General features: G+C 62.4%; 103 protein-coding genes and 13 tRNA genes (1 of these 116 running past the window's edge). 46 read left to right on the forward strand and 70 right to left on the reverse strand.

Annotated features, from left to right (window positions below; genetic code table 11):
- Nucleotides 1-321: 321 nt before the first annotated feature.
- The 6 genes from EKH80_RS00005 to EKH80_RS00030 form a co-directional block, all read right to left on the reverse strand.
- Nucleotides 322-411 (reverse strand) — tRNA-Ser (locus tag EKH80_RS00005).
- A 53-nt stretch (nt 412-464) separates the two neighbouring features.
- Nucleotides 465-842 carry an LrgA gene (locus tag EKH80_RS00010; RefSeq protein ID WP_126682687.1) on the reverse strand — a complete coding sequence of 126 codons (378 nt, stop codon included), beginning with the start codon at nt 840-842 and terminating at the stop codon, nt 465-467.
- Entirely contained in the window at nt 839-2119 is a 1281-nt protein-coding gene (gene serS / locus EKH80_RS00015; protein ID WP_126682688.1) for a serine--tRNA ligase, read from the reverse strand. Before serS ends, EKH80_RS00010 begins: the two co-directional genes overlap by 4 nt.
- Nucleotides 2120-2204: 85 nt before the next feature.
- Complete coding sequence (locus tag EKH80_RS00020) at nt 2205-2522, reverse strand: type II toxin-antitoxin system RelE/ParE family toxin (RefSeq protein ID WP_230473339.1); 318 nt, start codon at nt 2520-2522, stop codon at nt 2205-2207.
- Nucleotides 2519-2803 carry a type II toxin-antitoxin system ParD family antitoxin gene (locus tag EKH80_RS00025; protein ID WP_126682689.1) on the reverse strand — a complete coding sequence of 95 codons (285 nt, stop codon included), beginning with the start codon at nt 2801-2803 and terminating at the stop codon, nt 2519-2521. The genes EKH80_RS00020 and EKH80_RS00025 overlap by 4 nt, the downstream gene beginning before the upstream one ends.
- A gap of 94 nt (nt 2804-2897) precedes the next feature.
- Nucleotides 2898-3473: a hypothetical protein gene (locus EKH80_RS00030; protein WP_126682690.1), complete on the reverse strand. Its 576-nt coding sequence runs from the start codon at nt 3471-3473 to the stop codon at nt 2898-2900.
- 486 nt (nt 3474-3959) lie between these two features.
- Between EKH80_RS00030 and EKH80_RS00035 the strand changes: the two genes are divergently transcribed.
- On the forward strand, nt 3960-4691 hold the full coding sequence (locus EKH80_RS00035) for an SDR family oxidoreductase (RefSeq protein ID WP_126682691.1): 732 nt from the start codon (nt 3960-3962) through the stop codon (nt 4689-4691).
- On the opposite strand, the gene EKH80_RS00040 is transcribed toward EKH80_RS00035, so the two are convergent.
- Nucleotides 4645-5568, reverse strand: coding sequence for a LysR family transcriptional regulator (locus EKH80_RS00040; protein ID WP_126682692.1), 924 nt, complete (start codon nt 5566-5568; stop codon nt 4645-4647). The two genes, EKH80_RS00035 and EKH80_RS00040, sit on opposite strands and share 47 nt — an antisense overlap.
- 118 nt (nt 5569-5686) lie before the next feature.
- Nucleotides 5687-7027 (reverse strand): replication-associated recombination protein A, encoded by a 1341-nt coding sequence (locus tag EKH80_RS00045; RefSeq protein ID WP_126682693.1) that lies wholly within the window; start codon nt 7025-7027, stop codon nt 5687-5689.
- Nucleotides 7028-7341: 314 nt separating this feature from the next.
- Here EKH80_RS00045 and EKH80_RS00050 point away from each other — a divergent pair, with 314 nt between their 5' ends.
- A complete protein-coding gene (locus tag EKH80_RS00050; protein ID WP_126682694.1) occupies nt 7342-9597 on the forward strand; it encodes a TonB-dependent receptor in 2256 nt (751 codons plus the stop codon).
- On the forward strand, nt 9597-10286 hold the full coding sequence (locus EKH80_RS00055) for an acid phosphatase (RefSeq protein ID WP_126682695.1): 690 nt from the start codon (nt 9597-9599) through the stop codon (nt 10284-10286). The genes EKH80_RS00050 and EKH80_RS00055 overlap by 1 nt, the downstream gene beginning before the upstream one ends.
- 152 nt (nt 10287-10438) lie before the next feature.
- On the opposite strand, the gene EKH80_RS00060 is transcribed toward EKH80_RS00055, so the two are convergent.
- The 3 genes from EKH80_RS00060 to EKH80_RS00070 form a co-directional block, all read right to left on the reverse strand.
- The gene (locus EKH80_RS00060; protein ID WP_126682696.1) at nt 10439-11110 is read right to left on the reverse strand and encodes a YoaK family protein; all 672 of its coding nucleotides are present in this window, start codon (nt 11108-11110) and stop codon (nt 10439-10441) included.
- Nucleotides 11107-11763, reverse strand: a complete 657-nt coding sequence (gene lolA, locus EKH80_RS00065; RefSeq protein WP_126682697.1) for an outer membrane lipoprotein periplasmic chaperone LolA — start codon at nt 11761-11763, stop codon at nt 11107-11109. The genes EKH80_RS00060 and lolA overlap by 4 nt, the downstream gene beginning before the upstream one ends.
- Before the next feature lie 129 nt (nt 11764-11892).
- Nucleotides 11893-14223, reverse strand: coding sequence for a DNA translocase FtsK (locus tag EKH80_RS00070; RefSeq protein ID WP_126682698.1), 2331 nt, complete (start codon nt 14221-14223; stop codon nt 11893-11895).
- Nucleotides 14224-14544: 321 nt separating this feature from the next.
- On the opposite strand from EKH80_RS00070, the gene trxB reads away from it, so the two are divergent.
- From trxB to aat, 3 genes are all read left to right on the forward strand, one after another.
- A complete protein-coding gene (trxB, locus tag EKH80_RS00075) occupies nt 14545-15504 on the forward strand; it encodes a thioredoxin-disulfide reductase (RefSeq protein ID WP_126682699.1) in 960 nt (319 codons plus the stop codon).
- Between the two features lie 232 nt (nt 15505-15736).
- The gene (locus EKH80_RS00080; RefSeq protein WP_126682700.1) at nt 15737-16873 is read left to right on the forward strand and encodes a GNAT family N-acetyltransferase; all 1137 of its coding nucleotides are present in this window, start codon (nt 15737-15739) and stop codon (nt 16871-16873) included.
- Nucleotides 16870-17610 (forward strand): leucyl/phenylalanyl-tRNA--protein transferase, encoded by a 741-nt coding sequence (aat, locus tag EKH80_RS00085; RefSeq protein ID WP_126682701.1) that lies wholly within the window; start codon nt 16870-16872, stop codon nt 17608-17610. The genes EKH80_RS00080 and aat overlap by 4 nt, the downstream gene beginning before the upstream one ends.
- A 67-nt stretch (nt 17611-17677) precedes the next feature.
- Here aat and EKH80_RS00090 read toward each other — a convergent pair whose 3' ends face one another.
- Nucleotides 17678-18601, reverse strand: a complete 924-nt coding sequence (locus tag EKH80_RS00090; protein ID WP_126682702.1) for a LysR family transcriptional regulator — start codon at nt 18599-18601, stop codon at nt 17678-17680.
- Nucleotides 18602-18684: 83 nt separating this feature from the next.
- On the opposite strand from EKH80_RS00090, the gene EKH80_RS00095 reads away from it, so the two are divergent.
- Nucleotides 18685-19515, forward strand: coding sequence for a class I SAM-dependent methyltransferase (locus EKH80_RS00095; RefSeq protein ID WP_126682703.1), 831 nt, complete (start codon nt 18685-18687; stop codon nt 19513-19515).
- Nucleotides 19516-19526: 11 nt separating this feature from the next.
- Nucleotides 19527-20012: a hypothetical protein gene (locus tag EKH80_RS00100; RefSeq protein WP_126682704.1), complete on the forward strand. Its 486-nt coding sequence runs from the start codon at nt 19527-19529 to the stop codon at nt 20010-20012.
- Nucleotides 20013-20096: 84 nt separating this feature from the next.
- Here the strand turns inward: EKH80_RS00100 and EKH80_RS00105 are convergent, their stop codons facing one another.
- Together EKH80_RS00105 and EKH80_RS00110 are read right to left on the reverse strand one after the other, a co-directional pair.
- The gene (locus EKH80_RS00105) at nt 20097-20906 is read right to left on the reverse strand and encodes an HD-GYP domain-containing protein (protein ID WP_230473340.1); all 810 of its coding nucleotides are present in this window, start codon (nt 20904-20906) and stop codon (nt 20097-20099) included.
- Nucleotides 20907-21166: 260 nt separating this feature from the next.
- Nucleotides 21167-23104 carry an acetyl-CoA hydrolase/transferase C-terminal domain-containing protein gene (locus tag EKH80_RS00110; protein WP_126682705.1) on the reverse strand — a complete coding sequence of 646 codons (1938 nt, stop codon included), beginning with the start codon at nt 23102-23104 and terminating at the stop codon, nt 21167-21169.
- 162 nt (nt 23105-23266) lie between these two features.
- On the opposite strand from EKH80_RS00110, the gene EKH80_RS00115 reads away from it, so the two are divergent.
- From EKH80_RS00115 to EKH80_RS00145, 7 genes are all read left to right on the forward strand, one after another.
- Complete coding sequence (locus tag EKH80_RS00115) at nt 23267-23464, forward strand: hypothetical protein (protein ID WP_126682706.1); 198 nt, start codon at nt 23267-23269, stop codon at nt 23462-23464.
- An 87-nt stretch (nt 23465-23551) separates the two neighbouring features.
- Nucleotides 23552-23995 (forward strand): MarR family winged helix-turn-helix transcriptional regulator, encoded by a 444-nt coding sequence (locus tag EKH80_RS00120; protein WP_126682707.1) that lies wholly within the window; start codon nt 23552-23554, stop codon nt 23993-23995.
- A 46-nt stretch (nt 23996-24041) separates the two neighbouring features.
- Nucleotides 24042-24605: an isochorismatase family protein gene (locus EKH80_RS00125; protein ID WP_126682708.1), complete on the forward strand. Its 564-nt coding sequence runs from the start codon at nt 24042-24044 to the stop codon at nt 24603-24605.
- Nucleotides 24598-26004 (forward strand): DHA2 family efflux MFS transporter permease subunit, encoded by a 1407-nt coding sequence (locus EKH80_RS00130; protein WP_126682709.1) that lies wholly within the window; start codon nt 24598-24600, stop codon nt 26002-26004. Before EKH80_RS00125 ends, EKH80_RS00130 begins: the two co-directional genes overlap by 8 nt.
- 121 nt (nt 26005-26125) lie before the next feature.
- Nucleotides 26126-27493 carry an exodeoxyribonuclease VII large subunit gene (gene xseA / locus EKH80_RS00135; RefSeq protein ID WP_126682710.1) on the forward strand — a complete coding sequence of 456 codons (1368 nt, stop codon included), beginning with the start codon at nt 26126-26128 and terminating at the stop codon, nt 27491-27493.
- A gap of 224 nt (nt 27494-27717) precedes the next feature.
- Complete coding sequence (locus EKH80_RS00140; protein ID WP_126682711.1) at nt 27718-29367, forward strand: acetolactate synthase large subunit; 1650 nt, start codon at nt 27718-27720, stop codon at nt 29365-29367.
- Nucleotides 29368-29369: 2 nt separating this feature from the next.
- Nucleotides 29370-30800 (forward strand): aldehyde dehydrogenase family protein, encoded by a 1431-nt coding sequence (locus tag EKH80_RS00145; protein WP_126682712.1) that lies wholly within the window; start codon nt 29370-29372, stop codon nt 30798-30800.
- A 35-nt stretch (nt 30801-30835) separates the two neighbouring features.
- On the opposite strand, the gene EKH80_RS00150 is transcribed toward EKH80_RS00145, so the two are convergent.
- A complete protein-coding gene (locus EKH80_RS00150; protein WP_126682713.1) occupies nt 30836-31666 on the reverse strand; it encodes a methyltransferase domain-containing protein in 831 nt (276 codons plus the stop codon).
- A gap of 82 nt (nt 31667-31748) precedes the next feature.
- Nucleotides 31749-32705 carry an AraC family transcriptional regulator gene (locus EKH80_RS00155; protein WP_126682714.1) on the reverse strand — a complete coding sequence of 319 codons (957 nt, stop codon included), beginning with the start codon at nt 32703-32705 and terminating at the stop codon, nt 31749-31751.
- A gap of 189 nt (nt 32706-32894) precedes the next feature.
- Between EKH80_RS00155 and EKH80_RS00160 the strand changes: the two genes are divergently transcribed.
- On the forward strand, nt 32895-33956 hold the full coding sequence (locus EKH80_RS00160; RefSeq protein WP_126682715.1) for an NAD(P)-dependent alcohol dehydrogenase: 1062 nt from the start codon (nt 32895-32897) through the stop codon (nt 33954-33956).
- Between the two features lie 54 nt (nt 33957-34010).
- Here the strand turns inward: EKH80_RS00160 and EKH80_RS00165 are convergent, their stop codons facing one another.
- A complete protein-coding gene (locus tag EKH80_RS00165; protein WP_158628702.1) occupies nt 34011-34769 on the reverse strand; it encodes a YdcF family protein in 759 nt (252 codons plus the stop codon).
- Between the two features lie 92 nt (nt 34770-34861).
- Between EKH80_RS00165 and EKH80_RS00170 the strand changes: the two genes are divergently transcribed.
- Nucleotides 34862-35449 (forward strand): IMPACT family protein, encoded by a 588-nt coding sequence (locus EKH80_RS00170; protein ID WP_126682717.1) that lies wholly within the window; start codon nt 34862-34864, stop codon nt 35447-35449.
- An 80-nt stretch (nt 35450-35529) separates the two neighbouring features.
- Nucleotides 35530-37302 carry an ABC transporter transmembrane domain-containing protein gene (locus EKH80_RS00175; RefSeq protein WP_126682718.1) on the forward strand — a complete coding sequence of 591 codons (1773 nt, stop codon included), beginning with the start codon at nt 35530-35532 and terminating at the stop codon, nt 37300-37302.
- A gap of 226 nt (nt 37303-37528) precedes the next feature.
- Here the strand turns inward: EKH80_RS00175 and EKH80_RS00180 are convergent, their stop codons facing one another.
- The 7 genes from EKH80_RS00180 to EKH80_RS00210 all read right to left on the reverse strand — a co-directional run bounded on the left by EKH80_RS00180 (nt 37529) and on the right by EKH80_RS00210 (nt 44324).
- Nucleotides 37529-37735: a cold-shock protein gene (locus EKH80_RS00180; protein WP_126682719.1), complete on the reverse strand. Its 207-nt coding sequence runs from the start codon at nt 37733-37735 to the stop codon at nt 37529-37531.
- 151 nt (nt 37736-37886) lie between these two features.
- Complete coding sequence (locus EKH80_RS00185) at nt 37887-38639, reverse strand: S-methyl-5'-thioinosine phosphorylase (protein WP_126682720.1); 753 nt, start codon at nt 38637-38639, stop codon at nt 37887-37889.
- A gap of 134 nt (nt 38640-38773) precedes the next feature.
- Nucleotides 38774-39331, reverse strand: coding sequence for a hypoxanthine-guanine phosphoribosyltransferase (locus EKH80_RS00190; RefSeq protein WP_126682721.1), 558 nt, complete (start codon nt 39329-39331; stop codon nt 38774-38776).
- Nucleotides 39332-39342: 11 nt separating this feature from the next.
- Nucleotides 39343-40344 (reverse strand): beta-N-acetylhexosaminidase, encoded by a 1002-nt coding sequence (nagZ, locus tag EKH80_RS00195; protein WP_126682722.1) that lies wholly within the window; start codon nt 40342-40344, stop codon nt 39343-39345.
- A complete protein-coding gene (locus tag EKH80_RS00200) occupies nt 40344-40877 on the reverse strand; it encodes a CYTH domain-containing protein (RefSeq protein ID WP_126682723.1) in 534 nt (177 codons plus the stop codon). Before EKH80_RS00200 ends, nagZ begins: the two co-directional genes overlap by 1 nt.
- A 3-nt stretch (nt 40878-40880) precedes the next feature.
- Nucleotides 40881-42194 carry a 23S rRNA (uracil(1939)-C(5))-methyltransferase RlmD gene (rlmD, locus tag EKH80_RS00205; protein ID WP_126682724.1) on the reverse strand — a complete coding sequence of 438 codons (1314 nt, stop codon included), beginning with the start codon at nt 42192-42194 and terminating at the stop codon, nt 40881-40883.
- 114 nt (nt 42195-42308) lie between these two features.
- Nucleotides 42309-44324, reverse strand: coding sequence for a translocation/assembly module TamB domain-containing protein (locus EKH80_RS00210; protein ID WP_126682725.1), 2016 nt, complete (start codon nt 44322-44324; stop codon nt 42309-42311).
- Nucleotides 44325-44372: 48 nt separating this feature from the next.
- Between EKH80_RS00210 and EKH80_RS00215 the strand changes: the two genes are divergently transcribed.
- Nucleotides 44373-45110 carry a response regulator gene (locus EKH80_RS00215; RefSeq protein ID WP_126682726.1) on the forward strand — a complete coding sequence of 246 codons (738 nt, stop codon included), beginning with the start codon at nt 44373-44375 and terminating at the stop codon, nt 45108-45110.
- An 822-nt stretch (nt 45111-45932) separates the two neighbouring features.
- Here the strand turns inward: EKH80_RS00215 and recO are convergent.
- From recO to EKH80_RS00270, 11 genes are all read right to left on the reverse strand, one after another.
- Nucleotides 45933-46643 (reverse strand): DNA repair protein RecO, encoded by a 711-nt coding sequence (gene recO, locus EKH80_RS00220; RefSeq protein WP_126682727.1) that lies wholly within the window; start codon nt 46641-46643, stop codon nt 45933-45935.
- An 11-nt stretch (nt 46644-46654) separates the two neighbouring features.
- The gene (gene era / locus EKH80_RS00225) at nt 46655-47590 is read right to left on the reverse strand and encodes a GTPase Era (RefSeq protein ID WP_126682728.1); all 936 of its coding nucleotides are present in this window, start codon (nt 47588-47590) and stop codon (nt 46655-46657) included.
- Nucleotides 47591-47716: 126 nt separating this feature from the next.
- The gene (rnc, locus tag EKH80_RS00230; protein ID WP_126682729.1) at nt 47717-48376 is read right to left on the reverse strand and encodes a ribonuclease III; all 660 of its coding nucleotides are present in this window, start codon (nt 48374-48376) and stop codon (nt 47717-47719) included.
- A 2-nt stretch (nt 48377-48378) separates the two neighbouring features.
- Nucleotides 48379-48765 (reverse strand): DUF4845 domain-containing protein, encoded by a 387-nt coding sequence (locus EKH80_RS00235; protein WP_126682730.1) that lies wholly within the window; start codon nt 48763-48765, stop codon nt 48379-48381.
- 125 nt (nt 48766-48890) lie between these two features.
- Nucleotides 48891-49790 (reverse strand): signal peptidase I, encoded by a 900-nt coding sequence (gene lepB, locus EKH80_RS00240; RefSeq protein ID WP_126682731.1) that lies wholly within the window; start codon nt 49788-49790, stop codon nt 48891-48893.
- Nucleotides 49791-49802: 12 nt separating this feature from the next.
- Nucleotides 49803-51593 carry a translation elongation factor 4 gene (gene lepA / locus EKH80_RS00245; RefSeq protein WP_126682732.1) on the reverse strand — a complete coding sequence of 597 codons (1791 nt, stop codon included), beginning with the start codon at nt 51591-51593 and terminating at the stop codon, nt 49803-49805.
- Between the two features lie 179 nt (nt 51594-51772).
- Nucleotides 51773-53242: a DegQ family serine endoprotease gene (locus EKH80_RS00250; protein ID WP_126682733.1), complete on the reverse strand. Its 1470-nt coding sequence runs from the start codon at nt 53240-53242 to the stop codon at nt 51773-51775.
- 152 nt (nt 53243-53394) lie between these two features.
- Nucleotides 53395-54072: a sigma-E factor negative regulatory protein gene (locus tag EKH80_RS00255; RefSeq protein ID WP_126682734.1), complete on the reverse strand. Its 678-nt coding sequence runs from the start codon at nt 54070-54072 to the stop codon at nt 53395-53397.
- Nucleotides 54069-54665, reverse strand: a complete 597-nt coding sequence (rpoE, locus tag EKH80_RS00260) for an RNA polymerase sigma factor RpoE (RefSeq protein ID WP_196240311.1) — start codon at nt 54663-54665, stop codon at nt 54069-54071. The genes EKH80_RS00255 and rpoE overlap by 4 nt, the downstream gene beginning before the upstream one ends.
- 245 nt (nt 54666-54910) lie before the next feature.
- Nucleotides 54911-57508 carry a putative bifunctional diguanylate cyclase/phosphodiesterase gene (locus tag EKH80_RS00265; protein ID WP_230473341.1) on the reverse strand — a complete coding sequence of 866 codons (2598 nt, stop codon included), beginning with the start codon at nt 57506-57508 and terminating at the stop codon, nt 54911-54913.
- Nucleotides 57505-57984, reverse strand: coding sequence for a hypothetical protein (locus EKH80_RS00270; protein ID WP_230473342.1), 480 nt, complete (start codon nt 57982-57984; stop codon nt 57505-57507). Before EKH80_RS00270 ends, EKH80_RS00265 begins: the two co-directional genes overlap by 4 nt.
- A 358-nt stretch (nt 57985-58342) precedes the next feature.
- Here EKH80_RS00270 and EKH80_RS00275 point away from each other — a divergent pair, with 358 nt between their 5' ends.
- Nucleotides 58343-60424: a 3-hydroxyacyl-CoA dehydrogenase NAD-binding domain-containing protein gene (locus EKH80_RS00275; RefSeq protein WP_126682738.1), complete on the forward strand. Its 2082-nt coding sequence runs from the start codon at nt 58343-58345 to the stop codon at nt 60422-60424.
- Between the two features lie 24 nt (nt 60425-60448).
- Here EKH80_RS00275 and EKH80_RS00280 read toward each other — a convergent pair whose 3' ends face one another.
- The 5 genes from EKH80_RS00280 to EKH80_RS00300 form a co-directional block, all read right to left on the reverse strand.
- Entirely contained in the window at nt 60449-61006 is a 558-nt protein-coding gene (locus tag EKH80_RS00280; protein WP_126682739.1) for a DUF2058 domain-containing protein, read from the reverse strand.
- A 33-nt stretch (nt 61007-61039) separates the two neighbouring features.
- Nucleotides 61040-61252, reverse strand: coding sequence for a SlyX family protein (locus tag EKH80_RS00285; RefSeq protein WP_126682740.1), 213 nt, complete (start codon nt 61250-61252; stop codon nt 61040-61042).
- Entirely contained in the window at nt 61249-62598 is a 1350-nt protein-coding gene (locus EKH80_RS00290; protein WP_126682741.1) for a UDP-glucose dehydrogenase family protein, read from the reverse strand. Before EKH80_RS00290 ends, EKH80_RS00285 begins: the two co-directional genes overlap by 4 nt.
- Before the next feature lie 154 nt (nt 62599-62752).
- On the reverse strand, nt 62753-63538 hold the full coding sequence (locus EKH80_RS00295) for an FKBP-type peptidyl-prolyl cis-trans isomerase (RefSeq protein WP_126682742.1): 786 nt from the start codon (nt 63536-63538) through the stop codon (nt 62753-62755).
- A gap of 168 nt (nt 63539-63706) precedes the next feature.
- Nucleotides 63707-65473, reverse strand: a complete 1767-nt coding sequence (locus EKH80_RS00300; RefSeq protein WP_126682743.1) for a cation:proton antiporter — start codon at nt 65471-65473, stop codon at nt 63707-63709.
- A gap of 178 nt (nt 65474-65651) precedes the next feature.
- Here EKH80_RS00300 and EKH80_RS00305 point away from each other — a divergent pair.
- The 3 genes from EKH80_RS00305 to EKH80_RS00315 all read left to right on the forward strand — a co-directional run bounded on the left by EKH80_RS00305 (nt 65652) and on the right by EKH80_RS00315 (nt 65964).
- Nucleotides 65652-65727, forward strand: a tRNA-Ala gene (locus tag EKH80_RS00305).
- Nucleotides 65728-65735: 8 nt separating this feature from the next.
- Nucleotides 65736-65811 (forward strand) — tRNA-Glu (locus tag EKH80_RS00310).
- 76 nt (nt 65812-65887) lie between these two features.
- A tRNA-Asp gene (locus EKH80_RS00315) sits at nt 65888-65964 on the forward strand.
- A gap of 173 nt (nt 65965-66137) precedes the next feature.
- Here EKH80_RS00315 and EKH80_RS00320 read toward each other — a convergent pair.
- From EKH80_RS00320 to ppsR, 3 genes are all read right to left on the reverse strand, one after another.
- Entirely contained in the window at nt 66138-66647 is a 510-nt protein-coding gene (locus tag EKH80_RS00320) for a YfaZ family outer membrane protein (protein WP_158628703.1), read from the reverse strand.
- Between the two features lie 176 nt (nt 66648-66823).
- Nucleotides 66824-67297, reverse strand: coding sequence for a DUF1249 domain-containing protein (locus EKH80_RS00325; RefSeq protein WP_126682745.1), 474 nt, complete (start codon nt 67295-67297; stop codon nt 66824-66826).
- Between the two features lie 17 nt (nt 67298-67314).
- Nucleotides 67315-68130, reverse strand: a complete 816-nt coding sequence (ppsR, locus tag EKH80_RS00330) for a posphoenolpyruvate synthetase regulatory kinase/phosphorylase PpsR (RefSeq protein ID WP_126683181.1) — start codon at nt 68128-68130, stop codon at nt 67315-67317.
- Nucleotides 68131-68356: 226 nt separating this feature from the next.
- On the opposite strand from ppsR, the gene ppsA reads away from it, so the two are divergent.
- The 4 genes from ppsA to EKH80_RS00350 all read left to right on the forward strand — a co-directional run bounded on the left by ppsA (nt 68357) and on the right by EKH80_RS00350 (nt 72822).
- Complete coding sequence (gene ppsA, locus EKH80_RS00335; RefSeq protein ID WP_126682746.1) at nt 68357-70732, forward strand: phosphoenolpyruvate synthase; 2376 nt, start codon at nt 68357-68359, stop codon at nt 70730-70732.
- Nucleotides 70733-71007: 275 nt separating this feature from the next.
- Complete coding sequence (gene lepB, locus EKH80_RS00340) at nt 71008-71706, forward strand: signal peptidase I (protein ID WP_126682747.1); 699 nt, start codon at nt 71008-71010, stop codon at nt 71704-71706.
- 73 nt (nt 71707-71779) lie between these two features.
- A tRNA-Ser gene (locus tag EKH80_RS00345) sits at nt 71780-71869 on the forward strand.
- A gap of 251 nt (nt 71870-72120) precedes the next feature.
- Complete coding sequence (locus EKH80_RS00350) at nt 72121-72822, forward strand: PP2C family protein-serine/threonine phosphatase (protein WP_126683182.1); 702 nt, start codon at nt 72121-72123, stop codon at nt 72820-72822.
- Here the strand turns inward: EKH80_RS00350 and dnaQ are convergent.
- Genes dnaQ through EKH80_RS00365 form a run of 3 tightly spaced genes read right to left on the reverse strand, consistent with a single transcriptional unit; the run spans nt 72794 to nt 74656 of the window.
- Complete coding sequence (gene dnaQ / locus EKH80_RS00355; protein WP_126682748.1) at nt 72794-73537, reverse strand: DNA polymerase III subunit epsilon; 744 nt, start codon at nt 73535-73537, stop codon at nt 72794-72796. The genes EKH80_RS00350 and dnaQ overlap by 29 nt on opposite strands.
- Nucleotides 73534-73977 carry a ribonuclease HI gene (rnhA, locus tag EKH80_RS00360; protein WP_126682749.1) on the reverse strand — a complete coding sequence of 148 codons (444 nt, stop codon included), beginning with the start codon at nt 73975-73977 and terminating at the stop codon, nt 73534-73536. Before rnhA ends, dnaQ begins: the two co-directional genes overlap by 4 nt.
- 40 nt (nt 73978-74017) lie before the next feature.
- Nucleotides 74018-74656 (reverse strand): class I SAM-dependent methyltransferase, encoded by a 639-nt coding sequence (locus tag EKH80_RS00365; RefSeq protein WP_230473343.1) that lies wholly within the window; start codon nt 74654-74656, stop codon nt 74018-74020.
- 296 nt (nt 74657-74952) lie between these two features.
- Between EKH80_RS00365 and gloB the strand changes: the two genes are divergently transcribed.
- Nucleotides 74953-75717 (forward strand): hydroxyacylglutathione hydrolase, encoded by a 765-nt coding sequence (gene gloB / locus EKH80_RS00370; protein WP_126682751.1) that lies wholly within the window; start codon nt 74953-74955, stop codon nt 75715-75717.
- Between the two features lie 191 nt (nt 75718-75908).
- Nucleotides 75909-76946 carry a LysM peptidoglycan-binding domain-containing protein gene (locus tag EKH80_RS00375; protein ID WP_230473344.1) on the forward strand — a complete coding sequence of 346 codons (1038 nt, stop codon included), beginning with the start codon at nt 75909-75911 and terminating at the stop codon, nt 76944-76946.
- A gap of 159 nt (nt 76947-77105) precedes the next feature.
- Here EKH80_RS00375 and EKH80_RS00380 read toward each other — a convergent pair whose 3' ends face one another.
- The 17 genes from EKH80_RS00380 to EKH80_RS00460 form a co-directional block, all read right to left on the reverse strand.
- Nucleotides 77106-79013 carry a SurA N-terminal domain-containing protein gene (locus EKH80_RS00380; protein ID WP_126682752.1) on the reverse strand — a complete coding sequence of 636 codons (1908 nt, stop codon included), beginning with the start codon at nt 79011-79013 and terminating at the stop codon, nt 77106-77108.
- 81 nt (nt 79014-79094) lie between these two features.
- Nucleotides 79095-79171, reverse strand: a tRNA-Asp gene (locus tag EKH80_RS00385).
- Between the two features lie 7 nt (nt 79172-79178).
- Nucleotides 79179-79253, reverse strand: a tRNA-Val gene (locus tag EKH80_RS00390).
- 17 nt (nt 79254-79270) lie between these two features.
- Complete coding sequence (locus tag EKH80_RS00395) at nt 79271-79543, reverse strand: HU family DNA-binding protein (RefSeq protein ID WP_126682753.1); 273 nt, start codon at nt 79541-79543, stop codon at nt 79271-79273.
- Nucleotides 79544-79871: 328 nt separating this feature from the next.
- Entirely contained in the window at nt 79872-82370 is a 2499-nt protein-coding gene (lon, locus tag EKH80_RS00400) for an endopeptidase La (RefSeq protein ID WP_126682754.1), read from the reverse strand.
- Between the two features lie 265 nt (nt 82371-82635).
- Nucleotides 82636-83940, reverse strand: coding sequence for an ATP-dependent Clp protease ATP-binding subunit ClpX (gene clpX, locus EKH80_RS00405; RefSeq protein ID WP_126682755.1), 1305 nt, complete (start codon nt 83938-83940; stop codon nt 82636-82638).
- 107 nt (nt 83941-84047) lie between these two features.
- Nucleotides 84048-84677, reverse strand: a complete 630-nt coding sequence (gene clpP, locus EKH80_RS00410; protein ID WP_126682756.1) for an ATP-dependent Clp endopeptidase proteolytic subunit ClpP — start codon at nt 84675-84677, stop codon at nt 84048-84050.
- 232 nt (nt 84678-84909) lie between these two features.
- A complete protein-coding gene (gene tig / locus EKH80_RS00415; RefSeq protein WP_126682757.1) occupies nt 84910-86202 on the reverse strand; it encodes a trigger factor in 1293 nt (430 codons plus the stop codon).
- An 85-nt stretch (nt 86203-86287) separates the two neighbouring features.
- A tRNA-Leu gene (locus tag EKH80_RS00420) sits at nt 86288-86373 on the reverse strand.
- Between the two features lie 340 nt (nt 86374-86713).
- A tRNA-Lys gene (locus tag EKH80_RS00425) sits at nt 86714-86789 on the reverse strand.
- Nucleotides 86790-86803: 14 nt separating this feature from the next.
- Nucleotides 86804-86880, reverse strand: a tRNA-His gene (locus EKH80_RS00430).
- A 14-nt stretch (nt 86881-86894) separates the two neighbouring features.
- A tRNA-Arg gene (locus tag EKH80_RS00435) sits at nt 86895-86971 on the reverse strand.
- A 24-nt stretch (nt 86972-86995) separates the two neighbouring features.
- A tRNA-Pro gene (locus tag EKH80_RS00440) sits at nt 86996-87072 on the reverse strand.
- 175 nt (nt 87073-87247) lie between these two features.
- Nucleotides 87248-87324, reverse strand: a tRNA-Arg gene (locus EKH80_RS00445).
- Nucleotides 87325-87474: 150 nt separating this feature from the next.
- The gene (locus EKH80_RS00450; RefSeq protein WP_126682758.1) at nt 87475-88278 is read right to left on the reverse strand and encodes an amidohydrolase; all 804 of its coding nucleotides are present in this window, start codon (nt 88276-88278) and stop codon (nt 87475-87477) included.
- Nucleotides 88266-89411 (reverse strand): pyridoxal phosphate-dependent aminotransferase, encoded by a 1146-nt coding sequence (locus tag EKH80_RS00455; protein ID WP_126682759.1) that lies wholly within the window; start codon nt 89409-89411, stop codon nt 88266-88268. Before EKH80_RS00455 ends, EKH80_RS00450 begins: the two co-directional genes overlap by 13 nt.
- 279 nt (nt 89412-89690) lie before the next feature.
- The gene (locus EKH80_RS00460; RefSeq protein WP_126682760.1) at nt 89691-90680 is read right to left on the reverse strand and encodes a LysR substrate-binding domain-containing protein; all 990 of its coding nucleotides are present in this window, start codon (nt 90678-90680) and stop codon (nt 89691-89693) included.
- A 117-nt stretch (nt 90681-90797) separates the two neighbouring features.
- On the opposite strand from EKH80_RS00460, the gene EKH80_RS00465 reads away from it, so the two are divergent.
- Entirely contained in the window at nt 90798-91379 is a 582-nt protein-coding gene (locus EKH80_RS00465; RefSeq protein ID WP_126682761.1) for an FMN-dependent NADH-azoreductase, read from the forward strand.
- Between the two features lie 135 nt (nt 91380-91514).
- Here the strand turns inward: EKH80_RS00465 and zipA are convergent, their stop codons facing one another.
- From zipA to EKH80_RS00485, 4 genes are all read right to left on the reverse strand, one after another.
- Nucleotides 91515-92516, reverse strand: a complete 1002-nt coding sequence (gene zipA, locus EKH80_RS00470) for a cell division protein ZipA (RefSeq protein ID WP_425481128.1) — start codon at nt 92514-92516, stop codon at nt 91515-91517.
- Nucleotides 92517-92546: 30 nt separating this feature from the next.
- Nucleotides 92547-96056 (reverse strand): chromosome segregation protein SMC, encoded by a 3510-nt coding sequence (smc, locus tag EKH80_RS00475; protein WP_126682763.1) that lies wholly within the window; start codon nt 96054-96056, stop codon nt 92547-92549.
- Between the two features lie 140 nt (nt 96057-96196).
- On the reverse strand, nt 96197-96451 hold the full coding sequence (locus EKH80_RS00480; protein ID WP_196240322.1) for a BolA family protein: 255 nt from the start codon (nt 96449-96451) through the stop codon (nt 96197-96199).
- A 2-nt stretch (nt 96452-96453) separates the two neighbouring features.
- Nucleotides 96454-96756, reverse strand: coding sequence for a YciI family protein (locus tag EKH80_RS00485; RefSeq protein ID WP_126682765.1), 303 nt, complete (start codon nt 96754-96756; stop codon nt 96454-96456).
- A gap of 320 nt (nt 96757-97076) precedes the next feature.
- Here EKH80_RS00485 and EKH80_RS00490 point away from each other — a divergent pair, with 320 nt between their 5' ends.
- The 6 genes from EKH80_RS00490 (at nt 97077) to EKH80_RS00515 (ending at nt 100724) form a co-directional block, all read left to right on the forward strand.
- Nucleotides 97077-97394 carry a hypothetical protein gene (locus EKH80_RS00490; protein WP_126682766.1) on the forward strand — a complete coding sequence of 106 codons (318 nt, stop codon included), beginning with the start codon at nt 97077-97079 and terminating at the stop codon, nt 97392-97394.
- Nucleotides 97395-97398: 4 nt separating this feature from the next.
- On the forward strand, nt 97399-97773 hold the full coding sequence (locus EKH80_RS00495) for a GntR family transcriptional regulator (protein ID WP_126682767.1): 375 nt from the start codon (nt 97399-97401) through the stop codon (nt 97771-97773).
- Nucleotides 97770-98627, forward strand: a complete 858-nt coding sequence (locus EKH80_RS00500) for an ABC transporter ATP-binding protein (RefSeq protein ID WP_126682768.1) — start codon at nt 97770-97772, stop codon at nt 98625-98627. Before EKH80_RS00495 ends, EKH80_RS00500 begins: the two co-directional genes overlap by 4 nt.
- The gene (locus EKH80_RS00505; RefSeq protein WP_126682769.1) at nt 98624-99574 is read left to right on the forward strand and encodes a hypothetical protein; all 951 of its coding nucleotides are present in this window, start codon (nt 98624-98626) and stop codon (nt 99572-99574) included. Before EKH80_RS00500 ends, EKH80_RS00505 begins: the two co-directional genes overlap by 4 nt.
- A 56-nt stretch (nt 99575-99630) precedes the next feature.
- Nucleotides 99631-100119 (forward strand): hypothetical protein, encoded by a 489-nt coding sequence (locus EKH80_RS00510; protein WP_126682770.1) that lies wholly within the window; start codon nt 99631-99633, stop codon nt 100117-100119.
- A gap of 92 nt (nt 100120-100211) precedes the next feature.
- The gene (locus EKH80_RS00515) at nt 100212-100724 is read left to right on the forward strand and encodes a YggN family protein (protein WP_126682771.1); all 513 of its coding nucleotides are present in this window, start codon (nt 100212-100214) and stop codon (nt 100722-100724) included.
- Between the two features lie 137 nt (nt 100725-100861).
- Here EKH80_RS00515 and EKH80_RS00520 read toward each other — a convergent pair whose 3' ends face one another.
- The gene (locus EKH80_RS00520) at nt 100862-102259 is read right to left on the reverse strand and encodes a class II fumarate hydratase (RefSeq protein ID WP_126682772.1); all 1398 of its coding nucleotides are present in this window, start codon (nt 102257-102259) and stop codon (nt 100862-100864) included.
- A gap of 103 nt (nt 102260-102362) precedes the next feature.
- Between EKH80_RS00520 and purB the strand changes: the two genes are divergently transcribed.
- Both purB and EKH80_RS00530 read left to right on the forward strand, forming a co-directional pair.
- Entirely contained in the window at nt 102363-103730 is a 1368-nt protein-coding gene (gene purB, locus EKH80_RS00525) for an adenylosuccinate lyase (RefSeq protein ID WP_126682773.1), read from the forward strand.
- A 67-nt stretch (nt 103731-103797) separates the two neighbouring features.
- The gene (locus EKH80_RS00530) at nt 103798-104547 is read left to right on the forward strand and encodes a sulfite exporter TauE/SafE family protein (RefSeq protein WP_126682774.1); all 750 of its coding nucleotides are present in this window, start codon (nt 103798-103800) and stop codon (nt 104545-104547) included.
- A 25-nt stretch (nt 104548-104572) separates the two neighbouring features.
- Here the strand turns inward: EKH80_RS00530 and EKH80_RS00535 are convergent, their stop codons facing one another.
- Nucleotides 104573-105181, reverse strand: a complete 609-nt coding sequence (locus EKH80_RS00535; protein WP_126682775.1) for a hypothetical protein — start codon at nt 105179-105181, stop codon at nt 104573-104575.
- 86 nt (nt 105182-105267) lie between these two features.
- Here EKH80_RS00535 and EKH80_RS00540 point away from each other — a divergent pair, with 86 nt between their 5' ends.
- The 8 genes from EKH80_RS00540 (at nt 105268) to pilH (ending at nt 115217) form a co-directional block, all read left to right on the forward strand.
- The gene (locus EKH80_RS00540; protein WP_126682776.1) at nt 105268-106479 is read left to right on the forward strand and encodes a cupin domain-containing protein; all 1212 of its coding nucleotides are present in this window, start codon (nt 105268-105270) and stop codon (nt 106477-106479) included.
- Nucleotides 106476-106988, forward strand: a complete 513-nt coding sequence (locus EKH80_RS00545; protein WP_126682777.1) for a DUF7931 domain-containing protein — start codon at nt 106476-106478, stop codon at nt 106986-106988. Before EKH80_RS00540 ends, EKH80_RS00545 begins: the two co-directional genes overlap by 4 nt.
- Before the next feature lie 253 nt (nt 106989-107241).
- Nucleotides 107242-110085: a 2-oxoglutarate dehydrogenase E1 component gene (locus EKH80_RS00550; protein WP_126682778.1), complete on the forward strand. Its 2844-nt coding sequence runs from the start codon at nt 107242-107244 to the stop codon at nt 110083-110085.
- 80 nt (nt 110086-110165) lie between these two features.
- The gene (gene odhB / locus EKH80_RS00555; RefSeq protein WP_126682779.1) at nt 110166-111359 is read left to right on the forward strand and encodes a 2-oxoglutarate dehydrogenase complex dihydrolipoyllysine-residue succinyltransferase; all 1194 of its coding nucleotides are present in this window, start codon (nt 110166-110168) and stop codon (nt 111357-111359) included.
- Between the two features lie 146 nt (nt 111360-111505).
- Nucleotides 111506-112930: a dihydrolipoyl dehydrogenase gene (gene lpdA, locus EKH80_RS00560; protein ID WP_126682780.1), complete on the forward strand. Its 1425-nt coding sequence runs from the start codon at nt 111506-111508 to the stop codon at nt 112928-112930.
- A 257-nt stretch (nt 112931-113187) separates the two neighbouring features.
- Entirely contained in the window at nt 113188-113784 is a 597-nt protein-coding gene (locus tag EKH80_RS00565; protein ID WP_126682781.1) for an LOG family protein, read from the forward strand.
- Between the two features lie 10 nt (nt 113785-113794).
- The gene (locus EKH80_RS00570) at nt 113795-114790 is read left to right on the forward strand and encodes a YhdH/YhfP family quinone oxidoreductase (protein ID WP_126682782.1); all 996 of its coding nucleotides are present in this window, start codon (nt 113795-113797) and stop codon (nt 114788-114790) included.
- Nucleotides 114791-114851: 61 nt separating this feature from the next.
- Nucleotides 114852-115217, forward strand: a complete 366-nt coding sequence (gene pilH, locus EKH80_RS00575; protein ID WP_126682783.1) for a twitching motility response regulator PilH — start codon at nt 114852-114854, stop codon at nt 115215-115217.
- A 67-nt stretch (nt 115218-115284) separates the two neighbouring features.
- Here the strand turns inward: pilH and EKH80_RS00580 are convergent, their stop codons facing one another.
- Nucleotides 115285-115343, reverse strand: the 3' end of a protein-coding gene (locus EKH80_RS00580; protein ID WP_126682784.1) for a DnaJ C-terminal domain-containing protein. 838 nt of this gene lie beyond the right edge of the window; only the last 59 of its 897 coding nucleotides appear in the window; its start codon lies beyond the right edge, outside the window; its stop codon occupies nt 115285-115287.

The raw sequence follows: 115343 nt of genomic DNA on the forward strand, positions 1-115343 counted from the left end.
GTATCGAATGTTCGGCGGGAAGATCGTTTCATGGGGATCGGTCTCGGGGCGGGAATCATCCCCTATCGCGGTGTCCGAAACCATTAGACCAGGGCACTTGAAGGCTCATGGATGAAGCATATCTTGTTGCCCTTGCAGCCCCCCCGTCAATCACGAGGTAAATAGAGGTATCTCTACGTTTACTCCTGACGATGCGCCTCGGGAACAGCCTTAGGCTGTCCAAATTTTTTCCCGACAAATTTGTCAAACCGCATGGGTTCTCATCAGACCACTCTCTCCGCCACCCATAAAAAAACGCCCCTGGGGGCGTTTTTTTATGGGTGGCGGAGAGAGTGGGATTCGAACCCACGGTAGGCTTACACCTACGGCAGTTTTCAAGACTGCTGCCTTAAACCACTCGGCCATCTCTCCGTTTTTTGTACGCAGGCATCCAGTTCGGCCGGCCTACAAGGTCGATCATCCTATCAGGAATCGCGTGCCTGCGGGCCTTGCCGCCCCTTCCGCGACAGCGCCACCAGCGCCCAGACCGTGATCCCCACCGGAATCAATCCGCCCAGCAGCGGAAACAGCGTAGCTGGATAGCGCAGCACCATCGGCAGCAGCTGCGTTGCTGCCGCGAAGGTGATGATCCACACGCGCCAGCTGCGGCGCTTGCGGGCAATCCAGAAGCTGGCCAGGACCAGCACGAGGGCGATGATGCTGAAGACCAGGTCGAGGGCGGGGATCTGCCACACGCTGGCGAAGCTCAGGCGGGTGCCGATCACCGAGGCGAGCACGAGCATCAGGAAGTAGCTGGAGTAGAACTCCACCTTGTCCCACGAGCGGCTCGCCGGTGCGGTCACGCAATCTTCTCCGCGCCGTGCAGGTAGGGACGTAGGGCTTCGGGCACCGTGATGGAGCCATCGGCGTTCTGGTAGTTCTCCATCACCGCGATCAGCGTACGGCCGACGGCGAGGCCGGAGCCGTTGAGGGTGTGCACGAGTTCTGGCTTGCCGGTTTCCGGATTGCGCACGCGGGCCTGCATGCGGCGCGCCTGGAAATCGCCGCAATTGGAGCAGCTGGAGATTTCGCGGTAGGTGTTCTGGCTGGGCAGCCACACTTCCAGGTCGTAGGTCTTGGCGGCGCCGAAGCCCATGTCGCCGGTGCACAGCATCACCTTGCGATAGGGCAAGCCCAGCTTTTGCAGCACGGTTTCGGCGTGGCCGACCATTTCCTCCAACTGCGCGTAGGAATCCTCGGCCCGCGCGATCTGCACCATTTCCACCTTTTCGAACTGATGTTGACGGATCATGCCGCGCACGTCGCGGCCGTAGCTGCCGGCTTCGGCGCGGAAGCACGGCGTGTGGGCGGTGAGACGCAGCGGCAGCGTGCCGGCGTCCTGGATGGTGTCGCGCACCAGGTTGGTCAGAGAGACTTCGGCGGTGGGAATCAGGTAGCGCTTGGTCTCCCCCACTTGAGTAGCGAACAGGTCTTCCTCGAACTTGGGCAGTTGGCCGGTGCCCTGCATGCTGTCGGCATTGACCAGCAGCGGCACGTTGCACTCCAGGTAGCCGTGTTCGCGCGTGTGGAGGTCGAGCATGAACTGCGCGAGCGCGCGATGCAGTTGCGCGAGCTGTCCGCGCATCACGGTGAAGCGTGAGCCTGAAAGCTTGGCGCCAGCTTCACCGTCCAGCCAGCCGTGGCGTTCGCCAAGGTCGACGTGATCTTTCACCGGGAAGTCGAACTGGCGCGGGGTGCCCCAACGGGTGATTTCCTGGTTGTGGTTTTCGTCGCTCCCCAGCGGCACGGATTCGTGCGGCACGTTGGGAATGCCCAACGCGATCTCGTTGAGCCTGGCCTGCACATCGGCCAGGGCGTGTTCGTTGGCCTTGAGCTTGTCGCCGATGCCTGCGACCTCGGCCATCAAAGGAGCCACGTCTTCGCCCTTGGCCTTGGCCTGGCCAATGGCCTTGGAGCGGGTGTTGCGCAGGTTCTGCAGTTCCTGCGTTTCGGTGGAGAGCTGCTTGCGCTGGCTTTCCAGGGCTTCCACAGCAGCCACATCGAGCGCGAAGCCGCGGGTTTCCTTGAGGCGCGCGGCGGTTTCGGCCAAGCGCGAGCGCAGCAGTGCGGGGTCCAGCATGTTCGGATCCGATGGGGGCAAGAACACCGGATTATCGCTGTGGGGCCGCGGTTGCCGCAACGCGGCGCTCTGCCCGGCGCGCGAGTCAACCTTTCGCCCGCAGATCGCCCTCATAGTCTTGGCCACCGTGGTAGATGCCCAAGATTGCGACGCGAAGCGCCGCGTGGTCGATCGTGAAGGCCACGATGGTTTTGCTTTGGTGGTTGGTAATGCGCAACCCGGGCCGGATATCGTCGCGGCGCACGCCGCGCTCGGGGTACAGATTCAGTCCCTCGCAATAGCTCTGGATGCCGTCGATATACGACCGCGCGACATTCAAACCGGCCTCATAGGCCAGATATGCGTACAAAGCTTCGAGCTGGTCGACGGCTTCAGGCGCGTACTCGACCGCGTAAAGGATCACGCGGCGTTTTCTTTCTTAAGCAGGCGTTGCGGCAGCGTGGCGAGGCGGGAGCGCACATCAGCGGCACTAACCAGGCGCGAGGGATCGGCTTTGACGGCGTCATAGGCGGCGGCCACTTCCGTACGCAACCAAGCTTCGACAGCCTGGTCGCGGGCCTGCAGGGCACGCAGCCCGTCGCGCAGCACTTCACTTTCAGAGCCGTATTCGCCGGATGCGACCTTGCGCTCGACATAGTCGGCCATCTCGGGCGGGAGCGTAATGCTCCGTTTCTTGGCAGTCATCGGGCGCCTCCCTCCATTTGGGTTGGTAGGATTTTATCCCACCACCAGACAGCCGTCGAGCGTATCGCTGCGACGGCCCGCCCTTGAGTTCCGATCAGGCTGTTTTGCGCTCCTGCCGCCCGATCCACCAGGCCATCACCGCCCCGGCCAGCAGCCAGCCGATGAGCTGTTCCACCAGCGCCGCCCAGACCAGGGGCTCCGGAAAGCGATACCAGGTCCCGTACGGCACCAGGGCGGACAGCCAGGCAAACACAGCCGCGGCGGCGGCCAGCCCTAAGCGCTTGATGAAGCCGAAAGCAGCCAGTCCCATCACCCAGGCGAGCATCAGCGACGCCAGGGTGTCCGTCGCCCATTGACGCGGAAGCTGGCGATGCATGTCGGTCATGTCTTCACCCTGCGGCAAATAGACGATCCATGCATAAGGCGAGGCCTGCGCCTTCTGCGCATATTCCGTACGGGCGGCCTGGTCGCTCCATTGCTTAGGATCAAAGCTGGGCAGGATGTAGACGCCCGGCTTGCTGCCGAGGCCTTCGTGCAGGCTGGTCAGCACTACGTCTTCGTGCATCGGCTGGTAGATGCCGGGATTGCCCAGGCCCAGCACCATGTGGGCAAGACCGCCCCAGATGAACATGACGATGCCGCCGAAGATGGCGGCCACGAGGATGCGCATGGCGAAAGCCCTCCCCTTTGAGGATGGTGAGAGAAATCTAGGCGGTGTCGGGGCGCAGTGCAAATGGTTGGGGCTTGTGCCTAGGGAAGGCGTGGCGCCCAGTCCCTGATCCCCGACCGGGTCGAAGGCAGACTTGCTGCACGCACCTAATTGGCGTCGAATCCCAGTTGCACGATAGATAGGTAGTTCCCTCTCCTGCTTGCAGCGGGGGGTTAGGGTGGGGTTGCACGAGCTTGCTGCAGTGTTTGAGTTCAGCGCGAGGTTGCTTCACCCCACCCCAACCCTCCCCTACTACACGTAGGGGAGGGAGCAGATACCCGTCAGCTGAGACATTGCTTATCAGGTGCAAGCAAGGGACGGGGTCGAATCCGGGCATGCTGCAAGGACGCCCCTTCATCGGCCTTTCCGATGCCAACTATCGTGCATTCCCGTTTCCGTTCCTGCGCCAACGCCGGGAAAATCGATGTTTCCCAAGGCGGAGACGTTATGCATACCCAGGTGGAAAAAGTATTGATCGTAGGCGGCAGCTCAGGCATGGGCCTGGCGCTGGCGGAGATGTTGTTGGCGGAAGGGGCCGAAGTCATCATCGTAGGCCGTTCGGGCGCAAGGCTGGCCGGCGCACGTGAGCATCTGCGCCATGCGGAGCGTCTGCGAACGGAGGTTGCCGATATTGGCCGGGAAGATCAGGTGGCGGAGCTGTTCGAACGCAGCGGTCCGCTCGATCACATCGTGTCGACAGCCGCCGACATCGAGAACGCTTATCAGCTATTGCCATCACTGCAACTGGACGCGGCGCGCAAGGTGATCGATTCGAAATTCATCGGCCCGCTACTGTTGGCGAAATATGGCGCGCCGAAATTATCGGCGCGCGGCTCGATCACTTTCACCTCCGGCATTGCCGCCTATCGGCCGGCACCGCGCGGTTCAGTCGTGGCCGCCATCAACGGTGCGCTGGAATCGCTCGCTTATGCGTTGGCCGTGGAACTGGGCCCGGTGCGGGTCAACGTGGTTTCGCCAGGCTGGGTCGATTCGCCGGTCTGGCGCTTCATTGCCGATGACGAAGGCAAGGCCGCCGCGCACGAGACCATGGCCAAACGCCTGCCAGTAGGCCGCATTGGTCAGCCTGCCGACATCGCCGACGCGATTCGCTTTTTGATGCGCAACAGTTTCGTTACCGGGACTGTGCTGCACGTGGACGGCGGGCATCGGCTGGCGTAAGGGTGGCAAAGCTTGCGCGGGCCTCGTCGAGAAACAGCTTCAGTGCTGGCGGTTGCACGCGACGGTGCCGCCACACCATCATCACCGGAACGGTTTGCATATCGCCATGCCAAGTCAAACGATGGACCGCGCTGTTGCTGCCGGCGAGTGCAACTTCCGGCAGCAGCGCACAACCCATGCCAGCTTCCACCAGCGAACGGATCGCGGCGAGGCTGGCAACCTCTGCGGCAATGCGGGGGCGTTGTGCGGAAAATGCGGTGTCGAACATGTGACGGTAAACGCAGCCTTGCTCAGTCACCAGGAACGGTTCCTTGGCGATGTCGCCGGGCCCGACTTCGGTAGCCCGGGCAAGCCTGTGCCCAGGGGGAACGATAATGACGAGGCGTTCGCTGCCGATGATTTCGCTTTGCAACTCCTCGCCTTCGTCCAGCGTGCTGAAAGCAAAGCACACGTCCATGGCAGCGCTGCGCAGCGCATTACGCAACTCGCCGCTGCCGCTTGCCTTCAGCTGCAGTTCGATGGATGGATGTGCCTGAGCGAAGTGGGCCAGCAACGGGGAGAGGCGAGTTGCGCACAGCGTTTCCAAACCGCCGATCGTCAGCCTGCCCCTAGGCAGCTTGGCCGCATCGGCCACGGCGGCGCGTGCCTCGTCGGCCAGGTCGAGCAAGGCCTGCGCGTACTCAAGCAACTGCTGCCCTGCCGCCGTCAAACGCAACTGGCGGTTTGAGCGATCGAGCAGCATGGCGCCCAGGTCCGCTTCCAGGGCCTGGATCTGTTCGGTGACGCTCGATTGCGCCAGGTGCACCCGCTCGGCCGCGCGGGTGAAGTTGAGCGTAGTGGCGACAGCGATGAAGGTTTTGAGGTAGCGCAATTGCATGGGGAGATTATGCCGCGTCACCCCCGTTTCCGCCCAACCCGTAGGCTGGGATGAAATCCCAGCTTTCATGCAGATGGCGATGCTGGGATTTCATCCCAGCCTACTATTCCGGGCCAAGCTATTTCTTGCGAGCCTGATTCCTTGCCTCGCGCAGAGCAAGCAGCTTCTCGCGCAATTTCACTTCCAGCCCGCGTTCCACCGGCGCGTAGAATTCGGTACCTGCCAGCGCATCGGGCAAGCATTGCTGGTCTAACGCGATGCCGCCTTTCGCGTCGTGGTCGTATTGATAGCCTTTGCCGTAGCCCAGACCTTTCATCAAGCGCGTGGGCGCGTTGCGCAGGTGCATGGGCACTTCCAGCGTGCCGGTTTGGCCCACTACTTCGCGCGCCTTGTTGTAGGCCATGTAGGCCGCGTTGCTCTTGGGTGCGATGGCGAGCCAGATCGCCAGCTGCGCCAGACCCAGCTCGCCTTCGGGGCTGCCAAGACGTTCATAGGTATCCCATGCATCCAGCGCCATGCGCCAGGCGCGTGGTTCGGCCAGGCCCACGTCTTCCACCGCCATGCGCGTCATGCGGCGCGCGAGATAAAGCGGATCGCAGCCACCGTCGAGCATGCGGGTGAGCCAATACACTGCGGCATCGGGATCGGAAGAGCGCACGGACTTATGCAGCGCGGAGATCTGGTCGTAGAACTGTTCGCCGCCTTTGTCGAAGCGGCGCGTGCGGTCGGCCAGCACCTGCTCCAGCGTGGCCTCGTCGATCATTTGGCCATCCGCCAGCTCGGCCGCGATTTCCAGCAAGGTGAGTGCGCGGCGTACATCGCCATCGGCAGCCTGGGCGATCAGGCGCAGGGCGGATTCGGCTACCTGGAGTTGTTGCGCACCCAGTCCGCGCTCAGAATCGGTGAGTGCCCGTTGCAGCGCCGCGGCGATGTCGTCGACGGATACGGCATCCAGCACGTGCACGCGGCAGCGCGACAGCAAGGCCGAGTTCAGCTCGAACGAGGGGTTTTCGGTGGTGGCGCCGACGAAGATGATCACGCCGCGCTCGATGTGCGGCAGGAAGGCATCCTGCTGCGCCTTGTTGAAACGATGCACTTCGTCCACGAACAGCACGGTGCGCCGGCCTTGCGCGAAGTTTACCTCGGCCTCGGCCAATGCCTTGCGCACGTCCGGCAGGCCCGAAAGCACGGCGGAGATGGCGCGGAAATCCGCATCGGCATAACGCGCCACCAACAGTGCCAGCGTGGTCTTGCCGCAGCCCGGTGGGCCCCACAGCACCATCGAATGCACGCGGCCGGCTTCGAGTGCGCGGCGCAGGGCCTTGCCCGGCGCAAGCAGACGTTGCTGGCCGACGATCTCGTCCAGGCTGCGCGGACGCATGCGTTCGGCCAGGGGCTTGAGTTCTTCCGCGTCGCTGCCGAACAGTTGCGGGGTGTGGGGTGCTTCGCGTCGTTCCATGGGCCGATGATAGGGCATCCGGCGGGCGGGCCTTGCCGGGCATGCCGCTTGCCAGCTGGAATGAGCGCCCATTATTATTGATAATGATTTATTTCATTAATGATGCATGGCTTAGATTTAGCTTAATTCCATCAAGTCATTAGCCTTCGAAATGACGCCCCTTCATTACAGGAATAATGCATAGCTTAGATTATTCTTAGCGCATTTTCTTTCGCATAACAAAATCGTCATTTTAATGTAAATGTTACTGAAATGTCATAAAGCCTCATTACGGTGTCGACCTTTCTACAACCCGCCGATACCGGAAAAAAATAATGACGCCATCGACACTTGCGCCGTGCCGCCGCACGCCGGTCTACCTCGCCCTTTGCCTGGCGATGACCCTTGCAGCACCGATCCACGCCCAGGACGTGGCTAATCATGGAAATAATGCAGCAAGTGGCCCCAACGCGTCGGATAATAATGGCGGCGGAGATACTTCAAATACCCCCAAAACCCTCCATGGCGTACAGGTAACGGCCGCCACTTCGGCAGTCAGCTCGGTGGCTCTCACCCAGGGCTCCATGCTGGCGACGCAGCCGCAGTCGATCATCGGCAGCACCTATATCCAGGAAAACGTCCCGCCCACCGGCGATTACACCGATGTCGCCGCCATCGCGCCAAGCGTGTACACCGTGGCGCCGAACGGCTCCGGCTTGATGGAAGCGGCGGTGGTTTCCATTCGCGGCTTCCAGGACGGCCAGTACAACGTGACGTTCGATGGCATCCCGTGGATGGACTCCAACGACTTCACGCACCATTCCACCTCGTACTTCACCAATCAGGAAACCGGCAGCGTGTTGGTCGATCGCGGCCCGGGTACGGCCAGCACGCTCGGCAACGCCACGTTCGGCGGCACCATTTCGGTGGATTCGATCAATCCGGAAGACAAATTCAACGTCCACCCGTACATCAGCTTCGGCAGCTGGGATACCGCCGTGGAAGGCGCCCGCATCGATACAGGCAGCTTCACCAGCAGTGGCACCAATGCGGTGATCAACCTGCAGAACAATGAGTCGGACGGCTATCTCACCTACGCCGGCCAGCGCCGCCAGAGCGTGTTCGCCAAGGTCGTGCAACCGCTGGGCGAAAACACCACGCTCACCTTTGCCGCCATGTGGAACAAGCTGAACCAGTACGTGCCGTTCGGCGCCACCAAGGCACAGATTGCGCAATACGGCATCAACTACGCGCTGAACAACGATCCGACCAGCCAGGCCTACTACCGCTACAACGAGGACAAGATCAACACCAACATGGCCTACATCGGCCTGCACTCGGCGTTCGCCGGCTGGACGATCGACAACAAGATCTACACCTACGGCTACAACCACTTCGGCTTCAACGGCGAAGATCCGAATGGCGAAACGCCCAATGGCACGTTCTATAGCCCCACCGACGTGCCCGGCCAGCACATGCGCAACACGAACCGTTCATGGGGCGACATTTTCCGCCTGGCCAAGGAAATCGGTCCGGGCGAGGTACGCACCGGCGTGTGGTACGACCATCAGGACGACATCCGCTGGCTCTACGAATTCGACGATACGCTCAATCTGTTGAACCCCGTGGCCAACCCTGGCGCACCAACGTTGGCGCTGGCCGCGGCCGATCGCCGAATGAATGATTCGCTGGTCACGATCCAGCCGTTCGTCGAATACCAGTGGAACATCACCGACAACGCCTACTTCATCGGCGGCGCGAAGTACAACTACTTCAAGCGCAACATCGACGCGCCGGTGAACCAGAAGACGGGCACGCCGCTGAGCTATTCGAAAGACTGGAACGCCACCCTGCCGTCGGCTTCGTTCCACTATGCGTTCTCCTCGAACTGGACTGCCTATGCGCAATGGGCCAAGGGTTATCTGGCCCCCAACCTCAATCTGTTCTACGTGCCCAATCCGGTGGCTTCCGATGCCGCCGTCGCGCCGGAAAAGACCACCAACATCCAGCTCGGCAGCACCTGGAGCAGCGACCGCCTGACGCTGTCGGGCGACATCTACAAGATCGACTTCAACAACTTCGTGCAGAAGCACAACGTTGCCGGCATCAGCGAGTTCTACAACGGCGGCGGTGTTCACTACAAAGGCATCGAGCTTGAAGGTGCCTACGTGCTGGGCGGCGGCTTCAGCGTCTATGCCAACGCCTCGCTCAACCGCGCCATCCAGACCACCGACAACCAGTGGAACGCGAATACGCCGCACAAGACCGCCGCGCTGGGCCTCACCTACAGCAATGGCCCCCTTTACGTGTCGCTGGTCGACAAGTTCATCGGCAAGACCTACTACACGGCCAACGCGGAGAACGACACGCCGATCGGCGGCTATGCGGTGACCAATCTCGCCGCCAGCTACATGTTCGATCCGCATATCACCAACGTAAAGGACTTCAAGATTGGCGTGCAGCTCAACAATCTGTTCAACAACACCACCATCAACTCCCTCGCCGGCACCACCGGTGGGGCCAGCACGCCGCTTTATTTCACCATCCCAGCCCGCAACTTCAACTTCACCGTTTCGGCCGACCTGTTCTGATGAAACGCTACGTACTGTTGTTGTCGATGCTTCTGATCGGCCAGCCCGCGCTGGCCGATGGCAACGGCGCCTCCCCCGCCGTCGTCGGACTGCCGAACCTGCTGCCGCCTCCGCCGGCAGCAGGTTCGGCTGAGGCCCAGCGTGATCTGCAGGCGGTGCTGGCGGTACAGCATTCGCGCAGCGCCGAGGACGTGGCCGCGGCCAAGGCAGACGCGGAACATTCCGTGTTCCGTTTTGCCGATGCCATCGGCTTGAAGGTGCAAGCCTCAAGCCTGCCGAACACGGCGGCGTTCTTCGAACGCGTCGCCAAGTTCGACAAGGCGGAAGTGAAGCAAGCCAAGGCCTTTTGGCAGCGGCCGCGACCGTCGGTGGTTTCCGCCGAAGTGCATCCGCTGTCCAAGGAAAAGTCCGGCGACTGGAGCTATCCCAGCGGGCACGCCACGTTCGGCTATACCACGGCGGTGTTGCTGGCCAATATGCTGCCGGAGAAGCGCGCGGAGATTTTTGCGCGGGCTGATTTGTATGCCCAGCACCGGGTGGTGATGGGCGTGCATTTTCCTAGCGACATTGAGGCAGGCAAGCTTGCAGGAACCGTACTGGCGGAAGAGATCCTGCAGGATACGCAGCAGTGGCAAGCCGACTACAACGTTGCGCGTAGCGAGTTGAGAAAGGCGCTGGGATTGCAGTGATCCGCCCCCTCCCCTGCTTGCAGGGGAGGGCTGGGGTGGGGTTGTACGAGCTTGCGACGACGTTTGAATTCATTGCGAGGTTGCTTCACCCCACCCCAACCCTCCCCTACTACACGTAGGGGAGGGAGCAATTTGAGGCAGTGAATACTACTCTAGGCGGAGGGCCGTAAAAAGAAATGCCGGTAGATCGCATACCCCAGGCCTACCGCTCCGATAAGCACCGCCGGCACCAGTAGCACCCGCTCCTGGATATACGTAAAGCCCAGCGCACCCAGGGTCGCGCCCAGGATGAAATGGCCCGCCACCAGCAGGCAGACGTGGATGCGCAACACGTCCACGTTCAGGCCACGCAGGCGCTGCCCCAGGTACATGCCAAGGTCGGTGAAAATGCCCGACAGGTGGGTCGTGCGCAGAGTGGCGCCGCTGTAGGTGCTCACCATCGCATTCTGCAGACCGCATGCGGCGGCCGCCAGGTACAGGCCAAGATCGCTGCCGCCGTGAATCATCGGTGTGGCTGCGAACAGCAGCAGCGATTCGATCGTCAGCACCACGCCATAGCGGCGGCCAAGCTGGAGCGTGCGTTGCTCGACGATGAAACCGCTGAGCATCGCTCCGGCCAGGAACGCAACGATGGTGAGGCCCCAGTGCGCGACTTCAGGCAGATCCCCTCGCGCCAGCGCCATGCCGAACTCGGTGCTGGTGCCGGTCAGATGTGTCACCGGCTGATGGCGGAAGCACAAATAGCCGACCGCATTGATGCAGCCGGCGGCCAGCGCGAGCAGGCCGCCGCCGATCCAGGCCCAGCGTGGCAACTGGCGGATCAATTTTTCAGCGGCTGGGTGCTGATTTCGGGCAGGTCACCGATCACGTCCGCGCCCTTGGGCGGCGTGAAGTTGAAATCCTGCGGCGGGATTTCGGGGTTGCGCTTCCAGTTGGAGAAGCGGATGTCGGTGGTGGCGCCGAGCTGGTCCTTGAACTGCATGCGCGCCAGGCCGTTCGCGTCGAAACCCAAATCCGCGTAGCTGAACTGCGGATCCCTGGCATTGGAAGTAAGACGCAGCCACACCAGGCCATCGTGCTCGCCCTGCTCCACCACGTGGAACTCCTTGTCGAGCTGCGCAAGATCGGTAAGCACAGTGAGCGGACTGTGCGCCTCTTCAGTGTCCTGCCGGCGCACAGTGACCTGCTCCAGGTCCGGATCGTACAGCCACACCCGACTGCCATCAGCGACGATGGTTTGCTTGTAGGGCGCCAGCGTGTCCCATCGGAACTGGCGTGGTGCTTCCAGTACCAGGGTGCCGTTGCTGGTCTTGCCGGCCTTGCCGTTGGGGTCGGTGAGCGTTTGCGAGAAGTTGCCGGATATGGCGTGCAGGCCTTGCGCGAAGGCGTCCAGGCGCGCGCGGGCCGGGCCGTTGGCAGCTTGGGCCAGGCTGCTTACGAGCAAAAAAAGGATAGCTGCGAAGCGGAGGCGTTTCATGGATTCCCGTTCCTGGTATCGGATGTCGCGAGTGTGCCGCTGGGAGGCTTAATGCAAGTGCGATGGAAAAGATTTGCGTCTAACTGCTCCCTCCCCTGCAAGCAGGGGAGGGAGTGGATTTCGGCAAGCTCAGTGCTTCGGCGGCGGTGGCGCCAGCACTTCGCGGTTGCCGTTGTGCAATGGCGCACTGACCACGCCATCCTGTTCCATCTGCTCGATCAGGCGCGCGGCGCGGTTGTAGCCGATGCGCAGGTGACGTTGCACACCGGAGATCGAGGCACGGCGTGTCTCGGTGACGATGCGTACGGCCTTGTCGTAAAGCTGCGCGTCGGCATCGCCGCCCTCCTCGCTTTCCTGCGGCAGGCCGGATTCGTTGATGAACTTGCCGTCGGCGGTGGCCTGCACTTCCTCCAGCACACCCTCGATGTATTGCGGCGCGCCTTGTGCCCTCAGCCAGTTCACCACGTTGTGCACTTCGTGGTCGTCGACGAAGGCGCCATGCACGCGGTCGGGCGTGGCTGTACCGGGCGGCAGATAGAGCATGTCGCCGTGACCCAGCAGGGTTTCCGCGCCGGACTGGTCGAGAATGGTGCGCGAGTCGATCTTGCTCGAAACCTGGAACGCGATGCGGGTGGGGATGTTGGCCTTGATCAGGCCGGTGATCACATCCACCGACGGGCGCTGCGTGGCGAGGATAAGATGCACGCCCGCGGCGCGCGCCTTCTGCGCCAGGCGGGCGATCAGCTCTTCCACCTTCTTGCCGACGATCATCATCATGTCGGCAAACTCGTCGATGATCACGACGATGTACGGCAGCGGCTCCAGCGGCTCGGCCACCTGGCCGGGCAGGTCCGGATTGGGGCGAAACAGCGGATCCAGCAACGGCTGGCCGGCGTTCTCGGCGTCCTTCACCTTCTTGTTGAAGCCGGCAAGGTTACGCACGCCCACCGCGGCCATCAGTTTGTAGCGCCGCTCCATCTCGGCCACGCACCAGCGCAGCGCGTTGGCGGCCTCCTTCATGTCCGTCACGACCGGCGCGAGCAGGTGCGGAATGCCCTCGTACACGGAGAGCTCCAGCATCTTCGGGTCGATCATGATCATGCGCACGTCTTTGGCGCTGGCCTTGTACAACAGGCTCAGCACCATCGCATTCACCGCCACCGACTTGCCCGAGCCGGTGGTGCCGGCCACCAGCAGGTGCGGCATCTTGGCCAGGTCCGCCACCATGGCGCGGCCGCCGATGTCCTTGCCCAGGGCCAGCGTGAGCGGCGATTTCTGCTGGTCGTACTTGTCGGAGCGCAGGATCTCCGACAGGTACACGATCTGCTTCTTGGCGTTGGGTATTTCCAGGCCGATCACGTTCTTGCCCGGAATCACGTCGACCACGCGCACACTGACCACCGACAGGCCGCGCGCGATGTCCTTGTCCAGGCTCGACACCTGGCTGCCACGCACGCCCGCTGCCGGCTCCAGCTCGAAACGGGTGATCACCGGGCCGGGGTAGACGCCCACCACCTTGGCTTCGATCTTGAAGTCCTTGAGCTTCAGCTCGACCTGGCGCGACAGCACTTCCAGCGTCTCTTCCGAATAGCCCGGACCTTGCTCAGGCGCTTCGTCCAGCAGCGACAGCGGCGGCAGTTCGCCGGGCTGAGCGGCGCCGACGAACAGCGGAATCTGCGTTTCCACGCGCGCCCGCTCGCTCTTCACCACCGGCGCCGCGGGCGCTTCGATGCGCACCGGCTCGCGCTTGGCCTGCTTGATGGCCTCGGTCTTCTTCACCACTTCGCGTTCGACCCGCGCCTGGTGCGCGGCGATCACCTCCGGCGCCTTGCGCAGCTTGCCGCCGAACCAGCCGCCAAACCTCAGTACGCCCTGCCCGGTGAGATCCATCAGCTTGAACCAGGAAAGCCCAGTGGCGAAGGTGACTGCGACCAGGAAAATCGCCAGCAGGAACAAAGGCGCACCCTTGTCACCGAAGGCGCTGAGCAGGCCATGGCCCACCCCTCGGCCGATCACGCCGCCCGCGCCTTCCGGGCCCATCGTGCTGTCGGGAAATTCGACCCAGCACAGTGCCGGCGCGGTAATGAAAAAGAACACCGAACCGATCAGCCGCAGCGACGGCTCCCAAGGCTGCACACTGCGCACACCGTGGTTGCGCAGTACTTGCACACCGAGAAACAGCAGCAGCAAAGGGAAGCAATAGGCCACGCTGCCGAACAGGTAGCGCAGCAAGTCCGCGATATAGGCTCCTACCGTGCCGCCCAGATTGTGCACGTGACCGCCGGTGTCGGCGTGCGACCAGCCCGGATCGGAGCCATCGTAGCTGAACAGGCACACCAGCAGGTACAGCGCCAGCGGCAACAGCAGCAGCGCGCCGGCCTCACGCAGGCGGCGCTTTACTTCCTCGCTGAGGCCGGTCTTTTCCTTTGCTTTTCGAACGTTTGCGCTACGCGCCGCCACCTGGGTGTGTTTCCTTGAGAGTCAGATAAATTTGCGCGTTGCAGTGTAAAGCGAGAAACCCGCCAGTGAGTGAAGATATCTGCGAAGTGAGAACCAAGATTCAGCAGCGGCAAGGCATCGTGCGAACCTCTCGCCGCTTCGCCGTCGCTCGCTGCCCTCGACTCACACCCGTTGGACCGGTTGAATCGGGCCCAACTGGTACCTTGAATACCCGGTGCGATTTCCCCATTCTTGCGAACTCCACGGCGGCCCCCTGAAAGGCTATCCGCAAGCCGGCAATCGCCTGGATAAACCGCCAGCAACCCCTTAAGGATTATAGCAATGACCACCCCCAAGCATAGCCGACTGCTGATCCTCGGCTCGGGCCCCGCCGGTTACACCGCCGCAGTGTACGCCGCGCGCGCCAACCTCAAGCCGACCATGGTCACCGGCCTGCAGCAGGGTGGTCAGCTGATGACCACCACCGACGTCGACAACTGGCCGGGCGATGTCAAGGGCGTGCAAGGTCCAGAACTGATGCAGCGCATGGCCGAGCATGCCGAGCGCTTCGAGACGCAGATGGAGTTCGACCACATTCATAGCGTCGATCTGAAGCAGCGTCCGTTCCGGCTTAAGGGCGATTCGGGCGAATACAGTTGCGACGCGCTGATCATCGCTACCGGTGCGACTGCCAAATACCTCGGCATTCCCAGCGAAGAGCACTACAAGGGCAAGGGCGTGTCGGCCTGCGCGACCTGCGACGGCTTCTTCTTTCGTGAGCAGGATGTCGTCGTAGTCGGCGGCGGCAATACTGCCGTGGAGGAAGCGCTGTACCTGGCCAACATCGGCCGCAAGGTGTATCTGGTGCATCGCCGCGACAAGCTGCGCGCGGAGAAGATCATGCAGGACAAGCTGTTCGAGAAGGCTGCCCACGGCAAGATCGAGCTGGTGTGGAACCACACCATCGACGAAGTGCTGGGCGACAACACCGGCGTGACCGGCGTGCGCGTGAAGGACGTCGACAGCGGCGTCACGCGCGACATCGCCGCCACCGGCTTCTTCGTGGCGATCGGCCACACGCCCAATACCGGCATCTTCGAAGGCCAGCTCGACATGCACGACGGCTACATCAAGATCCGCAGCGGCCTGGAAGGCATGGCGACAATGGCCTCGGTACCCGGCGTATTCGCGGCGGGCGACGTGGCCGATCACGTGTACCGCCAGGCGGTGACCTCGGCCGGCTTCGGCTGCATGGCGGCGCTGGATGCGGAGCGGTGGCTGGATCAGCACGCGAAGGTTTGATGTTTCGCGCCTAGGGACAATGCTGATCCTTGCCTCACCGTCATTCCGGCGCAGGCCGAGGCGCTTCACAACAGCGGAGCTGGTCAATCCAGTCAAAATATACGTCCGAAGGACACAAAACCGGGTTTTGAGTGCTTCGCACGATCTATTAAAACTGGATTCCGGCCTGCGCCGGAATGACGGTGAGGCAACAGTGACCTCTTCATACACGATGAAGAAGGGCTAAAAGAAAGTGATCGAAGCCCGCTTCCACGACCATATCGACGACATCGCCGCTGCGGCATGGGACGCCCTGCGCCCCGACGACAATCCTTTCCTCTCGCACGCCTTTCTCGCCGGTCTCGAACGCACCGGCTGCATTCGTCCCGAATGGGGCTGGCGGGCGCATCACCTGGGGCTTTATCGCGCAGGCCAACTGGTTGCCGCCGCACCTCTGTACCTCAAGGGCAATTCACACGGCGAGTTCGTGTTCGACTTCAGCTGGGCCGCGGCCTGGGAGCGCGCCGGGGGCCAGTACTATCCCAAGCTGCTCAACGCCGTGCCCTACTCCCCCGTCACCGGGCCACGCCTGCTGGTCGGGACCGGTGTCGCACAAGCTGATGTGCTGCGCAAACGGCTGCTGGATGCCATGCAGCAACTGGCGCAGCAGTTGCAGCTTTCATCCGTGCACGCCAATTTTCTGACCGACGCGGACCTGCCTGCCTTCGATGCGGACTGGACGTCGCGCAGCGATGTGCAGTTCCATTGGCACAACCGGGGCTATGCGGATTTCGAGGCATTCCTGGCCGCGTTCAATCACAAGAAGCGCAAGAACATCCGCCACGAACGCAAGCGCGTGGCTGCGTATGGCCTGGACATCGGCATGGTAGGCGGCTCGCAATTGAGTGCACAGGAATGGCGACGGGTACACGCGCTATACACTTCCACCTTCGATGCCAAGGGCAACCACGCGGCGCTCACCGAGGCGTTCTTCCTGTACCTGCGCCAGGAATTGGGCGACAGGGTGCAACTGGCGCTGGCCCGGCAAAAAGGCGAGATCATTGCGATGGCATTGATGCTGCGTAGTGCAAGCACCTTGTACGGTCGCTATTGGGGCGCCGACGTGGATCTGGCGGATCTGCATTTCGAGCTGTGCTATTACCAGGGCATCGAGTACGCGATTGCACAGGGCTTGCAGCGCTTCGAGCCCGGAGCGCAGGGCGAGCACAAGCTTGCACGCGGTTTCCTGCCGGTGCGCACGCATTCTCGCCATTTCCTGCTGCACGAAGGTTTTCGCGCGGCCGTACGCCAAGCTCTTGCACACGAGTGCGAAGGCATGGACGCTTACGCCGAAGAACTGCTCGAACACAGCCCCTACACCCAACCATGATTCGCCTGACCAGGCTCGATGACCACCATCCGGGGCAATTTCCCGACCCGCGCAGCGCCCTGGTTGAGCCCAACGGCTTGCTTGCCTTCGGCGGCGACCTCTCCCCCCCGCGCCTGATGGCGGCGTACGAGCACGGTATCTTTCCCTGGTTCAACGAGGGCGAACCGATCTTGTGGTGGTCGCCCGATCCGCGCTGCGTGTTTCATACGGACCGGCTGCGGCCCAATCGCAGCCTGCGCAGGGCGTTGAAGGACACGACCTGGCAAGTGAGCGTCGATCGCGCCTTCCGCCAGGTGATGCAGGCTTGCGCGGCACCACGGCCGGGCCAGTTCGGCACCTGGATCGGCTCGTCGATGATCGACAGCTACAGCGCGCTCCACAATCTTGGCCACGCGCACAGCGTGGAAGTGTGGGAACAGGATCGCCTGGTCGGCGGTATCTACGGCGTTTCCATCGGGCGCCTGTTCTGCGGCGAATCGATGTTCAGCGCGCAGAGCGGCGGTTCGAAGCTGGCGTTGTGCGCGCTCGCCTCGCTGTTGCGCGCGTGGGAATTTCCATTGATTGATGCGCAAGTCAGCAATCCGCATCTGCTGGGTTTAGGGGCAGTGGAGATCCCGCGCGAGTTGTTTCTGCGTAAAGTCAGGGCCTCGGCTACGACGCCATTTCATGCGCAGTGTTGGAAAGGCTTGCCGATGATTCCGGCGCAGCGCATTTTGGAAGGCGGCGGCTTCCTGTAGGCTGGGATGGCAATCCCAGCATCGCGTGGGTTGCATGCATGGCGCTGCTGGGTTTCGCAACATAAGCCTAGGCTTTGCGGCCTGCCGGGCGGCTCTTCACGTGGTCGATGAACGCGCGCAACTTCGGCATGATCTGCCGACGGCTTGGATAGTAGAGAAACACTCCCGGCGTCACTGGCGCGTACGGCTTCAACACTTGCACCAATTTTCCCGCTCTCAAGCCTTCGGCGGCCATCGGCTCGGGCACCTGGGCAAGGCCAATGCCTTCGACGGCCGCGCCCAGCATGGTGGGAAAGTCGTTGGCGATGAACGGGCCGGATACGGCAATCTCGATCGCCTTGCCGTTGTCGTTGAAGGACCATAGGGCCAGTGCGCCGTTGGAGCGCCGCCATCGCAGACAGGCATGCTGGCGCAGATCATCCGTGCGTTTCGGACGCTTGCGCCCAGCGAAATAGGCAGGGCTGCCAACGATGATGAGACGAAACGGTGGCGTCAACGGCAACGCGACCATGTCGGCGGCGATGAACTGGCCCATGCGGATGCCGGCGTCGAATCCTTCCGCCGCAATATCGATCAGCTCCTCGCTGGCGGCGATCTCCACCTCGACCTCGGGATAGGCCTGGCTGAAGGATGCGATCAGTGGCTCCAGCAGGATCGGCACCACCGCACGCGGTACGGCAAGACGCAACAAGCCGGCGGGCCGCTGGCCGAGTCCACGCGCCACCTCGCCGGCGGCGACCAGCTCCTCGAAGGCCGGCTTGGCGCGCGCAAGAAACCGTTCACCGGCTTCGGTCAGCCCGACACTGCGTGTGGTTCGTATGAAGAGTGCTGCACCTACGCGCGCTTCAAGTACACGCACCGCCTGACTGATGGCCGACGGGGTCACCCCAAGTTCGGCGGCCGCACGTCGAAAGCTACGGTGTTGGGCAACGCTCAGGAACGCCTCCACGCCATCGAGCGCGCCCTGTCTGACTGTGAAGTTCTGCTTCATAGCCCGTCCACATTGTGGTGAATAGTCGCTCGCGAGCAGCGATGGTACACCTAGCCTGCCCATTCAATTTGAGGAGGCTTGCCATGACCGATGCCCTTGATGGCGTACGCAATCACTATCGCGCAACCGGCCTGACCGAGCGGCTGAAGAGCGCGCTTGCGGCTTTCGGGCCGGAGGATCGGCCACTCACGCCGCAGCAGCTAGGCACGCTGGACCAGTTTCATACCCGTGGGCTTGCCGCCACGGCCGAGCTGGCCGAGTTGGCCGGCATTACCGCCGGCACATCGGTGCTGGACATAGGTTCGGGAGTCGGCGGACCGGCGCGCTTTCTGGCGGCCACATACGGCTGCCAGGTCGTGGGGATCGATCTGAGCGAACCGTTTGTGGATGCCGCACGCTACCTGACCCTGCGCACGGGGCAGAGCGAACGAGTGTCGTTCCACACCGGCAGCGCGCTGGACCTTCCCTACGACGACAGTCGCTTCGACACCGCAATGCTGCAGCATGTGGCGATGAACATCGCCGATCGCGCACGGCTCTACGGGGAGATCCGACGCGTGCTGAAGCCAGGCGGCAGGTTTGCGACATTCGACGTCGTCGCCAACGGCAGCGAACCGCACTACCCCGTTCCCTGGGCGCGAACGCCGGCAACGAGTTTTCTGCTTACGGCAGACGCAACCCGGGAGGCGATCGAACAAGCAGGTTTCCGCACACTGGCATCGCAAGACGATACCGCGGCGGCCAAGGCCTGGGTCGCTCAACTGCGTGCCTCCGGGCCGCCGCCTTCGCCCCATCTGGGCGTGGTGATGGGACCGGAGTTTGCGCAGCTTTCGGACAACTTGGGACGAAATCTGCTGGAAGACCGGCTGGCCATTCTGACCGCCGTATTCGAGGCTTTGCCGGGCAACGCCTGACGGGAGACAACATGTCGCCGGAATTTATCTTTCAATCGCATCTCTTGCTGGGCTACGCCGCATGGCTGCTTTGCTTCGGCGTCTACGCCTGGCCCCGGCTCAAGTCGATGCCACTGTTCGAAGCGCAGCGAGCCATCGCCACCTTGCACAGCTTCCGCTTTTTTGGCCTGGTCTTCATCCTGCCGGGAATCGTCAGCCCCGATCTGCCTGCCAGCTTTGCCACGTTCGCAGCCTACGGTGACCTGGCGACAGGATTGCTGGCGATGCTGGCGCTGCTCACGGCGCGCGTACGCCCATTGTTTTGGCTGTTCGTGGTGGCCTTCCATGGGGTGGGAACGATCGACCTCATCGTCGATTACTATCACGCGACCCAGATCGACCTCCCTGCGCACGCGGGAGCGCTGGGCAGCACCTACGCAATCCCGATCATCTACGTGCCGGCGTTGATGATTACGCACGTTGCTGCGTTCTATTTGCTGTTGCGGCCCCGGCCCTGAGTTGCATCGTAGGTGCCAACCCCAGCATCCCTCTGTATGTGTGCATGGCGATGCTGGGATTGTCATCCCAGCCTACGTCGAGAATCAGGCGTTCAAAGCCAGCGCCTTAAGCTCGGCGTAGTGATCGAGAAACAGCTGCACCAGCCCCGGATCCAGATGGTTGCCTGCCGCATCGCGCAGGTACTTCAGAACTTCCGGCTCCGGCCAGGCAGGCTTGTACACACGCGGATGACTCAACGCGTCCCACACATCCACCACGCTGAAGATGCGCGCGGCCAGGGGAATCTCGCCGCCTTTCAATCCTTGCGGATAGCCAGTGCCGTCCCAGCGTTCGTGATGGCTGTACGGAATGGTGCTGGCGCCGCGCAGGAAGTCGATCCGCTGCAGCATGTCGTGACCCATGCGCGGGTGCGTGCGCATCAGCCTGGTTTCATCCTCGTCCAGCTTGCCGGGCTTGATCAGGATGGCATCCGGCAGGGCCAGCTTGCCGATGTCGTGCAGCAGCGCGCCAAACTTCACGTCACGCAGGGCATCACCTTCCAGCCCCACCCGTCGCGCCAGGCCCAACGCCATGCGTACCACACGTTCGGAATGATCGCTGGTTTCCTTGTGCCTTACGTCCATCGCTTCCACCAACACCCGCAAAGCTTGCTCGTGGCTGTCGAGCAGCCGCTGATTGGCCTCGCCCAGCCGTCGCACCGTGCGGCCGATCATCCAGTACAGCAGCAGTCCCGTGCCCAGGACGAATACCCATCCCTTGATGATCTGGTAGACGATGATGCGATGCGCATCGTGCACCAGATAGCCCAGCAGGTGTCCGGAGAACCAGATCCACGCCGCCGAAACCAACATATAGATGCCGGCCGTGCGCAATTGGGGGCTGACTTTTATCACGGCCAGCGAGCGTTTGGCAGTTGCAGCGATGCGTAAAGAATGCCATCCGTAGTCAACGCATTGTTGCCATCACGGTCATGAAAATAGGCCAAGGCCACGCTCTTGCTCCCCTGTGGCGGTGTTCTGGAAGACGCATTCTGCCACCCGTCGAGTGAAACACGCTGTGCGGCTTTGCGCAATTCACCTTCCGTTACCATCGGGTGACATCGATCGCAATCCAGCGTGTATCCAGCGCAGCCCGACACGAATGCGCCAAACAACTAACGCCGCAATGCCGCCTGCAGCATGCGACGTTGCAGCCAGTCAGCCCATCTCTTGGGGGCCGTCAATCCCATCCGTTCCAGCGCCATGCTTTCTTCTGCGGCGGCTTCGCCAGGCCGCAAAACCGCCTTGAGCAATTGCCACCGGCCCTTCCATGTAACGCTCGAGGACTTGAGCCATGCCAATGCGGGAAGCAGACGCTGCTCCACTTCAGTGAAATCGCTGCCGAACGGGAACCTTGGCAACAGGCCTTTGGCGCAGGGTTCGGCCAACGCCTTGTCCAGCATCTGCGGAAGATGCTTGCGCCAGGCGTCGGGAATCTTGAAGTCCGCGGCCAGCTTGCCGTGCGATTTGGCTTGCGCCGCCAAGGCATCGACAAAGCGCGCGTCGCTGATCGCCAGCATGGCTTCGATGCATTCGCTGTCGCTCTTGCCGCGCAAGTCCGCCACTCCGTACTCGGTCACCACGATGTCGCGCAGGTGCCGCGGAATGGTGAGCTGTCCGTAATGCCAGCGGATGTTGGTCTCCACTCCGTTGCGCCCTTGGCGGGTTGCGCGCTGGAGCAGGATGGATCGGCCATCTGGCAACTCATGCGCCATGGCAACGAAGTTGTACTGGCCGCCCACACCGCTCACCACATGGCCGTCTTCCAGCGTTTCGGAAGCGGCGGCTCCCAGCAGGGTCGACATCATGCAGGTATTGAAGAAGCGCGCGCCGCGCCGCTGCAACGTAGCCAGCGCCTGGTGGTCACCGTAAAGCTGGTTGACGTTGGAGACCGGACACATGTCGATCGCATCGGCATCGCTGCATGCCGTCGTTTCCAGCCATTGGTAGAGATCGCGCGAGCCCAGGAAAAATGCGCCGCGCAAAAAATGTCCGCCGGGCACGTCAACCGGCAGGCGTCCCGCGGCGGCGGCGCGTTCCAGCGCAAGATTGTCCCAGCTGCGACGCTTGAGGACGCCAGCCTTGGCCAGGTGCATGAATCCATCCATCACCATTTCGCTGCAGCCGTACAAGCCGCTCTTGAAGCCGCTCAGGCCGCCCACGTGCTCGGCCAGGCGATGGGTGGCGCCACGTGAGTCCAGTGCGACCAACGCCTTTCGCCAGGACACATTGTTCTGGTGCCGCAACAGCAGGGCTTTGACCAAGGCGTCGGACAGAGCGCCGATGCCGATCTGCAGGCAGCCGCCATCCTTGACCAGCGCGCTGGCATGTAGGCCCAGCGCGTATTCGGCCGTTTCCACCGGCAACCGGGGTACGGCGAACAAGGGCGGCGATGAAGCGGGTGCGAGCTCGATGTCGAAGTAGTCCTGCGGCACTTCGGCATCGCCGCCGATGTACGGCAATGCTGGATGCACCACCGCCACGCACAACGGCCGCGATCTGCCGGCCGCCTTGACGCGATCGAGAAAATCCAGGGTGAGATCGGGATTGCACGACAGGCTGTAATGCACGCCAGCTGGCGTTTCGCGGCGCGACACGAGCTGCACGAGCAGGTTGATGTCCTGCACGACCAGATCGCGCGCCACGTGGGTGTAGTTCTGGCTGATGTAATTGCGCTGCGCACTGGTCGATTGCAATAACGCGCCCGATTGCATGTAGAACTCGTGCACTGCCACGTTCGGCGGCAGCTTGCCTTGCACCTGGTCGATGGCGTACTGCGGGTCAATGGAGTCGACGCCGAAATGGCGCTCCACGAACGGATCAAGGAAACGTGCTTCGAGCCCGGGCTTGGCCTGCGGACGCGTAAGCGACAAGGCGGTGTACAAGGTCATCGATCGCCAGGTGTCGGCCAGCATCAGGCGATACAAGGCATTGAGCAATCCGTGCGGCTTGCCCAGACCCAATGGCGCCGCCACGCGCAGGTCGGCTCCAAGCCGCTCGACGATCAGCCGCGCGCAAGCATCGGTATCCGTAAGGCGCTGCTCTGGCAACATGGGAAGATGGTGGCAGGGAATGCTTACCGAGGGTAGTAGGTCCAGGTGCAAACCCCAACGCCGCGAATACCCGCCTTTGCTGCAAGCCCGCATCGCGTGTCCGAACGGAGCGGCCCGATGCTGCGCGCCAAGACTGCGGTGGCGAATGACCGATGAGCACGTGTGGATTCCCCTCATCTCAACTATGCGAGCCGGTTGAACCACCGCGAGATCGACGTGGTGATCGAAGATGCCAGCATCATCGCGCAACTGGCCGATCGCGATGTCCTGCGCAATGCCCAAGCCCGTGCATTGCTCAGAGCCGCACCGCTACTTACGGTGCTCGCAAAGAGTGAAGCGCTTGCGCGAATCGTGCGATAGCGACGATACGCGGCCCTAGTGCACCTGCGCGATCCGATATTGGCAGTTTAACTTGCAAGTTAAACTTTCTTTCTCTATGCTGCGCCCATGTCAAGCTCACGTCATTCCCCCGCACCGGTCGAAACCGTCGTCGCCGATCTGACCCTGGCCGTCGGGCAGCTACTGCGTCGGCTTCGCTCGGAAGCCAACCCGAACGAACTCAACTTTTCCCAGATGGGCGCCATGGCCAGGCTCGAGCAAAACGGGCCGATGGCGACCGCGGAACTGGCCCGCGCCGAAGCGATGAAACCCCAGTCGATGAAGGCCATCCTGGCCAGCCTGGAAGAAGAAGGCCTGGTCGAGCGAAAACCTCACCCCACCGATGGACGGCAGATTCTGTTCGAGCTGACGGCGGTAGGTGCCGAGGTAAGAAAACAGCGCCAGATTGACAAGCGGGCATGGCTGATTGCCGCGCTTGCGAAACTGGACCCGGATGAAATCCGCATCCTGGCCGCTGCGATTCCACTGATCAAACGACTGGGCGAAGGCTAATCGCAGTCCGTCCGCACCTCTATCCCCGCCGATAGGAACTCCCCTCATGAGCGCAACCCTACTCGACCCACAGACGGCATTGGTCGTCATCGACCTGCAAAAAGGCATCGCCGCCCTGCCGGTGGTCCACTCGATGGCGAATGTGGTGAAGCATGCCAGCGAATTGGCCGGTGCATTTCGCCGCCATGCGCTGCCGGTCGTTCTCGTCAATGTGGCCGGTGGTGCACCAGGCCGCACCGAACAAGCACCTCCCAGCTTGCCGTCATCCGCAGACTGGACCGAACTGCTGCCGGAATTGAACCCGCAGGCGCAGGACCACCGGGTAACCAAACGCACCTGGGGCGCCTTCACGGGCACTGGCCTGGAAGCCTATTTGAAGACCGCCGGCGTCACGCAAATCGTGCTGGCCGGCGTCGCCACCAGCATCGGCGTGGAATCCACGGCACGTTGCGCGCACGAACTCGGCTTCCACGTGACGTTCGCCATCGACGCAATGACCGACCGCAGCGAGGAAGCCCACAGCAACAGCGTGGCGCGCATATTTCCGCGCCTTGGCGAATCGGGCAGCACGAAGGAGATCATCGCCCTGCTCGACCAGCGACATGTCTGATGGGGATGTGAGCGCGCGCGACCCTGCCGGGCTACCAGCCGCTGATCGGCTCGATCCATCGATCTGGAAGATCAGCACGGTAGCCTTGCTGGGCGCCCTGCTCGCGCAACTCGATGCAACCATCGTCAACGTCTCGTTGGCCAGCCTGGCGAAGGAATTGCACGCCAGCCTGGCAACGATCCAATGGGTGACCAGCGGCTATCTGCTCGCCCTAACTCTGGTGTTGCCGTTGAACGGCTGGCTGGTGGATCGCGTTGGCGCCAAGGCACTTTATTTGTGGTGCTTTGTGAGCTTCACGCTGTCGTCGGCGTTGTGCGGACTGGCCTGGTCGGCGCAGTCGCTGATCGCGTTTCGCGTACTGCAGGGCGTGAGCGGAGGTTTGCTCGCACCGATGGCGCAGATGATGATCGCGCAGGCTGCGGGACGACACATGGCGCGCGTGGTTGGCTATGCTGCGGTGCCGGTATTGTTGGCCCCCATCCTCGGACCGGTGATCGCCGGCGCCATCCTGCAGCAGGCGTCCTGGCGCTGGCTGTTCCTGGTCAATCTGCCGATTGGCGCCCTGGCGCTCACACTCGCCGCACTGTACCTGCCCAACGACAGGCAGGCAGCGAAACGACGCGAACTGGACTGGCTGGGCCTGTGCCTGCTATCGCCGGCATTGGTGCTGTTTCTGCTCGGCTCCGAGCGCGCAGGCCAATACCAGGGATGGATCGCGCTGGTCAGCAGCGGCATATTGTTGCTCGGATTCGCGCGCGTAGCACTGCGCAAGGGCGATCGCGCGCTGATCGATCTGGAGCTGTTTCGCGGCAAAGTCTTTGGCGCCGCAGCCATCACTCAGTTCCTGTCCAACGGCGCGGTGTTCGCCGGCCAGATGCTAATTCCGGTGTTTCTGGTCCAGGCCTGTGGCCGTCCGCCCGCCGAGATGGGCTGGATGCTCGCGCCGCTCGGCCTGGGCATGCTGGTCAGCTATCCCTCGATGGGCGCGCTGACGGACCGATTCGGCGTGCGCTCGGTGGCGGCCGGTGGTGCCATGCTGGCGCTACTTGGAACGTTGCCGTTGGCGTATCTGGCACGCCATGGATTGAATCCGCACGTGCTGCTGCCCGCACTGTTCCTTCGCGGGGCCGGTCAGAGTGCGATCGGCGCACCCACCATTTCCGCCGCGTATGCCTCGGTCGATCGGCGCCATCTGCCGATGGCGACCACTTCGCTCAACATCGTGCAGCGTCTGGGCGGCCCTACGTTCACCACGTTGTGCGCGCTCTTTCTCGCCTGGATGCTGGCATCGCAACCCATCGGCCAGACTGCTGCCTCCGCTTACGCGTGGGCGTTCCTGCTGCTGTGCGCATTGCACACGCTCGTCCTCCTCACCACGATCAGACTGCCGCGTCGATGATCCCGACCGGACGCAATTTAGGCGACACTTCAGCCACTTGACGAATATGAATGATACTTAGCATGCGCATCATGCGCCAATGCGATGTTCCCCAAGCCATTCGTGCTAGTCTCCCGCCTCCATGCATGCGCCCGACGATTTCAACGAGGGTGCCGGCGGTAAACCGCCACGGCACGTTCTCACGCCCAGCACGCTCAACCGGCTGGTGCGAGGACTGCTGGAAGACGCCTTGCCGTTGGTGTGGATCGAGGGCGAGCTTTCCAACGTGGCGCGTCCGACTTCCGGGCATGTGTACTTCACCTTGAAGGACAGCCTGGCGCAGGTCCGTTGCGCCATGTTCAAAACCAAGAGCATGGGTTTGCGCTTCCGGCCCGCGGATGGCCTGCATGTACTGTTGCGCGCGCGCGTTGGCCTGTACGAGCCGCGCGGTGAATTCCAGCTGGTGGTCGAACACATGGAGCCGGCCGGAGAAGGCGCGCTGCAACGCGAGTTCGAACGACTGAAAGCGCAACTGGACGCCGAAGGCCTGTTCGCCCAAGAACGCAAGCGCCCCCTGCCCCGCTACGCACGCCGCATCGGGGTGATCACCTCGGCCACCGGCGCTGCGATTCGCGACGTGCTGAGCGTGATGGCTCGCCGCTGGCCGCTGGTGGAGATCGACGTGCTACCGGTGCCGGTGCAGGGCCGCGAGGCGCCGCCAGCGATCGTGTCTATGCTGCGCAAGGCTTCGGCGTGCGGCCGTTACGACGTGTTGTTGCTCACGCGCGGCGGCGGTTCACTGGAAGACCTGTGGGCTTTCAACGATGAGCAGGTGGCGCGCGCCGTTCACGCCAGCGCCGTGCCGGTGGTAAGCGCAGTCGGGCATGAGATCGACTTCAGCATAGCCGACTTCGTTGCCGATCTGCGCGCCCCCACGCCTTCGGCGGCAGCCGAACTGCTGGTGCCGGACATTCTTGCGCAACGCCGACACCTGGAGCAGTTGCGCCAGCGCATCACCGCGGTGCATGAGCGGCGCCTGCAAACACGCCTGCAGCGCATCGATCATCTGTTGGCGCGTTTGCAGGCACAACGCCCACAGGCGCGGCTGGAGCGCGATCGCCAACGATTGCTGCAGTTGCATCGCCGCCTGCTCGCCTGCCAATCGGCACAGCTGACGCGCAAATCGGTACGCCTTGAGCGCGTATACGCACGGCTGCTTGCCCTGCACCCACGCCAACGCGTCGCGATCCTGCGCCAGCAGCTCGAACAGCATGCGCTGCAATTGCGGCACCTGATCCAGCACAAGCTGCAACGCGAACAATTGAATCTGCAGCAGACCGCTCGCGCGATGCACGCTGTGAGCCCGCTGGCCACGCTGGAGCGCGGCTATGCGATCTTGTTCGATGCACAAGGCAAGGTGTTGCGGTCAGCGCAGAACGTAGCTGTGGATACGCCGTTGCGGGCAAAACTGGTGGATGGGGAACTGGCGCTGCGAGTCAGCAAGGAATAACAAATCCCGCGCGGCAATGCCCTCGCATCCACCTGATTGGCGTCGAATCTCAGCTGCACGATAGATCGTTCCCTCCCCTACTCCACGTAGGGGAGGGAGCATTGTGCAACTAGACCGAGTGCATTCGCGCAAGCGCATTCATTCTTCACACGAATCAAACGTATTCCCGCTTGAATCGAACTTTGGAGTACATATAGCGGCGGTATCTTTCGAGAGGACGATGCATGAAAGCTGCGTCACTGTTCGTAAAAGCGCTGGAAGCCGAAGGCGTGAGCTGCATCTTCGGCGTGCCTGGCGAGGAAAACCTGGACTTCGTCGAAGCCATGCGGGAGTCATCCATCCGCCTGATCGTGACCCGTCACGAGCAGGCGGCCGGCTTCATGGCGGCGACCTGGGGCCGGCTCACCGGCGAGGCAGGCGTGGCGCTGTCCACCCTGGGCCCGGGGGCCACCAATCTGGTGACCGCCGCCGCCTATGCCCAGCTGGGGGCCATGCCGATGCTGATGATCACCGGCCAAAAACCGATCCGCACGCACAAGCAGGGCCTGTTCCAACTGGTCGACGTGGTGGACATGATGCAGCCGCTCACCAAGTACACGCGCCAGCTGGTGTCGGCGGCGACGATACCCGCGCGTATCCGCGAAGCGTTTCGTCGCGCGGAGGAAGAACGCCCCGGCGCGGTGCATCTGGAGCTGCCCGAGGACATCGCCCGCGATGAAGTCGAAGACTACGTTCTGCTTCCCACCGAGTACGCACGCAGGCCCTCGCCTGACGATGCTGCCGTGGTGCAAGCCGCCGAAGCGATCAGCAGCGCGAAACACCCGATCCTGATGATCGGTGCTGGCGCCAATCGCCAGCGCACCGCGGTCGCCTTGCGCGCATTCATCGACAAGCTGGGCATACCCTTCTTCACCACGCAAATGGGCAAGGGCGTGGTCGATGAAGAGCACCCCTTGTGGCTGGGCAATGCCGCGCTTTCCGATGGCGATTTCGTGCACCGCGCGATCGATGCAGCGGACGTGATCATCAATGTCGGCCACGACGTGGTGGAAAAGCCGCCGTTCTTCATGCAGCGCGGACGGCGCACGGTGATCCACATCAACTTCTCCTCGGCCGAAGTGGACACGGTTTATTTCCCGCAGATTGAAGTGGTGGGTGATATCGCGCATACGGTGGAACGGCTGGCCGACGCGCTGAGCCCACAGGGTCATTGGAACTTCCGCTATTTCAACAAGGTGCGTGAAGCATTCCAGACGCAGCTTCGCCAGTATGCGGATGAAGCCCGTTTCCCCATGCATCCGGTACGCATAGTCGCAGACACGCGCCGCTTCATGCCCGACGACGGCATCCTTTGCCTGGACAACGGCATGTACAAGCTGTGGTATGCACGCTACTACAAGGCGCGCCAACCCAATACGGTGCTGCTCGACAACGCGCTTGCCACCATGGGTGCAGGCCTGCCTTCGGCGATGGCCGCTAAGATGGTGTATCCGGAACGCAAGGTACTGGCGATCTGCGGCGATGGCGGCTTCATGATGAACGCGCAGGAGCTGGAGACGGCGGTGCGCCTCAAGCTCGACCTGGTGATCCTGCTGTTGCGCGACGACGCCTACGGAATGATCCGCTGGAAGCAGGCCGATATGGGCTATGCGGACTACGGGATGCAATTGGGCAACCCTGACTTCGTGCGTTTCGCCGAAGCGCATGGCGCGCGCGGGCATCGTCCGGGCAGCGCAGATGAATTCCTCCCCACCCTGCAACGCGCCTTCGAGCAGGGTGGGGTACACCTGATCGATCTTGCCATCGACTATTCCGACAACCATCGCGTGCTCAACGAAGAAATCCGTAATCTGAGTGCCGCGGTGAAGGAGTGAACATGCTCGACAAAAGCTATCCGTATTACCTGGCCAACGAAGCGCGCACCTCACCCATCATGATGGAGGTGTACGACAAGTACAGCGGTGAAATCGCCACGCGCGTTGCCGTGCCGGATGAGCAAGCCACCGAGGCCGCCATTCGCGCTGCCGTGCAAGCCGCCGGTCCGATGAAGAAGTTCAAGCCGTGGGCGCGGCAAGCGGTTTTGCAGCACTGCGCGCAGCGCTTCCAGGAGCGCCATGAAGAGCTTGCGATGGCGTTGTGCATCGAGGCCGGCAAGCCGATCAAGGATGCCGCTGGCGAAGTGACGCGCCTGATCGAAACCTTCCGTATCGCCGCCGAGGAAGCGGTGCGCGTGAACGGCGAGACCTTGAACCTCGAACTGGCCGGACGCCTGGACGGTTACCACGGTTTTACGCGGCGCGTGCCGCTAGGGCCGGTATCATTCATCACGCCGTTCAATTTTCCGCTGAATCTGGTCGCGCACAAGGTGGCTCCGGCGATCGCCGCAGGCTGTCCGTTCGTGCTGAAGCCTTCGGAAAAAACGCCGGTCGGCGCTTTGATCATCGGCCAGGTGCTGGCGGAGACCGACCTGCCCAAGGGCGCGTTTTCCGTGCTGCCGCTGGACGGCAGGCACGCTACGCCGCTGGTGGAAGACGCTCGCCTGAAGCTGCTCTCCTTCACCGGCGGACAGATCGGCTGGGACCTCAAGGCGCGTGCGGGCCATAAGAAGGTCACCCTGGAGCTGGGCGGCAATGCGGCCTGCATCGTGGATGCCGATCAGGGTGCGAACCTGGACCGGCTGATCGAGCGGCTGGTCTTCGGCGCGTTCTACCAATCCGGCCAAAGTTGCATCAGCGTGCAGCGCATCTATGCGCATGCATCGCTCTACGAGGAACTGAAGCGGCGCCTGGTCGAAGCCGTCAGGCAGCTCAGGGCCGGCGATCCGAAGGACCCCAGCGTGTTCCTCGGCCCGATGATCGACGAAGCTGCCGCCACGCGCCTGGAAAGTTGGATCAACGAAGCGCAGCAGGCCGGCGGCAAGCTGCTGTGCGGCGGCAAACGCAAGGGCAACATGCTTGAGGCCACGGTGATGGAAAACGTGCCCACGGACGCCAAGGTCAATCGCATGGAAGTATTCGGGCCGTTCGTGCTGCTCGTGCCTTTCGAGCACATCGACGAGGCGTTCGCCATGGTCAATGACTCCGATTACGGCCTGCAAGCCGGCATCTTCACCAACCAGCTCAGCCATGCGATGCGTGCCTGGGACGAGCTCGAACAGGGCGGCGTGATCGTCAACGATGTGCCGAGCTTCCGCGTGGACAACATGCCATATGGCGGTTTGAAGCTGTCAGGCACGGGACGCGAGGGTGTGCGGTATGCGATCGAGGATATGACCGAGATAAGGTTGATGGTGATGCGGGAGACTTGATTTCTCGCACTGTAGGTTGGGGTGCAAACCCCAACTTACGCTGCCTTCGCGGTGATCGGCAGGCCAAACTTGTGCCGATGGATGATCCCCCATTCGGGATAGTCGGCATCGTGCAATCGAATATCGGTGAAACCCGCCTCGCCAAGCTGCCGGACCAGATCACCGTACGCATAGATTCGCAGCTCAAGAGTAGAACCATCGCCGCCATGGAAGCAAAGGTGGGTGAATCGCTGCTCCCTGCCATCCTCGGTAACGTTGACGAGGATGCGATTGGCGCCCTCGCCCTCGATCCGGTATTCGTAAAGATCCGGATAATGCTCGATCGTAGTCTCATGAAAGCCATATGGCACCGTGAGCGCGAGGATGCCTCCGGTCTTCAATAAGGCGCGCAGGTTGCCCAATGCGCGCCCAGTCGGTCCGTCCACATGCTCCAGAACATCGGAGCTGACGATAAAGTCGAACTGGCCAAGGTAATGCCGAGCCGGCGAGCAGATGTCCAGCTTGGGCTCGATATGGTAGAAAGTATTGAGGTAATCGAATTTGCGCCGCAAGAAATAGGCGTAGACGCCCGTATCGCTCATGCCGATCCCTTTGACGTGTTTGCGCTTTGGGATGCGCGCGAGGACCCGGACTCGGCCATCATCATCGAGTTCGGATTGCAAGGCCGCAACAATCGCACGGAACCGCAGCGTTGACCCGCAAATGGCACAACTGCGCATTTCGCGTTCCGACAAAACCTCAGGCGTGGCTATCAGTCGAAAACCGCAGATATTGCAGACGGGCTTTTCTGTCGTGGGTGTATTCGACGGAAAGGCCCGATGAAAAATGCCCTTCGTCACGTTTCGAAGGAGACTGCGTGGATACATACTGGCTCCCGCTCAGAGACCTTGATTCTAAATCAAAGTGCGCAAGGTGTGATCCGTAGAGCCATGACCGATCGCGGGGAATCTACACGGTAGCGTCAAGCTCCTCGCAGGCAACGTTTCCAATCGCCCGCAGGCGCATCACATCCCGCAACGGCGGCGCACCATGCTGCCGGCTGTATTCGCGGCTGAACTGCGAAGGGCTTTCGTAACCCACGCGGTGCGCGGCGGTGGCCACGTCGCAGCCTTGAGTCAACAAGAGGCGGCGCGCCTCGTGCAGGCGCAACACTTTCTGGTACTGCAGCGGACTCATCGCCGTGATCTGACGGAAATGATGGTGCAGCGATGAAGGGCTCATGTTGACCATGCCGGCAAGCTCGGCAATCCTGAGCGGCTTGTTGAAATGCTGGCGCAGCCATTGGATGGCCCGGGCGATTTGCTGCCCCTGCCCGCCTGCGGTGGCGATCTGCGCCAGGCGCGCGCCCTGCTCGCCGGTCAACAGCCGGTAGATCAGCTCGCGCTCGATCAGCGGCGCGAGCAACGGCAAGTCTTGCGGCGTATCGAGCAGCCGCGCCAGGCGCAACAGTGGATCGAGCACTTCCGCGCCGACCGGACTCAGCGCGATGCCGCGCGCGGTCGCGCTGGTCGGCCTGGACAGCTTCACCTCGGACAGCCATTCGCCAATGCGTATGGGATCAAGACGCAAAGTGATGCACAGGCACGGCTCCTGCACTGAGGCACGCACCACTTGGGCGGTGACGGGTACATCGATCGAATTGATCAGATAGTGACCGTACTCCTGCTCCAGGCGCTCTTCGCCCACCAGGACATGCTTGTTGCCCTGCAGAAGCAGGCCCAGGCAGGGTTCATACAAGGCACAGCTGCGGTCGTTGGGCGCGTCCGCGCGGAAGAACGAAAGCGCCGGCCAGGCCGTGGCCGTAACGCCCTCCAGCTGGGCGTATCGTTCAACGATAGCTGTCAATTCCTCGTAATCCTGCTCGAGGCGGGAAGGTATCTGGATGGGCTGGAGCTGGCTGTTCATGCGAAATACGGCCTGTCAGGAACAGGCAAAGATTGCCTGTTCCTGCAGACCAAGACGAGTCCCCGCAGGGACATTTTGCAGGATCGAGCAAGCTTTTAGCAGGATTCGGCTACCTGCCTTTTGTTGCACTACGCATACTTTGCTCCTTCAATGCATCCCCTCGCTCGGCTTCCCCCTTAGGAGAACTGCATGGCACTCAGCATCCGCGGCTACGCCGCGCAATCCGCTACCACCCCGCTGGCACCCCATCAATTCGAACGGCGCGATCCGCGCGCGGACGACGTGGTGATCGATATCCTGTATTGCGGCGTTTGCCACTCCGACATCCACCAGGCGCGCAATGAATGGGGCGGCTCGCTGTATCCGATGGTGCCCGGTCACGAAATCATCGGCCGGGTGGCTTCGGTGGGTGCCCAGGTCGACCGTTTCAAACCCGGAGACCTGGTGGGCGTGGGTTGCATGGTCGACTCCTGCCAGCACTGCGCCGCCTGTACCCAGGGCCTGGAGCAGTACTGCAAGGAAATGCCCACCTTCACCTACAACAGCACCGACCGCCGCGACGGCTTGATGACCTATGGCGGCTACTCCGAACGCATCGTGGTGAATGACAAGTTCGTGCTGCGTGTGCCGGACGGGGTGGATCCGAAATCCGCCGCGCCGCTGCTGTGCGCCGGCATCACTACCTGGTCGCCGCTGCGCCACTGGAAGGTCGGCAAGGGCCACAAGGTAGCCGTTGTCGGCCTGGGCGGCCTCGGCCACATGGGTCTGAAGTTCGCCAAGGCGCTGGGTGCCGACGTCACGCTGTTCACACGCTCGCCCGGCAAGGAAGGCGAAGCGCGCCGATTAGGGGCCGATCACGTGGTGCTATCCACCGATCCGGACCAGATGGCGGCCGTCGCCGGCCACTTCGATTTCATTCTCGATACGGTGCCGCACCAGCACGACCTCAACCCCTACCTGGCCACGCTGAAGCTGGATGGCGTGCACGTGCTGGTGGGCCTGGTGGAACCGGTCAATCCGCCCGTGCACTCCGGCGGACTGATCTTCGGTCGCCGCTCGCTGGCCGGCTCGCTGATCGGCGGCATCGCCGAAACGCAGGAGATGCTGGATTTCTGCGCCAAGCACGGCATCGGCGCGGATGTGGAGATGATCGGCATCCAGGACATCAACGAGGCTTACGGGCGGATGCTCAACAGTGACGTGCGCTATCGCTTTGTGATCGATATTGCGTCGTTGAAGACGGCAGCTTGATGCCGTTGCTCCCTCCCCTGCTCGCAGGGGAGGGAGTTGTTCTTGGTGATTGGGTCAAGGCGCCCCATACCTGCTCGGCGGCGCATTCCACCCCATCGCGTTGTACATGTAGTACGTCAGCACGCCGACGTATTCGTGCAAGGCCGATTCGGTCAGCGCCACGTTCCAGCCATTGGGAAACCACGTCAATCGCGCATCCTCGTAATCGGCCCGCACCGGCAGCGCGTCGATGCCAAAATGCAGGAAGAATTGCTGCGACCTGCGCATATGCACGGCTGCCGTCACCAGCACCACCCGCTGTGGGGCATACGCCTTGAGCATGGGCTGCAAGAATTGCGCGTTCTGCCAGGTGTTCATGCTGCGCGTTTCGAGCATGAGGTCCGAACGATCCACGCCCATGCCCAGCAAGACATCACCGTATGCCTTCGCTTCCGTTACGCCATAGCGAAAGGGATCTCCGCCGCTGACGACCAGCCTGCAATCGTTGCCGGTCTGCTTGCATTCGCGATACAGCGCATAGCCCTCGGCAAGCCTGCCGCCCGCGAACACCGTGGGACCTACTTCATTCGTCGCGACAACGCGCGATGTACCGACGCCCAACACGACAATCGCGTTGCGTGCCGCCCAGGCCACCTTCGGCCGGGTCGCATAGGGCGCCTGCAGGCGCGTAAGCAGCCACGCCGGCAGGGGCCCGCAGCCGCTCGCCAGGAACAGCCCGAAGGCGACGCCGTAGCACAACCAGCCAGCACGACCGCGACGGAAGCGGCTAAGTACGTAACCCAGCAGGCAAAGCAGGAACAACAGCAGCAGCATGCAGGCCTCATCCCGATCAAAAGCGGGCAGCGTAACGCATTCGCGAGGAATGCCCATGTGACCGCCCAGTTCAATTCCCCTACGCTACATCCATGTTGCACACCCTTGCCGCCCCGTTTGAGCACAGCGAAGAGATTCGCAAAAGCCGCTTTTTGGCCCAGGCTGCCCCAGTGGAGACACCGCAGCAGGCACTGGCGTACGTACAGCGTGTGAGCGATGCCTCCGCGACACACAACTGTTGGGCGTACCGCATCGGCCAGGACTATCGCTTCAACGACGACGGCGAGCCGGGCGGCACGGCCGGGCGCCCCATCCTGCAAGCGATCGAGGGCCAGGGCATGGACCGCGTGGCCGTGGTGGTGACCCGTTGGTACGGCGGAATCAAGCTCGGCGCCGGCGGCCTGGTGCGCGCCTACGGCGGCACCGCCGCCGAATGCCTGCGGCTGGCCTCGCGCACACCGATCGTAGCCATGGCGCGGTTGGAGCTGCGTTGCGATTTTGCCGAGCTTGCCCTGATGAAGGCCCGGCTGAAGGAGCTTGGGGCTGAAATCGAGCAGGAAAGCTTCGCGGCCGACGGCGTAACGCTGCGGATGCGTCTTCCGGCCGACCGCGCGGGCGAGGCCAAGGCACGCATTGTCGACATAAGCCGTGGGCGGAGCGAGGCGCACGCGTTGGATTGAGCCATGCTGGTTAGGTCTGGGTGGATTGAATCAACCCGGGCCATCCCAATCTGACCTCAGATCCCTCACCTCGAAACCCCATGAGCACCACGCCCGCGAACGATCCCAAGCCCCGTCGCCGCATCGGCTCCCTGAAGCTGCTCTGGCCCTTTATGAAACCCCATCGCAGTCTGGCGATGGGCTGGCTGGTATTCCTGGGCCTATCCTCCAGCGCCACCCTGGTGCTGCCGATGGCGGTGCGGCACATGATCGACCATGGCTTTCGTGGTTCCAGCCTCGCGGCGATCAATACCAGCTTCATGGGGCTGTTCGCGGTCGCCCTGGTGATGGCCTTTGCCACCGCCGCACGCTTCTACTGCATCTCGCTGCTGGGCGAACGCACGCTCGCCGCCTTGCGCGCAAAGCTGTATGCGCACGTGATTCGTTTGGACGTGAGCTTCTTCGAGCGCAACCGCGTCGGTGAATTGATTTCGCGCCTGGGCACCGATACGGAAGTGGTGCAGGCGCTGGTCGGCTCCGGCATTTCGGTGGCGTTGCGCAGCGCCGTGATGCTGGTCGGTGCGACGGCGGCGATGATCTGGACCAGCCCACGCCTGGCCGGTCTTACCGCGCTCGTCATTCCGGCGGTGGTGCTGCCGATCCTGATTTTCGGCCGCCGCGTGCAGAAGCTTTCGCGCGCCAGCCAGGACCGCCTGGCCGACGCTGCGGCCGTCGCCAATGAAACGCTCAATGCGGCCCCCGCAGTTAAGGCCTATGCGCGCGAAGGCATCGAAAGCGAGCGCTATGGCAACGCCATCGGGCTTGCCCTGGCGACCGCGCGTCAACGCATCGGCATGCGTACTTTTCTTACGGCCGCGGTGATCGTGTTGTTCTTTGGGGCGATAACGCTGGTGCTATGGGTAGGCGCGCGCGATGTATTGGAGGGCAGCCTGGATGCCGGCGTGCTCGCACAGTTCGTGGTGTACGCCATGCTTTCCGGCGGTTCGATGATGGGCCTTTCCGACGTGTGGGGCGACGTGCTGCGCGCCGCCGGAGCGATGGAACGCATCGGCGAATTGTTCCATGAAGAAGCCGGCATCGCCGATCCGCCGCATCCGCAAGCCCTGCCGCAGCCGGTGCGCGGCGCCTTGCGCTTTGAAAACGTCGAATTCCATTATCCCACCCGACCGGACGCCCCTGCCCTGCACCAGTTCAACCTGGACGTCCGCCCCGGCGAAACGGTGGCGCTGGTCGGTCCTTCGGGAGCCGGCAAAAGCACGGTATTTGCATTGCTTTTGCGTTTCTATGATCCGCAGCGCGGGCGCATCTGTTTCGACGGCATCGATCTGCGTGCCGTGAGCCTGCCCGAATTGCGCGGCGCGATTGCCCTGGTACCGCAGGAAACGGTGATTTTCGGCGGCACTACCGCCAACAACATCCGCTTCGGCCGACAGGACGCCAGCGACGAGGAAGTCCACGCCGCAGCCCGCGCCGCGGAGGCCCACGATTTCATCCAGATGCTGCCCGACAGTTATGACGCCGAACTTGGCGAACGCGGCGTGCGCCTGTCTGGCGGCCAGCGCCAGCGCATTGCCATTGCACGCGCCATCCTGCGCAATGCGCCGTTGCTGTTGCTGGATGAAGCGACCTCCTCGCTGGATGCCCAATCGGAAGCGGCCATCCAGCAAGCACTGGAACGGCTGGAAAAAGGCCGTACCACCCTGGTGATCGCCCATCGCCTCGCTACGGTGCAGCGTGCGGATCGCATCGTCGTCCTGGATGGCGGACGCATCGTTGCGCAAGGCACGCACGAAAGCCTGCTCGCCGAAGGCGGCCTATACGCGGAACTGGCTCGGCTGCAGTTCGTGGCGTAGGCAGGGATGACAGTCCCAGCTGCCTGCATCGATCTAAAATTCGTTTCGAAAAGAAAGCCCTGCTACTGCAGGCCTCCCTTCCCCTTGGGAAAGGGAGCATCCAATAAAAGAAAGCCCTGCTACTGCAGGCCTTCCTTTCCCTTGGGAAAGGGAGCATCCAATAAAAGAAAGCCCTGCTACTGCAGGGCTTTCTCGTTGGAACTGCATGGTAACAACAACGGCTTGATCAGCCTGCGAGCTCGACCCCGGACGCCTGGGCACCCTTCGGGCCCTGGGTCACTTCGAACTTGACGCGCTGGCCTTCCTGCAGGCTGCGGAAGCCCTTCGAATTGATCGCAGAGAAGTGGACAAACACGTCCTCCCCACCGTCCTCGGGCGCGATGAAGCCGAAACCCTTGGCATCGTTGAACCACTTGACCGTACCGAAACGCATTTGCGTGAACCTCTGAATCTAAGGACTGGATGCACCAAGTCTCTGCGAGAACCAGCTCTACCCCTAGGTCCGCCGCCCCTGGCACAGGAGAAGTATCCTCATCTTTTCAGGCAAAGCGCAATATGCACCCCCGCACAGCCGACTAGAATGCTCACCTTTTGAGCAATTCGGCAAGGAGGGGGGGGACCTCCGCGGTCGCCGCGGCCAGGTGCGCAAAGATCTCCTCGATGCTGATTTCCGCCTCGTCGCCACAGCCCGCAGCGAAATTGGCAACCAGCGCAAGGCATGCGTAGTCCAGTTCGAGTTCGCGCGCCAAGGCCGCCTCCGGCATGCCGGTCATGCCGACTAGGTCGCAGCCGTCACGCTTCATGCGGGCGATTTCCGCACGTGTTTCCAGACGCGGTCCCTGGGTGGCGCCATAGCAGCCACCGTCGATCACCGCGATACCCGCTCGTTTTGCCGCTTCCATCAAGGCGACACGCAGGGAGGCCGTATACGGTTCGCTGAAATCGATATGCCTGACTTCGGCGCCCTCCACGTCGCAAAAGCTTGTATAGCGTCCATGCGTGTAATCGATGATCTGATCCGGCACGACCACGGTACGCGGCCCCATGTCGTGGCGAATGCCGCCCACCGCATTCACCCCCACCACCCGGCGCGCGCCCAGATCGTGCAAAGCCCACAGGTTGGCGCGGTAGTTCACCCGGTGCGGCGGCAAGGTATGGCTTTCGCCGTGGCGGGCCAGGAAGGCGATGCGATGCCCGGCGAAGTCTCCCACCACCACGTCGCCGGAAGCCGGGCCATAGGGGGTGTCGACGCTTTGCCGTGTGGCGTTTTCCAGACCAGGGAACTGATACAGGCCACTGCCGCCGATGACGGCGAGGTCAAGGGGGAGATGAGTCATTGAAAGCTCCTTGAAAATGACGAACCGTCATTCCCGCGCACGCAGGAACCCATTTTGATCTGATGCGAAAAGCTGAAAATGGATTCCCGCTTGCGCGGGAATGACGGCCATGAACATGAAAACCAACGACGCGGTCATTCTTTCAGCGCATAGATGGCAGGCAGATTACGGCCTTGCTCGTAATAATCCATGCCATAGCCGAAAACGTAGCGGTCGGGCAACTCTACGCCGTTGAAATCGCAGTGAATGCCTTCCACGCAACGGCCATGCACCTTGCGGCACAGCGTAGCGACCAGCACGCGCTTGGCGCCTCGGCGCAAGCAGTCGTCGCGCACGGCCTTGAGGGTATGGCCTTCGTCGAGAATGTCATCCACCAGCAGGACGGTGCGCCCCTGCAGCGACACAGCAGGCTCACGCAACCAATGAAGATCGTTGCCGGAGGTCGCACCGCGATAGCGCGTGGCGTGGACGTAGTCGAACTCCAGATCGGTGCGGATCGACAAGGCGAGCTGCGCGGCGAACATCAGGGCACCGTTCATCACGGTAAGAAACACCGCGCGCTCGCCATCGAGTGCCGCATCGACGGCGCGCCCGATATGGGCGGTCACAGTTTCCAGATCCTCGCGCTTGAACAGCAGCTCCGAACGGGTCAGCGCTTCGGCCAGCAGGGGAACGGACGAGTTTGTGCTCATAGGTAAGACCCTTAGCTATTCAATGCAGTGACGCGCGCGACGAAATGATCGCGCTGCGGGTTATCGAGCAGGCTGGCCCAGGTCGAGCCGATTGCACCACGCAAGGCAGCGATGCGCCCCATGCTGGCTTCCGAGGGCTTCGGCATGGCGGCAATGGCCGCTTCCACCACGTCGGGAAAACAAGCGAGCACCAGATCGCAACCTGCCTGCAGATGCGCATGCACGCGCTCGGCCACACCGCCGGCAACGCCGGCTGCAGCCATGCTGATGTCGTCGCTGATCACCGCGCCCTTGAAACCGAGTTCCTCGCGCAGGACGCCCTGGACCCAGCGGCGCGAATAACCCGCGGGCTGATCGTCCACTGCGGGATACACGACGTGCGCCATCATTACTGCCTCGGCGTGGGCGGAAAAACCTTCCAGGAACGGGCGCAGATCTTGCCGGCGGATTTCGTCCAGCGAGCGCGCATCAATGGCCTGTGCCTTGTGGGTGTCGACCGCCACCGAACCATGGCCGGGAAAATGCTTGAGCACCGCCGCCATGCCGCCGAGGTGGATGCCGCGGACGTAAGCGTGGATCAGCTCACCGGCTATATCCGGGTCGGCATGAAACGCGCGCGTACCGATTGCGGCATTGCCGCGCGCCAGGTCGGCAACCGGTGCAAAGCTGAAGTCGACGCCGCTAGCGCGCAACTCGCTCGCCATCACCCAGGCGTGCTCCTCGGCCAGCTTGGTCGCTTCGACGGGGTCACGGTCGTACACCTCGCCGATCTTCATCAAAGGGGGCAGGCGCGTGAAATCGGTACGAAAACGCTGCACCGCCCCCCCTTCCTGGTCGACCGCCAGCAGAAAGTCTTCGCCGGCCACGGCACGGATCGCTTCCACCAGCGCCAGCAACTGTTCGCGATGGCTGTAGTTGCGCGAAAACAGGATCACGCCCGCCACGCCGGGCGCAGTAAGCCAGGCATGTTCGTGCGCCAGCAGTTCGGTGCCGGCCAGACCGATCAGCAGCATCAGCTGCCCTCCTCCGCCTGCGCATCGACGCCGTTGCGCTCGTCCTCGCTCCATTCGGAATAAGGGTGCTCGATCAGGTTGACGTTGTAGTAGCGCGCCAAGCTGCTCACCTCGCGGCCCAGCCAGGCAGGACGCGGATAGGCGGCATGCGCCTGGGGCATTTCGAGTTCTGCCACCACCAGTCCGTTGCTGGCGCCGAGGAATTCATCGATTTCGAACATCCAACCGTCTACGTCCACGTGATGGCGAAATTTTTCGAGCACACCATTGCACATAGTGGCGAGCATGGTCTGCGCATCGGCGAGCGCCAGCGGCAATTCGTATTCGGCGCGCGTAATGCCAAGTTCCACCGATTTGATATTGAGCCAGGACTGGTCACCGCTGATGCGTACACGCACCGAAGCACGCGCAGTGCCTTCGCGCAGCGCACGCACATCCACCAGATATCCCTGCGCGATGTGTTTGCGGGTGGTCACTGCCGTGCGCCAATCGTCGTTGGCGAGCAGGAATTTGCGTTCGATTTCGATGCCCATAGTTTATCTGCGTTCGAACAGCGCAATGGATTCCACGTGGGCGGTGTGCGGGAACATGTCCATCACGCCGGCCGCCTTCAGGCGAAAACCATGCTGGTTCACCAAGATGCCGGCATCTCGCGCCAATGACGCCGGATGACATGAAACGTATACGATTCGCCCGGTTTGCTTGTGCGGTAGGTATTCCAGCACCTTGTCTGCACCGGCCCTGGGTGGATCGAGCAACAGTTTGTCCCACGGCCTGCGCGCCCAGTCGGTGCCACGCTGATCTTCGAACAGATTGGCGACGTGGAAACGCGCGTTGGCAATCCCATTGCGCGCAGCATTGTCCGCTGCACGCGCAACCAGGCCATGCTCGCCTTCCACGCCGATGATCTCTGCAACGCGACGCGCCAGCGGCAAGGTGAAATTACCCAGGCCACAGAATAGGTCGAGCACGCGATCGTGCGGCTGCGGATCCAGCAGCTCCAGCGTGCGTAGCATCATGCGGCGATTCAGGCCTGCGTTCACCTGCACGAAATCGAGCGGCTGGAATTCCAGCTCCACCTCTTCCACATCGTCGCCGGCGGGAATGCGAAACGCCAGACGCGGATGTTCCGGCCACAGCGGATGCACGCTGCTCACGCCGCCCGGTTGCAGATAGACGGCGAAACCGTGTTGCTGTGCGAACGCCGCCAGCTTCACGCGGTCGCCTTCACTCAACGGCTTGAGGTGGCGAAACACCAGCGCAATGGTCTCGTCGCCGGCGGCGAATTCGATTTGCGGAATATCGGCTGCGGCGTCCATGCTGCCGACGAGTTCGCCCAGCAAACCGATCTTTGGGCCAAGCGCCGGATGCACCACGTCGCAATGCGTGATGTCGGCGACATAGCGCGGATTGCTTTCCTCGCGAAAACCCACCAGCACGCGCCCTTTCTTCGCCACCGCGCGCACCGACAGGCGCCCCTTGCGGCGATAACCCCAGGCTTCGTCGGTCAGCGGGGAAAGCCAGGTTTCGGGTTCCACCTTGCCGATGCGCGCAAAGTTGTCGGCCAGCACACGCTGTTTGGCCTCGATCTGCATGGCGGCATCCAGATGCTGCAGCGAGCAACCGCCGCATTGACCGAAATGGCTGCAACGCGGTTCCACCCGATGCGGCGAGCGTGTGAGGATCTGGAGTGTCTCCGCCTCGTCGAAATTACGGTGGCGCTTGCGTATGCGCAGACGCACCTGTTCGTCCAACAAGGCGCCACTGACGAATACTGTCTTTCCGTCAATGCGGGCCACACCCCGGCCATCATGACTCAGATCGGTAATGGCGACTTCGAACTCGTTCATCGGCTCTCTTGAAAAGACAAAACGCCGGATCGCTTAAGACCCGGACGGGACACGAAGGGGAGGAATGTGGGCCTCGCCGGCCCGGCCAGTCCTGCATGATACCAGCGGAACGGCTTAGCGCTCGGCCACGGCGCTCTGGGTAGCCGTCCTGAGGCGTCGGACCAGCAACGGCCATTCGATCCGGTTCTGCGTGCCGGTCACATGCAGGTACGGCAGGCCACTGCCTTCGACTATCGAATAACCGCTGGCCTCGCCATCCAGGCCGCCCATCGTACATACGCCATTTTGCAAGCTGACGTTGAGGCCCATCCGCTTGAAGCTCGCCGTCTTGAACAGCTTCATCATCGCGCTCTGCAGGCCATTGGCCGGCGTTCCGCCGGTGATGACCGAGAGGTTGTTGGCCGCACGCAGGCTGATATGCCCGCCGTTTTGCGCCAGCAGCGAGGCCTTGAACGCCACCGGGTTTCCTCCCGCCAGTTGCAGGCCCTCGATCGAACCGTCCATCTTGCCGGCCATGGCTCCGAAATTGAAGGCATCGGCCAAGGGGGCAAGATCGACCTGATGCACGCTCACGTCCGCGCTCAGCAGGGGACTATTGCTCAGCGGTTGCTGCACCGCCAGATGATCGATCGCGACGGTCCCGCCGAATGCCCTGATGGTCAATTCGCCATCCAGCGCATAGCGGTCGCCAGTCCAGCGCGCGGCGGAAATAGTGCCGTCCAACGTACCCGGCAAGGGCATCCAGCCCAGTGCCTGGTTGACCGCCGTCATATCCATGCCCGCCAGGCTGGCAGCAAGATCGAGGCGTTCCGCCTTCCCCGCATCAGGCCGCCAATCGAAACGGGTAAGCCGGGCGTAACCTTTCCACGCCGACAGCTCCAGCGGAGCCTGCAGGCTCAGGGCCCCGGCGCGGCTGCGCCAACGGGATTGGGTCGCACCGGTCGTGAACTGATGCAGCCTCAACTGGTTCCAGGCCAGCGAGGTGGGCGACTTGTCGCCTTGCTGGGACCAGTCCAGATCACCGTGCAAGCCGCTCGCCTGCAACTGCCCGGTACTGTCGGCGACATCCAGTTCTTCCGCATGAAAACCGAAACTGCGCAGGCCTTCACTGGCATAGTCGACGTGCCCATCGAGCTGTCCGGCCATCTGCAGGCCCGGCTCTGCGAGATTATCCAGCCAGGGCTGTCCGTAGCGCTCGTAGGCCGCCGGGAAGCGCGCCTGAAAATGTTCCAGCTTGAGCTTCTGCAGGTTGCCCTTGGCGTCGATCGTCAGCGCACCGTCCAGTTGCAGCGCATCGGCATCTTCCATGCGCAGGTGACTGATGGCGAGGCCACCTCGTTCGCTGCTGGCGCCAAGATCCAAGGCCACGTCGTGGCTGGGCAGCCTGGCCAACACCGGGCCAAGCTGCACTTCCCCACCATGCAGGCTGCCGTTCAGGCTCAACTGCGCCGGGCGCGACGTGGCATCCAGCGCGAAACGCGCATGCCCGTCCAGGCCCTGGCCGACGACATTGCCCGCGGGGGTGGTGTACTTAAAGTCGGCAAAGCTGACATCGCCGGAAGACTGGAAACCTTCCTGGCGTACGTCGAGGGCGAGGTCAGCATCGAGCTTGCCGCCGGTGATGCGCGCCGGCCAGACGCTTGCCAGCAGCCCCTGCAGCCAGCCGGCGGGCAGGCTGCGCAAGGTGATTTGCGCGTGCGTGGGCTGATCCAGTGGGAACGCCGCACCGATCCGCGCGGCGCCCTGGCCAGTGTTGATTTCGAGCGTGTTGGCGGACGAATCCACCACCAGATTGACGGTGGCATTGCCGAGCACGCCACCCGGAGCGCCGTTGAGCTGCACCGTCCCGTCGAACATCCAACGCATTTGTACGTCGCGGTGCAGCCTGCCGTCCACAACTACACCCACCTTGCGCCAGCCCAGTCCCGGTATGTCCGCCTTGCCGGCATGCAGGCTGACCAGCACCGTGTCAGGCACTGCGCCGGGGCTGAACTGCGCACGCACGTCCTGCAAGCTCACGCCAGGGACATCGATACGCTTGGCGACCACCACGGTACCCGCCCATGCGGGCGCAGCCCATAGCAGGATCCAGAGAGCGCATGCGGCAAGCGGGCGGCTGAATGAAAACATGAGGACGACATTCTGCCAAACTAAGCTGAACGATACGGACACAGGACCATGCCGTACCCGCCTGACAACCCCATCGCCACTTCTGCCGCCGAGCCCTATCTGCTAGTGGCTGATGACGACGCGCCTACGCGCTACTTTCTTGGCGACGCCTTTCGCCAGTTCGGCGCCCGCGTCATCTTCGCCGCCTCCGGCCATGAAGCGCTGGCACTGGCACGCAATGAAACTTTCGATCTGCTGGTGCTGGACTGCAGGATGCCGGGGGCCGGTGCCATCGAGATCCTGACCCGGCTGCGCAACGAGCCAGAAGCGGGCTCGGGCGCTTGCCCGGCCGTCGCGAGCAGCGCGGAACTGGACGCGCAGGCACAACAGGCCCTGCTCGCAACGGGCTTCCATGCCGTGCTGCTCAAGCCATGCACGCTGGCGGATTTGCGCGGCGTCCTGGCGCTGGCCGCCGTGGGGCGTCGCAATCTGCCGCTGCTGGACGATGGTCAGGCCATGCACACCAGCGGCACGCCCGCCGTGGTCCAGGCTCTGCGCGGACTGCTGCGGCAGGAACTGCTGGCGATCAATAAGGAGCTGGACGAGCTGGCCGTAGACCCCAAAGCGCTGGAAGCGCGTTTGCACAAACTACGCTCATCGTGCGGATTTTGCGGCGCGGCATCGCTGTCCGAACACATCGTGTCATTGCAGCATCACCTGAAGCTGGATCATCGGGGAGCGATGCTGCCGCTGACGGACTTTCGGCGCTCGGTGCAGGAGACGATTGAGGCCCTGCCGGGGGCGTAGGTTGGGGTGCTTACCCCAACGGCCCGTTTTTCGTCCTCGCACCGTTGGTGCATGTCGCAGATTGTGGCATTGCCTGCGGCGCTTTCGGTCCCTAAAGGGACCGAGTCACTTCTCTTTGCGTGCCCAAAGAGAAGTAACCAAGAGAAAGGGCAACCCAGAGGGCGCGCCCTTCGGACATCCTGTCCTACGGGACCGCAGGTGGGCGGCGGGGTTTTCGACGGCACCTCCTGTGCCGACGAAAACCTGGCCTGCATCCATGCAGGCCATCCTGCGGACTGATCGCCGCCCACCTGCTCACGCCCTATGGGACCCAAGACAGGCGCACATCCATGTGCGCATTTGATGGCTGCGCGTGCTGCGCATTGTTTCACGGCTCGCATGCGCTCGCTGCTGCGGCGCGAGCGAGATGCCGACGTCATGAGGCCAGCTGTGCGAAGCACACACGCTCTAACCATCGCATCGCGATGGCTATCTGGGCGCGCATGGATGCGCGCTGCTTTTCCGGGTCCCATCGGGGGCGGTGAAGGGCGGAGGATCAGGCCCCGCTAGGGGGCATGGGCAGGGATGCCCATGCCTTTTCGCCAGGGCAGGATGCCCTGTCGAAAAGCCCCTCCGGCCTTCACGGACTGGGCGGGCAGGATGCCCGCCCAGTGCCCCCGCTGGGTTGCCCTTTCTCTTGGTTACTTCTCTTTGGGCACGCAAAGAGAAGTAACTCGGTCGCTCCGCGACCGAAAGCGCCGCAGGCAATGCCACAGTCTGCGATATGCAACGACAGTGCGAGGACGAAAAAAGGGGCCGTTGGGGTTAGCACCCCAACCTACGCTATCTCCGAGTGAGCGCCCCGCGCAACACACGCCACGCACGCAACTCGACCCCACCCAGATGAAAGCGGATCAGCTCGCGCATCATGCCGCGTAACGCATGCAGGCCTTGGGGTTCTGGCATGCGATCGTCGTGCAATGCAAGCAAATCCCCCCCGCGCACGGCGCAAGGTTCGTTGAGACCACAGCGCACCGCACCGTGCTCAGCACGGTACGCATACAGCACATCGTGCAGCAAAGGCTCTCCGGTATCTGCTTCGCAATCCAGCTGCAAGGCATAGCCCAACGCGCCAAGCAGGTCGCGTTCGAAGCGTCGCAGATGCCATGCCAGGGACCCGCCTCCAGCGAGGCGCCCAAGTGTCTGTGCATAGGCGTCGAAGAGCAGCGGTTGCGGGTCCTGCCGCCCGGTCAGCCGCACCACCAGTTCGTTAACATACAGACCCGCAAGGCTTGCATCGCCCACGAGGCGAAACGGCACCGCAGTGGGTTCGGCACTACGCAAGCTGGCTAGTTCACCGCGCAAATGCAGATCCAGGACGAGCGGTTGGAACGGTTCGAGCTGCGAACGCTGCAGGCGTCCGCGCTGGCTGCGTACGCCACGCGCGACCACACCCAGGCGCCCGTGATCGCGCGTAAGGCATTCGAGCAGCAACGAGGTTTCGCGGTAAGGGCGCGAGTGCAAGACAAAGGCTGGCTGTTGCTCGATGAGCATTACCGGCCTGGCTAGTCGGTATAGCCGAACTGCTTCAACATGGAATCGTCATCCGCCCAGCCTTCCCGCACCTTAACCCACAGTCGCAGGAATACCTTGCGTTCGAACATGCGCTCCATATGCCTGCGCGCGGCGGTGCCGATGGCCTTGAGCTGCTCGCCGCCCTGCCCGATCACGATGGCCTTCTGGCCGTCGCGTTCCACCCAGATCACCGCATGAACTTCCGCCACGCCGTCGTCCCGGTCCTTGAATTGTTCGATCTCGACGGTGGTGGCGTACGGCAACTCCTGGTTGAGGCGCAGCATCAGCTGCTCGCGCACCATTTCCGCAGCCAGGAAACGCTCGCTGCGATCGGTGATTTCGTCTTCGCCGAACACCGGCGCGCGCACCGGCAGGCGCGCAAGGATGTCCTGCGTAAGCATTTCCAGCCCCTTGCGCTTCAAGGCGCTCACGTAATGCACTGCATCATAGCTGTGCTTTTCGATCAGCTCGGCCACAAAGGGCAGCAACGCCGCCTTGTCCTTGCTCAGATCAACCTTGTTGATCGCCAGCAGGCGCGGCATGCTCTGTTCGCGCAGCACTTCGTAGAGGGCTTCGTCCTCGTCGGTCCAGCGCCCGGCCTCGATCACCTGCACGGCCAGTTCCACTTCGCTGAGTGCGGAGTGCACGGCACGATTGAGGCTGCGGTTCATCGCCCGCTTGGCGCCACGATGCAGGCCCGGCGTATCAACGTAGAGAATCTGTCCGGCGTCGCTGGTGGCGATGCCGAGGATGCGATGGCGGGTGGTTTGCGGGCGCGGACTGACGATCGACAGACGAAAGCCGATCAGCGCATTGAGCAAGGTCGACTTGCCGACATTGGGCCGGCCCGCCAGCGCCACGAAGCCGCAGCGAAAGTCGGGATGCGGCGGCGCGTTTTCGGCAGCGTCATCGCGTTCTTCGTTCATAGTGTTCGGATACTCTTTTAGTCGGGTATAAGCATGGCCCCGCGCGCTCGCGAACGCCACCGGCATGGCGGCAAGGCCATGCGGAAAACCTGGATTTCGATCGGGCGGCCACCTCCGGCCGGGAAATCACTGTCCTTCCTGCTCGCCTGCCAGTCGGGTCAGCACCGTCTCCGCCGCGTCCTGCTCGGCGAGCCGACGGCTGCTGCCGCGCCCTGCCGCCATCACCGCCGCGGGCTGGCTGACGAGGCAATGGACTTCGAAGATGCGCGCATGCTCCTCGCCTTCGGTCGCCACCAGTTCGTACTGCGGCAGCGGCAAACCTTGCGCCTGCAGCCATTCCTGCAATCGGGTCTTGGCGTCCTTGGAGGCATGCGGAAAGGCAGCGATACGGTCTGCAAACAGCGTGCGCACCGTTGCTCTGCAAGCTTCGTAGCCACCGTCCAGGTAGATCGCTGCAACCAGCGCCTCGAAGGCATCGGCAAGGATGGAATCGCGCCGGTAGCCCCCGCTCTTCAGCTCGCCTGAACCCAGCTTCAGCTGGTCGCCGAGTTCCAGTTCGCGCGCCACCGCTGCCAGCGCCTGGCCATTTACCAGTTGTGCGCGCAGGCGCGACATGTCGCCTTCGGCCGCCTTGGGATGCGTTTCGTAAAGCATCTCGGCGATGATCGCCCCGAGCAGGGCATCGCCGAGAAACTCCATGCGCTCGTTGTTGGGTCTGCCGGCGCTGCGATGCGTCAGGGCGAGCGCGGCAAGCGACGGATCGCGAAAGTGATAAGGCAATTCCACAGTTATTGCGGGGGTGCGACATTGCCCTGTACGGGCACGCTCTTGCTGAAATGAATCAGGAAATCGATGTTGTACAGGAACGGGATCTGCTTGTCGTAGCTGACGCGCAGTTCGTTGCCGCCCGCGCCCGCGCCGAAGGTGATGTCGCTGGGGTGGACGGTTGCTTCATCGACGTACTGGAAATCGAGCTTGCGGACCAAGTCGCGCCGGACCTGGTCCAGCGTCTTGCCTTCCACGCCTTCGGTGGAGACCTGATTCATGGCCTTCACCACTCCCGCGTACTCGGTATAGGCCGGCACCAGCTTCATGGCCATGTAGGCGAAAAAGCCCGCCACGGCCAGCACCACGATGAAGCCGATGAGCGTGATGCCCGATTGTTTGGATTTCATGGTCCCCTCGCTATGCCGCCGGCGCGGCCCCTGTTCTGGATAAATACCCCATGGGCACTACTTTGCCCGGTCCGCGCAAGCATCGCCAGCGACATGTTCACGATTTGCCGGCAGGGCGTGCAAGCTCAGTGAATGACCGTGCCGATGCGGTGGAAATCCACGCTGCCGGTACCCCAGCCTTTCCAGCTGAACCAGATCATGAATGCCTTGCCGACCAGATTCTGTTCCGGCAGGCAACCCCACCAGCGGCTGTCCTCGCTGTTCTCGCGGTCGTCACCCATCACGAGGTAGCAGTTCGGCGGCACCACGGACGGCACGCGCGCATTGGGGACCGGTGGCGTAGGGCCGCGTGCAGGCATGCGTGCAATGAGGTGATTGACCGGGCCGAGCTGCTCGCTCCACACGGTGGCGTTGTAGTACAGCAGCTCGTTGTCTTCGGGACGGGCCGGATTGCCCTTGAACGAGCCGATTTGCGTATCGACCACCGGCTTGCCGTTGATCACGATCTGGCTGTCGTGCACTTCGATGGTGTCGCCCGGCAGGCCGATCACACGCTTGATCCAGTTCTGGCCGGGAACCGGCGCATGCGTATCGGCACAGGTCATGTCGCCGCTGCGCACTGTCCTGCCATTATCGTCTTGGCAAATGTAGCCGGGAAAGCGGAATACCACCACGTCACCACGCTTGGGCTCGCCGAGGCCGACGACCTTGTTGTTGAAGGCGGGCAGACGCAGTCCGTAGGCGAACTTGTTGACCAGGATGAAATCACCTACGTCGAGCGTGGGCATCATCGAACCGGACGGAATACGGAACGGTTCGGCCACGAAGGAGCGCAGCAGCAGCACCACGAAGATCACCGGGAACAGCGAACGGGCCCAATCCACCGCCGCCGGATCGCGATACTCCTCTGCGGCCGCCTCAAAGCGCGCCTTGCGCTTGCGATACAGCATCAGGCGATCGAGGCCCCAAACCACACCGAACAGAACGGTGAGGGCGAGCAGAATGGCCGAAAAGTCAAAATCCATGCGTTGGCTCCGCTATTTGTCCACTTTGAGCACGGCAAGGAAGGCTTCCTGCGGAATCTCTACCCGACCGACCTGCTTCATGCGCTTCTTGCCTTCTTTCTGCTTTTCCAGCAGCTTCTTCTTGCGGCTGACGTCGCCACCGTAGCACTTGGCGAGAACATTCTTGCGCAGCGCCTTCACCGTCGAGCGCGCAATGACCTGCGCGCCGACGGCAGCCTGGATCGCGACGTCGAACTGCTGGCGTGGAATCAGGTCCTTCATGCGCTCCACCAGATCGCGACCGCGCCGATCGGCATGGCTGCGGTGCACGATCAGACTGAGCGCATCCACGCGGTCGCCATTGATGAGCACGTCCACACGCACGAACGGGCCGGCGTCGAAGCGCTCCATGTGGTAGTCCATGGACGCATAACCGCGCGAAACCGATTTGAGCTTGTCGAAGAAATCCAGCACCACTTCCGCCAGCGGCAGCTCGTAGTTGATCTGCACCTGCGTGGCCAGATACTGAATGGAACGCTGCACGCCGCGCTTTTCTTCGCACAGGGTGATGATGTTGCCGATGTAATCGGGCGGCGTAAGGATGTTCGCCACGATCACCGGCTCCCGGATTTCCTCGATCTGGGTGACCGGCGGCAGGCGCGCAGGGTTGTCCAGTTGCATCACCGAGCCGTCGCTTTTGAGGATTTCGTACACCACGGTAGGCGCGGTAGTGATGAGGTCCAGATCGTATTCGCGCTCCAGGCGCTCCTGCACGATCTCCATATGCAGCATGCCGAGAAAGCCGCATCGAAAGCCGAAGCCCATCGCTTCGGAGCTTTCCGGTTCGAAGAACAGCGCCGCGTCGTTGAGTCGCAGTTTGTCCAGCGCTTCACGCAGGGCAGGGAAATCATCGGCCGAAACCGGGAACAGGCCGGCGAACACTCGCGGCTGCATGGTCTGGAAACCAGGCAGCGGATGCGGCGCGGGCTTGGCGGCCAAGGTCAAGGTGTCGCCTACAGGCGCGCCGTGCACATCCTTGATGGAGGCGGTGATCCAGCCCACTTCGCCGGCGGAAAGCTTGTCCAGTTTCTTGCGCTTGGGCGTGAACACCCCCACTTCGCTGACTTCATGCGCACGGCCGGTGGACATGACCAGCAGCTTGTCACCGGGCTTGATTTCACCCTGCATGATGCGCACCAGCGACACCACGCCCAGATAGTTGTCGAACCAGGAATCGATGATCAGCGCCTGCAGGCGATCGGTATCGCGCGGCTTAGGCGGCGGAATGCGCGCGACGATGGCTTCGAGCACCTCCACCACGTTCTGGCCGGTCTTGGCGCTGACCGCCACGGCGTCGGTGGCGTCAATGCCGATCACGGCTTCGATTTCACCCTTTACCTTGTCCGGATCGGCGGTCGGGAGGTCGATCTTGTTGAGCACCGGCACCACTTCCAGCCCCTGCTCTACGGCGGTGTAGCAGTTGGCGACCGACTGCGCCTCCACCCCCTGCGCCGCATCCACCACCAGCAGCGCGCCTTCGCAGGCAGCGAGCGAGCGGCTCACTTCGTAGGAAAAATCGACATGGCCAGGCGTGTCGATGAAATTGAGCTGATAAGTCTTGCCGTTCCGCGCCTTGTACGGCAGCGACACGGACTGCGCCTTGATGGTGATGCCGCGCTCGCGTTCGATCGGGTTGCTGTCGAGCACCTGGGCTTCCATCTCGCGCTCGGCCAGCCCGCCGCAGATCTGAATGATGCGGTCGGCAAGCGTCGATTTGCCGTGATCGATGTGGGCGATGATGGAGAAATTGCGAATCAGTTCCATGGGCACGCTGTCAGCTTCACCGCCCCGCGCGATGCAAGGCTGGCCATCACCGGAATGGCGATATTAGCCGCTTATTATCGCATGGATTGAGAACGTCGGCCCACGTTGCCATTGGGCAGCCCCCCCCCTGGAGCCAACCCAAGCAAGGCCCGCCTCACGGCGGGCTTTCGTACAGGGACTCAATCCGCTTTTTCGCTGGGAACGGTCAGTGCTATGAAATTGTTCGAATCGCCGCGCCGCACCAGCAACAGCACGGTATCGCCCGGCTTCACCCCCGCCGTGGCGGCGCGGAACGCTTCCACACTGCCCACCTTCTTCTGGTTCACCATCAGGATTACGTCACCCTGCTGCAGGCCGGCCTGTGCGGCTGCCGGGCCACTGACGTTCGCAATGGCCACACCCTCGCCGGCTTTCAGGCCAAGCTGACTGCGGGTGGGGGCGTCCACATTCTCGACGCTGAGACCTAGTGCGTCCGCGCCGCTGCTCGGGGCCGCCTTGTCCAGTGCTGCGCTGGCATTCTGATCACGTGGCATGGCGCTGATGGTCGCGTTGACGGTCTTTTCCTTGCCATCGCGCAGAATCTTGAGCGGTACCGTGGTGCCTGGCTTCGTCATGGCAACCAGGGGGGGCAAGTCCGCCCCCTGTACGACGTCACTGCCGTTGTAGGCAAGAATGATGTCGCCCGATTGCAGACCCGCCTTCTGTGCGGCGCTATCTGGCGACACGCTGACCACGATCGCACCTTTGGCGCTGTCCAGTTTCAATGCCTTCACGACATCGTCATCGACCGGCTTGATCTGAACACCCAGCATGCCGCGCGTGACGTAGCCCTTGCTCTTCAGCTGGTCGACCGCGTTCATCGCCAGGTCGATCGGGATCGAAAAGGCAACGCCCTGGTAGCCACCTGTATCCGAATAGATCTGCGAGTTGATGCCCACCACCTGGCCCTGCAAGTTGAACAGCGGGCCACCGGAATTGCCGCGATTGATCGGCACATCGGTCTGGATGAAGGAGGTGCTGGGCTGATCCCTGTTGCCGAGGCTACGTCCCACCGCACTTACGATGCCTTGTGTCACGGTGTAGTCGAAGCCGAACGGTGAGCCGATCGCCAGCACCCATTGGCCGGGCTTGAGCAGGCTCGAATCGCCAATGCTCACTGCCGGCAGGCTGCCGCCAGCATCCACCTTCAGCAGTGCTATGTCATAGGTTGGATCGGTACCCACCACTTTGGCTGTCAGCGTGCGGCGATCCTGTAGGCGGACAGTGACGGCATCAGCGTGATCGACCACGTGGTTATTGGTGAGAATGTAGCCGTCGCCGGAAAGGATGAAGCCCGAACCCAACGAGGTGTGTGCCTGCTCTTCCGGCGACGGCAGCATCGGCATGCCGAAGAAGCGACGGAAAATTTCCGCCTGACCAGGGTCCATGCCCTGTAGCGGTACACCTCCGGCACTCTTTGGACGGCGCCCGGAATACTTTGCCTCCACATGCACCACCGCGGGAGCGTTCTTCTGCACGATACCGGTGAAGTCGGGCAAACCGGCAACAGCAGGCGCAGCCTGCGCCCACGCCATGGCCACCCCCAAACCCAGGGAACAGCCCAGCAGGCCACGAAGAAGACGGCTGGTGACGGGACGGCGTTGATTCATGACTCCTCCTCTGGCTACAGGCGCCTCTCTTCACGCTCCAGGGCTCGCCAGGCGGAACGAGAGAAAGGGACAACGAAGAAAAAACGAGCAAGCAAACGGCTGCCCCAGCAGAAAGCGGTAAGCCCATGCTCACCGCTTTCGAGGCATATTGCCTAGTGGGTGCCTTGAGCAGCGGCTGGCCGCGCCTGCGGGGTGTCGATCAGCATCAGATAGCTGCCGTCCTGGCTGTCCAGCGCCCCGTAGCCCTGCATGGAATAATTCTGGGTGCGGTAGCGCTGAAACAGCGGATTGTCCATCGGATCACCCAGGGTCACCGAAGCACGCTGGCTCAATGCCGAGGCCGAATAGGGGCTCAAGGAAGGCGGCACGGCCGCCAGCAGATCATTGCCTGAATGCCTTGTAACAGCCGTGGCCGTGGTCGCGGCAAGTGACGCGCCGGCGCGAACGCCACGGGCGGCGGTTGCGCCGCTGGCGGCAAGCCGGGCCGGCGGACGTTCGGAATCGGGCGCCGTCGGCCGCGACACCATCAGCGCCGCTACCGCAACGCTGGCGGCGATCGCGCCGCCCATGGACAGCCGCAGCCAGTCACGCCTGGGCGACTTGGCAACGGAATGTTCGCCCTCAATGGCCGCCATCACCCGTGACGCGAAGCCGTCGCTGGCCATGGCCGGCAATTGCCTGCGCAATCCCTCGCCGACAACGTGATAGCGCGCCCATACCTGCACCAGCGAACCATCGTGATCGAGCCTGCGCAACAAAAAGCGCAACTCTTCCCTGGACAACTCACCGTCCATGGCTGCGGAGAGATTTTCCATGTTGGCTTCAGTCATGACATCCGATCCTCGCGGTCTGAGAGCAATGGCCGCAACTTTTCATCGATCGCCTCGCGTGCCCGGAAGATGCGCGAACGCACCGTTCCAATCGGGCAGCCCATGGCTTCGGCAATCTCTTCGTAGCTGAGGCCTTCCACTTCACGCAGGGTGATGGCTGTCCGCAGCTCCTCGGGCAAGGCTTGGACAGTGGCAAACACCGTTTGTTCAATTTCCTGGCGCATCAATTCACGCTCGGGGGTGGCCCCCTCCTGCATGCGATCGGCGCCCGACACGAACACAGCATCCTCGATGGCGATATCGTCCGCCGGCGGCCGGCGGCCCATCGCCACCAGGTGGTTCTTGGCCGTGTTCACGGCAATCTTGTACATCCAAGTATAGAAAGCACTCTCGCCGCGGAACGAGCCGATGGCACGCCAGGCGCGGACGAAAGCCTCCTGCGCCACGTCCTCGCATTCGGCGGCGTTGTGGACATAGCGGGAAATGAGCCCGATGACTTTGTTCTGATATTTGCGCACCAGCAGGTCGAAAGCGCGCCTGTCCCCATTTTGGACACGCTCTACCAGCACGCTGTCGAGTTCGTTATCGCCCATCCGGGCCATCTCCTTCGTCACTGAACCATACCGGGATGTTCCATCGGATGGGCGAGCTGCTCTGACCCGTTTTGCGCCGGCAAGTTCAGCGCGCGAAGGTTCAACCCAGCCCATTCTAAGATAGGGACGCTACGTCGAGGCTCAAGGAGCGGCGAGATTTCAATAAGGATGCCCTGTGCCACGCGACACACTCTGCGGGCCTTCTGGACGCCATGCCGGGTTGCGTGGAACAGATCGGGGCATCCTTAAGCCTGGACAACCGAAAGGCTCTGTCCGGACAACAAGCGCTCGCGCTCGCCCAACAGGCGCTCAAAGCCGGTATGAGGTAGCGGCCGGCAGAACAGGTAGCCCTGCAGCTCATCGCAATGGTTGGCGCGCAGGAACTGCAGGTGCTGCTCGATTTCAACGCCTTCGGCCACCACCCCGCGCTTGAGGCGATGCGCCATTTCGATGGTGGCGCGCACGATCGCTTCGTCATCCGGGTCGACCCCGATGTTGCGCACGAAGCTCTGGTCGATCTTGATGCGGTCCGCAGGGAGCTTGCGCAGATAGTCGAGCGAGGCGGCGCCGGTGCCGAAGTCGTCGATGGCGATATGGCAGCCGAGCTTGTGCAGCTTCTGCATGTTTTCCATCAGGTTGGGCGCGGCCTTGATGCTGATGCTCTCGGTGACTTCCAGTTCGAGCAGCCCAGGGTCCAGACCACTCTCCCCCAGGACCGTCTCCACCACCTCGGGGAGGTCCGGCTGCATCAGCTGCACTGCAGATAGGTTCACGCCCAGCCGCAAGCGCAGGCCGAAGCGGTCCTCCCATTCCTTGGCCTGTTTGCAGGCGGTGCGCAGCACCCATTCCCCGATCGAGACGATCAGTCCTGTTTCTTCCGCCAACGGAATAAAGAAACCGGGGCCGATGTGGCCCAATTCGGGATGCTCCCAGCGCAGCAACGCTTCCATGCCGACGATGTCCTCGGTTTCCGCGCTGATCTGCGGCTGATAGAACACCCGCAATTCGCCGTTGCCCTCGGCATGGCGCAAGCGCGCCTTCAAGGCAGCATTCTGCTGCTCCTGCGCGGGGCTTACGTCGTAGACACGGTAATTGTTGCGTCCCAGGCTCTTGGCGGCATACATCGCCTCATCGGCATGCTTGAGCAAGGTCTCGGCATCGAGCGCGTCTTCCGGAAAGAAGCTGATGCCGATGGATGCGGTGACCTGCAGCTCAGGACCGTCTTCCAGATGCAACGGCGCTTCCATCAACTGCACGATCTTTTCCGCCACACGCAGCACGTCGTCGGTCTTGACGATGTGCCGCAGCACAATGATGAACTCGTCACCGGCGTAACGCGCCACCGTATCGGACGCGCGCACACTGCTGCGCAACCGCTGCGTCACCGCGACGAGCACCTGGTCGCCTACCGCATGACCGAGCGTATCGTTGATGAACTTGAAGCGGTCCAGGTCCACGAACAGTACGGCGAAGGTTTCGCCGGTGCGGTTCGCCTCGCGAATGATGGTGTCGAGACGGTCGTTGAACAGCAGGCGATTGGGCAGGCCGGTGAGCGCATCCAGCAAGCCTTCTGCCCGGCCTTGCTCGCGTGTGCGCCGCAATTCGAGCATGTGCGCGAAATGGGCGGCGGAGCAATGCAGCACCGGCTCCACGATGCCCGGTTCGCTGAAAGGATGGCGGCTGCCCGCAAGCAAGGCGCCCAGCACACTGCGCCGTTCATCGAGCAAGGGCAAGCCAACGAAACCGCGCAAGCCCAGCAGATTGATCAGCGGGTCGACCTCGGCCAACCGCTTCGCATCATGCGGATGAATCAGCGTGCGACCGGCGAGCACCAAGCGCAGAGAGCTCTGCAATTGCGGCCCCGGCCAGATCTGCTCCTCGCCACGCCAGCGCTGCACGATCTGCACCGGAACGCTGCTTTCTTCCGGACGCGCCGACCACACGGCGAGATAGTCCAGATCCATCTCGTCCAGCAGCAGCCGCGCGGTTTCCGGCAGACTCGCATCGTCGTGATTGCCCGAGAACAGGCGTGCCAGCACGCCCAGGGCGACGGCCGGACGTACGCTTGCGCTGGCGCTGCGAAACGCCAGTGCGACCATCTCGCGTCCGTTGTGCCGTACGCGCCGCACGCTGGCTTCGCCAACATCGTGACCACGAACCGATTTGCGCCGGCACGCCAGCCAGTGCCGGTCCGCATCGAGCAGCGCCTTCTCCAGACTCACCGTTTCGAAGATCAGCAATTCCGGCAGCGACGTGCCGGTCAGCAAGCTATTGGCCAGGCCGCTATGCCGGATATAGGCGGGATTGGCCTCCACCACGCGCTCGGCGGCAGGATCGACAATCAGCCAGTCGCCTTCGCCATCTTCGAAGATGAAGCGGTAATCGTTGGTGGTGGTGGGCAATGCAAAGGAAGGTGCCGGAAGCGGATTCCCAGCCTGCTCCGCAACCTGCTTCAGCTTCCCGCCGCTCAATTGCTGCCAGCGCGCTATCAGCTCGCTGCCGATTTGCGATGCGTAAAGCCAGCCGTCGACCATGGGCGGCAACTGGGTAGGCTTGACGGTCGCGTCGTCGATCAGCACGGCGATGATCGGCGCGTCCAGGCAGGACGGCAACAGGCGCAATTGTTCGCAGACCGTGACGCCGGCACGTCCATCGCCGTCGAATACCACCACGATCAACGCCAGCGGTTCACGCCCTTCCAGCAAGATCGCCGCATGCGTCATGTCGCGCGCGGAATGAATGGTCGGATGCCCCTCGTGATCGAGCGCGTCGAACAGCTCGCGACGCAGCTCGCGCTGGGAGGCCACCAGCAAGATGCCGGATTGAAAAGCAGCCGCACTCACAACAGCCATCGTCCGTCGCGCAACCTTGGGCGCTGGATCATGTCCGCCGCGCTGCCCAGGCGCACCGCAATGTCGTCGATGCTGGAGACCAGGCTCTGCGGCGCATCGAGCAACACTACCCGACGCACGTGCCCCGCAGGTGCACGGGCCAGCTGCCGCAACAAGCTGCTGTCCGTCGCCGCCAGCGGCAGAGGAAACGGCGACAGCAGATACACGCCGAAATGAATGCTTTGCTGGATATACCGCAAGGCATTGCCCAGGCGTTGCGACCCGGGAATCACCGCATGGGCCTCGCGCAGGTTTTCCATGCCGGTTTCAGGCCGCCACAGATAGACCGACTGTCCGTTGAGGCGCGCCAGGGCACGAAATTGCTCGATCAAAGCCTTGCTCTCGACGTGCTCCAGCACGACCAGCCCTCCCGGGGCAGTCAGGATGCGCTCGTAGATGTCGCTGCCGGCAAGCGGCGCGGGGGCCATCAGGGAAGTCATACCGCCCAAAGGGAAGTCGTCGCATCTGGTAAGTTACGCAGTCGTACGCGAAGCGCAATAGCCGGAACGTCGATGCGTGATCCACGAGGCATACCCCAGGGATACACAATACCTTTCCCTTGGGATGCCCTGGTCTATTCCCGTACCCGTCAGCGCACGCTCGGGGCCGTGCCCCGCGGCTTGAACAGACGGCCAGTCTGCCCTGTGCCGCGCGACACACCCTGCGGGCCTTCTGGACGTCGTGCCGGGTGCGTGGAATAGATCAGGGCGTCCCTATTGGTACGTCTCGCAATCATCGTTGCGGGACGGTATGGTGAAGGCCTCCCGGCCATCCCCCTATGCCCCCATGTTCGAAGGATTGCGCTTCAATCACTGGAAAACGAGCCTGGATGACAGCGGCATCGTTACCCTCACCCTGGATCGCGCCCATAGCGGGGTCAACGCCATTTCCCGCGAAGTACTCGATGAGCTGGGGCAGATCGTGGAGCGGTTGGCGATCGAAAAGCCAGCCGGGGTCATCATCCATTCGGCCAAGGCCAACGGGTTCGCCGTCGGCGCCGACATCAAGGAATTCGTCGAATACGCCAGGCAGGGCACGGTGCTGGAGAACATCGAGAGCGGCCAGCGGGTGTTTGAAGCGCTGGCGCGCCTGCCCTGCCCCACCGTGGCCGCGGTACATGGCGCCTGCATGGGCGGCGGCACCGAGCTGATCCTGGCCTGCCGCCAGCGCATTGCCACGGACGACGAGAAAACCCGCATCGGGCTGCCGGAAGTGATGCTGGGGATCCATCCCGGCTGGGGTGGCTCGGCCCGACTGCCGCGCCTGATCGGTGCGGCGGAAGCGCTGCCCGTTATGCTGACTGGCAAGGCCTTGTCCGCCCGCAAAGCCAAGAGTCTGGGTGTGGTCGACCGAGTGGCCCGCGCTGATGAGCTGATGGCTGAAGCGCGCGCGCTCTTGCGTCACCCCCAAACTCGCCCGTTCGCACAGCGTGCGACGGCATGGATCAGCAACACCTGGTTAGCGCGCCAGATCCTCGCGCCCATGGTGGTCAAGCAGACTGCGGCCAAGGTACGCAAGGAGCACTACCCTGCCCCCTTCGCGCTGATCGATGTGTGGAAGCGCGGCGGCAGCGACATTCAGCAACGCCTGAAACTCGAAGCACGCTCGGTCGCCAGGCTGGCGGAGACCTCCACCGCACGCAACCTGATCCGCATCTTCTTTTTGCAGGAACGCCTGAAGGGCCAGGGCAGCGGCGTCGACGCGGACATCCATCACGTACACGTGGTCGGTGCCGGCGTCATGGGCGGCGATATCGCGGCATGGGCGGCGTTCAAGGGTTTCGACGTCACGCTGCAGGATCGCGAGATCAAGTTCATCCAGCCCGCACTGGACCGTGCTCGTGAGCTGTACGAGAAAAAACTGAAAACGCCGGAAAAAGTGGCAGAAGCGTGCAAACGCCTACGCGCGGATGTCGAAGGCGCCGGCGTTGCGCAGGCCGATCTTGCCATCGAAGCGATTTTCGAAAACCCTGCGGCCAAGGAAGCGCTTTACGCGACTATCGAGCCGCAACTGAGCCTCAGCAATGGCATCCTGGCCACCAATACCTCATCCATTCCGCTGGACGAACTGCGCAAGCCTCTGCAAGCGCCGCAGCGTTTCCTGGGCCTGCATTTCTTCAACCCGGTAGCGCAGATGCCGCTGGTGGAAGTGGTACGTCACGATCGACTCGACCCGGCCATCGAAAAACGGGTGATGGCATTCTGCAAAGCGATCGGCAAATTGCCCGTGGCGGTCAAGGGCACGCCAGGCTTCCTGGTGAACCGCATCCTGATGCCCTACCTGCTGGAGGCTCTGCGCCTGTACAACGAAGGCGTGCCCGGACCGGTACTCGACCGGGAAGCCAAGGCCTTCGGCATGCCGATGGGCCCGATCGAACTGGCCGACGTCGTGGGCCTGGACGTATGCGCTTCAGTCGGCAAGGAACTGGCACCCTTCCTGGGCCTGGAGCTTCCGCCGGGCCTGGAGGAAAAACTCGAAGCCGGCAAACGCGGCAAAAAGGATGGCCAGGGCCTGTACACCTGGCAGGACGGCAAGCCCCAGAAACCCCAGGTGGACCCGGACTACACGCCACCGCCGGATGTGAGCGACCGCATGATACTCGCGATGGTGAATGAAGCGGTCGCCTGCCTGGGTGACAGCGTGGTGGATGATGCCGACCTGCTCGACGCCGGCGTGATCTTCGGCACCGGCTTTGCGCCGTTCCGTGGCGGCCCCATCCAGTTCGTACGCAACGAGGGCGCCGAGAAAATGCGCCAGAAACTCGAAACGCTGGCGAAGCGCCATGGCGAGCGTTTCACGCCGAAGCATGGCTGGGACCATCCAGCGTTGAAGCTGCAGGAGGAATCTGACGTGGCGGTTGCCGGTTGATCGGGTCGCTTTGGAGCACCCCACCTACCACATCAAATCATCCGGAATACCGTCCTCGTCCACCCCCGCGGCGGCCGGGCTCACCAGCAAGGCCAGCAGGTGCGGATCGATCTCCCGCACCTGCTCCGCCAACGCCTGCGTCACCAGCAGATAACGCCCCGCGTTCTGCACGATGCCCAACTTGCCGGCGTTGAGGTCGGCAAGCTGGTTGGCATCTACATACACCCGGCGAATCTTTCCGCCGTATTCGAAATGCCGCACCTGATCGGCATCCGCTTTGTTCAGTACCTGGCCTTCAAGTAGCTGCTGTACTTTTGCCTTGCGCTCGCGCTTCAGGCGCGCCTGCTCGGCCGCCTCCTGTTCGATGCGCTTGCGCTCTTGCGCCTCGGTCTGCGCACGAATGGCGTAGGCCTTGGCCAGATCCATCTCGCTGTCGCTGCGCGCAGGCTTCGACTTGTGTGTCGGCTTGCCCTTGGCGAACGGCGCCTTCGGTTTGGGCGCCGGTTGTTGCTGGCGCTTTTCGTCCTTGAGCTGCTTGACGATGCCGCTCTTCAGGAGCTGATCTCGCAATGAATCGACCATGATCGAAAATCCAGTGTTACGTGTTGCGTTCAATCAATAATGGGGAGGTGGCGGCTCGCTGTGCGGATCGGGTCCCTGCCCGAGGCGCACCGTTTCCAGCTCGCTACGCAGATCGCGTATCAGGCGTTCCAGCTTCGCGATACGCACGGACTGTTCTGCATCGGCGGCCACCAGAGCCTGGACGGCATCATCGATAAAAGTGAGCCGGACTTCCAGCTCTGTAAGACGCTGTTCGGTATGGCTCATGGCACTTCCGGCCGTACCACGCTCCGGCCGCGGCCGATGCCGTAGTACGCCAGACCGGCCTCCTCCACCACTTGAGGCTCGTACATGTTACGCCCGTCAAAAATGACCGGCTCCTTCAGCATGGCGCGGATGCGGGCGAAATCGGGGCTCCGGAAAGCCTTCCACTCAGTGATGATCGCCAACGCATCGGCGCCGTCCAGAGTCTGATAGGCGCTGTCGCAAAGCACCAGGTCACTACGTTCACCATACAGACGCCGGGTTTCCTCGCGCGCCTCCGGATCGAACGCTCGTACCTTGGCGCCAGCCTCCCACAGCACCTCCATCAAGCGGCGACTGGATGCTTCGCGCATATCATCCGTGTTGGGCTTGAACGCCAGCCCCCACAGGGCGATCGTTCGCCCGCGCACGCTGCCGTCGAAATGACGCTGGATGAATTCGAACAGCTTCATCTTCTGGTCGCCATTGACCGCTTCTACTGCCCCGAGCAAACGCGCGTTGTAGCCTACGTCACGCGCGGTGCGTTCCAGCGCCTGGACGTCCTTGGGAAAGCACGACCCTCCGTAGCCCATGCCCGGGTAGATGAAGTGATAGCCGATGCGTGGATCCGAGCCGATGCCCTGGCGCACCCATTCGACATCGGCGCCGACGCGTTCGGCAATGTTGGCGATCTCGTTCATGAAGCTGATCTTGGTGGCCAGCATGGCGTTGGCCGCGTACTTGGTGAGCTCGGCCGAGCGCACATCCATGACCACGGTGCGATCGTGGCTGCGATTGAAGGGTGCATACAACTTGCGCAGCAAACCGATGGCGCGTTCGCTGGAACTGCCGATCACGATGCGATCGGGACGCAGGCAGTCTTCGACTGCGTCGCCTTCCTTCAGGAATTCGGGATTGGAAGCCACGTCGAAATCGATCGCCGCGCCGCGCGCGGCAAGCTCCGCGGCTACCGCCACGCGCACGCGATCGGCGGTACCTACCGGTACCGTGGACTTGTTGACGATTACCGCATACCGATCCAGGTGCCGGCCGATGGAGCGGGCCACGCTCAATACGTATTGCAGATCCGCGCTACCGTCTTCGTCCGGCGGCGTGCCCACGGCGATGAAAATGATTTGCGCATGCGCCACGGCCGCGGCCGCATCGGTCGTGAATTCAAGCTGTCCGTTGGCGTGGTTGCGCCGCACGATCGGCTCGAGGCCCGGCTCGAAGATCGGTATCTCGCCGCGGCCGAGGCGAGCCACCTTGCTTTCATCGATGTCGACGCAGACGACATGGTTACCCATTTCGGCCAGGCAGGCTCCGGTAACCAGACCCACATAGCCAGTACCAAAAATGGTGACTTTCATCGTATCGGATCAACACCTTGTAGAGGGGCGTGAATTCTAACAGCGTCAAAAGAAACGCCTATGTCAAGGACACCGGCGCTTGTGCCCATCAAACGCAAACGGGGCGCGATCGTTCGCGCCCCGTTCATCCAGGCATTACGTTGCCGAGGGGCGATTACTTGCCGCTGGGCTCTTCGCCACCGCCCTGAGCTTGTGCGCCAGCCGGCGTGGGGCCGGTGCTCACCAGGGTCACGTCGAAGATCAGTGTGGCATTCGGCGGGAACGGACGGTTCGGCTCCGCGCCATAGGCCAGGTTCGGCGGGATGAAGAGCTTGTAGTGACCGCCTACCTGCATCAGCTGCAAGCCTTCGCGGAAGCCCGGGATTACGTGGGCGAGCGGAATCGCGGTCGGCCCCGGCGGGTTGTTCTTGTCGGAGCTGTCGAACACTTCGCCGTTTACCAGGGTGCCCTTGTAGTTCACCTTGACCGTGTCGTTCGGACCCGGACGGGCGCCAGTGCCCTGGCTGATGACCTGGTACTGCAGGCCCGAAGCGGTGGCCTTCACGCCCGCGGCGCTCTTGTTCTTGGCCAGGAAGGCATCACCTTCGGCCTTGTTTTTCGCCGACATGGCGTCGAATTCCGCCTGGCCCTTGGCCTTGGCTTCCTCGACGAAGGCCTTCCACACCGGGGCAGCCTGCTCATCGGTCATGCTCGGACGCTGGCCGCTCAATGCAGCGGTCACGGCGCGACCCACAGCCGCCGGGTCCACCAGTTCGCGCATCGGCCCAGGAACCTGCCCAGCGATCTGATAGCCGAGAATTTCACTGGCCTTGGTCTTGTCGACGGCACCGGTGGCTGCGGTGCTGGTCGTCTTGGACGTCTGGGCCTGCGCGCCAGCGGTGATGCCCAGCGCAACGGCCAGCGCGGCCGCAGTCAGCGTGGGTCGCAGAAAATGCTTCATTCGGAACTCCCTAAGTCTTTGGATTTGCCGGCGTGCCCCGCCGGACCTCCCCCCAAATGGAGGCTGGCCACGCATTGTGCGGTGTCCAGTCCGGTCTTGGCAACGACGATTCGTAGTTGACCACCCGTCCGTTGAAAAGTTCAGGCTGGCGTGTGCGCAACGCCTCGTTCAGCTCGATTCGTTAGGAGAAGATGAAGGCTTTTCCAGCGTTTCGCGTAGTGCCGCCTGCAGTCTTGCGTGCATCTTCACCAGGCCTCGCCAAAGAATGATGGCGAGAAATACGCACACGGCAACCAGCGAAAGCGCCACGCCGCGGGGCGGCAAAATGGTCGAACCCAATACACCGACCAGGATGGCCAGAACCAACAGCGTCGCCAGCGGAATCAGTTTCGCAAGAACCTGCCGAATCGCCTGGGTGTACGAGCCAGCGAACCGCTCCCGTATGCCCAGTTCCGCCAGCAGCATGCCGAGGGCTTCGGCTTTGCGATACACCGCAATCAACAAGGGCAGCGACAGAAACAGCGCGCAGGCCCAGATCACCGAGTGGCGCGTGTCGCGATCAAGCCCCAAGCGCTCGAACCAGACGGCGTTGTGCGCGTTGAAGTAGGCACCGATCACGAACAGCGTAACGACCAGCGAAATGTTCACCGCGATATGCCAAAGCAACCGGCGAAACATCTGCGCCAGCACTACGTTCTCGTCGACGGGACGCAGATTTTCCAGCCAGCCGCTGTAGCTGGTGATCACCAGCCGTAACGGCCGCGGCACTATGTGCCGGCCCGCCCGAACCAGCAATTCGGTGGAACGCAGCAAGTAGGGTGAAGCCACCATGCAGATCAGCGCGGCCGCCACCGCGGTCGGATAAATGAAATCGTCCACCGCATGCAACGTAAGTCCAAGCGCTGCGATCACGAACGAGAACTCACCGATCTGCGCCATGCAAAGCCCGGCACGCAACGACGTGCGCAAATCATGGCCGATGAAGAACATGCCCGCGCTGCAGACCACGCTTTTGCCCAGCATCACCGTCAAGGCGATCAACACGGCGGGCAGCGCATAGTGCGCGAGTTGGAATGGGTCGATCTTCAAGCCGATCGCCACGAAAAACAGCGCGGCAAACATGTCGCGCAGCGGCTCGACCAGATGCACGACGCGTGAAGCGCTGTGCGCTTCGGCCACCACCGCACCGGCCAGGAACGCGCCAAGCGCCACGCTGAAACCCAGCCATGCCGCCAGCAAGCTGGTGCCGAAACAAATGCCCAGCACGCTGACCAATAGAGTTTCGTCGCGATCGAAGCGCGCGACGTAATCCACCAGCCGCGGCAATAACAACAGCCCCACGATCATGCCGGCCAGCACGAACAACCCCAGGTGCCCTACCAGAGCGAAGGCGGTTCCCGTCTCCACCGTGCCACTGATGGCGATTGCAGTCAGCAAGGTGAGCAACACGATGGTAAGCATGTCTTCGGCCACCAGCATGCCGATCACCAGTCGCGCAAACGGCCATTGGCGAAAGCCGCTTTCTTCCAGTGCGCGCATCGCTACCATGGTGGAGGACAAGGCCACGATGGCGCCCAGAAACAACGCGTTGCGCCCGCCCCAACCGAACAGCAGGCCGATCTGATAACCCAGCCACAACATGAAGCCTACTTCGATCACGGTGACCAGCAACACAGTGCCGCCGACCTGGCGCAGCTTGCGCACGCTGAACTCCAGTCCCAGCGTGAACATCAGCAGCACGACGCCAAGATTGGAAATATCGGCGATGGCGCGCGGATCGGCGACCAGCACCCCCGGTGTATGCGGACCGATCACCACACCCGCGAGGATGTAGCCGGGAAGCACGGGTATCCGCAAGCGCTGGAACAATACGGTCGTGGCACCGGCCACCAGCATCACCAGTGCGAGATCGCGAAGGAAGCCGATATCGTGCATGCCGTACTCACGAAGGTACCCGGTTCACAGCTTAACCCGATGCAACGACCCCGCCGCTAGCCTGGGAGGCTCGTCCCTGCCCGTGAGTTTGTGTGCGATGTTCACTCGCCATGAACTTTTTCTAAAAAAAGCTTGACGGAATTACGAACCCACCCTATTCTTTTTTGCTTCCAGCGGCGGGGCCATAGCTCAGCTGGGAGAGCGCTTGCATGGCATGCAAGAGGTCGCCGGTTCGATCCCGGCTGGCTCCACCAACATACACGTCCCCATCGTCTAGAGGCCTAGGACATCACCCTTTCACGGTGGCGACCGGGGTTCGAATCCCCGTGGGGACGCCATTTCACCTGATCAGCAGGCGGAGTGGAAAAGGACTTGGTAAGTTGGCCGCTGCTGGTAGGTAAGGTTGTACAAAGTGGAGCGGTAGTTCAGTCGGTTAGAATGCTGGCCTGTCACGCCGGAGGTCGCGGGTTCGAGTCCCGTCCGCTCCGCCACCTTTCCAAAGAGCCCGCGTCCAGCGGGTTTTTTGTTGCCTGCGAAAAGCGAATGCGCGACGACGGTGATCGACCGGGCGATCGAGCCGCACGTCGCCGCTACAGCGTAGGCTGGCACGCCCCCCCTGTCTCGCCGACTCTACGCAGGACGCGACTGGAAGCGTGCACTCAAGCTACAACCCAAGCTCTACGCTGAAGGCAGGCCCGCGATACAAATCATGCTCGCCCCCACCTTCGAAACGGCTGCGTAGAATGCGATAACCGGCCGAGACATACAGGCTGCGGACAACGTGCAACTTCGCTTGCGCACCATAATCGACGCTGCGGCGAAGGTTGCCAGTGGTCGACTTGCCGGGCGTGTAGAAACCAAAAACCCCCAGCTGGAGCCTGGGCAATACTCCCAGGAAAAGTGAACCACCGAAGCCCAGGCCGCCGCCGCGTCCATATCGGCTGTCCTGGTACTGATAACGAACGCCTACTTGGGGGTGGAAGATCGGTAGCGCGGGGGAAAGCAGTAGATCGCCCGAGTAGACATCGGCATTGCCGTCACCTCGCCCGGTATGCAGATAGCCGAGGTCGGCGCGCAGCAACCCCGGAATCACCCGCCCGCCCAAGCTCCCAGCGACCGAGCCATCGCCGCCGCTGAGCGACAAGTCGACCGCAAAAGCGGTGGATGACATCATGCCTAACAAACCAACCAGCATGGCTGCGAATTTCTGTCCTCGCGTCCTTTCGCCTTGCATCGATCTCCACAACCTCGTCTAGCTCCAAAAACAGAAGAACCAGAATACGCACACGGAAGGACCCGGCCAACCCAGTCGCAACGCCTTGCAACACTTTGGTAGCCACGATGAACGGCTCAGCCGCTTGATTTGGCCACTCGCTCCAGCGTCCCCGCCGAATGCCCCTGTTCCACCAGATATTCGAGCCAGCGGGTCAGAAAGCTGTTCATCTGCAGCCGATGCTGGAACACCGTATGCGCAGGCGGGAACGGTCCCAGCACCTGCCACAGATGGCGGCCGGGATGGCAATGCAAAGCCTCGGCGACATGGGCGTCGCTATACATGCGCAACTGCGCCGATGGTGCGCGGCGACCGGTCTGCGCATCGACAAACCCGTAGGTCAGTTCAAGCTCCAACGTATAGGGGTGGCGCTCCTGCAGCACCAGATGCACGGGCAGGCCATCGTCGACATCCGACACGTAATCGCCCAGTTCCAGCTGCTGCGGAGCGAACAGGCGCGTCAGCCGATGGTAATTCTCGGCATACAGTCCCATCAGGAACTCGAAGCGTCCTGGCAGCAGAGCGGTACGGCGGTCGAGTACGGCACTCATATGCTTGCGGTCGTCTCCTAGTACATGGTTTTTTCAATGCCGAACTGATCGAGGATTTTGCTCGCAATCTCTTCGATCGAAACGTGCGTGGTGTTTAGGTATGGAATGCCCGCCTGGCGCATCAGCCTTTCGGCCTGCTCCAGCTCCCAGCGGCATTGCTTCAAGGTGGCATACCGGCTGCCCGGGCGCCGCTCTTCGCGAATCTGCGCCAGACGCTGAGCTTCGATGGTGAGGCCGAACAGACGGTGCTTGTTGGTGCGCAGACGGGCCGGGAGCTCGAGCTTGTCCAGATCCTCTTCGGTCAGAGGGTAGTTGGCGGCGCAGACTCCATAATGCAAGGCCATGTACAAGCATGTGGGCGTTTTGCCCGAGCGCGACACGCCGACCAGGATCAGATCCGCCTGCGCGTAATCCACCGCCATGCCATCATCGTGGCTCAAGGCGTAGTTGGTGGCGTTGATGCGCGCCTCGTACTTGGCGAAATCCACCAGGCCATGTGAACGGTTCACCGCGCCCGAATGGCGGGTGCCCAGTTCGTCCTCCAAGGGGCCGATGAACGGCGCAAACACATCCAGCATCAGTGCCCCGCTGGTGGCCACGATCTCACACAGCGCGGGGTCGGCCATAGTGTTGACCACGATCGGCCGGTGCCCGCTCTGGGCATACCTGGTCTTGATGCGCAGCGCGGCATTCTCCGCTTTCTGAGGGGTGTCGATGAACGGCAGGCGGTGCTTTTCGAATTGCACCCCCTCGAATTGGGCAAGAATGCTGTTCCCGATCGTCTCGGCCGTAATACCAGTGGAATCGGAGATGAAAAAAACCGAGCGTTGCATGCGTTTTCCGTGGGCGGCCTGGATCCTTGCTTTGCACCATAACCCAAGCAAGAAGCCTTGTCGTTGCTTGACTTTTGCCTGACTGGTATGCAGGTGGCGCGCCACCAGAGCGCAATGGTCTTCTTGTGCCGCGCACCATCGACAGCGGACAATACCAGTCTTGTGCGACCGGTTTGGCCCGGCATCGCAGCCTGCTTTTTCCCTTAGAGCTCTTGAGGAGACCCCCTTGAACGATCTGGTGCTTTGGCTCGACCAACTGCGCATGACCGACCTCGGCAAAGTTGGCGGCAAGAATGCGTCGCTCGGCGAGATGATCGGCAACCTGGCCCAGCTAGGGGTATCCGTGCCCGGCGGATTCGCCACCACGGCCCAGGCTTTCCAGCAGTATCTGGAAAAGAGCGGCCTGTCCCAGCGCATCGCCGAGCGGCTGACTTCGCTGGACGTCGATGACGTGGATGCCCTGGTCGCAGGCGGCAAGGAAATTCGCGGCTGGATCGTCGACACCGCCCTGCCCGCCCACCTGGAAGGAGCGATACGCGATGCCTACGCCAAACTGTGCAAGGACGCAGGCGCTGACAACATTGCCGTGGCCGTGCGCTCCTCTGCCACGGCGGAAGACCTGCCGGACGCCTCCTTCGCCGGCCAGCAGGAAACCTTCCTCAATGTAGTCGGCATCGATGACGTGCTGCACAAGGTGAAGGAAGTCTTCGCCTCGCTGTACAACGACCGCGCGATCGCCTACCGCGTGCACCAGGGCTTCAAGCACGAGGACGTGTTCCTTTCCGCCGGCGTGCAGTTGATGGTGCGCTCGGACGTTGGTGCCTCGGGCGTACTGTTCACTCTCGATACCGAATCCGGCTTCCGCGACGTGGTGTTCGTCACCGGCAGCTATGGCCTGGGCGAAATGGTGGTGCAAGGCGCGGTGAACCCGGATGAGTTCTACGTGTTCAAGCCTACTTTGAAGGCCGGCAAACCCGCCGTGCTGCGCCGCAGCCTCGGCGCCAAGCAGCAGCGTATGGTTTATTCGGACCAGCCGGGCGAGCGCGTACGGATCGAGGAAACACCGGTTACCGATCGCAACCGTTTCTGCATCACCGACGAAGACGTGCAGGAATTGGCCAAGCAGGCACTGGTGATCGAGCAGCACTACCAGCGCCCGATGGACGTCGAGTGGGCTAAGGACGGCAACACCGGCAAGCTGTACATCGTGCAAGCGCGCCCGGAAACAGTGAAATCGCGCGCGCATGCCACGCAGCTCGAGCGCTTCCACCTTAACGAAAAAGGCAAGGTGCTGGCGGAAGGCCGCGCCATCGGCCAAAAGATCGGCAGCGGCAAGGCACGGGTGATCCGTTCGCTGGCGGACATGAACAAAGTGCAGCCCGGCGACGTGCTGGTTGCCGACATGACCGACCCGGATTGGGAGCCGGTGATGAAGCGCGCCTCCGCCATCGTGACCAATCGCGGCGGACGCACCTGTCACGCCGCGATCATCGCGCGCGAACTGGGCGTGCCCGCCGTGGTCGGCACCGGCCATGCGCTGGATACGATTCCCGACGGCCATGAGGTCACCGTTTCCTGCGCCGAAGGCGACACTGGCCTGATCTACGAAGGCCAATTGAAATTCGAGCGAGTAACCGCCGACCTCGGCGCGATGCCGGAGGCGCCGCTCAAGATCATGATGAACGTCGCCAACCCGGAGCGCGCTTTCGACTTCGGCATGCTGCCCAACGCGGGCATCGGCCTGGCACGCCTGGAGATGATCATTGCCAGCCACATCGGCGTGCATCCCAAAGCCCTGCTCGAATACAGCCGGCAGGATGCGCAAACGCAGGCAAAGATCGACGCGCGCATCGCCGGCTACAAGGGTCCGGTGAGCTTCTACGTCGACCGCCTGGCCGAAGGCGTCGCCACCATCGCCGCGTCGGTCTACCCCAAACCGGTGATCGTGCGCCTGTCGGATTTCAAGTCCAACGAATACGCGAACCTGCTCGGCGGACAGCGCTACGAGCCGCACGAAGAAAACCCGATGATCGGCTACCGCGGCGCCAGCCGTTACGTCGACGCTGGCTTTGCCGAATCGTTCGGCCTGGAATGCAAGGCCGTCAAGCACGTGCGCGAAGTGATGGGCCTCACCAACGTCTGGGTGATGATTCCCTTCGTGCGCACGCTCGACGAAGGCCGCAAGGTGGTCGAAGTACTCGCCAGGAACGGGCTCAAGCAGGGCGAGCATGACCTCAAGGTCATCATGATGTGCGAACTGCCGTCCAATGCCCTGCTCGCGGATGAATTCCTGGACATCTTCGATGGCTTCTCGATCGGCTCGAACGACCTCACCCAGCTCACGCTTGGTCTGGATCGCGATTCCAGCGTGGTCGCCCATTTGTTCGACGAACGCGACCCGGCGGTGAAAAAGCTGCTGGCCATGGCGATCAAGACCGCGCGTGCGCGCGGCAAGTACGTGGGCATCTGCGGCCAAGGCCCGTCCGACCATCCGGACCTGGCCGAATGGCTGATGGACCAGGGCATCGAATCGGTATCGCTCAATCCAGACACCGTGGTCGATACCTGGTTGCGGCTGGCGAAGAAAAAGGCGGCGGCTTAAGGAAACTCTGAATAAGTTCAGAGTTTCCGCGGGCCAGGGAAGGCCCGCCGCAAATCAGGCGCGCAAGCGCTTGATTTGGCGTAGCCGAGTCCGGGCGTGTACCGGACTTAAGCGCGTCTAAAAAAGTCCGTGACGGACTTTTTCAGATCATCCTTAAGACCGGCAACGGGGCGATGGCGACATCGCTCCGTTTGCTTGGTAGACCAGAAACTCTTATGGCGCCTGCGCTGTCCATCCTTGCGGGAAATCTTGTCCCGCCAATTCAAGGGTATGCCATGCGTCGGGTATTGACCTTCCTTTCCCGTAACAAGGGCTTCCTCGCCTTCATGCTCGGCATGCTGGTGTTTCGCAGTGCCCTCGCCGACTGGAACGTGGTACCTACCGGTTCGATGCAGCCCACCATCCAGATCGGCGACCGCATCCTGGTAGACAAGGTGGCCTATGACGTCCGCGTGCCGTTTACCCACCTTTCGTTGGTCCATTTGGCCGATCCCCAGCGCGGGGACATCGTCGTGCTGGACTCACACGCCGCCAACGAAAAGCTGGTAAAGCGCGTAATCGGCACCCCGGGCGACGAAGTGGCCATGCGCGACAACGTGCTTTACGTCAACGGCATTGCTGCCCGCTATTCGCCGGTTAGCGTGTCCGGCATCCATGACGACTTGCAGGACCCGGCGCGCTACGAGATGGAGCGCCTGGGCAACATGCAGCACCTGGTGCGGCTTTCACTCTACCGGCCTGGCGAAGCGCGCGACTTCGGCCCGGTGACCGTGCCTGCGGGCCAGTACCTGTTGCTGGGCGACAATCGCGACAACAGCCTGGATTCGCGTTATCTCGGGTTCTTCCCGCGCAACGAAATCGTCGGGCGTTCACGCTATGTCGCGATGTCGCTCGATCCTGACCATCACTACTTGCCCCGTAGGCAGCGGCTGGGCGCCCGTCTGGACAGCACGCCCGCCCCGAGCATCCGGTAAGCTCACGGCCAGTTGTCACAGCCACGCACAGCACGTATCATGTCTGGCTCGCGACCCATAGCGCACACTTTTCGGAGAGGTGGCAGAGTGGTCGAATGTACCTGACTCGAAATCAGGCGTACGTGTAAGCGTACCGTGGGTTCGAATCCCACCCTCTCCGCCACCTACAAAAAAACGCCCCATGCGGGCGTTTTTTTGTAGGTGGCCGAAAAAGCCGTCCGATGAGGCCTCGCCCGTTCGGCCGGGCTTTGCGTTGAGCGGCGAGCCGGACCAGATACGGACCGCCCTCCCTTTTCCGCCATCGGCCAACTCATCCGTCTGCTCGTGCGCGACCACGATGTGTACGCCATGGCAAAACTTTTGCACCGCCTCCCCACATCCGGCATGCTGCATGCATCCACCCAGCTGAAAACCATGATCGAATTCGGACACGGAACCCATGTCGGCTTGCGCCGCGCGCGCAACGAAGACACCTACTACGCCGATGCGGCGCTCGGCCTGTTTCTGGTCGCCGACGGCATGGGCGGGCATCAGCATGGCGAAGTGGCCTCGGCGATGGCGCGCGATGCGATTGTGGAATCGGTACGCCAGGGCAAGTCATTGGCCGAAGCCGTGCACGGTGCGGCGGCACGCTTGCTGGAATACGCGCAGCGTTATGACGACGCGCTGCCCATGGGCACCACCGTGGCGGCCATTCGTTTTTCCGAGCAGGACTACGAAGTGGCCTGGGTGGGCGACAGCCGCATCTATCAGTGGAAAGACGGCTTGCGGCAGATCAGCCACGATCATTCGCTGGTGCAGCGCCTGGTCGAAGCCGGGGCGATCGATGAAGCACAGGCCAGGCGTCATCCTCAGCGCAATATCCTCACCCAGGCTCTGGGCATCACCGCACTGGAGCTACTGCATATCAGTATGGCCAAAGGCCGGCTCGAGCCTGGTGTGGCTTTTCTGGTGTGCAGCGACGGACTCACCGAGGAAGTGAGCAACAGCCGCATCGAGGAGATCATCAGTCGGCGTGATCTGGCGGCGCAAGAATGCCTTGATCACCTGCTGCTGGCCGCGCTCGAAGGCGGCGGCAGCGATAACGTCACGGCGATATTGGTGCGGATTCATTAGCTTCCGCTTCTTGTTTGCGCCATACGGACTGACCGCCCGCACTCTTGTCCAGCGCATCCAGGCGCTTCAAATGCGCACCCACTTCTTCTTCGCTGGCGCGCAATACACGGGGCCTGCACGCGAGTACCACGGGAGCCGTTATGGCGTGTGCGCCATGGGCCTCCGTGCCTCCCTCAAAGCCCAGATCCAACACAACCTGGCCTGACGTCATCGCAAGATAGACGTCTGCCAGCAGTTGCGCGTCGATCAGGCCACCGTGCAGATCGCGCGCCGAATTGTCGACGCCCAGACGTTTGCATAACGCATCCAGGCTGTTGCGCTGCCCCGGATAGCGTTCCCGCGCCATCAGCAGCGTGTCCAGTACATTGCAGCGATCCGCAATGCGGCCGTAGTGCGCGCCCACGCGCGCAAGTTCGGCATCGATGAATCCCACGTCGAACGCCGCGTTGTGGATGATCAACTCGGCGCCGTCGATAAAGGACAGAAACTCCTCCACGATTTCGTGGAAGCGCGGCTTGTCGAGCAAAAATTCATCGGCGATGCCGGTGACTTCGCGCGCACCTTCGTCGATAGCACGCTCGGGATTGAGATAGGTCTGGTAGCGACTGCCAGTGATTCGGCGCTCCACCATCTCCACACAGGCGATTTCGATCAGGCGATGGCCCTGGCGCACTTCCAGGCCGGTGGTTTCCGTATCGAGAACGATCTGCCTCATGCCATTTTCCTGAACTGCTCAGCCTGCTGTCGCGCAGCCTCGTCCACGCGTTCGTTTTCAACATGCCCGCTATGGCCGCGCACCCACTGCCAGCGAATCTTGTGTGGCGCCGCAGCGCTTGCCAACCGCTGCCACAGATCCTGGTTCTTGACCGGCTTCTTGTCGGCAGTACGCCAGCCGTTGCTGATCCAGCGCGGCACCCATTCTTCGATGCCTTGCATCACGTAGCGGGAATCGGTCGTGAGCACTACCTGGCAAGGGCGCTTGAGCGCTTCGAGCGCTTCAATGGCGGCCATCAGTTCCATGCGATTGTTGGTGGTTTGCGCTTCGCCACCGCTCAGCAGGCGCTCGCCGCCTTTCGCTCTCAACAAGGCCGCCCATCCACCAGGGCCAGGATTGCCTAGGCATGCGCCATCGGTAAACGCTTCCACTTCCGCCACTCGTTTGGCTCCGTCGCTCAATCGTAATTTATAGGGTTGCTCAGCTCACTGAGCTGCGCCTGGCACCTGGCGCCAGGCCGGCTCGTACTGGGGCAGTCACCGGCTTGGGCCGCAGCCGGGTCGGTGCGCTGGCGGGGCCGCGCTTGCGCGCGACCAGCACGTAGCCACCTCCCAGCCAGCCGGGCACCCGGCCGGACGCCGCCGAAGAAAGCGGCAACGCTTGCCCCACCCGCTGCACCCGCTCCACCTGCACTTCCGCACGGCGCAAGCGCGCGGCGAGCTGAAAGGGTGACCTGGCCTGCGTGGTGCTACCACGGGTTCGCCACAGCCACCAGGGCGTCCATCCGCTCAATGGGCTGATCCCTGTAAGCACCAGCATTCCACCTGGCGCCAGCACCCGCACGACCTCGTCCAGCGACAGCGGCGACAGCTCCAGCGCATGGCGCAGCAGGATCAGGTCGAAGCTCTCACCCATGAACGGCAGTGGCTCGTCGGCGCTGGCGCATACGTCGCCCCGGAAACGGCCCTCGGCGAGGCGCAGCGTTACCCACTGACCCAGGTAAGGGGGATTCGGGGGCTTGTCGTCCGATGCGGCAGACAGCAGCAGCGCCCGGCTGCCGGCGCAACGACGCACATCGGGCATGTAGGCCATCGTCTCATCAGCCAGCAGACTACGCATGGGCGCACTTGCGTAAATATCGTGGGCGCGCTGGGGCATCTACCGGGGGCCTGTCGAAAGCATGTAGGACAGTTTAACGGCTGGCTTTACAAAGACGAACCAGTCGCACACTGCAGCACCGAACCTGCTCGATTAACACATATCTAACGATCCAGGAAGCCTCGGGCTATATAGTCGGCGATCTCGCGCAAGATCAGGACGCCTGCGCCAGTCGATACGAAGGATGCGCTGATCGTTTTGCATGGGCGATGTCCTGCCGATGCGGTCCGGGCAGCGCAACAGAGCGGAGAACGCCCTTGCACGTCGTACCGTTACCGGCTCTTGCCGACAACTACATCTGGCTGCTGCACGACGACAGCGGCCACGCCATTGTAGTCGACCCCGGCGAAGCCGGTCCGGTGGAAGATGCCTTGCACGCACGCAAGCTGAAGCTGCGCGCGATCCTGCTGACGCATCACCACAACGATCACATCGGTGGTGCCGGCGCTTTACGCAAAGCGCATGAGGTCCCCGTTTACGCGCCTGAAGATGATCGCATCAGCATAGCAACGCACCGCGTACGGGACGGCGATGCGCTTGCACTTACGCAACCGTTTGCGCGCTTTCAGGTCATGGCCGTGCCGGGACACACGATCAGCCACATCGTGTACGCGGGCACAGGCGTACTGCTGTGCGGCGATACGCTGTTCAGCCTGGGCTGCGGCCGCCTGTTCGAAGGCACGCCTGCGCAAATGTTTTCCTCCCTGCAGCGTATCGCCGCGTTGCCTGACAACTTGCTGGTTTGTTGCGGCCACGAATACACCGCAGCGAACGGACGCTTCGCGCAAACGGTGGAGCCCGACAATGCGGCACTCAAGCAGCGGCTCGACGAGGTGGCAAAGCTGCGCGCCCAGCAACAGCCCAGCGTGCCGGCGACTCTCTCCAGTGAACTTGCCTGCAATCCCTTCCTGCGCGTGAACAGCGAAAGCGTGATCGATTGGTGCCGCCGGCACGGCGCAGCCAATGAACCCGTCGCACGCTTCGCAGCCTTGCGCTCCGCCAAGGACGTGTTCCAGGCATGAGACACACACGACGACTTCTACCGGTTGCCTTGGCCTCCTTGCTGGCGGCGTGCGCCACGCCTCCGGCGAACAGGCCATCCTCACCAGTACCGACTACGCCCCCCCCTTCCTCCGGCCTGCCGCCGACCGCATCCTCGCCTGCGCCGCAAACATCGCGATCGGCTGCCACTCCCCAGGAATCCAGAGCAAACGTGTGGGACAAATTGCGCAGCAGCTTTGCGATGGCCGATTGCGATGCGGACCCGCAGATCATGGTATGGGCGCATCGTTACACGCAAAATCCGCAGCGCTTCGAGCAACAGATGAGCGATGCACTGCCACAGCTGATCTACGTGCAGCAGGCGGCCGAGAAACACGACGTGGCTGGTGAGTTCGTGCTGTTGCCATGGGTGGAAAGCCAATATCACCCCATCCCCGGCCATCGCAACTTGCCGGCGGGCATGTGGCAGCTGGTGCAAAGCACGGCGCACCACATGGGACTGCATATGGACCGCGGTTACGACGGTCGCCTGGACACCTCCGCCGCGACGGATGGCGTGATGGACTTGCTGCACGGCTATCACGACCAGTTGCATGACTGGCGCCTGGTCGACTACGCGTTCAATCGCGGCGAATTTGGTGTCCAGCGGCTCGTGCAGCAGCACGGACTGCCACCGGACGAACCGGCCATTCCCAAGTGGCCGGTACCGAAGGTGACACGCGAACATCTGACCAAGCTGCTGGCGATCTCCTGCGTGGTGCGGGACCCCTCGCGTTTCAACGTGGAGCTACCAACCCTTCCGGCTGATCAGCATCTTGAAACCGTGCGCATCGACCACGGCATGGCGTTGTCGCTCGCAGCCAATCAAGCCGGCATGGAAACCGGCGCGCTCAAGCGCTTGAATCCCGCGCTGCAAACCAATTTCCTGAACACGGACGCGCAGCCTCACCTGTTGATGCCGCATCGCAATGCCGAGCTGCTGCGCAACGCGATGCAAATCGCCAACGACCAGGGCATGGTGGCCAGCACCTCCGACAATACGCCCTTGCCGGCGGCCTATACCGATCAGGCCTACAGCACGCCAACCGACGCCCCTCGCATCAGAACGCATGTGGTGAAGTCCGGCGAAAGCCTGTGGCAGATCGCTCACCACTATTCGGTCAGCATGAGCACGCTCGAACGCCTGAATCACTTGCACGGCAAGGCGCTGAAGCCCGGCCAGGTGCTCAAGCTTGACCCGCCCGGGTAGGCCAGGGCTGCAAACCCAGCATTGCCATGCGTGCAACCCATGCAATGCTGGGATTGGCAGCTCAGCCTGCGCGGCTGATGCCAGCCGGCTCCAACCTATCAACCCATGAAAAAGGCGGCTGAAAGAGCCGCCTTTTTACCTCAGCCACAGGCGAGGCAATTACATGCGGTCTTTGGCGATTTCGACCTTGGCCTTCGTCTTGAGCATATCGACGAAACCCTGGGTTTCCGCGCCACCGTAAGCCTGCACCATCTGGCGATACAGCTGCTGGTGCTCCTCGGCAGGGAACTTGGAAAGATCGCCCGGCTCGACCTTGTCGACGGCCAGCACTGCGTATGAGCCATGATCCAGCTCAACACTCGCGTACTGCGACTTGCCGTCGGAACCAGGATGCGGCGTCTTGAAGGCCTGTGCCAGCACAGGCTGTGGCACGCCCTGCTGTACACGCTGCACTTGGTTGGAAGTTTGCAAATCGGCGTGCTCGGCCTTGGCGAGCGCAACGACGTCCTCACCCTTGCTCAGGCGCTGTACCAGCACGTCCGCCTTCTGGTGTGCAGCCTCGGCAATGCGCTGGTCGAGAATCTTCTGCACGATCGTGTCGCGAACTTCCGTAACCGGCTTGACCGATGCCGGAACGTGCTTGTCCACGCGCACCACCACCGAGTCAGTTTTGCCGAGGTTGACCAAGGTGGAATTGTTGCCGGACGCGAGCACGTCGTTAGAGAACGCGGCAGCGATCAGCTTGGGATTGGCCGCGATGCCCTGCGCGCCGGCGCGGCTGAACAGCTGCGTCTGCTTGACCTCCAAATGCAAAGCCTGGGCAGCCGGCTCCAGCGAACCGGGGTTTTGCGAAGTCAGGTCGGTCATCTTGCCCGCGGTCTCGTTGTACACGCGGTCGCGCTCACCCGACGTAGCCTCTTTCAAAAGCTCGTCACGCACCTGCTCGAACGGCTTGGTCTGGCCGCTGCGAACGTCGCGCAGATAGATGATGTGGTAGCCCTCGTCGGAAAGAACCGGCTTGGAGATCTGGTCCTTCTGTAGCGCAAACATGGCCGCGTCGAACGCCGCGTTGGTCACGCCCTTTTGCAGCCAGCCCAGGTCGCCGCCCTGCAACTTCGAACCCAGGTCGTCCGAATCCTGCTGCGCCAGCTTGGTGAAGTTGGCCGGCGTGGCTTCGGAAGCGATCTTTTCAGCCTTCTCCAGCGCTGCCTTCTGCTGGGCAGGCGTCGCGTTCTTCGGCACGTTGATCAGGATGTGCGAGACCTCGCGCTCTTCCGGCATGCCGAAGCGCGAAATCTCCGCCTGGTAACGCTTCTTCAGATCTTCATCGGTAGGCTGCGTGTCGGCTTTCAAAGCCGCGCCGTTCACTTCGATGTATTTCAGCGACACCTGCTCCGGATTCATGAAATCCGCCTGGTGCGCCTGGTAGTACGCCTGCACTTGTGCATCCGTAACCTGGCTGTCCTGAGGCGTCGGACGTGGTAGCACGAAATAACGGATGTCGCGACGCTGCTGGGCGACGTCCAGGTAGCGATCAACATCGGCGGGCGTGATGATGGTGCTGCTGCCGACGGCATCCCTCAGCAGGCTGCCCTCCAGCGAAGAGCGTATGTTGTCCTGGTACATCTCTGGCGTCATACCAGCGCCGGCCAATTGCGCGCGATACATATCGGCGTTGAACTTGCCATCGACCTGGAATGCCGGCGACGAGGCGATAGTGTCACGCAACGCCTGATCCGACACGCGCATACCGAGGTCGTCATTAGCCTGCATGATCAATTGCTGGCCGATCAGCTCGTCCAGAATCTGCTGCTTGAATTCGGGTTTATCGAACACCGTCGGATCGAACAGGTCGCCCAGTTGCGCGCGCTGTTGCTGACGAAGGCGGTTGATCGCGTCCTGAAATTGCTGCTGACTGACTTCGCGCTTGCCGACCTTGGCCACGAAGGTATCAACGTGCGAGTTGAAATACCCTTCGATACCGAAGAACGACATGGCGAAGACGGCCACACCCAGCACAATGATGGCCGGCCATCCTTGCATCTTGTCGCGTAGTGACTGCAGCATGGGTTCTTCCCGCGATGATGGTTGCGCGTCGCCGCGCGTGATTAAACGACAAGGGCGCCACCGGGGCGCCCTTGCAAACCGTGGCGGAGCGGACGGGACTCGAACCCGCGACCTCCGGCGTGACAGGCCAGCATTCTAACCGACTGAACTACCGCTCCACGTTACTGGTGGGTGCTGTAGGGATCGAACCTACGACCCTCGCCTTGTAAGGGCGACGCTCTACCGCTGAGCTAAGCACCCGCACCCTAGCGGGCCGCTTAGTTTAGGGCGTCCTTGAGGGTCTTGCCAACCTTGAAGGCCGCAACCTTGGAAGCGGCGATCTTGATCTCCTCGTTCGTACGCGGATTGCGGCCGGTACGGGCAGCGCGGCTGCGTACGGTGAAGGTACCAAAGCCGACGACCGCGACGTCATCGCCGCTCTGCAGTGCCTTTTGCACGGTCTCGAAGAATGCTTCGAGCGCACGCTGCGCATCGGCCTTGGTCAGTTCGGCCTTTTCGGCGACGGCGTTGATCAGTTCGGTTTTATTCATTGAGTTACTCCCTTAAACAGGTATTCGGCCCACGGAAAGGTTGGGACCGGACTAAAGCGGGAAAAGAGTCGATTCGTGCCGGGAGCTGCCACGCAGCCCCGCATCGCTGTGCATCGGATGAGACGTCAGGATGAGGTGAGACTTTATACCAGCGCCCCCAAAGGTCCGCAATACAAGTGCTACCAACGCATTGCGGTGGTTCAGCAGCCGCGATTACGCACGCGCAAACGCTATGCAAACGTCATCCAGCTGTGCTAAGTCACGATGTGAAACGGGCGGCACGTGGCACGTGCCGCCCATCGCAGAACAGCTTTGGAACCCATCGAGCTCAGTGCGGCCGCGCAGGTGTCTCCGCAGTGTCCTCGTGCGGCACGGCTTCGGCGGTGGCCGCCGCACTCGCCTCGGCCGGCTCCTTGGCCGGCAGCGGACGCAACGGATGCTCCAGGGCAATATCGAGCACTTCGTCGATCCAGCGCACCGGATGAATATCCAGCGACCCGGTGATGTTCTCCGGGATATCCGCCAGATCCTTGCGGTTCTCGTCCGGAATGATCACGGTGGTAATGCCGCCGCGATGCGCCGCAAGCAATTTTTCCTTCAGGCCACCGATCGGCAGCACTCGACCGCGCAGCGTGATTTCACCGGTCATCGCCACTTCGGAGCGCACCGGCACCTTGGTCAGCGCCGACACCAGGGCCGTGCACATGGCGATGCCCGCACTCGGCCCATCCTTTGGCGTTGCGCCTTCCGGCACATGGATGTGCAGATCGAATTTCTCATGGAAATCCGGATCGATGCCCAGCCGATTGGCACGCGCGCGCACCACCGACAACGCCGCTTGGATCGACTCCTTCATCACGTCGCCGAGCTGGCCGGTATTTATCTGGCGTCCCTTGCCCGGCACGATCGATGCTTCGATGCTGAGCAGGTCGCCGCCGACCTGCGTCCATGCAAGACCCGTCACCAGGCCGATTTCGTTCTGCAGTTCCTTGCGGCCGAAATCAAAGCGACGCACCCCGAGATACTTCTCCAGATTGTCGGAATTCACCTTGACCTTGCCGGGTGCCGCCTTGGCCGATTTCTTCGCCTTGGCCGGCTCCGCTCCTTCCTTGAGCTCACCCAAGGTAAGCTGCTTGACCACCTTGCGGCAGATCTTGGAGATCTCGCGCTCGAGATTGCGCACGCCCGATTCGCGCGTGTAGTAACGCACGATGTCGCGCAAAGCCTCTTCAGCCACCGCCACTTCCTCGGGTTTCAGGCCATTGGCCTTGATCTGCTTGGGCAGCAAATACTTCTGCGCGATCGCCAGTTTTTCATCCTCGGTGTAACCCGGAATGCGGATGACTTCCATGCGGTCCAGCAAGGGGCCCGGGATGTTCAGCGAATTGGCGGTGGCAATCCACATCACTTCCGAAAGATCCAGATCGACTTCCAGGTAGTGATCGTTGAAAGTGTGGTTTTGCTCCGGATCAAGCACTTCCAGCAACGCCGACGACGGATCGCCACGGAAATCCATCGACATCTTGTCGATTTCGTCGAGCACGAACAGCGGATTCTTGCTACCGACCTTGTTCATGTTCTGCACGATGCGGCCCGGCATCGAACCGATGTAGGTGCGGCGATGACCGCGGATTTCCGCTTCGTCGCGCACTCCGCCAAGGCTCATGCGGACGAACTTGCGGTTGGTCGCCTTGGCGATCGACTGGCCGAGCGACGTCTTGCCCACGCCAGGCGGGCCGACGAGGCACAGGATCGGGCCTTTCATGCTGCTCACGCGCTGCTGCACCGCGAGGTATTCGAGAATGCGGTCCTTCACCTTCTCCAGGCCGAAGTGATCGGCATCCAGCACCTGCTGCGCCAACGCGAGATCCTTGCGAACCTTGCTGCGCTTCTTCCACGGCACGCCGATCAACCAGTCCAGATAGTTGCGCACCACGGTGGCCTCGGCCGACATCGGCGACATCTGCCGCAGCTTGCCGAATTCCTGCCGGGCCTTGGCCAGCACCGGCTTGGGCATGCCGGCGTCTTCGATTTTCTTCTGCAGCTCCTCGATTTCGTTCGGGCCTTCCTCGCTTTCGCCCAGCTCCTTCTGGATCGCCTTCATCTGCTCGTTGAGGTAGTACTCGCGCTGGCTCTTTTCCATCTGCGACTTCACGCGGCCGCGGATGCGCTTTTCCACCTGCTGCAGATCGATTTCGCCATCGACAAGGCCGATCAGCAATTCAAGGCGCTGGGCCACATCGGCCGTTTCCAGCACTTTCTGCTTGTCCGCCATGCGCACGGAAAGGTGCGCGGCGATCGAGTCCGCCAGGCGCGAAGGGTCGTCGATGCCCGAGAGCGTCGCCAGCACTTCCGGCGGCAGCTTGCGGCTCTGCTTCACCAACTGCTCGAACAATGACACCAGCGTGCGCGAGACCACATCCAGTTCGCGATCCTTGATGCTGTATACGGGTTCGATGACATGCGAACGCGCGACCAGCATGCCGCTTTCGTCTTCAAACTGATCAATGGACACGCGCGCCTGGCCCTCGACCAGCACCTTCACGGTGCCGTCGGGTAGCTTCAACAATTGCAGCACGCCGGCAAGCGTGCCGATCTGATGAAGGTCCTTGATCGCCGGGTCGTCGATGTCCGGGCTCTTCTGCGCTACCAGCAGGATTTGGCGCTCGCCCTCCATGGCGCGCTCCAGCGCGCGCATGGATTTGTCGCGACCCACGAACAGCGGAATCACCATGTGCGGGTATACGACCACGTCACGCAGCGGAAGCACCGGCAGTACGTCCAGGGCGGCGCCAGTAGCGGTGGGGATTGCGGCACTTTTTGCCATCGCAGGAGATCTCTCGCGAAAAATAGGGTGAAAACCTTGGAGCGGCCATCCAGGCCATCCTTACGGCATCAGCCAGTCCGGTACTCCCGAACTCCTCCGGCGCATCCAGCGCCGCCAAGGCTGACGACCCCGACACTGCGCCGAGGCCATTGACTCGTCAAGTGGAGGCGCCTTGATCCGCGCACAAGTGCCGACGCCCTAACAGAAAAAACACAGCCCCGGCGGAGGCCGCCGAGGCTGTCGTTCATACACCGTATGGCTGTGATTAGGCGGCCGCGTCGCCGCTCTTTTCACTGCCGATGCGGGCCTGCTGCTGCAGGTTTCCACGATAGATCAGATACGGCTCTGCCTGCCCTTCGATGACAGCATCGTCGACCACTACTTTGCTGACGTGCTCAAGCGACGGCAGTTCGTACATGGTGTCCAGCAAGACCTGCTCGAGAATGGTACGCAGGCCGCGAGCACCCGTCTTGCGCTTGAGCGCTTTGCGCGCAATCGCCTGCAAGGCTTCCGGACGGAACTCCAGCTCCACGCCTTCCATCTCGAACAACTTGCGGAACTGCTTGGTGACCGCGTTGCGAGGCTCGGTGAGGATCTTCACCAGCGCGGCTTCGTCAAGCTCATCCAGGGTCGCCACGACCGGAAGTCGGCCTACGAACTCCGGAATCAGGCCGAAGCGCACCAGATCCGACGGTTCCACTTCAGCCAGCACCTTGCCGAGATTTTCGGTACGTTCTTTGGAACGAACTTCGGCGGAGAAGCCGATGCCGGTGGTTTCGGAGCGCTGCTGGATGACCTTTTCCAGCCCCGCAAAAGCACCGCCGCAGATGAACAGGATGTTCTTCGTATCAACCTGCAGGAATTCCTGCTGCGGGTGTTTGCGCCCGCCTTGCGGTGGCACCGAGGCCAGCGTGCCTTCGATCAGCTTCAGCAGCGCCTGCTGCACGCCTTCGCCAGAGACGTCGCGCGTGATCGACGGGTTCTCGCTCTTGCGCGAAATCTTGTCGATCTCGTCGATGTAGACGATGCCCGACTGCGCCTTCTCCACGTCGTAGTCGCACTTCTGCAACAGCTTTTGGATAATGTTTTCCACGTCCTCGCCCACGTAGCCGGCTTCGGTCAGCGTGGTGGCGTCGGCGATGGTGAACGGCACGTTGAGCAAGCGTGCCAGCGTTTCGGCCAGCAGCGTCTTGCCCGAACCGGTCGGGCCGATAAGCAGGATATTGGACTTGCCGAGCTCGACATCGTCGCTGCGCTGGCGCGATTCCATCCGCTTGTAGTGGTTGTAGACCGCGACGGCCAATGCCTTCTTGGCACGCGTCTGCCCGACCACATACTGGTCGAGGGTCTCCATGATCTCCTTGGGCTTAGGCAGCTGGCTGCGCCCGGAGGCGGCCTTCTCTTCCAGCTCCTCGCGGATGATGTCGTTGCACAGTTCCACGCATTCGTCGCAGATGAACACGGATGGACCCGCGATCAGCTTGCGCACCTCGTGCTGACTCTTGCCGCAGAAGGAGCAGTAAAGAATCTTGCCGCTGTCGTTGGAACGGCCCTGCCGCTCGTCAGTCATTCGTTTGATCCTGCTAGAAAATCCCGGTACGGGTCGAGAATAGCACAGGGTTCCGAGTCCGCACCCGGACCCGAAACCTTGGGTTATGTGATGGAATTGGCTTCAAATCAGGCCGACTTGACCGTTTCGACCGCACGGCGGTCCAGGACGGCGTCGATAAGACCGTATTCCTTGGCCTGCTCGGCGCTCATGAAACGATCACGCTCCATATCACGTTCGATCCTATCCAGCGCCTGACCGGTGTGCTGGACGTAAATATCGTTCAGCCGGCGGCGCAAATACAGGATTTCCTGGGCCTGGATCTCGATATCGGTGGCCTGGCCGCGCGCGCCGCCCGAGGGCTGGTGAATCATCACGCGCGAATTGGGCAGCGAATAGCGCTTGCCTTTGGCGCCGGCCATCAGCAGCAGCGACGCGGCGCTGCAGGCCTGTCCGACGCACATCGTGCTCACGTCGGGCTTGACGAATTGCATGGTGTCGTAGATCGCCAGGCCGGCGGTGACGGCGCCGCCTGGGCTGTTGATGTACAGATGGATGTCCTTGTCGGGATTTTCCGATTCAAGGAACAGCATCTGCGCCACCAGCAGATTGGCCACCTGGTCATTGACTTCGCCGACCAGGAAGATCACCCGTTCCTTCAGCAGGCGCGAGTAGATGTCATACGAACGTTCGCCACGAGCGGTCTGCTCGACGACGATCGGCACCAGGTTGAGGTTCTGGATCGGGTCCATGGCCATGTGTGCGGCTCTCCGGGTATGGGGACTGAAATCGATTCGTAGGCTCAAACCAGACTAGCAGGTTGGTTATTCCGCCCACCAGCGAAACGGAGCGAAAACCAGCCACGAATCCCGCACCCGGGTGGGTGCCCGATTCGTGCCGCCACGTTCATTGGTGGACCGAACCTGATGCGCGGAAAGTGCCAAACCCTCTCCGCGCCCTGGCTTGCTGGCCGGACCTGAACGAATCGTCTCAGGCGCCGACCGGGCGCATCACCTCATCGAAGCTCAGGTTCTGCACGGTGGTCTTGGCGTGATCGGCCACCCACTCGGCTACCTGATCCTCCATGACGCGGTTCTGCAGCCCCGACATCAGCTGGGGGTCGCCGTTGTAGAGTTCAATGACCTTTTCCGGCTCCTCGTAGGTCGAGGCAATGGCGGCGAGCTGCTCGGCCAGAAGCGTACGGTCCAGCTTGAGCTCGTTCTTGCGGGCGAGCTCACCCATCAGCAGACCGGCGATAACGCGCAAGCGCGCGGCCGGAGCGGCGGCGTCGATCAGCTGTTGCGGGGGCTGCTGGCCGCGCGGCACGCTGGCTGCCGCCAGGTTCCGTGCCTCGCCCTGCACCATCAGGTTGGGCACCTCCAGGTCGCTGTGCGCCTGGGCCAGTTTCTCCGCCACCTGGGACTTCAGGCGGCCCATCAGGGCGGCCTTCAGTTCACGCTCCAGATTGGCGCGCACTTCTTTGCGGAAATGGTTCATGTCGCCATCGTCGATGCCGAACAGCTGGATGAACTCGGCATCCACTTCCGGCAGCTTCGGTTCCTGCACCTTCACAACCTTGAAGTTCACCTTGGCGGACTTGCCAGCGAGCTCCTGGTTGCGGAAGTCGACCGGGAACTCGATGTCGCTTTCGAACGCCTCACCCGCCTTGCGGCCGGTAAGCGCACCGTCCAGCGCCTTGAACAAGGTGCCGGAGCCCAACACGCTACCGGCGCGCTCCTGGCCTTCGGCCGGGAAGCGGTAGTCGCCGGCCACGGCGTCGTATTCGAACATCACGAAATCGCCTTCCGCCGACGCGCGCTCGACTTCATTGAAGCTGCGGCGCTGCTGGCGCAGGGTTTCGATCATCTTCTCGATGTCGGGGTCGGTGACTTCGGCCACCGGGCGGCTGATTTCCAGCGCGGCAACATCGATTGCGGGGAATTCGGGCATCACTTCGAAGGTGGCCGTATAGGCGATTTCGCCATTTTCCGGCTGGCCGGTGGTATCGATGGAAGGGTTGGCGACGGGGCGCAGATTTTCCTTCTCGAAGGCTTCACGCAACGTGCTGCCGATCAGGTCCGACAGCACCTCGCCGCGCACCTGAGCACCGAAGCGCTGCTGGATCACGTTGGCTGGCACCTTGCCCGGGCGAAAGCCCTTCAGGCGCACCGTGCGGCTCATCTCCGCAATGCGCGCGCTGACTTGCGACTCAAATCGCTCCGCGGGAAATTTCACCGTGAGCTTGCGCTCGAGCTTGCCGACGTTTTCAACCGAAAACTGCATGACGTCTCCTGGAATGTCCTGTTATGGCCCCGTAGCGGCGCCGAGGCGGCGTTACCCGCCCGCAATTCAGGCTCAAGGTATCCGATGGTGCGAAAGAAGGGACTCGAACCCTTACGGGGGTTACCCGCTGGAACCTAAATCCAGTGCGTCTACCAATTCCGCCACTTTCGCATCGTTCGCCGGATTGCAAGCTGCGGATACTCAATGCCCTTCTTGGGTCGAAAAAGACCGTCGAATGCCTGCCCTGCCGCGACCTGGGGCGATGGCTTGCCTTGCGCCAAAGAGGGGCATTTTACGGTTCGGCGACGGCCAAGCACAAGCGCGGGGCAGCTACATTCCGGCCAAGAGTGGACCGTCCGAGTTCTTCAAGCATTTCGCCGGATGACGCGGACATACGACGCATTGCGCGTTGTGCCTCATGGAATGAGCATCAACGCGTGCGCGAAGCAAGCGTGGGCCAAAACACGAGCAAAGAAAAAAGCACCCGGGACACCCCGGGTGCTTTTTTAGCTGGTGGGCCGTGTAGGATTTGAACCTACGACCAATTGATTAAGAGTCAACTGCTCTACCAGCTGAGCTAACGGCCCAGAACTGCTTAAATTGGGGTGGACGATGGGACTCGAACCCACGACAACCGGAATCACAATCCGGTACTCTAACCAACTGAGCTACGCCCACCATAACCACGAAGCTGGCGCGCCCGACAGGAATCGAACCTGCAACCGTCGGCTTAGAAGGCCGATGCTCTATCCGGTTGAGCTACAGGCGCTTTGACTAAAAGCAGAACACCTGCTGGTCGGGGCAGAGGGATTCGAACCCACGACATCCAGCTCCCAAAGCTGGCGCTCTACCAGGCTGAGCTATACCCCGATCCTTTTCGAAACCTAAGTCGGCTTTCGCAAACTTGAGCTTGGAAATGCTACGGGTGACACTCGGGCCCGTCAATCCGTATCGAACACGCCGGACTTCTTCGTCCGGTTTCATCACAAACGATGTTCTGCCTGCAATGCAGACACGAAGCCAATGACACCGTGCCTGGTAAATATGGCGCGCCCGGAGAGATTCGAACTCCCGACCACCAAGTTCGTAGCCTGGTACTCTATCCAACTGAGCTACGGGCGCGTGGTTTAACACCTTTTACCCTGGCGACCTGCCGAAACCGGAAGCCGCCGAAGCAAGAAGCGGAATTATTCAGGTACAGGGCTCGGCCGTCAATACTCTTTGTGAAATTTTTTTGAAACGCCGAGCATTCTCTGCCGTAGCAACCACCCCTCACACGCCATTGAGCGTGAACTCGTCGGCATCCATCCAGGCTGGAAAGCGCTCGCGATGCTGCAGCAAGGCCGCAGGATCCATCGCGACGGTCACGACCTGCTCCTGCGGGCCTAGTTCGACCAGCGGCTCGCCCACCGGATCGATCACTGCACTGTCTCCCGCGTAAGGCAAATCGTTGCCGTCCACGCCCACGCGATTGACGCCGATCACGTAAGCGAGGTTTTCAATCGCGCGCGCCCGCAGCAGCGTGCGCCAAGGCTGCCTTCGCGGCGCCGGCCAATTGGCGACGAACAGCGCCAGGTCGTAGTCCATGCCAGCTGTCGCCGATGCCAGGCGGCGATTGCGCAGCCACACCGGAAAACGCAGGTCGTAGCAGACCTGCGGCAGGATGCGCCAGCCGTTCAGCTCGACGATGAGACGCCGGGAGCCGCCGCCATAGCGCGTGTGCTCGCCAGCCATGCGGAACAAGTGGCGCTTGTCGTACTGCTCGTAGCTGCCATCCGGACGCGCCCAAATCAGGCGGTTATAGACCTTGTCGCCCTCACGGATGGCAAGGCTGCCGGTCACGACGGCTTTCACCTCGCCCGCCAGCGCGCGCATCCAGGCCACGCCCTCCCCTGCCATGCCTTCCGCACTGACTCGCGTGTCATTGCTGAAGCCGGAAAGAAAAGTTTCCGGCAGCACGACGAGATCGCTTTGCCCTGCTACGCGTCGCACCAGTTCGCCGTAGTACTCACGATTGGCCGGCGCATCGTGCCAGCGCGTAGCGCCCTGCACGAGCGAAACGTTCAGAGTTTGCATAGACGCTCCGCACCGGCCTGCATCGTAGCGTCGCTTTTGGCGAAACAAAGTCGCAGCAGGTGCGTACCCGGCGCTTTTTCATAGAACGGAGTCAACGGGATGGCTGCCACGCCACCTTCCTTTACCAGCCATTCGCAGAATGCGACGTCGCCCTCGTTGCGAATGGCCGAATAGTCGACCAACTGGAAATAGCCGCCAGGCACGTCCAGCAATTTCAGCCGCGACGGCGCCAGCAGCTGGCGGAAGCGGTCGCGCTTGGCCTGATAGAACGCCGGCAATTCCAGGTAATGCTCGGGCGTGCTGGCCAGGAATTGGGCAAACGCCACCTGTGCCGGATGAAAGGTGCAGAACGTGAGGTATTGGTGCACCTTGCGGAATTCCGCGGAAAGCTTCGCCGGCGCCACCGCGTACCCCACTTTCCAGCCGGTGCAGTGGTAGGTCTTGCCAAAGCTGGACACCACGATGCTGCGCGCAGCCAGTTCCGGATGACGCAGCACGCTCTGATGTTCGGCGCCGTCGTAGACGATGTGTTCGTACACTTCGTCGGACAGCACGACGATCGGCGTATCGCGCACGATGGCCGCCAGCTCGTCGAGATCCTGCGCCGACAGCACCGCACCGGAAGGATTGTGCGGGCTGTTGATCAGTATCATGCGCGTGCGGGGGGTGATTGCGTCGCGCACGCGCTGCCAGTCGATCGAAAAGCTCGGTACGGCAAGCGGGATATGCACTGCACGAGCGCCTTGCAACTCAATTGCAGGCTCATAGGAGTCATACGCCGGATCGAATACGATCACTTCCTCGCCAGCGCGCACGACCGCGGCGATGGCGGCGAACAGTGCCTCGGTAGCGCCGGACGTTACCGTGACATCGCTATCCGGACTGACTTCATGCCCGTACAGCCGCCCGGTCTTCAGCGCAATCTGTTCGCGCAGCGCGGCCGTGCCAATGCCCGGTGCATATTGGTTGAGGCCATCGGCCATGGCCCGACTCAATGCGTCGCGCAGCGCCTCAGGCGGCTCAAAATCGGGAAACCCCTGGCCGAGATTTACCGCCTTGTGCTGCAAGGCTAGATGACTCATCACGCTGAAAATGGTGGTGCCGACTTTCGGAAGCTTGGTTTCGATGGTCATGGGCAAGGGTATGGATGGCTAAACGCGAAGACTAGCATGGCTTTAAGGATGCCCTGATCCATTCCACGAACCGCACTGCATGCATGGCAGGCGGAGTGTAGGCTGGGATGGCAATCCCAGCATCGGGATGTCGCATGCAAAGCTGGGATTATCATCCCAGCCTACACTCCGCCCGACGCGCACCCGCTGCCGCCCCAAAGCGTGCGGCTCCAACATTCTAAATTTTAATTGCAGGGTGACGTCCAGGAGGCCGGGTGCGCGCAATAGATCAGGGCTTCCTTAAGGGGATGCTTGTTTCGATGCATTCAGGTCGTTGAGCGGCCGGGTCTTGCACCTCTCGTGACTCAGGCGCGTCGCCTCCGGCAGACGCTCCGCAAAAAAATCCACCAGGGCTCGCACACCAGGCAACATGCCGCGACGGCTTGGATAAACGAAATGCATCACGCCCTCCGGCGCGCTCCAATCCGGGAGCAAGGCCTCGACATCCCCGCGGAGGATGGCCGGGGCACAAACGAATTCGGGCAAAAGCGCCACGCCTATGCCGGCACGCGCCGCTTCCAGCAACATCGCGAAATCACCGGTGATGAGGCGCGCCTGGACTTCCACACTCACCCGCTCGCCCTTGATGTCGCTCAGCTCCCATATTTGCGGGCCTTCATGTTCATGCATGGATACGACCGGCAGGCGTGCCAGATCGCTGGGATGCGAAGGGCGGCCATAGGTCTTGAGCAAGGAAGGGCTCGCGATCGGCAACACACGCGACTGGCCGAAGCTGCGCAGGATCATGTTGGCATCGGTATCGAGCCGGTTCCGCACTCGAATGGCCAGATCGTAGCCTTCGTTGATGAGATCCACGCGGCGGTCGTTCGAGAGCACCCGCACCTGCAGTTTCGGGTACATCGCCATGAATTCCGGCAGCAGATGGGCAAGCACCGTCTGCGTGAGCGACACCGGACAGCTCAACCTGACTACGCCACGCGGCTCGGCCCGTAGTTCGTCCACGGCGTCCTGCGCGGCCCGCGCCTCTTCTAGCACCGCGCGGCAGTGGCCGTAGAAGCGCTCGCCCACCTCAGTGACCACGAAGCGCCGCGTGGTCCGCTGCAACAGCCGCACGCCCAGACGCTCCTCCAACTGCGCGATGCGCTTGCTTAAGCGGGACTTGGGCACCCCCAAGGCACGCCCTGCGGCCGAAAAGCCCCCCTGATCGACCACGGAGGCGAAGAAGTACAGGTCGTTCAGGTCCTGCATGGCGCCTGGCAGTGCATTCATCGTCGTTTCCCTTGAGGAACGATAAGTTCCGAAAGCCCTATCTTATCGGTAGTTTGTTCCGGATCTATCTTTAATTCCAACGTCGGCCCGCCCGACATTGGATGTGGAGATACCACCATGAAACTTTTGCATCTTGACGCCAGCTCACTGGGCTCGCACTCCGTCTCGCGCGAACTGAGCGCGGCGGTCGTCGATCAACTCGCCCGCGAATACCCCTCGCTGCAGATCACTTACCGCGACCTGAGTGCGCATCCCCTGCCGCACTGGACGCCGGTGATGGATGCCCAAAGCAGCGCAGCCCAGCTCGGGCAGGCGGTGATGGATGAGTTCCTGGAGGCCGACATCCTGGTGATCGGTGCCCCCATGTACAACTTCGGCATTCCCAGCCAGCTGAAGGCCTGGATCGACCGGATCGTGGTGGCTGGCAAGACGTTTCGCTATACCGAGGCAGGCCCGGAAGGACTGGCGGGCGGCAAGCGCGTGATCATCGCTTCCAGCCGTGGCGGCGTGTATAGCACCGGCCCGGCCGCCGGCCTGGATTTCCAGGAAAACTATCTGCGCGCCGTACTCGGCTTCATCGGCATCGACGATCTCCAGTTCATCCGCGCCGAAGGCGTGAACCTGAGCGCCGAACACAAGGTGAAGGCCATCGCCACGGCTCGCCACTCCATCGGCTCCCTGGCCAGCAAAGCCGCCTGATAGAGCGGCTCCCCCGCCATCCCCTCCCTGGTGAGCGCCCTGAACCGGGCGCTCTTTTTTTGCCTTCCGCGCTAAACAAAATCCATCCGCGCCGACCAGCCATCGAGCGATCTTTTCTGCCTGCGTGGTGCCGGCTCAACGGCCAAACCGGATTTCACCACCGTCATGCTCGCGATCCCACCCGCGCAGTTCATCGCGAATGTGCGCAATGCGCTGGCGCCCCAAGGCGTTGCGCTCTTCATCCAGCACCTGGCCATCGAGCAATTCGGCTAGGCGTTGCGCGGTGGGCAACATCGCATCCCACGCGTCCAGTGCCGTGACAGGCCCCGGTAGCGTCATGAAGAAGCTCAGGCCTGGCGTACGCAAGGTATCGAGCCGGGTCAGATCGAAACTGCCGGGCTTGAGCATATTGGCCACGCTGAAGATCGGCCCCGCTTCGCGCCGGCCATCCACCAGGCGGTGGTAGATGCCCATGTCGCCGTATTCCAGACCGGCCTTTTCTGCGGCGACGATCAAATCCGCGCCGTTGAAGGCGTGACCTTCGCGCGCCATCACGAACAGGCTGACGATGCGTTCCACCGGCATTTGCGTAGGACGCCTGCCTAAATCCGAACGCGGCGGAACACGCGGAGCTGCCGCCGACACGGATGCCGATGCAGGCGCCTGTACTGGCGTGGGCGAGGGTGTGGCGATCGGCGCCTGCTCAACTGGCGTTGCCGCGCGCACCATTTCCGGCTGCGACGGCGAACGCAACATTTCCACGATGGCAGCGGACTGCCCGGTCGGATTGGGGTTGTGCGCGGCCTCATGCCGTTGATCGGCCAGTGTGGCACCCAGCTTCTCCAGCTCGGCGCGCAGGTTTACATCCAGCTCGCCCTGGTGCGGCTCGGCTTCCCTGAACAAGGGATCCATGTGATCCGGCGAACCGCCAACGGACGCCTCGCCCTCTTCAGCCGGCTCGCCCAGGGTAGGTTCGCGCCGCTCGGTGCCCGGCTCGGCCACGAGACGCCGCTTGCCCTGCTCCCGCTTCGGTTCGCCGAACAGCCATACCAGCAGCAGCACGATGACACCGGCGATCGCCAGCGGAATGCCGACCCAGGGGTTCCACGCAATAGCCAATTCGGATCCAAGCATGATGAACATCCTTAACTTTAAGCGGCCTCAACCTCAGGCAGCACCGACCAGTTTGCTGGCCTCGGCAAGATCGACCTGCACGAGTCGGGAAACGCCCGGTTCGCGCATGGTAACGCCACACAGCTGGCTGGCCGCTTCCATGGTGGCCTTGTTGTGCGAGACGAAGATGAACTGCACCTTTTCGCTCATCTCGCGCACCATGTTGGAGAAGCGGCCGACGTTCGCTTCGTCAAGCGGGGCGTCCACTTCGTCCAACAGACAGAAGGGTGCAGGATTGAGTGCAAAGATCGCGAACACCAGCGATACCGCAGTCAGCGCCTTCTCCCCACCGGACAGCAGCATGATGTTGGACACCCGCTTGCCGGGCGGGCGCGCCATGATGGAAACGCCGGTGCTGAGCAGGTCGTCGCCGGTCAGTTCGAGATAAGCGTGGCCGCCGCCGAACAAGCGGGGAAACAGCTCCTGCACACCTGCATTCACTCGATCGAAGGTCTCCTTGAAGCGCTGGCGCGTTTCGCGGTCGATCTTCTTGATCGCGTTTTCCAGCGTTTCCATCGCGCTGGTGAGATCGGTGAGCTGGTTGTCCAGATAGGTCTTGCGCTCGCTCTGTTCGGCGTGCTCCTGGATCGCCGCCAAGTTCACCGGCTCCAGGCGTGCAATCTTCTGCGCAAGGTCGGCGAGCTGCTGGCGCCACTGTGTCGCATCGACGTCCTGGGCCAGTTCGGCGAGCAATGTTTCCAGATCGAGGCCCGAGGCAGTGATCGCGTCGGCCAGCTGTTCGGCGCGCATCTGCAAGGCCTGCGCAGCAAGCTTCTTTTCCGACAGGCTTTCGCGCAAACCGGACAGCTCCTGCTCCAGGTTGTAGCGCTGCTGCTCCAGCTTGCGCAAGGCGATGTCACAATCCTCCAGCGCTCGGCGCGCTTCCACCAACTGCTTGTCGACCAGCAAGCGCTGGTCGAGGTAGGTTTGGCGCTCGGCCTCCAGCTCGGCAATGGGATCGGAACCGGCGGCCAATTGTTCGGTAATTTCGCCGCGGCGTGCTTCGATCTGGCGGATCTGGCTGTCCATGCGCCCCAGTGCCTGCTCCAGCGAGGCGAGCGAGGAGCGTTTCGATTCCATGCTGAGGGCTAGCGCGTGCGCCTGGTCGGCGGCTTCCCGCGCATTCATGCGTGCTTCTTCGCGCGCTTCCAGCAAGGCCCGCCGTTCATTCTCGAGTTCGCGGCGCTGGTCTTCCAGATCGCCCATGTTGTTGACGGACTCGTCCAGGCGTGCGCGCGCTTCGCGCGTCTGCGCCTGCAACTCCTCCATCTGATCGAGCAGCGCCGACAGTTCGCCGGCAACCTTTTCCGCCCGCGCCCGCGCGGTTTCCACCTTGCCGCGGTGGCTTTGCAACTGGCCGGCCAATTCCGACTGGCGACGGTGCGCGTTGTAGAGCTCGCGCTGGGCATCATCCCGGGCGCGTTCGGCTTCGAACTTGCTGGTGCGCAAAGCATCGAGGCGCGCGCCGGCTTCCTCGATGCGCGCCTCCAGCGATTCGACTTGTTCGGTGAGCATGCGGATCTCCCGCTCGCGCGCCAACACGCCCAGTTGGTTGCCTTGCGCGCGGCGCACACTGGCCCAGCCCGGCCCCAGCCATTCGCCCGTGCGCGTAATCACCGACTGATAGGGCGCCAACGCGGCAAGGCCGGAAACTCGCTGATGCGCTTCCTCGATGCTCTCGGCGACGAGCACATGGCCCAGGATGGTCATGGCCGCAGCCGGACCACGCACGTGCGCGGCCAGAGTGCCGGCAGTGGCTGCGCCGCCTTCGGCCGCATCGAGCAATGCAACGTCGGCATTGCTCAGTGCATGGAATTCCTTGGCCAGATCATGCGCACCGTCGACCAGCACGCTGTCGATAAAGCCGGCAAACACGGTTTCCACCGCCGTTTCCCAGCCAGCCTCCACCTGCAGCACTTCGCCGAGGCGACGCTTCTTGTCCAGGCCAAACTGCGCCAGCCAGGTGCTGGCGGCGCTTTCTTCCTGCCCGAGTGCGGCGTGCTGCAGAGCTTCCAACGAAGCCAGGCGGCCGCGCGCGGTCTGCAATTGCTGACGCGCATCGTTGAGCGCGCCCTGCACCTGGCGCTCTTCGTCGAGTACCTTCTCGTACGCCAGCTTGTGCTGGTCAAGCATGCCACCGAGCGATTCGACGCGTTCGCGTTGCGTATCGTGTTCCGAGTGCAATTGCTCGGACGCGGCATCCAGCGCAACGACGTCGGTAGCCTTCTGCTCGGCTTCCAGCACGTCCTTGCGCTTGGACAGGTCCACCGCCTGGCGGTCGAGATAGGCTAGCTTGGTGCGCTCCACTTCGGCGGCGCGACTGGCTTCGCCGGCAGTGCGCGTGTAGGCGTCCCAGCGCTGTTGCCAGTCCGCCAGCTTGGTTTCGGTCTGGCGCAGCGTCTCGGAAGTGTCGTCCTGCATTTGCTGCAAGGCTTCCAGCTTGGGCTCACCTTCCGCCAGCGCCATGCGCAAAGTCTCCACCTGTCCGCGATCCGTCGCGATATGCGCAGCCAGTTCGGCATGCTCGCGTTCGGCATCTTGCTGCGCGCGCTGCAGGCGTTCGGCGGTTTCCTTGTTGTACTTGACCTGCTGCTCGACTCGGGCGATTTCCGAGCCGACCTTGTAGACCTCCGCTTGCACGGCGTTCAAATGCTCGCTGGATTCGACGTGGCGCTCGCGTACGCTTTCGATCTGCGACTCGATCTGGCGCTGTTCGGCCAGCCGCTTCTCGATTTCGATTTCCGCGGCGGAAAGCCCCTGCCCCTCGCCGTCGCGCTGACTCTTGAGGCCACGATATTCCAGTGCGCGCAACTCGGCTTCCTTGCGCGTCTGCTCTTCCTTGTAGGCTTTCCAGCGCTCGGCCGCACGCGCTTGGCGGTTCAGGTGCTCAAGCTGCTTGTCCACCTCGTCCCGCACATCGCGCACGCGGTCGAGGTTCTCGCGCGTGGCCTTGATGCGGCTCTCGGTTTCCTTGCGTCGCTCCTTGTACTTGGAGATGCCGGCGGCTTCTTCCAGATGCGTGCGCAGTTCCTCCGGATGCGCCTCGATGATCTGGCTGATCATGCCCTGCTCGATGATCGAGTAGCTGCGCGGCCCCAGGCCCGTGCCGAGGAACAAATCGGTGATGTCGCGGCGGCGGCAACGCGCGCCGTTGAGAAAGTATGCCGACTGCCCGTCACGCGTCACCTGGCGCTTCACCGAGATCTCGGCGTATTGGCCATACTCGCCCTGAATGGTGCCGTCGGAATTGTCGAAGATCAGCTCGACGCTCGCCTGCCCCACCGGCTTGCGCGCATTGGAACCGGAGAAGATCACATCGGTCAGCGAGTCGCCACGCAGGCGGCTGGCCGCGCTTTCGCCCATCACCCAGCGGATGGCGTCAATGATGTTGGACTTGCCGCAGCCATTGGGGCCCACCACACCGGTCATATTGGTAGGCAGGTGCAAGGTGGTCGGGTCGACGAAGGACTTGAACCCGGCGAGTTTGATCGTGGTTAGGCGCATGCAGATTCAAAAGCTCGAAAGGTGATGGCCCGCTGGCGCGGGCGATGGGTCACTGTGCCAAACGCAGGACAGCGCCGCAATGCGTGACGGACCGGCAGGCGGCCCGCAGTGCAACGGTAGACGCCTGATCAATGGCTCGATCAATCGGGCGATTTGGCGTCGATCGACAGCGCGTGAATGCCGTGATCCATCAACTCGCCCAGCGCCGCGTAGACCAGCCGGTGCCGCTTGATCGGCAACTGCCCAGCGAAAGCCGCGCTCACGATACGCACGTGGAAGTGCCCTTTGCCCTCGTTGGCGTGGCCTGCGTGCTTGTAGCCCTCGTCCACCACGTCCAACTCGACCGGCTGCAGCGCCGTGGTCAGACGCTGGCGGATTTCCTCGACCATTGCCAGCGTCATGCCGGCAGCACCTTGCGGAACGGCTTGACGCTTACGCTGGCGTACACGCCGGCGCCGACATAGGGATCGGCCTCGGCCCATTGCTCCGCCTCGGCCAGCGAAGCGAATTCGGCCACGATCAGGCTGCCGCTGAAGCCGGCCGGGCCGGGCTGCTCGGCATCGATGGCGGGAAATGGCCCCGCCAGCAGGAGGCGCCCTTCTGCCTGTAGCTGCTCCAGGCGCGCCAGATGGGCCGGACGCACGGCCAAGCGGCGTTCCAGCGATCCAGGATGGTCCGTGCCGATGATGGCATACCACATAGCGTCGTGCTCCTTTAAGTCAATCCGCGATTTTAGCCGACTGGGACCTGCACGCAGGGCAGGACCTTCAATTGGCCTGCACCGGTTCCAAATGGCCGGAGCCGGCTACCACCCGCCTTGGGCGTGATATCTGTCAGGAACGACGCCTGACGCCCGCCGCTGCCGGTCCCGACTGGCGGCGGCGCATGCTTTCCTGGCCCCTGAAAGGGCCTGTCCCACCCCTAGGCCATCAGTCATGGCAAGCCATGCTTGATCGATATCCGAATAGTGTTATAGTTCACTACAACACCGGTCCACGAGAGCACCAAAGGAGAGCAGTCATGAAAGCGCCGAATCCGATCGCCATCACTGCCGCGGTTCTGTTCACCACGGTCGGCCTGATCGCAGTCAGTCCCAATACCCCAAGCATCCCCGCCTCGAACGGCGGCGCGAAAGTCTTCACCCTGCCCGGCGTCGAGGTGCACCCCACCGCCGAGGACAGGCGTGCCGCCTCGATGCTGAGCGAAGCCAGCCTGACGATCGCCAACTCGCCCATCGCCAGCAGCGCCGAAAGCTCGGCCAGCCTGCTCGGTGCGCAGCTGGCCATGCCCTACTATTCGTTTGGCTCCACCAAGTTCACCGGCATCAGCAAGGAATAAATCCATGGCCATCACCTGGAACGACAGCGTCCCGATCTATCGCCAGCTACGCGAACGCGTAGTGGCGATGATCCTGGACGGCGCCTTGAACGAGGGCGACCCGCTGCCGTCAGTACGCCAGGTGGCAGCGGACTTTCAGATCAATCCGCTGACGGTTTCCAAGGCGTACCAGGAACTGGTCGATGACCAACTAGTGGAGAAAAGGAGGGGGCTGGGCATGTTCGTCACCGACGGAGCGCGCGATGCGCTGCTCAAATCCGAACGCGAGCGCTTTCTGCGCGAAGAATGGCCGGCGCTGTACGCACGCTTGCAGCGCCTGGGGCTGGACCTGAAAACCCTGCTGCGCGAAGCGCCGAAGGACACGGAGAATCAACCATGAACGCGGTCGTCACCGCCAAGGATGTAAGCAAGCGCTACAAGAACACGCTTGCGCTGGACAACGTAAGCTTCCAGATCCCAGCTGGACGCATCGTGGGCCTGATCGGCCCGAACGGCGCCGGCAAGACGACCGCGCTCAAGGCGGTCCTGGGCCTTACCGATTTCCAGGGCCAGCTCAATGTGCTGGGCCTGGATCCGCGCACCCAACGAGACCGGCTGATGGAGGAAGTGTGCTTCATCGCCGACGTCGCCGTGCTTCCGCGCTGGATCCGCGTAAGCGAGGCGATCGATTTCGTCGCCAACATCCATCCGCGCTTCAACCGCGCCAAGTGCGAGAGCTTTCTTGCGCGCACCAAGCTCACCCCCGGCCAGCGCGTGCGGCAGATGTCCAAGGGCATGATCGTGCAATTGCATCTGGCCCTGGTGATGGCGATCGACGCCAAGCTGCTGGTGCTGGACGAGCCCACGCTGGGCCTGGACATCCTCTACCGCAAGCAGTTCTACCAGAACCTGCTGGAGGACTACTTCGACGAGAACAAGACGATCATCGTCACCACGCACCAGGTCGAGGAAATCGAACACATCCTCACCGACCTGATGTTCATCCGCGACGGCAGGATCGTGCTCAACACCGATATGGATGCCATGGGCGAACGCTTCGCCGAAGTGATGGTGAGCGCGGACATGGCCGCCACGGCGCGCCAGCTCAAGCCGCTGGATGAGCGCCAGGTGTTCGGCAAGAGCATTTTCCTGTTCGACGGCGTGGACCAGGCACAGCTCAAGGCGCTGGGCGAAATCCGCCGGCCCTCGGTCAGTGACCTGTTCGTCGCCACCATGAAGGGGACCTACGCATGAAAACCTTGTACTGGTTGGCCAAGCGCGAATTCTGGGAACATCGTGGCGGCTTTTTTTGGGCTCCGATAATCACGGGCGGCATTTTTCTGCTCATGACCGTATTGACGATCACCGCCTTGGAAGTGTTTGGACTTCACAACAATGTATTCCATACGGGCGATTGGGATTTCTCCAATCACGTCGATACGGGCGCGACCAAGGATTTCGGCAAGTTTCTTGATTACATGATGTGCAGTTCGGTAGTCGCCATCGTGGGAATCATGGCTATAGTCATATTCTTCTATTGCCTGGGGTCCCTCTACGATGACCGCAAGGACAAGAGCATCCTATTTTGGCAGTCGTTGCCGATCGCGAACTGGAAGACGGTAACATCCAAAGTCGCAAGCGCGATCTTCATTGCCCCTGCCATTGCCGCAGTCCTCGGGGCGATCACGGGAATTGCGTTGGTTCTGATCGCGGCCTGCGTAGCCTCCTTTCATGGACTGAGCATATCGGCCGGACTGGCCGACGCACACCCGGTCAGATTAGTCACGAATATTATCGGCCTGATTCCGCTGTACGCGCTGTGTGCACTGCCCACGATCGGATGGTTGATGCTCTGCTCAGCCTGGGCGCGCAGCAAGCCATTTCTGTGGGCCTTCATCATTCCCTTGGCAACTACGTTTGCTGTGTGGTGGCTGCACCTGCTCGGCATGCCGGGCCTGGACGCGCAGTGGTTCTTTTCGCACATCACGGCCAGAGTGTTGTTCGCGGTAACGCCCGGCAACTGGACCCCCTTTGTCGACCCGATTCATACAGGATCGCAAGGTGACGAAATGTTCCAGCACCTGGACCTACTTCGCAATTATTCTGCGCTGGCTTCGGGCGAAATGTGGTTAGGCGCGGCGACAGGGGTTGCCATGCTAGCTGGAGCCACCTGGCTTCGCCGCTGGCGCGATGACAGCTAAAGTCGCACACTCGCCGCCATTAAGGGGAGCACACGATGAAGTACCAAGGGACGATCTTGCTGCTGGCCTTGTGCACGCTACTCGCCGCATGCGAGCCGCGAGACTTCACCTACCGGGGCGAGAACGGCAGGATCTCATTGGAGGGCAACGTGCTGACACTAGATGTCGACAACGTGCCCGAGGCGACGATCGGATCTTCGGGCGACTTCTTCATCGACGGCAAAGCCGCGTCGCTCTCTCCGGCGCAACGCGGCCTGCTGGTGCTCTACTACCAAAGCGTGACGGATATCCGCGACCAGGCCAACGGCATGAAAGCGGGGGTAACCGCGGCCAAGAACGCCTTTGTCAAAAAGCCTGGCTCGGATGCAGAGCAAAAGCTCGAAGAAAGCGTGGAGTCGCAGGTGCATCAAATGTCGGTAAAAATGTGCCAGGACGAGGTCAACCTCGCCAGCGTTCAAGCCCAGCTCATCGCGCAAATGCCCGCCTTCAAGCCGTACGGGGATATCTTCCGCGAAAAACATGCCGACGAATGCACGAAGGCATGACTCGCTTGAATTTGCGCGGCTGACACCGCCGGCTTGACGGCTACATGGCGAGCCATGCTTTTCAGACCATAGAACTTGTGAGGGGACGAACTATGAACCATGCACGGACGATCACGCTGCTTGCACTGTGCGCACTCATCAGCGCCTGCAACTCACCCGATACCAACCTGGCGAATGGTGGCATCACGCTCAAGGACAATATCGTCACCTTGCACGCCGATGGCGCACCCGATGCACAGATCGACGCCGATGGAACGCTGCTGGTCGACGGCAAGGCCGTGTCCGTCACAACTCCGCAGCACGGCCTGCTGATGCTCTACGTCCAGCAAGTCATGGACGTGCATCAAACCGGCCTGGCCATGGGCAAAGTCGGTGCAGGCATGGGCATGAAGTCCATCAAGGACTCGATCGACGGCAAGTCGAAGGCCGAAAAGAACAAGGACGTGGAATCCGGTGGCGAGCAGTTGAAGGCACTCGGCAAGAAGATGTGCCAGGACCAGGCGGACATCAAGGACGTGCAAGACCAACTGGCCACGCAACTGCCGGCGTTCAAGCCCTACGCCAAGATTGTCACCAAGAGCCGTGCCGATTGCGAAAAAGATTGAACCGATGACGCACTGAACACAGTGATGCGTCCGCAGCGCAGGCTGGAATGGCAATCGTAGGCTGGGTTGCTAAACCCAGCATCGCCAAGTCTGCGTCCGCGCGATGCTGGGATTTCATCCCAGCCTACATCGCAGCCTCACCCTCCTCCGCCTCCGCCGCCATGTATACCGCCTTTGGTCAGCGCACGTGGATCGAGCAGTTTCTTCAGCTCGTCCTTCGGCAAGCCCGACTGCTCCAGCGCCACGTCCATGATGGGACGCTTCTCCTTGTAAGCCTGCTTGGCAATGGCCGCGCCCTTCTCGTAGCCGATCACCGGATTCAAGGCGGTGACGAGGATCGGATTCATCGCCAGCGCCTGGTTCACGCGCTCGGTGCTCACGCGGAAACCCTCGATCGCCTTATCGGCCAGCAGGCGCGAGACGTTCGCAAGAATATGGATCGACTGCAGCAGGTTGTAGGCGATCAACGGCAGCATCACGTTGAGCTGGAAATTACCGGACTGACCGGCCACGGTCATCGCCGCATCATTGCCGATGACCTGCGCCGCCACCATGGCGGTCGCCTCCGGAATCACCGGGTTCACCTTGCCCGGCATGATTGATGAGCCGGGCTGCAGCGCCGGCAGTTCGATTTCGCCCAGGCCGGCCAAGGGGCCGGAGTTCATCCAGCGCAGGTCGTTGGCGATCTTCATTAAGGCCACCGCCAGCGTCTTGAGCTGGCCGGAAAGCTCCACCGCGGCATCCTGCCCCGCCATGCCTTCGAAATAGTTGGCCGCCGGGTCAAAACGCACATCGGTAAGCTTCTTCAGTTCGCGCGCCACCTCGGGCCCGAATTTCGGATCGGCATTGATGCCGGTACCCACCGCCGTGCCGCCCAATGGCAATTGCCGCATGCGTTTCAAGCTGTCGCCGATGCGCTCGATCGCCGAATCGATCTGTGCCGACCATCCCGACAGTTCCTGCCCGAAGGTCACCGGCATGGCATCCATCAAGTGCGTGCGACCAGTCTTGGGCACATTGCGCAGCTCTTTGGCACGGCTGTCGATGACGCGCTTGAGGTGCTTGAGCGCCGGCAGCAGTTGTCCGTGCGCGGTGAGCGTGGCGCTGACGTGGATGGCGGTGGGGATCACGTCGTTGGAGCTTTGCCCGTAGTTCACGTGGTCGTTCGGATGCACCTTGCCGCCGGCCTTCGCCGCAAGATGCGCAATCACCTCGTTGGCGTTCATATTGGTGCTGGTGCCGGAGCCGGTCTGGAACACGTCGATCGGGAACTGGTCGTCGTGCTGCCCTTCGGCCACCGCCAGCGCTGCCTTGCGGATGGCGGCCGCCTGGCCTTTCTTCAAATGCCCCAGTGTGAGATTGGCTTCGGCCGCCGCGGCCTTGATCAGGCCAAGGGCGCGGATGAAGGCCCGCGGCAGATGCAGGCCGGAGATCGGGAAGTTGTCGATCGCGCGCTGGGTCTGCGCGCCATACAGCGCCTTGGAAGGCACCTTCAACTCACCCATGCTGTCGTGCTCGGTACGGAAGTCGGCCATGGTCGCCTCGTGCGGGTTGAAAAACGGACCGACTATAAGCCTGCCAATGTTAGCTGCGGAGCAATGTAAAATACCTCGCTTTGATGCTCCCGGAAGCCCGCCGATGTCCACCCACGCCCTCACCGCCCTTTCCCCGCTGGACGGCCGCTATGCCGCCAAGACCGAAGCGCTGCGTCCGATCTTCAGCGAATTCGGCCTGATGCACCGTCGCGTGCAGGTGGAAATCGAATGGCTGCTGGCGCTGGCCGGCGAAGGGGCGATTATCGAACTGCCCCCGTTCACGACGGAGCAGATTGCCAGGCTGAAGGCGATCGCCACGGATTTCAGTGTCGAGGACGGTGCACGCATCAAGACGATCGAGGCCACGACCAACCACGACGTCAAGGCCATCGAGTACTTCATCAAGGAACGCATCGGCAACGACGAAGCCCTGGCGCAAGCCAAGGAATTCGTGCATTTCGCCTGTACCAGCGAAGACATCAACAATCTTTCGTACGCCCTGATGCTGCGCGACGCACGCACGCACGTGCTGCTGCCCTGGCTGGACAAAATCATCGCCAAACTGCGCGAAATCGCGCATGCGAATGCCACGCTGCCGATGCTTTCGCGCACGCACGGCCAGACCGCTTCGCCCAGCACGCTGGGCAAGGAACTGGCCAATGTCGTGGCGCGCCTGGAACGCCAGCGCAAACAGCTGGCAACCGTGGAAATTCCCGGCAAGATCAACGGTGCGGTGGGCAACTACAACGCGCACGCGATCGCTTATCCGGAAGTGGATTGGCGCAGTTTCTCGCAGCGCTTTGTCACCAGCCTGGGGTTGGACTACAACCCGTACACCACCCAGATCGAACCGCATGACGGCGTGGCCGAGTACTGCGATGTCGTGCGCCGCGCCAACATCATCCTGATCGACCTGGCGCGCGATATCTGGGGCTACATCTCGCTGGGCTATTTCAAGCAGGCGCTGAAGGCCGGCGAAGTCGGCTCGTCGACCATGCCGCACAAGGTCAACCCGATCGACTTCGAAAACGCCGAAGGTAATTTCGGTCTGGCCAACGCGCTGCTCGGCCATTTCGCCGAAAAGCTGCCGATCAGCCGCTGGCAGCGCGACCTCACCGACTCCACCGTGCTGCGAGCACTTGGTACCGCCTTCGGTCACACCTTGGTGGCGCTGGAGTCGCTGCAAAAGGGCCTGGGCAAGCTCAATGTGAATGCCGATCGCCTTGCCACCGATCTGGAAGCAAGCTGGGAAGTGCTGGCCGAAGCCGTGCAGACGGTGATGCGCCGCCATGGCCTGCCCGAACCTTACGAACAGTTGAAGGCGCTGACGCGCGGCCAGGGCATCACGCGCGATTCCATGCGCCAATTCATTGCGGGCCTGGCCCTGCCCGCTGAAGCCAAGCAGCGTCTGCTTGAGCTTACGCCAGCTACCTATATCGGCCTCGCCGCCGACCTGGGTAAAGCCATCTGATCGGCCCCACCGGACAAACCGCGCCTGGTTTTGTCATGATGCACGCTGCCCGGCTTGCACGAGCATCATGGCGCCTCTGTCTGAATTCCTGATCTTCACCGGCATCGGTGCACTGGCTCAGCTGGTGGACGGCGCATTGGGCATGGCCTACGGTGTGACGTCGGCAGGTATGCTGCTGGGCATTGGCATGCCTCCAGCCCTGGCCAGCGCCAGCGTGCACTACGCGGAAACCTTTACTTGCGGTGCATCCGGACTCAGCCACTGGTGGGCCGGCAACGTACAACGGCGCCTGTTCCTGGTGCTGGTCATTCCCGGGGTGATCGGTGCCGTGCTCGGCGCCACGGCGCTGGCGCATATGCCACCGACCTGGATCCGGTATTTCCTCACCCCCTACCTGCTGGCGATGGGCCTGTTCCTGGTCTTTCGCACCAGCCGGCGCAGGGACCGACGGCAGGACGTGCCACGCGGCACCAGCGTGCTGGGGTTCGTCGCCGGGGTGCTCGATGCGGCGGGCGGCGGCGGATGGAGTGCGCTAACCGTCACCACCATGGTCGCACGCGGGCAGGAACCACGCATGGTGATCGGCAGCGTGCATCTGGCCAAGTGCATCGTCAGCCTCGCTGCCAGCATCACCTTCCTGCTCAGCATCGGCCAAAGCAAATTGCATGTGGTACTGGGCTTGATCCTGGGCGGAGTGATCGCGGCGCCGTTCGGCGCCTGGCTGGTGCGTCGCCTGCCATCGCGCGTGTCCACGCTGATGGCAGGACTTACCGTGCTGGCGCTTGGTATCTACAATTTCCATCGCCTGCTGAGATGATGTGGGTTGGGGGCTTGCCCCCAACCTACCGGGAGAGTTCGCAGATCCAGTTCACTTCCCAGTTTCTGCCCCCATCCGGCGAAAACGATTGCTCCATCCGCGCCGCATGCGGCGAAATGTTGAGCCACATCCAGCGCACCAGCACCACGCGGCCCTGCCAGGTGATGCGGTTGTAGAACTCGCCGCGATTGCCATGGAATTCACCGACCACGGGCGCAGCCGGATCCAGTTCGCCGGTGTCGAGATCCAGGCCGTAAATGATCCATTGATGCGTTTCCGGCTTGTACATGCGCAGGGTCTGCGCCTTGAGGTGCAGCTTTTTATCGGTACTGGTGACTTCGAACTGCTCGAAGTTGGCGTTGGTGTCGAGCAGCTTGTGGTGGTTGGAAATACCGTCGTATTCCATCCAAGCGCTGGAACCCACCAGGCGCTCCGGCAGGCGGCGGACGTGCGCTTTCCAGTCGCCGATCAGGAAGTCGAAATCATGCGAGCCGTCATGCTGAGCTCCGGCCAGTACCGCCGTGAGGTTGGCCGTGCCTTGATCGGCGGCAACCGGCAAGGCGATTCCCCATAGCCACACGACACCCATCAAAACCGTGAACAACCTTGGTGCAAGCCGTCTCAGCGCAACCATGCCGTCCTCCTGTTCCGGCGCCACCCGGATGGATAGTTTGGCGGAGCTTAGCGTATCGACCGGCCGATTCCCTACAATGCCGCCCCATGACGCTTTCACACACCTCCCGCAAGCCACTGCCAATCGAAGTGCATGGCTCGGCCAACCTGCCGCTGGGCATGACCTCGGCGCAGTTCCTGCGTGATTACTGGCAGAAACGGCCGCTGCTGATACGCAACGCCTTCCCCGGTTTCGAAACGCCGATCGCTCCGGAAGACCTGGCTGGCCTTGCCTGCGAAGAGGGCGCGCTATCCCGCCTCATCCAGCACGACGAAGCGCGCGAGCGCTGGAAGGTGAAAACCGGCCCCTTGAGCGAAAGCGATTTCGCCAAGACCGGCAACGCCAACTGGACCCTACTGGTGCAGGATGTGGACAAGTGGGACATGGACGTGGCGGCCTTGCTCGATCACTTCCCGTTCCTGCCGAGCTGGCGCGTCGACGATGTGATGATCTCGTATGCCGAACCCGGCGGCGGAGTAGGCGCACACGTCGACCAGTACGACGTGTTCCTGCTGCAAGGCCTGGGGCAACGGCATTGGGCGATCAGCACCGATCCGCATACGCCCAAGGCTTTCCGCAGCGACGTCGAGCTCAAGCAGCTGGCGCAATTCGAACCCACCCACGAATGGCTGCTCGAACCGGGCGACATGCTGTACCTGCCGCCCGGCATCGCCCACGACGGGGTGGCTTTCGGCGGCCCCTGCATGACCTTTTCGGTAGGCATGCGTGCACCATCAAAGGGAGAGCTGGTCGGCGACCTGGCCGACTATCTCGCCGAGCATCTGTCGGAAGAGCAGCGTTATGCCGACCCGGATCTGACGCCCGCCAAGCGCGCTGGTGAAATCGACAAGGCGGCGCTACAGCGCGTGCGGGCTGCCGTGCCTCTCGCGCAAGCGCTGGATGACGCCACCCTGCTCGACTGGTTCGGCCGTTTCATCACGCGCTACCGTACCGCGCAGGCACCCGTGCCTCCGGCCAAGCCGCTCAGCGAAGCGGCCCTGATCAAGCAACTACAGGGCGGTGCTGCCCTGCTGCGCCACCCCTGGTCGCGCATGGCCTGGGTACAAGCCGGCAAGCGTTGCACGCTGTACGCCAATGGCCAGGCCTATCCAGCCTCGTCGCACTTGGCCATGCGGCTTTGCGGGCAGCGCACGATCCCGCCGCCGTTTGATGGGTCGAACGATGACATCAGCGTCCTGCTAGCCCTGATCAACGACGGCCACCTGATTGTTCGCCGTTTGCGTGGACGCAACGCATGAATACGCATCCCCCATTCCCGGACGATGGCGCCCACGCGGTAAGCGGCCCCGAAGCCGTGGCGGCAGTGCGCCTGCAACTGCTGGCCGCGGCCCGTTACAGACTGGCGATCCAGCTGCCGACGTTGCCGCCGTCCATCCTGAGCAGCCCCGACGAACTGGCCGAGCTGCGCCGTATCGCCATCGCCGGTCGCAACGCCGAAGTTCGCATCGTGCTTGGCGATCCCTCAGCAGCCTTGCGCACCGGGCACCGCCTGCTCGATCTGGCCCAGCGGCTGCCCAGCGTGCTGCGCATCCGCACGTCGGCAGAGGAGGACAACGGCGCGGAGAAGGAAGCCAGCAGTTGGCTGCTCAATGACGCCGGCGGCTACCTGTTCCTACCCGACGCCGAACGGTGGGAGGGACGAGCCGCGCTGAAGGACGGAACGGGACAAGCACCCTTGCTGCTGCAATTCGAACAAATCTGGGAGCGGGCCCTGCCGGCTACCCAACTGCAGGCGCTGGGCTTGTAGACCATGGGCTGAACACCCATGCATACCCAGCGTCAGGCTTCTACCCGCCAGACGACGGCCGGAAGCGTCCAAGACCTTGTTCCGACATGCTTTGCACACAAGCTGGGGCAGCATCAGCCGCCCCCATGGCGAGGCGTGTCGGCTTGCCGCGGTGCGGAATCCGCAGGCTATAATTAACAGGATTTTTCGCCAGCGAACCCAAGGCCTACGACAAGGCGGTTCGCTGAAGCTTCCCTTCCCTGCTGGTGGTGACGTGAGCACAAACCTGATCCGCGAGTTTTTCGAATCCTCGCAACTCGCAGGCGGCAACGCCGATTATGTCGAATCGTTGTATGACGCCTGGCTAGCCGATCCGGCATCGGTGCCGGCCGAGTGGAACAGCTACTTCCAGACCTTCAGGGGCCGCGAATCGGGAGACGTCTCCCATACCGCGGCCATTGCGCGTATAGAGGCGGCGCAAAAACAGCGCCCCGGCTACGCTGCACCGGCGCCGGTCAGCGATGAGCACGCACGCAAGCAGGCTGGCGTATTGCGCCTCCTGACGGCCTACCGTTCGCGCGGCCACCTCGCCGCCGACCTGGACCCCCTGGGCCTCACGCCGAAGACGCATGCGCCGGACCTGGACCTGGCCTTCCATGGCCTGTCCGAGGCCGATCTCGACACCGAGTTCGATTGCGGCAACTTCGCCGGCGGCGGCCAGCGCATGAAGCTGCGCGAGCTGTTCGCCCGCCTGAAGCGGGTGTACACCAGCACGATCGGCGTGGAGTTCATGCACATCTCCGATCACACCCAGCGCAACTGGATCTACAGCCGCCTTGAGCAAGCCAACGGCAGCGCCGGCCTGGACAAGGCCGGCAAACAGCGCCTGCTTGGCAGCCTGACCGGAGCCGAGGGCCTGGAACGCTACCTGCACACCAAGTACGTCGGCCAGAAGCGCTTCTCGCTGGAAGGCGGCGACAGCCTGATCCCGATGGTCGACGACATCGTGCAGGCCGCGGGCGACAATGGCATCCGCGACGTCGTCATCGGCATGGCCCATCGCGGTCGCTTGAACGTGCTGGTGAACATCCTCGGCAAACCGCCGAAGACCCTGTTCAACGAGTTCGAAGGCATCTTCGAACACCATGAGGACGACCCGGCCCACTCCGGCGACGTGAAGTACCACATGGGCTTCTCAGCCGATGTGCGTACCCCCAAGGGCGGCGTGCACGTGGCGCTGGCGTTCAACCCTTCGCATCTGGAAATCGTCAACCCGGTAGTGGCAGGTTCCGTGCACGCGCGCCAGGTGCGCCGCCGCGACACCGAGCGCACCAAGTCGTTCGCCGTGCTGATCCACGGCGACGCTGCCCTGGCCGGCCAGGGCGTGAACATGGAACTGTTCAACATGTCGCAGGCGCGCGGCTTCAGGATCGGCGGCACCTTGCACATCGCAGTCAACAACCAGGTGGGTTTCACCACCTCCAATCCGCAAGATGCGCGCTCCACGCTGTACTGCACCGACGTGATCAAAATGATCAACAGCCCGGTGTTCCACGTGAACGGCGACGACCCGGAAGCGGTGATCCAGGTCACCCGCCTGGCCTATGAATTCCGCAAGACGTTCCGCAAGGACGTGATGATCGACCTGGTGTGCTACCGCCGCCACGGCCACAACGAAGCGGACGAACCGGCTGCCACGCAGCCGGTGATGTACCAGATCATCCGCAAGCGCCCCACCACGCGCGAACTGTACGCGCAGCAGCTGGTGAAGGAAGGCCTGCTGGCCGAAGGCGACGGGCAGAAACTGGCCGAGGACTACCGCAATCGCCTCGAAACGGGCACGGCGATGACCGACCTGCACCCGTCGCTGACCAAGGACGTGGAAGTGGACTGGAGCCATTTCACCGGCGGCAAGCTGTCCACGCCCTACCCGTCGAATCTGGACAAGAACAAACTGGTCGAGCTGGCCCATCGCATCCTCTCCCTGCCGCAGGATCTGACGCTGCATTCGCGCGTTTCCAAGATCTACGACGACCGTCGCAAGATGGCTGCCGGCGAGCAGCCGGGTGACTGGGGTTTTGCCGAAAACCTGGCCTATGCCTCGCTGATCGACGAAGGCCACAATCTGCGCCTGGTCGGCCAGGACGCTGGTCGTGGGACCTTCTTCCACCGTCATGCCGTGCTGCATGACCAGAAGGACGGCCATACCTATCTGCCGCTGGCTTCGCTGCGCCCGGATGCGGACGTCGAGGTGATCGACTCGCTGCTCAGCGAGGAGGCCGTGATGGCGTTCGAGTACGGCCATGCCACCACCGATCCGCACACGCTGCATATCTGGGAAGCGCAATTCGGCGACTTCGCCAACGGTGCGCAGGTGGTGATCGACCAGTTCATCAGCTCCGGCGAATCCAAGTGGGATCGCCTGTGCGGCCTGGCGCTGTTCCTGCCGCACGGTTATGAGGGCCAGGGTCCGGAGCACTCCTCCGCACGTCTGGAGCGCTTCCTGCAGCTGTGCGCGCTGGACAACATGCAGGTGTGCGTGCCGACTACGCCGGCGCAGGACTTCCACATGATCCGCCGCCAGATGCTGCGCCCGGCGCGCAAGCCGCTGATCGTGATGACGCCCAAGTCGCTGCTGCGCCACAAGCTGGCCGTGTCCACCTTGGACGAACTGGCCAACGGCAGCTTCCAGTTGGTGCTGGGCGAGCATCGCGACTTGCCGGCGAAGAAGGTCAAGCGTGTGGTGCTGTGCGCGGGCAAGGTCTACTACGACTTGCTGGAAGAATCCCAGAAGCGCGGCATCACCGACGTGGCGCTGGTGCGCGTCGAACAGCTGTATCCGTTCCCGCGCCCGGAAGTCATGGCCGAGTTGGAAAAATACCCGGCCGCCAAGGAAGTGGTGTGGTGCCAGGAAGAACCGATGAACCAGGGCGCCTGGTTCCAGATCCGCCATCACCTGCAAGCCTGCGTGGGCGCCAAGCAAAGCCTCTCCTACGCCGGCCGCGCCCGTTCACCCGCACCCGCTGCCGGTCACCTCAACGACCACGTTGCCGAACAGGCCGCGCTGGTCGAACAGGCGCTGGTCGCGCCGGTTGGTCCCGATCACTCAGCAGAATAAGCCCATTTAAAAGTGCGGTCAGGATGACCGCTTTTTGACTTTCGCGCTCATGGATGAGCGCCCAACCAAAAGGTTTAATCATGTCCACCGAAGTCAAAGTCCCCGTTCTGCCCGAGTCCGTCTCCGACGCCACCATCGCCACCTGGCACAAGAAAGCCGGCGATGCCGTGAAGCGCGATGAAAACCTGGTCGACCTGGAAACCGACAAGGTCGTGCTCGAAGTGCCTGCTCCGGTCGACGGAGTCCTGAAGGAGCTGAAATTCCAGGCCGGCGACACGGTGACCAGCCAGCAGGTGATCGCGGTGATCGAGGAAGGTGCCGTGGCCGCCGCTCCCGCTCAGGCCGCTGCCGCTCCGGCGCCAGCACCCGCCGCCGCAGCCCCGCAAGCGGCCGCCAAAGGCACGGAGAATCTGTCGCCCGCCGGCCTGCGCGTCGCCACCGAAGAGAAGATCGACGTCTCCAAGGTCGCCGGCACCGGCCGTGACGGCCGCGTCACCAAGGAAGACCTGGTGAACTACGGCAAGGGTGGTGCCCCGGCCGCCGCTGCGCCGGCCGTGGCGCCGACGCCTGGTGCCCGTCCGGAAGAACGCGTGCCGATGACGCGCATTCGCGCCCGCATCGCCGAGCGCCTGATGCAGTCGAAGAACTCGATCGCGATGCTCACCTCGTTCAACGAAGTGAACCTCGCCGAGGTCACCAAGATGCGCAAGACGCTGGGCGAACAGTTTGAAAAGGCCAATGGTGTGAAGCTCGGCTTCATGAGCTTCTTCGTGAAAGCCGCGGCCGAAGCGCTCAAGCGCCATCCGATCATCAACGCCTCGGTCGACGGCAACGACATCATTTATCACGGCTACCAGGACATCTCCATCGCCGTGGCCACCGACAAGGGCCTGGTTACGCCGGTGCTGCGCGACGCGCAGAACATGAGCTTCGCCGAGATTGAAAAGGGCATCGCCAACTACGCCAAGAAGGCGCGCGAAGGCAAGCTGGGCCTGGATGACCTGCAGGGCGGCACCTTCACCATCACCAACGGCGGCACGTTCGGTTCGCTGCTGTCGACACCGATCGTCAACCCGCCGCAGAGCGCCATCCTCGGCATGCACACCATCAAGGAGCGTGCGATCGTCGAGAACGGCCAGGTGATCGCTGCGCCGATGATGTACCTGGCGATCTCGTACGACCACCGCATCATCGACGGCAAGGACGCAGTGCTGTTCCTGGTCGACATCAAGAACCAGCTCGAGAACCCGCAGCGCATGCTGTTGGGCATGTAAGAGCGCGCATGTGAGCGCCCCGCTCACATGCAAATTAAGTACGAGGCTCTGATGGCGAGACGTGCAATACATCATACGCTCGCCATGACGGCAAAAGCTCCCCTTGATGCGCTTCTCCCAAGCGCACCAAACTTCAAGGAAACACCATGAGCGACAAATTCGACGTCATCGTCATCGGCGCCGGCCCTGCCGGCTATGTGGCCGCCATTCGCGCCGCACAACTGGGCCTGAAGACCGCCTGCGTGGATGCCTTCGTTGGCAAGGACGGCAAGCAGGCCCTCGGCGGCACCTGCCTCAACGTGGGCTGCATTCCCTCCAAGGCGCTGCTCGACTCGTCCAAGCAGTACTACAACCTCTCGCACAACCTGCCGGCGCACGGGATCAGCGTCGAAAACGCCAAGGTGGACATGGCCACCTTCATCGGCCGCAAAGACAAGATCGTCAAGCAGTTCACCGGCGGCATCGGCCAGCTGTTCAAGGCCAACAAGGTCACCCCGTTCTTCGGCAAGGGCAAGCTGCTGAAGGGCAACAGCGTCGAGATCACCGGCAACGACGGCAGCAAGCAGACGATCAGCGCCACCAATGTGATCCTCGCTTCCGGTTCGGTGCCGATCGAACTGCCGTTCGCCAAGTTCGACGGCAAGTCCATCATCGACAACGCCGGCGCGCTGGACATCAACGAAGTGCCCAAGCGCCTGGGCGTGATCGGTGCGGGCGTGATCGGCCTGGAGCTGGGCAGCGTGTGGAAGCGCCTGGGCGCCGACGTCACCATCCTCGAAGCGCTGCCGGATTTCCTGTCCGTCGCCGACCAGGACATCGCCAAGATCGCCAAGAAGGAATTCGAGAAGCAGGGCCTCGCCATCAAGCTTGGCGCCAAGCTCACCAAGGCGGAAGTCAAGAACAACGAGGTGGTGCTGTCCTATGAAGACAAGGACGGCGCGCACGAACTGACGGTCGACAAGCTACTGGTGGCCGTCGGCCGTCGCGCTTACACCGAAGGCCTGCTGGCCGACGATACCGGCGTGAAGCTGGACGAGCGCGGCCGCATCATGGTGGACGAGCACAACCACACCGGCGTGGACGGCGTTTGGGCGATCGGCGACGCCGTGCGCGGCCCGATGCTTGCGCACAAGGGTTCCGAAGAGGGCGTGGCGGTGGCCGAGTGGATCGCCGGCAAGGCCGGTCACATCAACCTCGACACGGTACCGTGGGTGATCTACACCGAACCGGAAATCGCCTGGGCCGGCAAGACCGAGAAGGAGCTTAAGGACGCCGGCGTTCCGTACAAGGTCGGTACCTTCCCGTTTGCCGCCATCGGCCGTGCCGTGGCCATGAACGAGGCCATCGGCCAGGTCAAAGTCATCGCGCACGCCGAGACCGATCGCGTGCTGGGCGTGCACATGGTTGGCCCGGGCGTGTCCGAGCTGATCGCCGAAGCCGTGGTGACGATGGAGTTCAAGGGCTCTGCCGAGGACCTGGCGCGTATCGTCCATGCCCACCCGACGCTCTCCGAAGCCGTGCACGAAGCGGCGCTTTCGGTGGACAAGCGCGCGATTCACAAGGGAAATTGAGGTCAGGATGACCTCACCCTGGACAGCACAGGGATGTGCGACGATCCAGGGTCCGACGGCCCGCTCGTGACAACATGGGCGGGCCGTCTGGTTTGAACCTCCCGGAATCCTCACCGCCGTCATTCCGGCGCAGGCCGGAATCCAGTTTCAATACGTTGTGCGAAGCACTCAAAACCGGTTTTGTGTCCTTCGGACGCGTATTTGAACTGGATTCCGGCCTACGCCGGAATGACGAACGAAAAGCGAGCCCCGTCGATATGCCCCAACCCACAGCGCTCTGTGTCTACTGCGGCTCCCAAAGCGGCGATCACCCCATCTACGCTGAAACCGCTCACGCCTTCGGCCTGGAACTGGCACGCCGCGGCATCGCCCTGGTGTACGGCGGCGGCAAGGTCGGCTTGATGGGTACGGTTGCCAATGCGGCCCTGAACGGCGGCGGCAAGGTCATCGGGGTGATTCCGCGCCAGCTCGTCGAGCGTGAAGTGGCCCATACGGGCCTTAGCGAACTGGTGGTGGTCGATACCATGCACCAGCGCAAGACGCGAATGTATGAACTGTCCCAGGCGTTCGTCGCCCTGCCCGGCGGCTTCGGTACCATGGACGAGATGTTTGAGATGCTTACCTGGGCACAGCTTGGCCTGCATCGCTATCCGTGCGCATTTCTGGACACGCATGGCTACTACGGCCATTTGCGTAGCATGATGAACCACATGGTCGCCGAGGGCTTCGTAGCGCAAGGCCGGCGTGACAGCGTGTGGTTCGGCGACTCGGTCAGCGAGTTATTCGATTGGATGAATCAGTATCACGTAGGCATTGCGCCACGCGGCATCGATGCATCCAGCATCAAGGCATGAGGCACCAGGCATGACCACACTTCAAGCGTTTCGCATTCACAATGACGCCAACGGTTACCGCGGTGGCATGGAAAGCATGCCTGCCGATGCACTGAGCCCGGGTGAAGTGCTGGTGAAAGTGGCCTATTCGTCGGTGAACTACAAAGACGCGCTGGCCGGCACCGGCAAAGGCAAGATCCTGCGCCAGTATCCGCTCAACGGCGGCATCGATGCGGCCGGCGTGGTGGCCGCTTCCACCGATCCGCTGTTCAAGCAGGGCGACCGGGTGTTGTGTACCGGCAGCGGTCTTTCGGAAACGCGCGATGGGGGTTATGGCGAATACATCCGCCTGCCATCGCAATGGGCCATTCCGCTGCCTGATGGATTGAGCCTGCGTGAAAGCATGATCCTGGGAACAGCCGGCTTTACGGCCGCGCTGGCGCTGCTACGCATGCAGGACAACGGTCAAACGCCAGCGCTCGGCCCCATCGCCGTGAGCGGCGCCAGCGGTGGCGTGGGCATGCTGGCCATCGACATCTTCACGCAGGCCGGGTACCAGGTGCATGCCATCAGCGGCAAGGCCTCGCATTTCGATTTCCTGCGTAGCCTCGGTGCTGCGGACTGCATTGACCGGCATCAATTGGCCTTCAGTGGCAAACCGATGGATTCGGCACGCTTCGGCGGTGCGCTGGACAACGTCGGCGGCGCCATGCTTGCCGGCCTGCTGCCGCTGACCGTGCCCTATGGCAACGTAGCCATCTGCGGCAACGCCGGCGGCATCGGCTTGGAAAGCACGGTCATGCCATTCATCATTCGTGGCGTCAGCCTGCTCGGTATTGCCTCCGCCGGCACAGCCCGCACTATCCGCGAGCAGGTGTGGAGCTACCTGGCCGGCGCCTGGAAGCCTCGCCATCTGGATCGCATCGCCACCCGCGAAATCACGCTGGAGCAGCTTCCGGAAGTATTCGAGCGCATGTTGGCAGGCGACTCGTTCGGCCGCACAATTGTGCGCGTCGGCAGTATCTGATGCTTGGAAGCGTCGCCACGGCGACTTAGAATTAACGAAACGACTAGGGGATTCCCACCTTATGGCACGCATTTTGATCGTCGACGATTCGCCGTCGCAGCTTCTCGGTATCAAGCGCATCGTCGAGAAGCTCGGCCATGAAACGCTGACCGCCGAAGACGGTGCTGCGGGTGTGACCGTGGCCAAGCAGGAGAAGCCGGCCCTGATCCTGATGGACGTGGTGATGCCAAACCTCAATGGCTTCCAGGCTACGCGCACCATCAGCAAGGATCCGGAAACCGCGCATATTCCGATCGTGCTGGTCACCACCAAGGATCAGGAAACCGACAAGGTGTGGGGCATGCGCCAGGGCGCGAAAGCCTATGTCACCAAGCCGATCAAGGAAGAAGAACTGGTGGCGGTGCTGAAAGAACTGCTGCCGACCTGATCTTCCGACTCGGTAAAAAGCAACGGCGCCGCACGGGCGCCGTTTTCGTTTCGGCCTCACAGGCCCGCTATTGCCGCGGGTTGTAATGCGCAAATTGCCTATGCAACGCTTCGTAAGCCTGGCGTT

Origin of the sequence: Dyella choica (assembly GCF_003977665.1) — a bacterium.
Taxonomy (GTDB): Bacteria; Pseudomonadota; Gammaproteobacteria; order Xanthomonadales; family Rhodanobacteraceae; genus Dyella_B; species Dyella_B choica.

Bases quoted from the DNA above. Each gene is read 5' to 3' on its own strand.
- EKH80_RS00175 (WP_126682718.1), top strand. From the start codon at position 35,530: ATGAGCACCACGCCCGCGAACGATCCCAAGCCCCGTCGCCGCATCGGC.
- EKH80_RS00300 (WP_126682743.1), bottom strand. From the start codon at position 65,473: ATGCACGATATCGGCTTCCTTCGCGATCTCGCACTGGTGATGCTGGTG.
- EKH80_RS00140 (WP_126682711.1), top strand. From the start codon at position 27,718: ATGAAAGCTGCGTCACTGTTCGTAAAAGCGCTGGAAGCCGAAGGCGTG.
- aat (WP_126682701.1), top strand. From the start codon at position 16,870: ATGATTCGCCTGACCAGGCTCGATGACCACCATCCGGGGCAATTTCCC.
- EKH80_RS00185 (WP_126682720.1), bottom strand. From the start codon at position 38,639: ATGACTCATCTCCCCCTTGACCTCGCCGTCATCGGCGGCAGTGGCCTG.
- smc (WP_126682763.1), bottom strand. From the start codon at position 96,056: ATGCGCCTAACCACGATCAAACTCGCCGGGTTCAAGTCCTTCGTCGAC.
- trxB (WP_126682699.1), top strand. From the start codon at position 14,545: ATGACCACCCCCAAGCATAGCCGACTGCTGATCCTCGGCTCGGGCCCC.
- lepB (WP_126682747.1), top strand. From the start codon at position 71,008: ATGCGTCGGGTATTGACCTTCCTTTCCCGTAACAAGGGCTTCCTCGCC.
- EKH80_RS00565 (WP_126682781.1), top strand. From the start codon at position 113,188: ATGCCCCAACCCACAGCGCTCTGTGTCTACTGCGGCTCCCAAAGCGGC.
- odhB (WP_126682779.1), top strand. From the start codon at position 110,166: ATGTCCACCGAAGTCAAAGTCCCCGTTCTGCCCGAGTCCGTCTCCGAC.
- EKH80_RS00270 (WP_230473342.1), bottom strand. From the start codon at position 57,984: ATGGCCCCCGCGCCGCTTGCCGGCAGCGACATCTACGAGCGCATCCTG.
- EKH80_RS00520 (WP_126682772.1), bottom strand. From the start codon at position 102,259: ATGGCCGACTTCCGTACCGAGCACGACAGCATGGGTGAGTTGAAGGTG.
- EKH80_RS00110 (WP_126682705.1), bottom strand. From the start codon at position 23,104: ATGTTGCCAGAGCAGCGCCTTACGGATACCGATGCTTGCGCGCGGCTG.
- EKH80_RS00530 (WP_126682774.1), top strand. From the start codon at position 103,798: ATGGCGCCTCTGTCTGAATTCCTGATCTTCACCGGCATCGGTGCACTG.
- EKH80_RS00490 (WP_126682766.1), top strand. From the start codon at position 97,077: ATGAAAGCGCCGAATCCGATCGCCATCACTGCCGCGGTTCTGTTCACC.
- purB (WP_126682773.1), top strand. From the start codon at position 102,363: ATGTCCACCCACGCCCTCACCGCCCTTTCCCCGCTGGACGGCCGCTAT.
- EKH80_RS00465 (WP_126682761.1), top strand. From the start codon at position 90,798: ATGAAACTTTTGCATCTTGACGCCAGCTCACTGGGCTCGCACTCCGTC.
- EKH80_RS00460 (WP_126682760.1), bottom strand. From the start codon at position 90,680: ATGAATGCACTGCCAGGCGCCATGCAGGACCTGAACGACCTGTACTTC.
- EKH80_RS00280 (WP_126682739.1), bottom strand. From the start codon at position 61,006: ATGGTCGATTCATTGCGAGATCAGCTCCTGAAGAGCGGCATCGTCAAG.
- EKH80_RS00095 (WP_126682703.1), top strand. From the start codon at position 18,685: ATGACCGATGCCCTTGATGGCGTACGCAATCACTATCGCGCAACCGGC.
- EKH80_RS00570 (WP_126682782.1), top strand. From the start codon at position 113,795: ATGACCACACTTCAAGCGTTTCGCATTCACAATGACGCCAACGGTTAC.
- EKH80_RS00190 (WP_126682721.1), bottom strand. From the start codon at position 39,331: ATGAGCACAAACTCGTCCGTTCCCCTGCTGGCCGAAGCGCTGACCCGT.
- xseA (WP_126682710.1), top strand. From the start codon at position 26,126: ATGCATGCGCCCGACGATTTCAACGAGGGTGCCGGCGGTAAACCGCCA.
- dnaQ (WP_126682748.1), bottom strand. From the start codon at position 73,537: ATGAGGCAGATCGTTCTCGATACGGAAACCACCGGCCTGGAAGTGCGC.
- EKH80_RS00150 (WP_126682713.1), bottom strand. From the start codon at position 31,666: ATGTATCCACGCAGTCTCCTTCGAAACGTGACGAAGGGCATTTTTCAT.
- EKH80_RS00125 (WP_126682708.1), top strand. From the start codon at position 24,042: ATGAGCGCAACCCTACTCGACCCACAGACGGCATTGGTCGTCATCGAC.
- EKH80_RS00505 (WP_126682769.1), top strand. From the start codon at position 98,624: ATGAAAACCTTGTACTGGTTGGCCAAGCGCGAATTCTGGGAACATCGT.
- recO (WP_126682727.1), bottom strand. From the start codon at position 46,643: ATGCTCATCGAGCAACAGCCAGCCTTTGTCTTGCACTCGCGCCCTTAC.
- EKH80_RS00025 (WP_126682689.1), bottom strand. From the start codon at position 2,803: ATGACTGCCAAGAAACGGAGCATTACGCTCCCGCCCGAGATGGCCGAC.
- nagZ (WP_126682722.1), bottom strand. From the start codon at position 40,344: ATGCTGCTGATCGGTCTGGCCGGCACCGAACTGCTGGCGCACGAACAT.
- clpX (WP_126682755.1), bottom strand. From the start codon at position 83,940: ATGACTGACGAGCGGCAGGGCCGTTCCAACGACAGCGGCAAGATTCTT.
- EKH80_RS00395 (WP_126682753.1), bottom strand. From the start codon at position 79,543: ATGAATAAAACCGAACTGATCAACGCCGTCGCCGAAAAGGCCGAACTG.
- serS (WP_126682688.1), bottom strand. From the start codon at position 2,119: ATGCTGGACCCCGCACTGCTGCGCTCGCGCTTGGCCGAAACCGCCGCG.
- EKH80_RS00200 (WP_126682723.1), bottom strand. From the start codon at position 40,877: ATGGGCATCGAAATCGAACGCAAATTCCTGCTCGCCAACGACGATTGG.
- ppsR (WP_126683181.1), bottom strand. From the start codon at position 68,130: ATGCAACGCTCGGTTTTTTTCATCTCCGATTCCACTGGTATTACGGCC.
- EKH80_RS00515 (WP_126682771.1), top strand. From the start codon at position 100,212: ATGAACCATGCACGGACGATCACGCTGCTTGCACTGTGCGCACTCATC.
- EKH80_RS00290 (WP_126682741.1), bottom strand. From the start codon at position 62,598: ATGAAAGTCACCATTTTTGGTACTGGCTATGTGGGTCTGGTTACCGGA.
- EKH80_RS00350 (WP_126683182.1), top strand. From the start codon at position 72,121: ATGATCGAATTCGGACACGGAACCCATGTCGGCTTGCGCCGCGCGCGC.
- lepA (WP_126682732.1), bottom strand. From the start codon at position 51,593: ATGGAACTGATTCGCAATTTCTCCATCATCGCCCACATCGATCACGGC.
- EKH80_RS00210 (WP_126682725.1), bottom strand. From the start codon at position 44,324: ATGTTTTCATTCAGCCGCCCGCTTGCCGCATGCGCTCTCTGGATCCTG.
- EKH80_RS00485 (WP_126682765.1), bottom strand. From the start codon at position 96,756: ATGTGGTATGCCATCATCGGCACGGACCATCCTGGATCGCTGGAACGC.
- EKH80_RS00055 (WP_126682695.1), top strand. From the start codon at position 9,597: ATGAAACGCTACGTACTGTTGTTGTCGATGCTTCTGATCGGCCAGCCC.
- EKH80_RS00030 (WP_126682690.1), bottom strand. From the start codon at position 3,473: ATGCGCATCCTCGTGGCCGCCATCTTCGGCGGCATCGTCATGTTCATC.
- EKH80_RS00145 (WP_126682712.1), top strand. From the start codon at position 29,370: ATGCTCGACAAAAGCTATCCGTATTACCTGGCCAACGAAGCGCGCACC.
- EKH80_RS00275 (WP_126682738.1), top strand. From the start codon at position 58,343: ATGTTCGAAGGATTGCGCTTCAATCACTGGAAAACGAGCCTGGATGAC.
- EKH80_RS00045 (WP_126682693.1), bottom strand. From the start codon at position 7,027: ATGGAACGACGCGAAGCACCCCACACCCCGCAACTGTTCGGCAGCGAC.
- lolA (WP_126682697.1), bottom strand. From the start codon at position 11,763: ATGAAACGCCTCCGCTTCGCAGCTATCCTTTTTTTGCTCGTAAGCAGC.
- EKH80_RS00250 (WP_126682733.1), bottom strand. From the start codon at position 53,242: ATGAATCAACGCCGTCCCGTCACCAGCCGTCTTCTTCGTGGCCTGCTG.
- EKH80_RS00090 (WP_126682702.1), bottom strand. From the start codon at position 18,601: ATGAAGCAGAACTTCACAGTCAGACAGGGCGCGCTCGATGGCGTGGAG.
- EKH80_RS00155 (WP_126682714.1), bottom strand. From the start codon at position 32,705: ATGAACAGCCAGCTCCAGCCCATCCAGATACCTTCCCGCCTCGAGCAG.
- EKH80_RS00130 (WP_126682709.1), top strand. From the start codon at position 24,598: ATGTCTGATGGGGATGTGAGCGCGCGCGACCCTGCCGGGCTACCAGCC.
- EKH80_RS00450 (WP_126682758.1), bottom strand. From the start codon at position 88,278: ATGCAAACTCTGAACGTTTCGCTCGTGCAGGGCGCTACGCGCTGGCAC.
- EKH80_RS00235 (WP_126682730.1), bottom strand. From the start codon at position 48,765: ATGAAATCCAAACAATCGGGCATCACGCTCATCGGCTTCATCGTGGTG.
- lpdA (WP_126682780.1), top strand. From the start codon at position 111,506: ATGAGCGACAAATTCGACGTCATCGTCATCGGCGCCGGCCCTGCCGGC.
- lon (WP_126682754.1), bottom strand. From the start codon at position 82,370: ATGGCAAAAAGTGCCGCAATCCCCACCGCTACTGGCGCCGCCCTGGAC.
- EKH80_RS00120 (WP_126682707.1), top strand. From the start codon at position 23,552: ATGTCAAGCTCACGTCATTCCCCCGCACCGGTCGAAACCGTCGTCGCC.
- EKH80_RS00050 (WP_126682694.1), top strand. From the start codon at position 7,342: ATGACGCCATCGACACTTGCGCCGTGCCGCCGCACGCCGGTCTACCTC.
- EKH80_RS00285 (WP_126682740.1), bottom strand. From the start codon at position 61,252: ATGAGCCATACCGAACAGCGTCTTACAGAGCTGGAAGTCCGGCTCACT.
- rpoE (WP_196240311.1), bottom strand. From the start codon at position 54,665: ATGGGCGATAACGAACTCGACAGCGTGCTGGTAGAGCGTGTCCAAAAT.
- EKH80_RS00545 (WP_126682777.1), top strand. From the start codon at position 106,476: ATGAATACGCATCCCCCATTCCCGGACGATGGCGCCCACGCGGTAAGC.
- EKH80_RS00040 (WP_126682692.1), bottom strand. From the start codon at position 5,568: ATGCAATTGCGCTACCTCAAAACCTTCATCGCTGTCGCCACTACGCTC.
- EKH80_RS00500 (WP_126682768.1), top strand. From the start codon at position 97,770: ATGAACGCGGTCGTCACCGCCAAGGATGTAAGCAAGCGCTACAAGAAC.
- EKH80_RS00165 (WP_158628702.1), bottom strand. From the start codon at position 34,769: ATGCTGCTGCTGTTGTTCCTGCTTTGCCTGCTGGGTTACGTACTTAGC.
- EKH80_RS00160 (WP_126682715.1), top strand. From the start codon at position 32,895: ATGGCACTCAGCATCCGCGGCTACGCCGCGCAATCCGCTACCACCCCG.
- clpP (WP_126682756.1), bottom strand. From the start codon at position 84,677: ATGGCCATGGACCCGATCCAGAACCTCAACCTGGTGCCGATCGTCGTC.
- pilH (WP_126682783.1), top strand. From the start codon at position 114,852: ATGGCACGCATTTTGATCGTCGACGATTCGCCGTCGCAGCTTCTCGGT.
- rlmD (WP_126682724.1), bottom strand. From the start codon at position 42,194: ATGAACGAGTTCGAAGTCGCCATTACCGATCTGAGTCATGATGGCCGG.
- EKH80_RS00540 (WP_126682776.1), top strand. From the start codon at position 105,268: ATGACGCTTTCACACACCTCCCGCAAGCCACTGCCAATCGAAGTGCAT.
- EKH80_RS00495 (WP_126682767.1), top strand. From the start codon at position 97,399: ATGGCCATCACCTGGAACGACAGCGTCCCGATCTATCGCCAGCTACGC.
- EKH80_RS00180 (WP_126682719.1), bottom strand. From the start codon at position 37,735: ATGCGTTTCGGTACGGTCAAGTGGTTCAACGATGCCAAGGGTTTCGGC.
- EKH80_RS00380 (WP_126682752.1), bottom strand. From the start codon at position 79,013: ATGCTGCAGTCACTACGCGACAAGATGCAAGGATGGCCGGCCATCATT.
- EKH80_RS00255 (WP_126682734.1), bottom strand. From the start codon at position 54,072: ATGACTGAAGCCAACATGGAAAATCTCTCCGCAGCCATGGACGGTGAG.
- era (WP_126682728.1), bottom strand. From the start codon at position 47,590: ATGAACGAAGAACGCGATGACGCTGCCGAAAACGCGCCGCCGCATCCC.
- EKH80_RS00295 (WP_126682742.1), bottom strand. From the start codon at position 63,538: ATGAAGCATTTTCTGCGACCCACGCTGACTGCGGCCGCGCTGGCCGTT.
- EKH80_RS00215 (WP_126682726.1), top strand. From the start codon at position 44,373: ATGCCGTACCCGCCTGACAACCCCATCGCCACTTCTGCCGCCGAGCCC.
- tig (WP_126682757.1), bottom strand. From the start codon at position 86,202: ATGCAGTTTTCGGTTGAAAACGTCGGCAAGCTCGAGCGCAAGCTCACG.
- EKH80_RS00320 (WP_158628703.1), bottom strand. From the start codon at position 66,647: ATGATGTCATCCACCGCTTTTGCGGTCGACTTGTCGCTCAGCGGCGGC.
- EKH80_RS00100 (WP_126682704.1), top strand. From the start codon at position 19,527: ATGTCGCCGGAATTTATCTTTCAATCGCATCTCTTGCTGGGCTACGCC.
- EKH80_RS00455 (WP_126682759.1), bottom strand. From the start codon at position 89,411: ATGACCATCGAAACCAAGCTTCCGAAAGTCGGCACCACCATTTTCAGC.
- EKH80_RS00365 (WP_230473343.1), bottom strand. From the start codon at position 74,656: ATGCGTAGTCTGCTGGCTGATGAGACGATGGCCTACATGCCCGATGTG.
- EKH80_RS00170 (WP_126682717.1), top strand. From the start codon at position 34,862: ATGTTGCACACCCTTGCCGCCCCGTTTGAGCACAGCGAAGAGATTCGC.
- EKH80_RS00035 (WP_126682691.1), top strand. From the start codon at position 3,960: ATGCATACCCAGGTGGAAAAAGTATTGATCGTAGGCGGCAGCTCAGGC.
- EKH80_RS00325 (WP_126682745.1), bottom strand. From the start codon at position 67,297: ATGAGTGCCGTACTCGACCGCCGTACCGCTCTGCTGCCAGGACGCTTC.
- lepB (WP_126682731.1), bottom strand. From the start codon at position 49,790: ATGGATTTTGACTTTTCGGCCATTCTGCTCGCCCTCACCGTTCTGTTC.
- EKH80_RS00535 (WP_126682775.1), bottom strand. From the start codon at position 105,181: ATGGTTGCGCTGAGACGGCTTGCACCAAGGTTGTTCACGGTTTTGATG.